Genomic DNA, 113151 nt, shown 5'->3' with positions numbered 1-113151 from the left:
TTTCAGCTTCAAGCCGCTGACTTCGGTGACTACCGCGTCCGCTGGCGCCTGAACAAAAGGTGCAACGCTGGCGGTGGAGGTGATCAGGACGAAACGCAGTTCGTTGCTCAGCTTGGCCAGGTCGGCGCTCAGCGCGTCTTCGGCGAACAGCGTCACTTCGGCTTGCAGGTTGCCACCGACGGCCTTGGCCGCGCGCTGGATTTCCATCTCTTTGTTGACCGCGACCTTCACTTCCATGATGCGGTCCCAGTAGGCGCGACCCAGCTCGAAGCCTTCCGGCAGTTCGCTCAGGCCTTCGTACCAGGTGTTGAGCATGACGGACTCGTTGCGCTCGCCCGGCAGGTATTGCCACAGCTCGTCGGCGGTAAACGCCAGGATCGGGGCGATCCAGCGCACCAGCGCCTCGGAGATGTGGAACAGCGCGGTCTGGCACGAACGACGGGCCTTGCTGTCGGCACCCGTGGTGTACTGGCGGTCCTTGATGATGTCCAGGTAGAAACCGCCCAGCTCCTGCACGCAGAAGTTGTGGATCTTCGAGTACACGTTCCAGAAGCGGTATTCACCGTAGTGCTCTTGCAGCTCACGTTGCAGCAGCAGGGTGCGATCCACGGCCCAACGGTCCAGTGCCAGCATTTCTTCGGCCGGCAGCAGGTCGGTGGCCGGGTTGAAGCCGGTCAGGTTCGAGAGCAGGAAACGCGCGGTGTTACGGATACGCCGGTAGGCGTCCGCACTGCGTTGCAGGATCTGCTCGGACACTGCCATTTCACCGGAGTAGTCGGTAGAAGCGACCCACAGGCGCATGATATCGGCACCCAGGGTGTCGTTGACCTTCTGCGGTGCAATGACGTTGCCCAACGACTTGGACATCTTGCGGCCGGACTCGTCAACGGTGAAACCGTGGGTCAGCAGCTCGCGATACGGCGCGTGGTTGTCGATGGCGCAACCGGTCAGCAGCGACGAATGGAACCAGCCGCGGTGCTGGTCCGAACCTTCCAGGTACAGGTCGGCGCGTGGACCGCTTTCGTGGCCCATCGGGTGCGAACCGCGCAGGACGTGCCAGTGGGTGGTACCCGAGTCGAACCAGACGTCGAGGGTGTCGCTGATCTTGTCGTACTGTGGCGCTTCATCGCCCAGCAGCTCGGCGGCGTCCAGCTTGAACCAGGCCTCGATGCCTTCGACTTCGACGCGCTTGGCAACTTCTTCCATCAATTCGACGGTGCGTGGGTGCAGTTCGCCGCTTTCCTTGTTCAGGAAGAACGGGATCGGCACACCCCAATTGCGCTGGCGGGAGATGCACCAGTCCGGACGGTTGGCAATCATCGAGTGCAGTCGCGCCTGGCCCCAGGCCGGTACGAACTGGGTTTCTTCAATGGCTTTGAGCGAGCGCTGGCGCAGGGTGTCGCCGGTGGTTGGCTGCTTGTCCATGCCGATGAACCACTGCGCGGTGGCACGGTAGATCAGCGGAGTCTTGTGGCGCCAGCAGTGCATGTAGCTGTGTTCGATGATGGTCGTGTGCAGCAGCGCGCCCACTTCGGTCAGCTTGTCGACGATGGCCGGGTTGGCCTTCCAGATGAACTGGCCGCCGAAGAATTCCAGCGAGGTCGCGTAGACGCCGTTGCTTTGTACCGGGTTGAGGATGTCATCGTTGACCATGCCGTATTTCTTGCAGGTCACGAAGTCGTCCACACCGTAGGCCGGGGCAGAGTGAACCACGCCGGTGCCGGCGCCCAGTTCGACATAGTCAGCCAGGTAGACAGGCGACAGGCGATCGTAGAACGGGTGGCGGAAGTTGATCAGTTCCAGCGCTTTGCCCGAGGCAATCGCAATGACCGAACCTTCCAGGCTGTAGCGTGCCAGGCATGACTCGACCAGCTCTTCAGCCAACACCAGCAGTTTGTCGCCGACATCGACCAGGGCGTAGTTGAATTCAGGGTGGACGTTCAGCGCCTGGTTGGCCGGGATGGTCCACGGGGTGGTGGTCCAGATCACGATCGACGCGGGTTTGTCCAGCGAAGGCAAACCGAACGCGGCAGCCAGCTTGGCTTCATCGGCAATCGGGAATGCGACGTCGATGGTCGAGGACTTCTTGTTCTCGTACTCGACTTCCGCCTCGGCCAGGGCCGAACCGCAATCGAAGCACCAGTTCACAGGCTTGAGGCCCTTGAACACGAAACCGCCCTTGACGATTTCGGCGAGGGCACGGATTTCACCGGCCTCGTTCTTGAAATCCATGGTCTTGTACGGGTTGGCGAAGTCGCCCAGCACGCCTAGACGGATGAATTCGGATTTCTGCCCTTCGATCTGCTCGGTGGCGTAGGCACGGCACAGTTCGCGGGTCTTGTCCGCGCCCAGGTTCTTGCCGTGGGTCACTTCGACCTTGTGCTCGATCGGCAGGCCATGGCAGTCCCAACCCGGAATATAAGGCGCATCGAAGCCCGACAGGGTCTTCGAACGAATGATCATGTCCTTGAGAATCTTGTTCAGTGCGTGACCGATGTGAATCGTGCCGTTGGCATATGGAGGACCGTCGTGCAGGACGAACTTCGGACGATCCTTGCCAATCTCGCGCAACTTTCCGTACAGGCCAATGCTGTCCCAGCGCTGCAGAATCTGCGGTTCGCGCTGAGGCAGGCCGGCCTTCATTGGGAAGGCGGTGTCCGGAAGGTTTAGCGTGGCTTTATAGTCGGTCATTTAAGGCTCTTCATTAGCGATTGGCGCTAGGTGCGACAGGGCACGGGCGGCGGCGACATCCGCATTGATCGCCGTCTTAAGCGCCTCCAGAGAGGCGAAACGCTGCTCTTCACGCAGCTTTTGGTGGAAAACCACCGTCATACGCCGGTCATACAGATCGCCGGCAAAATCTAAAAGATGTACTTCGAGGTGGGCTCTGCCATCTCCCTGGACCGTGGGTCGAACGCCGATATTGGCGACGCCAGGCCAGGTCTTGCCGTCCAGGTCGATACTGACCAGATAAACCCCGGTCAGCGGCACGCGACGACGCTTGAGCTGGATATTGGCGGTGGGCGTACCCAACTGCCGGGCCAGCTTCTGGCCATGCAACACGCGACCGGCGATCCGGTATGGACGGCCCAGTAAACGCTCCGCGAGGGCGAAATCAGCAGCGGCCAGCGCATTACGCACCTGGGTGCTGCTGACGCGAATGCCATCGAGCTCGACGGTTTGCGCCGCTTCGACGGTGAAGCCCTGCATGACGCCAGCCTGTTGCAGGAAATCGAAATCCCCTGCCCGGTCACAGCCAAAACGGAAGTCGTCGCCGACTTCAAGGTGCTGCACGCCGAGACCGTCAACCAGGATGGTATCGACGAACTCACTGGCGCTGAGCTTGCTCAGGCGCTGGTTGAATGCCAGGCACAGGACTCGGTCGACCCCTTCGGCAGCCAACAGCTGCAGCTTGTCACGCAGCCGGGCCAGACGCGCTGGCGCCGTGTCAGGGGCGAAGAATTCCCGGGGCTGCGGCTCGAAAATAACCACGCAGCTGGGCACGCCCAACTCGAGCGCACGCTCGCGCAGCCGCGCCAGGATAGCCTGGTGGCCACGGTGTACACCGTCAAAGTTGCCAATAGTGGCGACACAGCCCCGATGCTGGGGGCGCAGATTGTGGAGGCCTCGAACCAGCTGCATAACGCGCTTCTTGCTCATAAAGTGGTCGATTATAACCACACCCGGCGGCCGACGACAGGCAACACCGTATCCCAAAGTAATCGAGCCGACAAAAACGCCGACTCGCCCATGTTTATCGAGGCCCTGGCTTTAGCCAAGCGCCTTGCGATTGAAGTCGCGCAACCTGAAGCCCATCAACACTAACATGCCGAAATAAGCCACCACACCGGCGATGACCAAAGCGCCCAGGCGCAGGAACCGCTCAAGCATCTGCCCTTCGCCCCAGGCGGGCATGAAATGCATCCCCGCCAGCAGCACAGCGGACATCACCGTCACCGCGACCACCAGCTTGAAGCCAAACTTCGCCCAACCCGGTTGCGGCTGGTACATCTGCTGCTTGCGCAGTTGATAGAACAGCAGCCCGGCATTCAGGCAGGCACCGGCACTGATGGCAAGCGCAAGGCCGGCATGGGCCAGCGGGCCGATCAACAGCAGGTTGAACAACTGGGTGACCACCAGGGTGAAAATCGCGATTTTTACCGGCGTGCGGATGTTTTGTTGCGCATAAAAGCCTGGCGCCAGTACTTTGATCACGATAATCCCGAGCAAACCGACAGAGTAGGCAATCAGCGCACGCTGGGTCATGGCCGCGTCATGGGCATCGAACTGACCGTACTGGAACAGTGAAACCGTCAGCGGCTCGGCCAGAATCCCCAACGCCAGGGCACAAGGCAATACCAGCACGAAACACAGGCGCAGGCCCCAATCGAGGATTCGCGAATATTCCTGGCGGTCCTGGCTGGCGTAGGTCTTGGCCAGGGTCGGCAGCAGAATCGTGCCCAATGCCACGCCCAGCACACCGGACGGCAACTCCATCAGGCGGTCGGCGTAGTACATCCAGGACACCGAGCCGGCAACCAGGAAGGACGCAAAGATGGTGTTGATGATCAACGAGATTTGACTCACCGACACCCCGAGAATCGCCGGCAGCATCTGCTTCATCACCCGCCAGACGCCGCTGTCGCGCAAACTCAGGCGCGGCAGGACCAGCATGCCGATTTTTTTCAGGTGTGGCAGTTGGTAAAGCAACTGCGCCAGACCGCCCGCCAGCACCGCCCAGCCCAGCGCCATCACCGGCGGATCGAAGTACGGCGTCAGGAACAGCGCAAAGATAATCATGCTGACGTTCAGCAGGGTCGGCACAAACGCCGGCACAGAAAAGCGGTTCCAGGTGTTAAGGATCGCGCCAGCCAATGAGGACAGGGAAATCAGCAAGATGTACGGAAAGGTCACTCGCAGCAAGCTGGTGGTCAGCTCGAACTTCTCCGGCGTATTGGTGAAACCCGGCGCGGTCACCCAGATGACCCAGGGGGCGGCAAGCATGCCCAACGCCGTGACGAGCGCCAGCACCAGTGTCAGCAGGCCAGAAACATAGGCAATGAAGGTTCGCGTCGCCTCATCGCCCTTCTGGCTTTTGTATTCGGCCAGAATCGGTACGAATGCCTGGGAAAACGCCCCTTCGGCAAAAATCCGCCGCAACAGGTTGGGCAACTTGAAGGCGATGAAAAAGGCGTCAGTCGCCATTCCCGCGCCGAATGCACGTGCAATAAGGGTGTCACGAACAAACCCCAAAACCCGGGAAAGCATCGTGATAGAGCTGACAGCGGCCAACGATTTGAGCAGATTCATTAAAAGAGTTCGTGCCTGTCGATAAACAGCAGGCGAACTACGCGCCTACTTATGCGATACTCCGCGCCGCAACAGCACAGAGCCAAAGCTCGCGAGTTTACAGGTCGCACGCTGGAAAGAAATATCCAGAGGTGTTGCACCTACCACTTAGCGGAACGTTTCAACCGCCCTTGACAAGACCTCAACTCATCGGCATGATTCGCGGCCTATTTTGTTTGCTATTTCCTAAAAAGTCTTTCGAGGAGCTCGACGGTGGCCAACTCACCTTCCGCCAAAAAACGTGCAAAACAGGCTGAGAAGCGTCGCAGCCACAACGCCAGCCTGCGTTCCATGGTTCGTACCTACATCAAGAATGTAGTTAAGGCCATCGACGCAAAAGACGCTGAAAAAGCTCAAGCTGCTTACGTTCTGGCTGTGCCAGTTATCGACCGTATGGCCGATAAAGGCATCATCCACAAGAACAAGGCTGCTCGTCATAAGAGCCGCCTGAATGGCCACGTAAAGGCCCTGAACGTTGCCGCTACTGCCTAAGCGACTCGTTCATTAAAAAACCGACCTCAGGGTCGGTTTTTTATTGCCTGCGATTTGATGAACACACAAAACAATTGTGGGAGCGGGCTTGCTCGCGAAAGCGGCGCATCAGGCGACACCTGCATCGACTGACACTGCGCTTTCGCGAGCAAGCCCGCTCCCACACTTGGATTTTCGTTTACTTATTGAGCGCTCGCCCAAGGCAAAATCGGAATCGCTGTCACCGCATTCTGCGGACTGCCCTCGATCAACCGATCGCTGTACACCAGATACACCAGCGTATTGCGCTTCTTATCGAGGAATCGCACCACCTGCATGGTCTTGAACACCAGGGAGGTACGCTCCTTGAACACCTCGTCACCGTCCTTGAGCTCACCCTTGAAGCTGATGGGCCCGACCTGACGACAGGCAATGGACGCCTCGGCACGATCCTCGGCCAATCCAAGCCCACCCTTCACACCCCCAGTCTTGGCGCGCGACAGGTAGCACGTCACACCCTCGACCTTGGGATCGTCAAACGCCTCGACCACGATGCGATCGTTCGGGCCGACAAACTTGAACACCGTCGACACCTGGCCAATTTCCTCGGCCGACGCCAGCAGCGGCATCGCCAACAGCAACCCCAACAATCCTTTTGCCATGCGCATCAGGTATTCCTTCAGACCAGAATCAGGTTATCGCGATGAACCAGTTCCGGTTCCGCCATATAACCCAAGAGACCGACAATCGCCTCAGACGACTGACCGATGATTTTTTGTGCTTCCAGCGCACTGTAGTTGGCCAACCCACGGGCAATTTCACGACCGTCGGGCGCCACGCACACCACCATTTCGCCGCGACGGAAGCTACCCTGGACCAATTTGACCCCAACCGGCAGCAGGCTCTTGTTACCTTGGGACAACGCCGTCACCGCACCCGCGTCCAACACCAGGGTGCCACGGGTTTGCAGATGCCCGGCCAGCCACTGCTTGCGCGCCGCCAGCATGCCGCGCTCAGGCGAGAGCAAGGTGCCAATGCGCTCACCCGCCTTAAGGCGATCCAGAACGCGCTCCAGTCGACCACCCACGATGATCGTATGCGCACCGGACCGCGCCGCCAGGCGTGCCGCACGCAGCTTGGTTTGCATGCCACCGCGCCCCAGCGCTCCGCCGGTACCGCCTGCCACCGCGTCGAGCGCCGGATCATCGGCACGCGCCTCGTAGATCAGCTGGGCATCTGGATTGTTGCGCGGATCGGCATCGAACATGCCATCGCGATCCGTCAGGATCACCAGCAGGTCAGCCTCGACCAGGTTAGCCACCAGCGCCGCAAGGGTATCGTTGTCGCCGAAACGGATTTCGTCGGTGACCACAGTATCGTTCTCGTTGATCACCGGAATGACCTTCAACTCGACCAGCGCACGCAAGGTGCTGCGGGCGTTCAGGTAGCGCTTGCGGTCGGACAGGTCATCGTGCGTCAGGAGAATTTGCGCAGTGTGTCGACCATGCTCGGCAAAGCTCGACTCCCAGGCCTGCACCAAGCCCATCTGGCCGATTGCAGCAGCGGCCTGGAGCTCGTGCATCGCACTGGGTCGCGCGGTCCAGCCCAGACGGCTCATGCCGGCCGCCACCGCCCCGGAGGACACCAGCACCAACTCGACACCCGCCTCATGCAAGGCCACCATCTGTTCAACCCAGACACCCATTGCCGCGCGATCCAGGCCCTTGCCGTCCGCTGTCAGCAAAGCGCTGCCGATCTTCACGACCCAACGCTGCGCACCTGTCACCTTGCTCCGCATCATCTTCAACCTTAGCTTGAGGGCAGCGCGACCTGGCACTGCCCGTGACGTTATTCGTGGTTATTCGTGACCAACGATCGATTTCCAGATACTAAAACGCCGCTCGATTGAGCGGCGCTTAAGTTTATCGCAACGAATCAGTCACGCACGTAAATGATTTCCGGACCGTCTTCGTCATCCACATCTTCTTCGTCCCAATCATCGTCGCCGATGTCGTGGACCGACTTCACGCCGCTACGACGCAAGGCACGCTGATCGTCCAGCGCCTGCAGCTGGGCACGGGCTTCGTCTTCGATGCGCTGATCGAGATCGGCCAGCTCTTCCTTGTAGGCCGGGTCATTGGCCAGGCGATCGGCACGATCTTCCAGGTAACGCATGATGTCGTGACACAGACGCTCGGTGTTCTGCTTGGCGATGGCCGAGATCACGTAGACCGGACCGGTCCACTCCAGGCGATCGACGATTTCCTTGACCCGCTCATCGTGCTCTTCTTCAAGGATCTGGTCGCACTTGTTGAGGATCAGCCAACGATCACGCTCAGCCAGGGACGGGCTGAACTTGGTCAGCTCGTTGACGATGACCTCGGCAGCGTCCGGAGCACTGGTGTCATCCAGCGGCGCCATGTCGACGAGGTGCAGCAGCAGGCGGGTACGCGACAAGTGCTTGAGGAAACGAATCCCCAGGCCGGCGCCGTCGGAAGCACCTTCAATCAGGCCCGGGATGTCCGCGACCACGAAGCTTTTCCAGCGATCGACGCTGACCACACCCAGGTTTGGCACCAGGGTGGTAAACGGATAGTCGGCGACTTTCGGCTTGGCAGCGGATACCGAACGGATAAAGGTACTTTTACCAGCGTTCGGCAAGCCCAGCAGACCCACGTCCGCCAGCACCTTCATTTCCAGCTTGAGGTCACGCTGCTCGCCCGGCTTGCCCGGCGTAGTCTGGCGTGGCGCACGGTTGGTACTGGATTTGAAACGGGTATTACCCAAACCGTGCCAACCGCCATGTGCCACCAGCAGCTTCTGGCCGGCCTTGGTCAGGTCACCGATCACTTCCTGGGTAGCGGAGTCGATCACGGTGGTGCCGACCGGTACGCGCAGCACCAGATCCTCACCCTTCTTGCCGGTGCAGTCGGTGCTGCCACCATTGGAGCCACGCTCGGCATCGAAGTGCCGGGTGTAACGATAGTCGACCAGGGTGTTGAGGTTTTCGTCGGCGATCATGTAGACCGAGCCGCCGTCACCACCATCACCACCGTTCGGACCACCGTTTTCGATGAATTTTTCGCGACGGAAACTCATGCAGCCGTTACCGCCGTCGCCAGCCTTTACTCGGATCGATACTTCATCAACAAACTTCATAACACAACGCCTCTCGCCATACGGACGAGCCGAAAAACACTAAGACATAAGACTCTTGCAAAAATGAGCGCAGCGACTCCAATCAACGACCGCTAAAACCAGCGCCGGCAGCCCATACAAACAGTTTTGCAAGAGACTCACCCCACAAACGAAAAAGCCCCGTCGCGAGACAGGGCTTTTCCAGCGATCGCGCGATTAAGCCGCGACTACGCTCACGTAACGACGACCGAAGGCGCCTTTTACTTCGAACTTGATCACGCCTTCGACTTTAGCGAAGAGAGTGTGATCTTTACCCATGCCAACGCCGTAGCCAGCGTGGAATTGGGTGCCGCGCTGACGCACGATGATGTTGCCTGCTTTGATAGCCTGGCCGCCATACATCTTCACGCCAAGGCGTTTGGCTTCTGAGTCGCGACCGTTACGGGTACTACCACCAGCTTTTTTGTGTGCCATGAGTTCAATTCTCCTAGTGAGGAATTAGGCTGTAATTAAGCCTGAATACCGGTGATTTTGATCTCGGTGTACCACTGGCGGTGGCCCATACGCTTCATGTGGTGCTTACGGCGACGGAACTTGATGATGCGGACTTTATCGTGACGACCTTGGGAGATCACTTCAGCCACAACGGTAGCGCCAGCAACAACTGGAGCGCCGATATTCACGTCGTCACCGTTGGCAACCAACAGAACGCGATCAAAGGTAACGGATTCGCCGGTAGCGATTTCCAGTTTTTCGATCTTCAGGTATTCACCTGGGGCGACTTTATACTGCTTGCCGCCAGTAACGATTACTGCATAAGACATGGTATTTCTCCGATAATCCTGCTCACCCAGCTCTTTATAAGAAGAGGTATTGGCTGGCATGGCTGCATGGGGCTGGAGGCCCGCTTGCAATTGCGTAAGGCAGGTGCTGCCCAGGAAGTTCAGGGTGCGCGATTGTACGCAAGGCACGAGCGCCTTGCAATAGGCCGTCCATCGCGCCTTGACACCTGCTGGCGTGGGTCCTAGCATGCCGCGCAACCCTTCTGGAGCAACTGTCGCTGATGCAACCCCAAGCTTTCTACCGCGCGGTGGCGGACGATTTTAGCGCCGTCGACGGCATCATCAAGAAGCAGCTGACTTCCCGAGTGCCGCTGGTATCGAAAATCGGCGATTACATTACCTCGGCCGGCGGTAAACGCCTGCGTCCGTTACTGGTGCTGCTGTGTGGCAAGGCCCTCGGCCGCGAAGGCGACGACCTGCGCCTGCTGGCCGCCACCATCGAATTCCTGCACACCGCTACCCTGCTGCATGACGACGTGGTCGACATGTCCGGCATGCGCCGTGGCCGTTCGACGGCCAATGCCATGTGGGGCAACGCGCCGAGCGTGCTGGTGGGCGACTTCCTGTATTCGCGCTCCTTCGAAATGATGGTCGAGCTGGGCTCCATGCCGGTGATGAAGATCCTTTCGCAAGCCACGCGCATCATCGCCGAAGGCGAAGTGTTGCAGCTGTCGAAGGTCCGCGATGCCAGCACCACCGAAGAAACCTACATGGAGGTCATCCGCGGCAAGACCGCGATGCTCTTCGAAGCCTCGACCCACAGTGCGGCAGCCCTGGCCGGCGCGACACCTGAGCAGTGCGAAGCGCTGCGCACCTTCGGCGACCATCTGGGCGTGGCCTTCCAACTGGTCGACGACCTGCTGGACTACAAAGGCGACGCCGAGACCCTGGGCAAGAACGTCGGTGACGACCTGGCCGAAGGCAAGCCCACCCTGCCGCTGATCTACACCATGCGCGAAGGTACGCCGGAGCAGGCAGCCCTGGTGCGCAAGGCGATCCAGAAAGGCGGTATCGAAGACCTGGAAAACATCCGCGAAGCTGTGGAAGCCTCCGGCTCACTGGATTACACCGCCCAGCTCGCCCGCGACTATGTGGCCCGTGCGATCAAGTGTCTCGACGCGCTGCCCGCCAGCGAATACCGCGATGCACTGGTTGAATTGAGCGAGTTTGCGGTCGCCCGCACACACTGATCTGCACTTGTAGGAGCCGGCTTGCTGGCGATTGCATCACCACGGTGTTCCTGACACACCGAGTTGGATGCATCGCCAGCAAGCCGGCTCCTACAGGTCCCACCCCCTCTCTCACCTAAAACCCTATATAATGTGCGCTTTTTAGCGATCCTGAATCCAAGGAGCCTTAGTGAGCACGTTGCCACCCTGCCCGAAATGCAATTCCGAATACACCTATGAAGACGGCGCCCAGCTGATCTGCCCTGAGTGCGCCCACGAATGGTCCGCCAGCGGCGAAGCCGAAGCTGTGTCCGATGATGCAGTGAAAAAGGATTCGGTGGGCAATGTCCTGCAGGACGGCGACACCATCACCGTCATCAAGGACCTCAAGGTCAAGGGCACGTCGCTGGTGGTCAAGGTGGGCACCAAGGTCAAGAACATCCGCCTGTGCGATGGCGATCACGACATCGACTGCAAGATCGACGGCATCGGCCCGATGAAGCTCAAATCTGAATTCGTCAGAAAAGTCTGATTCAGCTTTACGCCACCCCGCGTCCTGACGTGGGGTGGTGCTTCGCCCTCCCCGCCTCGCCCAATGAACCCTCGCAATAGCCAAATGCCAGCCGTTTTGACCTTACGCAATCTTTACCCAGAAAAATCACGGATCAGCCAATAGGCCCTTGCTATTTATTGAATACGAATTATTCTCATTGAACCCCATCAATGGAGATGAGAACCCATGACTTATTTGATCGATGCCTGGCTGGACCGTCCACACCCCTACCTCAGGATCCTGCATCGGGAAACCGGGGAAGTCTGTGCAGTGCTGGAAGAAGAAGCCTTGAACGAACTGCAGGATCAGGGTGACCTGGACGTCAACGGCTTGAGTTCCAGCGAGCCGGTGGTGCTCAAGGAAGTGGTGAGAAACCTGTTTCTGTTCTGCTATGCCCGGGCATTGCGCCCGACCAATGAACTGCATCACAAGATAGAACTATGAGAAACGCAAACCCTTGTAGGAGCGAGCATGCTCGCGATGGACTCAAGGACACCGCGCTCATTCAGAATGCACGCGTTATCGTTCACGCCCATTGCGAGCATGCTCGCTCCTACAGGGTCAGGTATTACAGAACGTCCAGCAGCTCGACGTCGAACACCAGTACGCTGTGCGGCGGAATGCTGCCAACGCCTTGAGCGCCGTAAGCCAGTTCGCTCGGCACATACAGACGCCATTTGCTGCCGGCATTCATCAGTTGCAGGGCTTCAGTCCAGCCAGCGATCACGCCACCGACCGGGAATTCCGCAGGCTCGCCGCGCTCGTAGGAGCTGTCGAACACGGTGCCGTCGATCAGGGTGCCGTGGTAGTGGGTACGCACGGTATCTTCACGGGATGGCTTGGCGCCTTCACCGGCGGACAGTACTTCGAACTGCAGGCCGGAAGCCAGGGTGGTGATGCCGTCACGCTTGGCGTTTTCAGCCAGGAAGGCCAGGCCTTCGCCAGCGGCTGCTTCAGCCTTGGCTGCAGCTTCGGCCTGCATGATTTCGCGAATTACCTTGAAGCTTGCAGACATTTCTTCCTGGCCAACACGGCTTGGCTTACCGGCAAACGCGTCGGTCAGGCCTGCCAGGATCGCGTCCAGGCTAACGCCCGGTGGCGGGTTGTCGCGCAGCTGGTCGCCCAGCTGACGGCCGATGCCGTAGCTGACGCGGGTTTCGTCGGTGGACAGATTTACTTCGGACATGACACTGCTCCGCTGTGCGGACGGCTCGGGAACTGGCCGTGCGTGCACAGCGCGTCCCGGAGCGCCCGGAACCAAAAGGGCCAGCAGACTAGCACAGATGTCATGCCATTGATGAGGGACGTCAGGCGATCGGCACCTTCAGGTTTTCCTCCACATCGGCAACCAGCCCGCACATCTCGTCATGCACGACGGTGTGGACAAGGTTGAAGTGCAACTTGGGAAAGGAGCGTAGCACCTCGCGTGCATGTTCCACCGAGCGCAACTGCATCGTGTGACCTGGCGCATCACTCAATGGATACGCCGCTCCGTGCATACGCGCCTCAAGCAGGTAAATGCCTCCTTCCATGGAGATCAGGTTCAACTCATCGACCTTCCCGGCGACGGCATAGGCATTCAACTCTTGCAGGTTCATGAGCGCACCTCACGCAGTGACGAGCCAACACCCTTACAGGGATATGCCTCGGCGCATCAAAGCACAAGCCATAAACGACGCCGCCCGTCTGTTTTGCAACAGACGGGCGGCGCATAACAACAGGACAGCCGTTGTTTAGTGCTTGGTCACTTTATCCAGGTAACCCATGGCAAATGCCGACACCACAAAGGTCATGTGAATGATGACATACCACTGCAAATGCTCGGGATCGACGTTCTTGGCGTCCATGAAGATACGCAGCAGGTGGATCGACGAGATCGCCACGATCGACGCGGCCACCTTCATTTTCAGCGACGAGGAGTCCATGGTGCCCAACCAGTTGAGCTTCTCCTTGCTGTCGTCGATGTCCAGTTGAGACACGAAGTTCTCGTAGCCGGAAATCATCACCATCACCAGCAAACCGCCTACCAGCGCCATGTCAATGAGCGACAGCAACACCAGGATCAGGTCCGATTCGGCCATCGAGAAGACGTTGGGGATAACGTGGAAGACTTCCTGGAAGAATTTCAGTGCCAGTGCCAACAGCCCGAGGGATAAACCGAAGTAGATCGGCGCCAGCAGCCAGCGCGAGGCGTACATTGCATTTTCGATAAAGCGTTCCATTGAATCTCACAGGCGGACTTGAAATGGCCGTGAGTATAACAGCCGTCTGTAATACCCAGAAACCATTGGGAAATCCGCTACCTGCGTGTGTGTATCAAATTTTTTCTGCTAGTGTCCAAACCATTGACAGCAAAATGACATCGGACAGGAAGACTGGAAATGGATGGGCGATTGCCATTAACGAGTGCCGGGATTTTCATGGCCCTGCTGATCAGCGCCTGCTCGCCCAGCGACGAGAAACGGCAGGTCAGCCTTGAGGAAAAGACTGCGCAGTTCGAGAAGTCCCTGGATGCCATCGAGGACCCGAAACTCAAGGATGCGGTGGCCGAACTGGGCGGTTCGCTTTTGCTGCTTGAGCGCGCGCAACTCAAGCTCGACAGCAAGCCCGTGGAAACCGAATACGGTGAAGACGCCCTCGCCGTGCTCAAGCACTACCCAACGCCACAGGCCCTGGTTGACACGTACATCAATGGCCTTTTCGTCCTGCACAAGGACTCCAGCTCCGACTACCTGACGGACCTGCAACCGGTGTTCCCCTTCAACTTCAGCATCCCGGCGGCGTTTCTGTTTCCCCATGGCCTGCAATGGCAGTCGGTCACCCTGAGCAACAAACGGGTTATCGCCTTCCAGCCGGAATGGTCGGAAACCGACCCGGGCATTCAGTTGAGCCCATCGAGCTCCAACGTGACCAACCCTGACGACCTGACCGTGACCTATCCGTTCATTGAAGGACTGGACGTCGATATCAAGAATCAGCCACAACCGGTGAGCCTGCAAGGCACGGTGGAAGTCATTGCACCGCGCCGGCTCTACAGCTTCGACCTGACGAAAAAGGACATCGGCCAGACCCGCACCAACGACAATTTGAGCGTCACCTTGGTGAAACTTGGGGACAACTACGCCGAAATCGAGTTCAGCAATAGCGAGCCGCCAGCCCCCGAGATCGCCGAAACACCGTTGAATCCGCTGATTGTCCAGGCCAGGGATACCACCGGGCAGTTTCTGTCGCGCTCAGGCTCGATCAATGAGAATGCCGCGCAAATTGCCTTCTACCAGAAACAACTGGCGAAGTTGCAGCAACAGAAACTCTGGAGCGAGTCGCTGGAAAAACAGCTCAATGAAGAGCAGCGAACCTTCGAGAAACAACAGAAACGCCACTACTCCAAGGTGTATTTCAACGGGACCATCGAAACCCTTGAAGTCAGCCTGCTGGATTTCTCCGGCGTTACGGTGACTCGCAAGGACCTGGACCTGCCGGTACGCCGCTTCGACCGCCATACCACGGCGAAAACCATCCAGCCGCTGAGCTTGCCGGTGGTAGTCTACGACGACAATGCCCCGACCTGGCTCAAGGGCGCGACCTTGACCCCTGAGCAGTTGAAAAAAGGCGTCAGGATCACTCAATCGGTCGAGGATCCCAGCGCTGCGCGCGTCGAGTTCACTCACCTGCGCAGCTTCAATGATGAATTGCTCGGTAGCTCTTTCAACCCGGGCGATAGTCCGGTCAGCTTCTTCACCGAAGACAGCAGCGGCAAGCGCGATGGGTCGATCGAATTGCCACCAGAGGCGTATGAGGTCGACCCCCTGGGCGGCACGATCACCTACGACCTGAACCTGTTTCCACAGACACCCGCCTTTGTGGTTGGCTCCATCCCGCTGTTTCTGGCCACTGTCGAAAAGCAGACGTTCGATGCCCATCAATTGCCCAAGGGTCTTGAACTCAAGGGCAATGCGCTGGTGGTGGATTCGAAAGTGTTTCCCGATCCGGACTGGCGTTTTTTTGCCAAGGATGACAGCGGCAATTACCTGAAGGAAATTCTTGCGGTCAGCCATGACGCGAGCACAGAAGGCCCCGCGTTATTCGCCGTGCATTACTTCTACGGTCAACCCACGCGCCTGGAAACCTATCAACGAACTGACCTCGCCACCGTGCAATATGGTTTTGAGGTCAAGCTCGACAAGGCTGACATGTCCAGCCAGGCCCAATAGCGCTGTCAGTGCTCGGGCCGGAACTCGAAACCACCCACGCTACGACAACGACCACCGTTGATTTCCCGCAACTGGGCTTGCAGATGCAGGCACCAGATCTGCGGGTCATCGGCCAGTTCATAGCCGTGCAGGGTCAGGCTTTCAACGATGGTATCGAGGATGGACTCAGCCACAAAAGGGCCATGGAACGGGCCTTGGGCTTTGATGGCTGAAGGTTGTTCACCGGCCATTCCGGCGGCGAAGAGTAAGGTCCACATCCCCGTATCGCCCGCCAGGGGGCGGATGGCGCATTCGATACGAGTCACAAGACCTAGACATTGACGAGTGAGGCAGAGGTTGCGCGGCATGGCGGCGACCCTCGGTAAATCCGGTATTCAGCCTCCACGGGAAGGCTGTCTCGATCCAGTGATACTGTCGATATCCTTGAGCAGAGAATAGAGGAAAAGTTTGACTAGTACGTCAAGTAAGACCAGAAGGCGCCGAATGGTCACTGTGTGAATATTGGCGCCAGAGTGATGGCACTTTATTGCGATTCACAAGCAAATGTGGGAGCGAGCCTGCTCGCGAAAGCGGACGATCATCCAACATCAATGCTGAATGAAAATCCGTCTTCGCGAGCAGGCTCGCTCCCACAGTGGATCGGGGTGAAGCTCAGGTTTTTGTCAGGCCGGCTTGGCCTCCACCAGCGCCTCCACAGCCATTTCCTTCTCTGCCTCTTTCAGGTCATCTTCGCTGATCATCTCCGCGATCACCCTCAAGCGCTCCACCACCCGTGCGTTGACGCTACCTTCAGGGAACTCGCCATTTTCATCCGGCTCGCCCGCCGGCTCACCCACCAGCAGGCTCAGCGCCTCGTCGGCCTGACGCACGGCATAGACGTGGAACTGACCGGCGCGCACAGCGGCCAGCACTTTCTCGTCAAGCATCAGCGTGGCAACGTTGGCATGGGGAATGATTGCTCCCTGTTCGCCCGTCAGTCCGCGCGCTTCACAGAGACGGAAGAACCCCTCGATCTTCTCGTTGACGCCGCCCACGGCCTGCACTTCACCGAACTGGTTGATCGAGCCGGTAATCGCAAAGCACTGCTTGAGCGGGGTTTTCGACAAGGCCGAGATCAGGGTGCACGCCTCGCCCAGGGAAGCACTGTCACCATCGACGTAGCCATAGGACTGCTCCAGCGCAATGCTCGCGGAGATCGCCAGCGGAAACTCCTGGGCGTAACGGCTGCCCAGGTAACCGGTGAGAATCATCACCCCTTTGGAGTGGATGGGCTGACCGAGGTTGACCTCACGCTCGATGTCGACGATACCGCTGCCACCGGGATACACCGTGGCGGAGATCCGCGCCGGTACACCAAAGGCCGAGTCGCCGACTTCCAGCACTGTCAGGCCGTTGCACTTGCCGACCGCCGCGCCCGCGGTGTCGATCAGGATGATCCCCGCCAGCATGTCATCGAGAATGCGCGCCGACACACGTCCAGTACGGGTGGCCTTGGCCTTGAGTGCCCGCTCGATGTGACCGGCATCGGTCATTTCATCCGAGGCCAGGTGACGAATGAAATCCGCCTCGCTGACCAGCTGGAACAGATCACCGATGCGTGCCGACAACCGCCCCTGATGCTCGGCCAGGCGTGCGCTGTAGGTTGCCAGGCGCGCCACCGCATCGGCGGTCAACGGCGCCATGCCCTCCTCGGAAGTACGGGTCTTGAGCAACTGGGCGAACTGTTCCAGGCTCTCGTCGACCATCGGAATGTCTTCATCGAAATCCACCAGGACGCGAAACATCTCCTGGAAGTCCGGATCGAGGTCCTGCAGCGTGTAGTAGAGCTGGCGAGCCCCGATGATGACGACTTTGACCTGCAATGGAATGTGCTGCGGCGTCAGGGTGACGGTTGCGAAACGACCCATCTCGCCCAGTGGCGATTCCATTTTCAGTTTGCGCGATTGCAGGGCGCGCTTCAGCGCATCCCACACGAACGGCTCGCTGAGCATTTTATCCGCTTCGAGGATCAGGAAACCGCCGTTGGCCCGGTGCAGCGCACCCGGCCGCAGCTGCCGATACGTGGTATAGAGCGCGCCCTGGTCGGTGCTGTATTCGATGCGGCCGAACAGGTTCTCGTAGGTCGGATGCGGCTCGAACACCACAGGGGCACCACCACTGGCGGAATGCCCGACCACCAGGCTCGGCGCGTATTGCTCCTCCAGCAGCTTGCGGGCGACTGCATCGGTCTTGCTGTCGTCGACCAGTTGCTCGACCACGGTCTTGAGCAAATACACCTGCATCGCTTGCAGGTACCCGCACACCGCCGCGTTCTCGGCGTATTTCTCCGACAACGGCGACAGCAAAGGCTGCAGGGCCAGGGTGATGGTTTCTTCGTTCAGATGGCGCAGCTGATTGCTCGACTCGCGCTTCCATTGCGGCAGGCTGGCGAGTTCCTCGTTCAGGCGCTCTTCGAGGTTGGAAATATCATCGTGGAAGCGATCGCGCTCGGCTTCCGGCAATTGGGCGAATTCGGCCTCATCCAACGCCTTGCCTTCAAGCATCGGAGTGAATGCGATATTGCTGGCATCGCGATAGAGCGCGACGTCTTTCTCCAGCGCCAGGCGCTCGATCACATCCAGTGCCTTGTCATAGCGCTGATTGAAGGCGCGGTCGATGGCACTTTTCTTCTGCTGGTAGGACGGGTGCTCGAACACCGCCGGAAAGGTCGCCAGCAGGTTGTCGATCAAGCCGTTGATATCACAGATGAAGGCACCGGCGGTGCCCGATGGCAACTCCAGGGCACGCGGTTCGCGCGGCTCATCGAAATTATTGACGTAGACCCAGTCCGCCGGGGTCTGCAGGCGTTTGCCTTCGGCCTTCAGGTAGCGTTTGACGAACGAGAAGCGACCGGTGCCGGGCTCGCCCATGACGAATACGTTGTAACCGGGGCGTGGCATGGCCACACCGAACTGCAAGGCTTCGACCGCACGTTCCTGGCCAAGCACACCGCGAAAGGGCTCCAGATCATTGGTGGTAGAGAAGCTGAACTGTTCAGCGGAAAACGGACGGGTCAGCGCTTCAGGCGCTAGACGCAAGCTGGCAGCAACAGGATCAGGCATCGGGCTTCCTTAACAATCAGGCGGGGCAGATAGCGGCATTCTGGCGCCGCCCATGCCTGACTGGCAAGGAGCGCCTAAGGCCAAAGCATAGTCAAGGCCAAAGCCCGGCGTTGAGCGGCGCCAAATCAGCGTTTTCAACGAATATTTGGCAAAAAATCACGGAACCCCTTGATCATGCCTAAACTCCAAACTGCGCGACTGGATTAATAACCAGTCCACACTGGCGAGATAGGCGCCAGAACCCTTGTCCATTGGTTTGCACATAAAAGAGAACAAAGCTATGAAACGGATTCTTCTTGGTACTCTCTTCACCGCGGTATCCATCAACGCCATGGCTCAGGCGCCAGGCGGCCCGGATTGCGGTTGGGGCAACATGCTGTTCGAAGGTCAGCGTGGTACCCCGGCTCACTTCCTGGCATCCACCACCAACGGCACTTCCGGCAACGCAACATTTGGTATGACTTCCGGTACCAACGGTTGCTCGACCAACGCGTCGCTGACCTATGGCGGCAAATCCTGGTTTGCCATGAATGGCATGATGAACGAGCTGTCCGAAGACATGGCTAAAGGTCAGGGCGAAGCGCTGACCACCTACGCCGTAGTACTGGGCGTGGCGCCGGAAGACCGTGCGCACTTCGCCGCCGTCACTCACGAGCACTTCCAGCAGATCTTCAGCAAAGCTGACGTGACCGCGGAAGATGTGCATACCAACACCCTGGCCGTTCTCAAGAGCGATCCTCGCCTGGCCAAGTACGCCACTCAGGCTTAAGCTCCAGCGCACCCCGCTTCTTTCGGGAAGCGGGTTTATTTTTTGGACCTGCCCCCTCCTTGGGTCTTTGTTTTTTTCCTGTTTAAGTTGCTGATTATGCTCAAACGCCTTGCCTGGCTGGCGCTCTGTGTCTGCGCCCCGCTGTCCGCCGCGCCTCACATCGATCCACAACGTTTGCAGCAACTGGCCAACGACCCCTTTTGGATCTCCCTGGGCCATTACGAAACCGCCAAGCTTGGTGGCTGGCGTAGCTATGTCAGCGACAAGAAATTTTTTCTTGCCGCCGATGGCAACGAACACCCGGACCGTGAACTGGCGGCCACCGTGCAAGCCTTGTACGCCCCGGCCACTTCCGGCGAACAGCATGCGCAGTGCGTCTACCCGGCACGAACCCGCTGGCTCAAGGCGCAGCTCAACCTGACCGACCTGCCGGCTTTGGACTGCGCCGAGTTCAATCAATGGTTCAAGGACGTTTCGCCCCACAGCGCGGTGATGATCTTCCCGGCGGCCTACCTGAACAGCCCGTCATCGATGTTCGGCCACACATTGCTGCGCATCGATCAGGCCGACGTGCAAAGCGACAAGACCTCGCTGCTCAGTTACGCGATCAACTTCGGCGCCTACATCGAGGGTTCCGACAACAGCATCCTGTACGCCTGGAAAGGCTTGATGGGGGGCTATCCGGGGCTGTTTGCGCTGGTGCCTTACCAGGAAAAGCTCTCGGAATACCGCAGTCTCGAAAACCGTGACTTGTGGGAGTACCGCCTGAACCTGACCCAGAAGGAAACGGCGCGCATGGTCGAGCACGTCTGGGAACTGAAACAGATTCAGTTCGACTATTTCTTCTTCGACGAAAACTGCTCCTATCGCCTGCTGGAACTGCTGCAAGTCGCGCGTCCGAGTCTGCGCCTGACCGAGCAATTCCCACTGACAGCCATTCCCACCGACACCGTCAAGGCCGTGAAAGAGGCCGGGCTGGTGGAGTCCATCCAGTATCGTCCGTCTCGCGAACGGGAATTGCTGAGCCGAACCGAGCCACTGACCGATGAAGAACAACAGTGGGTACTGAAGGTCAGCGCCGACCAGAATCAATTGCAAACGCCCGAATTCAAGGCGCAACCCCGTGACCGCCAGGCGCTGATCATCGATGCGGCCTACCGCCTGGAACGCTATCGCGCCAACGGCCAGGAGCGAGATCCGCAGCGGGCCCAGCGCAGCTTTGAGTTGCTGCGGGCGATCAACCGCAATCCCGCACCCGAATTGGACATCCCGCAGCCTGGCCTGCCCGAGGACGGCCACGAGTCGCGCACCTGGCAGGCCGGTCTGGGCACCCGTGGTGACCGCGCCTTTGGCGAGTACGGCTTGCGCATGGCCTATCACGATCTCAATGACAACGCCGAAAGCTTCCCCCTCGGCGCACAGATCGAGATCCTGCAATTGAAACTGCGCCAGTACGAAGGCAATGACTGGCAAGTGCAGCAACTGGACCTGGCGACCATTCGCTCCCTGACCCCGCGAAATGAGTTGCTGCAACCGTTGTCGTGGCAGGTCACTGGTGGCCTGGAGCGAGTGCCGGGCAAGCATGACGATGAAACCCTGGTCAGCCACGTCAATGGCGGCGGCGGCGGAACCTGGCAACTGGGCGACGACATGCTGGGGTTCGCCCTGGGTACCGTGCGCGTGGAGCACAATAATGACTTCGCCGAATTCATATCGCCGGCAGCAGGTTTCAACACCGGCCTGCTGTGGAAAAACCCGCTGGGCAATCTGAGCCTGGAGGCAAAAGGCGATTTCTTCACCAATGGCGAAGTGCGCCGTAGCCTGAGCCTGAACCAGCAGTGGGAATTGTCGCGCAACCTCGGTTTGCGCCTGAGCGCCCAGCGCGAGTTCAGCCACCTGGCCACGCCTGAGAATGAAGTGATGCTAGAGGTGAAGTGGTATCACTACTGACCAAAATGCACCGATCCACCCTGTGGGAGCGAGCCTGCTCGCGAATGCGCACTGTCTGCCGACATCGATGGCGGCTGATCCACCGCCTTCGCGAGCAGGCTCGCTCCCACAGGGGGGTGGGGGTTGTGGTGTTGAATGGATTTTTCACAGGCCTTCCACAAACACCTGACGAACCCGCACCTAGACTTCCCTTATAGGCCGTTAAACGGCCCCGGGAGTCCGAGATGTGGCGTTGCGCAGGTGTGTTGAGTTTGTTGATGTTGATCGCTGGTTGCCAGACAACCCACGAAGATCTGATCGCCAAGGGTTATCCACCGGCATTCGCCGACGGGTTCGATGATGGGTGCAGCAGTGGTCGACAGGCCGCCGGGGCCATCACCGGCGAGTTTCGAAAAAACGTCCCGCGCTACCTGAAGGACAAGAATTACGCCGAAGGCTGGAGCGATGGTTTCCGTCAGTGTCAGGCCATGCGCGAAAACGAGGATCGTGAGAGCTATCGCAACAGTCACCTCAATGAACGGGACAAAGCCTGGGAGCAACAGAAGGATCAGGATGCCGCTCGAGCCTATCGCTCGCCATGAGTCGCTTTCAGACATCCTGTGCAACCAAATGCCTGCGAGCATGGCCCAAACCCTATAACGGGAGAAAACCATGAGCCGGGCATTCGTCAATGAAGATAACGCCGCTGCGCAAGCCGATCAGCCAGTCGAACGGCAGGTCAGCGCGCAGCCCAACTACGTCACACCACAGGGCCTGAAACTGCTGCAGGCCAAGGTTGGCGAACTGCAAGCGCTGCACGCCGCGCAGTCTGCGGAGGGCGATCAGGCCGACAAGCAGCGCCTGGCCGACCTGGAGCGCGACCTGCGTTACTTCAAGCAACGCTTGGGCAGCGCCCAGGTCGTACCAGTCGCCACGTCCACCGAAAAAGTGCAGATCGGCAGTCGGGTGACCTACGCCGATGAACATGACGCCGAGCACCGGGTGCAACTGGTGGGCGAAGATCAGGCCGATGCCGCTCATGGCCTGATCAATTGGGGATCGCCGCTGGGTCGGGCACTGCTCGGGGCGCAACTCGGTGACGAGGTGCTGTGGCAACGCCCGGCCGGTGATCAAACGATCGAGATCATTCGTATCGAACCGGCTTAAACCACACCTTGGGCCAGCATCGCGTCGGCGACTTTGACGAAACCGGCGATGTTTGCGCCCTTGACGTAGTTGACCTGGCCATTCTCCTCACCGTAATGCACGCAAGCATGATGGATCGACTGCATGATGGCGTGCAGCTTGCTGTCCACCTCACCGCCGGTCCATAGCAAACGCATGGCGTTCTGCGACATCTCCAGACCGCTGACAGCAACACCACCGGCATTGGACGCCTTGCCCGGCGCGAACAGGATGCCTGCTTCGATAAACAGGTCCACGGCTTCGAGGGTGGTCGGCATGTTCGCCCCTTCCGCCACACAGAAGCAGCCATTGCGCAGCAACGCCTGTGCCGCCTCGGCATCCAGTTCGTTTTGCGTGGCGCACGGCAGCGCGATGTCGCAGCTCAGCCCCCATGGGTGCTGGCCAGCCAGGAACTCCAGGCCAAATCGACCCGCCAGTTCGCTGATGCGTCCGCGCTGCACGTTCTTCAGCTCAAGCAGCGCCTGCCACTGCTCTTCGGTCAGCCCGCTCTCGCAGTACAGCGTGCCTTCGGAGTCAGACAGCGAAATAACCTTGCCGCCCAGGTCCATGACCTTGCGCGCCGCGTACTGCGCAACGTTGCCAGAACCCGAGATCGCCACACGTTTGCCTTCGACGGTTTCACCGCGACGCTTGAGCATTTCCTCGGCGAAGTACACGCAACCGAACCCGGTGGCCTCAGGGCGAATCAGGCTGCCGCCATAGCTCGGACCCTTGCCGGTCAACACGCTGGTGAACTGGTTGCTAAGGCGCTTGTACTGACCGAACAGGAAGCCGATCTCGCGGGCACCGACGCCGATATCGCCGGCCGGCACGTCGACATCGGCGCCAATGTGGCGATACAGCTCACTCATGAAGGCCTGGCAGAAGCGCATGACTTCGGCGTCGCTTTTGCCTTTGGGGTCGAAATCGGAACCGCCTTTGCCGCCACCCATGGGCAACGACGTCAACGAGTTCTTGAAGGTCTGCTCGAAGGCCAGGAACTTCAAGACGCCCAGATTCACCGACGGATGGAAACGCAGGCCGCCTTTGTACGGGCCAATGGCGCTGTTCATCTGGATACGGAAACCGCGATTGACCTGCACCTTGCCGTGATCGTCGACCCAGGACACGCGGAACACGATAGCTCGCTCCGGCTCGCACATGCGCTCCAGGATGCCTGAGGTCAGGTAATGCGGATTGGCTTCGAGAAAGGGCCACAGGCTACGCAAGACTTCCTCGACGGCCTGGTGGAATTCAGGCTGGTCCGGGTCGCGCTTTTTCAGCCGGGCAAGGAAGGATTCGACGGATTCGATCATGGAAAAGTCTCGGCAAATTATTGTCGTTGGAAGAAATTGGGCCGGACTTTAACAAACGTAACGCGCACAGGAATAGAGCAGAATGTCGCATTTATGAAATTAAATGGTGCTCAAGATATAAAATAATCGATTTTTCAGTACTTCATGCACCATAAAGGGGACCTCATCCGCAGGGCTTGCACTAGCATGCACCCCGCACATAAAAGCCCTGATGCGCCAGCATCAGGGCTTGGTTGAGCAGGTCAAGCCAATAGGGCCGAACCGACACGTTTCCCCGGAAGAGGAATACCCAATGCAGGATAATGAACAGATACGCGATCTGACTCATGCCCGGTACCATCCACCGCCCTTACGCTAAACGTATATCGCTTACCTGATTCCAGCCCGGTAACAGCAAACTCGGTCTCTTTCGTACGCCCCGACTCTATACCGCCCTGTTCGACGATATAAGTAATATTGCCAGAGCTGTCATACGACGGCTCCCACGTCAATGTTAGGCCAAGATCAGTGGTTCGAAGATTCGAGGGGTCTGTCGGCGAGGTAAAGTCCGGAAAACTAACCTTGACACAAACAGGCTCCGAGTAGCGAAATGACTCATCGTAAGTTCGAATGCAGTAAACGTGCTCTCGTCCTTCCTGTGGATCTGTATCGGTATAGGGGGGCGAAATTGGTATCTCGAGGAGCTGATTATCTCGACGCAGTTCATATCGAGGTTCACCAGTTTCTACTTCACCGCCGTACCAATAAAATGAAACCTGACTCGCCGTGTGATTAAAAGGCTTAAAATAGGTCGGAGGCGTTGGCGTGAATCGAGACCCGACGGAACCTGAAAACCCTGGAAGTTGGTTTTTTGCAGGAAAATTAACTTCCCCAACGTTAAATGGAATACCAACCTTGGGATATTGAACAAAAACCCGATTTGATTCATTGCCCGTAGGATCGAACGCAGTTACACCAAACTCGTAGCGTTGACCTGGAACCAGACCGGCAATAGCAAACTCAGTATTTATAGTTTCCCCTAATTTATGATCAACTCCCTGATCGACCCGATAGGTAACATGCCCTGAGCTGTCACTGGATTCATCCCAACTGAAGATAAGCCCTAAATTGGTGGTTCTCAGATCAGTAGGCACTGTCGGTGCGGTAAAGTCTTCGAACTCGACATCGACACAAATGGGATCGGAACGGTTAAATTCCTCATCATACGTACGCATGCAGTATTTATGAACTCGCCCTTGCTCTGGAGCGGTATCTTTATAAGGAGGATGGCGTGACACTTCCATCAAATCATTATCACGCCTTAGTTCATAGCGTGGCTCACCACCGTCGACTGCACCGTCCCCCCAGAACAAACTAACCTCAGACGAAGTTTGATTGAAAGCCTCAAGAAATGACGGAGGACTCGGTTTGTGCCTGGCGGTGGTAACAGGCACACTTTTACCTTCAGGGCTGCCTGGACCATGTGTTTTAGGATGCACAGAAAACACATAAGGCGTCTTGGATGTCAGCCCGGTAAATTCATAAGACCCTCCGCCACTATATTGGCCCACATGAGCACGGCCGTTATATAAATCAACACCACCCCAGTACCCATATACCTGCCAGCTTATCCGACATGTCGTAGCAGTAACATTAGAAGCCTGGATTGTAATCAAAGGATCAGGAATCGGACTTGCTTTAGGAAGCAAAGGTAAATTTGAAGTTTTCATTATAATCACCGGAGAGAAAGCGAATTAGTGTTAAACCACATAAGCGAGTATAAACAGTAATTTCACATCCACCACTAGCAGAACTACTAGGTTGCAATCTCTAAACAGCTTCTTTCCGGCTTTCTTCAATACCTAAACATCGCACCGACTTAAAATCACTGTACTGTCTCGTTTTGCCAGGAAGGATCTGAATCGAGCGTTACAATCCTCCGGCCAGAAATAAAAATGCCAGTCAGCATGACTGACTGGCATTGGCCCGAAGGCACCGCTTTTTTTTCAAACCACCAACCCGAAATCAGGCCAGTTTTTTGTGCCGTACCCGATGTGGTTGGGCAGCGGCTTCGCCAAGACGCTTTTTGCGGTCGGCTTCGTACTCGGTGTAGTTGCCTTCGAAGAACACCGCTTGCGAGTCATCTTCGTACGCCAGGATGTGAGTCGCGACGCGGTCAAGGAACCACCGATCGTGAGAGATCACAATGGCGGCGCCCGGGAAGTCGAGCAGGGCTTCTTCCAGGGAGCGCAGGGTTTCGACGTCGAGGTCGTTGGACGGTTCGTCGAGCAGCAGGACGTTGCCGCCCTCTTTCAGGGTCAGCGCCAGGTGCAAGCGACCACGCTCACCACCGGAGAGGTCCTTGACGAACTTCTGCTGGTCGCCGCCCTTGAAGTTGAAGCGGCCGACGTAGGTGCGCGACGGAATCTCGTAGTTACCAATGCGGATCTGGTCGGAACCATCGGAGATTTGCTGGAACACGGTCTTGCTGCCGTCCAGGTCTTCGCGGCTCTGGTCCACGCAAGCCAACTGCACGGTTTCGCCGACTTCGATGCTGCCCGAATCCGGTGTTTCCTTGCCCATCAGCATGCGGAACAGGGTCGACTTACCGGCACCGTTACCGCCGATCACACCGACGATGGCGCCTTTAGGCATGGAGAACGACAGGTTGTCGATCAATACGCGATCGCCGTAGCCCTTGGTGACGTTCTTGAACTCGATGACCTTGTCGCCCAGGCGTGGACCCGCCGGGATGTAGATCTCGTTGGTTTCGCTGCGCTTCTGGAATTCCTGCGATTGCATTTCCTCGAAGCGTTGCAGACGTGCCTTGGATTTCGACTGGCGGGCCTTGGCGCCTTTGCGCACCCACTCCAGTTCTTCCTTCATGGCTTTTTCGTGAGCCGACTGCTGCTTGGATTCCTGGGCCAGACGATCGGACTTGGCTTCCAGCCAACCCGAATAGTTGCCCTCGTACGGAATGCCCGCGCCGCGGTCGAGTTCCAGGATCCAGCCAGCGACGTTGTCCAGGAAGTAACGGTCGTGCGTGATCGCGACCACGGTGCCCGGGAAGTCGTGCAGGAAGTGCTCCAGCCACGCAACGGAATCGGCGTCCAGGTGGTTGGTCGGTTCGTCGAGCAGCAGCATGTCTGGCGCGGACAGCAGCAGGCGGCACAGGGCCACACGACGCTTTTCACCACCGGACAGGTGTTCTACTTTTGCGTCCCAGGCCGGCAGGCGCAGCGCGTCGGCGGCGACTTCCAGCTGGCGCTCCAGGTTATGGCCATCGCTGGCTTGCAGGATGGCTTCGAGCTTGGCCTGTTCGGCAGCCAGCTTGTCGAAGTCGGCATCCGGGTCGGCGTAGGCCGCGTAGACCTCGTCCAGGCGCGCCTGGGCGTCCTTGATCACGCTGACCGCTTCCTCGACCACTTCACGCACGGTCTTGGTCGGGTCCAGTTGTGGTTCTTGCGGCAGATAGCCGATGTTCAGGTCCGGCATCGGACGGGCTTCGCCGTCGAACTCGGTGTCGACGCCAGCCATGATTTTCAACAGGGTGGACTTACCCGAACCGTTGAGGCCGAGTACCCCGATCTTGGCGCCCGGGAAGAACGACAAGGAGATGTTTTTCAGGATTTCCCGCTTCGGCGGAACAACTTTGCCCAGCCGATGCATGGTGAATACGTATTGAGCCATGGAGAACCTAGGGTCAGTGACTGATGAATGAATAGAGCGCAGGCGATGCCCGGCCAGACCATGCGCGACGTACGCTTGACGAGGTCAATGCGCAGGCGCTGAAAAAAGTCTGATTCTAGGAGCTGGAACGCTCCCGCGTAATCGGCAAAGCTACCTTAATGACAGATGGCAGTCCAGCCGAGCGGGACTGGCACTTCGCCACAACTCAAGGCATGCTAGCCGCCCTTCGGGCGTCCGACTTATAGTGCACGTCGCGCCAGTCCAGCCAAACCGCAGGATTACAGTTTGTCCAGTGTCCCTCCGTCCCTGATCCCCCGTGCACCGACTGTTGCACCCGGCTCGCCCATGCACGGCACACTCAAGGGCGCTATGGCGATGCTCGTGTTGCTGCTGCTCGCCTTGTTGTGCTGGCAACTGCTCGATCAGCTTCGGGAAACCCAGAAGATCCAACGCCAGGCGACCATCGACCACACCGCCGACCAGGCCGCACAAGTCAGCCTGAACATGGCGCTCAACGCCCAGATCGCCCTCAACCTGCTACCGATTGTCGAGCAGCCGCAAAGAGCTGACGAGCTGCAGGACCTACTGCGCAAACTGCAAAAGTCCTTGCCGGAGCTTTCGAGCCTGGCACTGCTCAGCCCTTCGGGAAGAATCCTCAGTGACACGGCCGGCACCAGCGACGATGCAGACTATCTGGGAGAGCTGGTCCGACGCAGTCGCGCCCAACCCCACTACTACAGCAACGCCATCGACGGCTCGCGGGTGTATCTGCTGCTACATCAAGCCAGCGGCAGCAATCGCGGCTATTGGGCCTTGCGCTTAAAGCCGACGTTTTTCACCTCACTGACCCATCTGAACGAAACGGGCACTGCCCCGCTGTGGCTGGTGGAAAATCGCTTCAATCACCAGATCCTCAGCCGCGACGAGGCATTGCCGCAGGTCAACCCAGGCACCTTGACCCAGGACGATGTGGCCAACAGCGTGCTGACCGTCGCGCTGAGCAGCAGCGACTGGCAACTACGTGGACTGTTCGATCGCCAGCGAGTGCTCGAAGAACTGCTGCCGGCTTTCATTGGCAAATGCCTGCTATGCCTGGCTTTTTCCATGCTGCCGTTCATCGTCCTGCTAAACATGCGCCGTCGGCAGCGCCAGCTGCACGAAGGTCGCCGACGCTACCAGGAAATTTTCGAAGGCTCCGGCGTGGCATTGTGCGTACTCGACATGTCTGGCCTGCGGAGCGTGTTTGACAAGGCCCAGCTGCTGAGCGACGAGCAACTGCAAGCATGGCTGGCGGTTGCGCAACAGCGCCGGCAGCTGTTGCAGGAGCTGCGCATTACCGAAGTCAATCAGGTCGCCCTACAGCTGCTTAACGTCGATACCTGTGAACACGTCTGGAGGCTGTTGATCGATGGCAATCCCGTAGAGGGCAGTGCCATCGGCAATCAGGTGCTCGAAGCGGTGCACAGGCAACAGCAACAGCTCGAACTGGAAATCAAACTCCAGGACGCCTCGGGTCGTGACCAGCATCTGTGGCTGGTGTTGCGCCTGCCGCAGAACCCTGACGACTTCAAGGCGGTGATCCTGAGCATCACCGATATCACCAGCCGCAAGCTCATCGAGCTGTCGCAGCAGGAGCGCGAACGTTTCTGGTCTGACGTCGTGCGGACCGTGCCCGATCACCTTTACGTGCAAGACGTGATCAGCCAGCGAATGATCTTCAGCAACCACCATCTGGGCCAAACGCTGGGCTACAACCGCACCGAACTGCAGCAGATGGGCGAGTACTTCTGGGAAATCCTCCTGCATCCCGACGATGCCGATTACTACCACAGGTCGCGCCAGACCCAGCGGCAAGGCGGCTACAGCCAATTGATGCAATGCCAGTTGCGCTTTCGCCACCGTGACGGGCAATGGCGGCGTTTCGACATTCGCGAGCAGGCACTGGCACGGGACAAGCACGACCAGGTCACCCGCATCATTGGCGTGGCCAAGGACGTAACCGAACAGATCGAGGCCAGCGAGTCGCTGCGCGACAGCGAGCAGCGCTACCGCATGCTCGCCGAAAGCATCAGCGACGTGATTTTTTCCACCGACAGCCGCATGGCACTCAACTACGTAAGCCCTTCCGTGCAGGGGGTGCTGGGCTACGAAGTGGAGTGGATTTTCCAGAACGGCTGGCAATCGACCATTGCCAATCCGCAGCAGTTGAGTGGCATCTATAGCCTGATGGATCGCGTCAGCAAAGCGCTGGATAAACCTGAACAGCTGGCCCTTCTGCGCAGCCAGGTGCAAACCCAACTATTCCTGTTCGACTGCCTGCGCGGCGATGGGCGCAAGATTCCTATCGAGCTGCGACTGGTCCTGGTCTGGGACGAACACGGTGCATTCGAAGGCGTGCTGGGCGTCGGTCGCGACATCAGCCAGCAACGCCGGGCCGAGAAAGACCTGCGCATGGCCGCCACGGTATTCGAACACTCGACCTCGGCGATCCTCATCACCGACCCGGCCGGCTATATCGTCCAGGCCAATGAAGCCTTCAGCCGTGTCAGCGGTTATGCCGTGGAACAGGTACTCGACCAGTTGCCCAACATGCTCACCGTCGATGAGCAGCAGGAAGCTCATTTGCGCTACGTGCTCAAGCAACTGAACCAGCACAGCACCTGGGAAGGCGAAGTGTGGCTGCGTCGGCGCAATGGCGAGCATTATCCGGCCTGGGTCGGCATTACCGCGGTTCTGGACGACGAAGGCGACCTGGCCAGCTACGTGTGTTTCTTCAGCGATATCAGCGAACGCAAGGCCAGTGAACAACGGATTCACCGCCTGGCCTATTACGACGCCCTGACCCACCTGCCCAACCGCACACTGTTCCAGGATCGCCTGCACACGGCGTTGCAGGCGGCTGAACGGCAGAAGTCCTGGGTGGTGTTGATGTTCCTCGACCTGGACCGCTTCAAGCCGATCAACGACTCCCTGGGCCATGCCGCCGGTGATCGCATGCTCAAGGAAATGGCCACGCGCCTGCTCGGTTGCGTCGACGACGACGACACGGTCGCGCGCATGGGCGGCGATGAGTTCACCTTGCTCCTGCAACCGCGGGCCAACCGGGAAATCGCCTTGACGCGGGCGATTCACGTGGCGGAGCAGATCCTCGCCAGCCTGGTCAAACCCTTCGTACTCGAAGGCCGTGAGTTCTTCGTCACGGCCAGTATCGGCATCGCCTTGAGTCCGCAGGACGGCAATGAACTGAGCCAGTTGATGAAGAACGCCGACACCGCGATGTACCACGCCAAGGAGCGCGGCAAGAACAACTTCCAGTTCTATCAGGCGGACATGAACGCCAGCGCCCTGGAGCGCCTCGAACTGGAAAGCGACTTGAGACATGCCCTGGAACAAAACGAATTCGTGCTGTACTACCAACCGCAGTTCAGCGGCGATGGCAAACGCCTGACCGGCACCGAAGCCTTGCTGCGCTGGCGTCATCCGCGCCGTGGACTGGTACCGCCGGGAGATTTTATTCCGGTGCTTGAAGAACTCGGACTGGTGGTGGACGTCGGGGATTGGGTGATCAGCGAGGCCTGCCGCCAGCTCAAGACCTGGCATCAGGCCAAGGTGCGCGTGCCGAAGGTGTCGGTGAACATCTCGGCACGGCAATTCTCCGACGGCCAGCTTGGCACGCGGATCGCCAACATCCTGAAGGAAACCGGCCTGCCGCCGGCGTGCCTGGAACTGGAACTGACCGAAAGTATCCTGATGCGCGAAGTCAGCGAAGCCATGCAGATTCTCGCCGGGTTGAAAAACCTTGGCCTGAGCATCGCGGTCGACGACTTCGGTACGGGCTACTCATCGCTCAACTACCTCAAGCAGTTCCCGATCGATGTACTGAAAATCGACCGCACCTTTGTCGACGGCCTGCCGTCGGGTGAACAGGATGCGCAGATTGCCCGGGCGATCATCGCCATGGCCCACAGCCTTAACCTGGCGGTGATCGCCGAGGGCGTGGAAACCCAGGAGCAACTGGATTTCCTGCGTGAACACGGTTGCGATGAGGTCCAGGGTTACCTGTTTGGCCGGCCGATGCCGGCCCACACCTTTGAAGGGCAATTCAGCAATGATGCCCTCTTCATGTTCGACTGACATTGTGTGGTGACGCGGGCGGCCCCTTCGCGAGCAGGCTCGCTCCCACAGGGTTTCTTGGGTGTACACAAAATTATTGAACGCTCAAGATCCACTGTGGGAGCGAGCCTGCTCGCGAAGAGGCCGGCCCATTCACCGCTGATCCCGTCATGAAGCCCACTTGTCTGCGACATGATGTCGTTTCATATGCCTTCCAAAAGCCATTGGGTTAGAATGCCCCCCTTTTCCGCCCCCGATCCTTGAGGACCGCCATGTTCAGCCGTGATTTGACTATTGCCAAGTACGACGCCGATCTCTTTGCCGCCATGGAGCAAGAAGCTCAGCGCCAGGAAGAGCACATTGAGCTGATCGCTTCGGAAAACTACACCAGCCCTGCGGTGATGGAAGCTCAAGGCTCGGTATTGACCAACAAGTACGCCGAAGGCTACCCGGGCAAGCGCTACTACGGTGGTTGCGAGTACGTTGACATCGTCGAGCAGCTTGCAATTGATCGAGCCAAAGAACTGTTCGGTGCCGATTACGCCAACGTTCAACCGCACGCCGGTTCGCAAGCCAACAGCGCCGTTTACCTGGCCCTGCTGTCGGCTGGCGACACCATCCTGGGCATGAGCCTGGCCCACGGTGGTCACCTGACCCACGGTGCCAGTGTTTCGTCCTCCGGCAAGCTGTACAACGCCATCCAGTACGGCATCGACGCCAATGGCCTGATCGACTACGACGAAGTCGAGCGCCTGGCCGTTGAGCACAAGCCGAAAATGATCGTGGCCGGTTTCTCTGCCTACTCGCAGATCCTCGACTTCCCACGCTTCCGTGAAATCGCCGACAAGGTGGGTGCCTACCTGTTCGTCGACATGGCCCACGTGGCCGGTCTGGTCGCCGCTGGCGTCTACCCGAACCCGGTGCCATTCGCTGACGTGGTGACCACCACCACCCACAAGACCCTGCGCGGTCCACGTGGCGGCCTGATCCTGGCTCGCGCCAACGCCGACATCGAGAAGAAGCTGAACTCCGCGGTATTCCCGGGTGCCCAGGGTGGCCCACTGGAGCACGTGATCGCCGCTAAAGCGATTTGCTTCAAGGAAGCGCTGCAACCTGAATTCAAGGCTTACCAGCAACAAGTGGTGAAAAACGCCCAGGCCATGGCCAGCGTGTTCATCGAGCGCGGTTTCGACGTGGTTTCCGGCGGTACTGAAAACCACCTGTTCCTGCTGTCGCTGATCAAGCAGGAAATCTCCGGTAAAGATGCCGACGCCGCCCTGGGCAAAGCGTTCATCACCGTGAACAAGAACTCCGTGCCAAACGACCCTCGCTCCCCGTTCGTCACCTCCGGCCTGCGCTTCGGCACTCCGGCTGTGACCACTCGCGGCTTCAAGGAAGCAGAGTGCAAGGAACTGGCCGGCTGGATCTGCGACATCCTGGCAGACCTGAACAACGAAGCGGTGATCGATGCCGTTCGTGAGAAGGTCAAGGCTATCTGCAAGAAGCTGCCGGTATACGGCGCTTAATTGCACCGCTAAACCGCGGTCAAAAAAACCGGCCAGAGATGGCCGGTTTTTTTTGTCCGTCATAAAGATCAAAAGATCGCAGCCTTCGGCAGCTCCTACAGAGGTAGCGTAATTTCGCGAAATCACAGGTGTACGCAGGTTCCGTAGGAGCTGCCGAAGGCTGCGATCTTTTGATTTTCAATAGGATCGGCACAACTGGTCAGACCGGTCATGCCAATTTTACGATTTCCCCTTGTAATCTTGAAAAAACCCAGCGTAGACTGCGCCTGCACTGGACATACCGGTAAGACCACAATAATTAAGTCCTGAATCTGATGCGCGACGCGCACGGCAGCCAGGACACCGACCAGGATTCCTCCCATGCTCAGATGGTGCTCGCGTTCAATCTTCCTCCAAGTGGTTCTCGGACTGGTGCTCGGCATCGTCTGCGGGCTGACCCTTCCCGAATATTCCGCTCAGCTCAAACCACTTGGTGACGGTTTTATCAAGCTGATCAAAATGCTCATCGGCCTGATTGTGTTCTGCGTAGTGGTTAGCGGTATCAGCGGTGCCGGCGACCTTAAGAAGGTCGGCCGCATCGGCCTGAAATCAGTGATCTACTTTGAAATCCTCACCACCATTGCGTTGGTGATCGGCCTGGTATTCGCCTTCACTACTGGAATCGGCAGCGGCGCGAACATTCATCTGGATCAGCTTTCTGCCGCAGACATGGGCGATATCGCCCAACGTGGCCAGCACATGCACACCACCACGCAGTTCCTGATGGACCTGATCCCGACCTCTGTAATAGGTGCCTTCGCAGACAACAATATCCTGCAAGTGCTGCTGTTTTCGGTGCTGTTTGGCAGTGCGTTGAATCTGGTGGGCGAAGCCGCCTCCGGTATTTCGCGACTGATCAATGAACTCAGCCACGTGATCTTCCGCATCATGGGCATGATCGTGCGACTGGCGCCGATCGGTGTGTTCGGCGCAATCGCCTTCACCACCAGCAAATATGGCCTGGATTCACTGCAGCACCTGGGTAGCCTGGTCGGTTTGTTCTACCTGACCTGCGTGGCCTTCGTCGCGTTGATTCTAGGCCTGGTGATGCGCCTGTCCGGCCTGAGGATGTGGCCGCTGCTCAAGTACCTGCGCGAAGAACTGTTGATCGTCATGGGGACCGCTTCGTCCGATGCCGTGCTACCACAAATCATGCGCAAGCTGGAGCATCTGGGCATCGGCAGCTCGACGGTCGGGCTGGTGATTCCAACCGGGTATTCATTCAACCTCGACGGTTTTTCGATCTACCTGACCCTGGCCATTGTGTTCATCGCCAATGCCACCGGCACGCCGCTGGCGATGACCGACCTGCTAACGATTCTGCTGGTGTCACTGATCACCTCCAAGGGCGCGCACGGCATTCCGGGTTCGGCGCTGGTCATTTTGGCAGCCACCCTGACGGCGATTCCGGCGATTCCGGTGGTGGGCCTGGTATTGGTGCTGGCAGTGGACTGGTTCATGGGCATCGGACGGGCGCTGACCAACCTGATCGGCAATTGCGTGGCGACCGTGGCCATTGCTCGTTGGGAAAAGGACATCGATGTGCAGCGGGCGAACAAGGTACTTTCCGGCCAGGTGGGTTATACCTTCCAGCCAAGAAAACCGGTGACCCCGGCCCATCAGCAGGAATTTTGAACAAACGCCGTGCCTGCTTTCGGGCAGGCACGGCCAACAACGCTATAGATGCTCATGGAGCGAACAGTGATTACCTCATCGACCGTTGTAAATTCAGTCGTAGAAAAGCTTCGGGCCGCACTGGCCCGCGGTCAGTGGCGCTCCGGCGAAATGCTCCCGGGGCAGCGTGAACTGGCCGAACAACTGGGCATCAGCCGCCCGAGCCTGCGCGAAGCCGTCATCGTCCTGGAAACCCTCGGCCTGGTGCGCTCCATGCCGGGCAAAGGCGTGGTGGTGCTGGACGCGAATCTCAGCGACAGCCAAAGCCACGACAGCGCAGTGGCCGGGGCGAGCCTGGAAGACGTTTTGCAACTTCGCTACACCCTTGAGCCATTCATCGTCGGCCTGGTGGCGCAATCCATCAGCAGCAAGGAAGTCGGGCAACTGCGCCTGACCCTGATGGACATGCGTGAAGCCCTGGAAGCCAATGACAGCGAGGCCGGCGTGAATGCCTACATCGCGTTCCATGAAGAGCTGTTCACGCTGACGTCGAATCCGATTTTCCAGAGCGTGGTCCAGCAGACCAGCAATGCCCTGAAGCAGAGCGCCGACGTGTTGCGCAACTCCCCGGAGCACCTGGCTGAACGCCTTGAAGAAAACGAAGCGGTGGTGCGCGCGATCCGCAGCAAGAACAGTGCCCAGGCCAGCGCCGAGATGCGCCGGCACATTTTGCGCGAAGGCCAGCGCATGGGCATCGAACTGAATATTCCGGACGACAACCTCGGCAGTTGAATCCGTTTCAAATTGGAGACAGGCCATGAACAGCTTCGCCTCGCCACAGACTCTTGTTGCCCTGCCCTTTGCCCCGGCGGTAGAGGATCTGTACTCACGGGTGCTCGATGCCATTCTCGAACAGCGCCTCGACACCACCAGTCGCTTTACCGAAGAAAGCCTGGCGCAGGTGTTTGGTGTTCGACGCAGCGACATTCGTGGCGTGCTGACGCGACTCTCCCACCAGCAAGTCATTGTCCTGCGAGCCAACCACCGTCCTCGCGTCGCGCAGCTGAATGTAGAGCAAACCCGGCAGGCCTTGCACGCCCGGCGACTGACCGAACTCATGCTGGTGAGGCTGGCCTGCCAGCGCCCCTGCCCGCTTGTCCTGGAGCGCCTGCGGACACTGGTCGATAGCGAGCGCCAATGCACCGAGCGAGGCCCAGCGATTCGTTTGTCAGGGGAGTTTCATCTGCAATTGGCAGAGATGGCGGGTAACGCACCTCTAGCGCATTTTCTCAGCAGCCTGGTGCCACTGGTCTCGTTGGCGATTGCTCAATTTGATGTTGCGTTGGAGGACTATTGCGCATGGCATCTGCATGAGCAAATAGTGGATGCGTTAACGCGCAGGGACGCCGCGAAGGCAGTTATGTTACTGGACCGACACCTGGATCATCTGGAAGCGGTATTGCTGAACGCTCAACCGCTCTGCAGCCAGAAGCGTGTTGCCGGTTAACTCGCCGCTACTCGCGCGAAACCTTGGCGAATCTTTTCCTGCGGCAAATCATCGGCAATGAACACGATCACGCTTTCCCGGGTTTCATCGGCCGCCCACTCCGTGTCCCAGTCGAAACCGTAAAGCTTCAACACGCCCTGAAACACCATGCGCCGCGGTTCGCCGAGGATGTTCAACACGCCTTTGTAGCGCAGCAGTTGCTTGCCGTGGTCCTCCAGCAGTTCGTTCATGAACTCGCTGAGTTTGTCGATATCCAGCGGTTTTTCGGTGCGCAACACCAGGCTGGAAATACGGTCGATGGATGGGGCCTGGCTCACTGGGCGCAAACTCACGCCGCCGCCCAGATCGGCGTTGAGATTGAACCCACGCACGTCAAGCAGTTCGGCCAGATCGATCTTGCCGTGGTCGACCACACGGATCGGCGCACGCCGGTTGATACGGGTCAGGCGTTCACTTAACGCCGTGAATGCAGGTTCGTCCACCAGATCACGCTTGCTTACCAACAGCCGATCGGCGAAACCGATCTGCGCCTGGGCGATGGTCTGGGTCAGGTGCTGTTCGGCGTGTGCCGCGTCCACCAACGTGATGATGCCGTCGAGGATGTAGCGCTCGCGCAACTCCTCGTCGATGAAGAACGTTTGTGCCACCGGAGCCGGGTCGGCGAGGCCGGTGCATTCGATCACCAGGCGATCAAAGGCGATCTCGCCGCTGTCGAGGCGTTCGAGCAGCAGGTACAAGGCCTTGGTCAGGTCGGTGTGAATGGTGCAACAGACGCAGCCGTTGGCCAGCGTCATGACCTGTACCGGTTCGTCGCCCAACAGCTGGGTGTCGATACCGGCGTCACTGAATTCGTTTTCGATCACGGCGATTTTCAGGCCGTGCTCGGCTTTGAGCAGGTAGCGCAACAGCGTGGTTTTACCTGCGCCGAGGAAGCCGCTGAGGATCGTGACCGGGATTGGAGAGGACACGCTAAATCTCCTGTCGTAATGAAATGAAAGAAAAACACAAAACAGATGTGGGAGCGGGCTTGCTCGCGAAGAGGTCGTGTCAGCCGACATGAATGCTGAATGACACACCGCTTTCGCGAGCAAGCCCGCTCCCACAGGGTATTGCGTCAACCTGGCTGTTTAATCAACAGCACTTCGGCCCACCCTTGCCACCGTAGCGAGCCTCTTGGCGCTCGCGAAAGAACGCCTCGTAGCTCATCACCGGTTTGTCCGGGTGCTTGCTTTGCATGTGCTCGACGTAATTGTCGTAGTCGGGCATGCCGACCATCAGGCGCGCAGCCTGACCGAGGTATTTACCGAGGCGACTCAGGTCATTGAACATGCTGCAGTCCTCTGGTTATGCATCCGGCAGCGCCTGGAACGGCGATTCTTTATCCGTACGCTCTTTTTTACCCCAGGCGGCAATACCAACCTTGAGCGCATAGAACAGGATGCTGAACACCACGAACAGGAACAGCGCGGTCAGCGTGGCGTTGGTGTAGGCGTTGAAGATCACGTGCTGCATCTGAGTGATGTCCTTGGCCGGGGCGAGGATCTGGCCATTGGCCAGCGCATCGCTGTATTTTTTCGCCAGCGACAGGAAGCCGATGGCCGGGTTGGCGTCGAACAGCTTGATGAAGCCAGCGGTGGTGGTGCAGATGAGCAACCACACGGCAGGCAGCATGGTGACCCAGACGTAGCGCTGGCGCTTCATCTTGATCAGCACCACGGTGCCGAGCATCAGCGCGATACCAGCCAGCATCTGGTTGGAAATGCCGAACAATGGCCACAAGGTATTGATGCCGCCCAGCGGATCGATCACGCCCTGGTACAGCAACCAGCCCCACATGGCCACGCAACCGGCGGTGGCGAGGAAGTTGGCTGCCCAGGACTCGGTACGTTTCAGCGCCGGCACGAAGGAACCGAGCAAGTCCTGAAGCATGAAACGCCCGGCACGGGTACCGGCGTCCACCGCGGTCAGGATGAACAGTGCTTCGAACAGGATCGCGAAGTGGTACCAGAACGCCATGGTGTTTTCACCCGGCAGCACACTGTGCAGGATCTGCGCGATACCCACGGCCAGGGTCGGCGCACCGCCGGCACGGGCCAGGATGGTGGTTTCACCGATGTCCTTGGCCACCGCTTGCAGGGCTTCGGGAGTAATCGCAAAACCCCAGTTGCTGACCGTGGTCGCCACGGCCACCACATCACCGCCGACCACGGCCGCCGGGCTGTTCATGGCAAAGTACACGCCTGGCTCGATCACCGAGGCCGCGACCATGGCCATGATCGCCACGAAGGACTCCATCAGCATGCCGCCGTACCCGATGTAACGGGCGTTGACCTCGTTATCCAATAGCTTCGGCGTGGTGCCCGAGGAAATCAGTGCATGGAAACCCGAGACCGCGCCACAGGCAATCGTGATGAACAGGAACGGGAACAGACCGCCCTTCCAGACCGGCCCCGTGCCATCGATGAACTGGGTCAGCGCCGGCATTTTCAGCTCGGGCATGGTGATCAGGATGCCGATCGCCAAGGCGACGATGGTACCGATCTTGAGGAAGGTCGACAGGTAGTCACGCGGAGCCAGGATCAGCCAGACCGGCAAAGAGGCTGCCACGAAACCGTAACCAATCAGCATCCAGGTAATCTGCACACCGGTGAAGGTAAAGGCCTTGGCCCACACCGGGTCTGCGGCAATCTGCCCGCCGAGCCAGATCGACCCCAGCAGCAACAGCACGCCGATCACCGAAATTTCGCCGATGCGACCCGGGCGGATGTAGCGCATGTAGATGCCCATGAACATCGCGATCGGGATGGTCGCCATCACCGTGAAGATCCCCCACGGGCTCTCGGCCAGGGCCTTGACCACGATCAGTGCCAGCACCGCGAGGATGATGATCATGATCAGGAAGCAGCCGAACAGCGCGATGGTGCCGGGGATGCGGCCCATTTCTTCGCGGACCATGTCGCCCAGGGAGCGACCGTTGCGGCGGGTGGACATGAACAGGACCATGAAGTCCTGCACGGCACCGGCCAGCACCACGCCGGCAATCAGCCACAGCGTGCCGGGCAGGTAGCCCATCTGCGCCGCCAGTACCGGACCGACCAGCGGCCCCGCGCCAGCGATGGCCGCAAAGTGGTGACCGAAGAGAATATGCTTGTTGGTCGGGACATAATCCAGACCGTCATTGTTGAGCACGGCCGGGGTAGCCCGTCGCGCATCGAGTTGCATGACATTGTTAGCGATAAACAGACTGTAGTAACGATACGCAACCAGATAGATGGCCACGGAAGCGACCACAATCCACAAAGCGTTGATCGCCTCACCTCGGCGCAGTGCCACCACGCCCAGGGCGCACGCCCCAACGATTGCCAGCAGCAGCCAGGGTAAGTGGCGTAGCGGGCTATTATTATTTTTCATTTTATTATTCCAGCCAGAGTGGACAAGAAAGACAGCCACCTCGAGTTTAGCTCGCCTGACAGCAAAGGCCATACCCTGACGTTGGTCTAGACACCTGCCGGCGCTGGCAGCCTTTTGCAAGGCCAGTCTATAGTCAGCGTACATTTCCGAGGATCGCGCCATGAGCGAGCACCCTTCCGAACGTCGCCGCTTCAAACGTATTGCGTTCGATGCCAGAACCGATCTGAGCCAAGGAGCGTTCACCTGGCCGGTGAAGCTGATCGATCTGTCGCTCAAGGGCTTGCTGATCGAGCGACCGGAGCCGTGGCTTGGCAACGCGCAGCAGGATTTTTCTGTCGACATCCATTTGAGCGAAGACAACCACATTGCGATGGATGTGCAATTGACCCATGAAGACCATGGTCAATTGGGTTTCGTGTGCAGGCACATCAGCCTGGAGTCCATTGAACGCCTGCGGCGATTGATTGAATTCAATCTGGGCGATCCGCACGAGCTTGAACGCGAACTGGGCGCGCTCATCGAAATCTGAATGCCCCCTGTAGGAGCGAGCATGCTCGCGATGGACGTCAACGATGACGCGGGCTATCTGAATGAGCGCGTGATCCAACGTTTTTCGCGAGCATGCTCGCTCCTACAGGGGATTGGTGTTATTCGAAGAGGGCGTCGAGGGCCTGCTCCAGACGGGTGACCGCGATGATCTGCAAACCCGCAGGCGGCTCTTTCGGCGCATTGCCCTTGGGCACGATGGCACGTTTGAAGCCATGCTTTGCCGCTTCCTTCAGGCGCTCCTGACCGCTTGGCACCGGCCGCACTTCGCCGGAAAGGCCGACCTCACCGAACACCAGCAGATCATGGGGCAGCGGCCGGTTGCGCAAACTGGACATGACGGCTGCCATCAATGCCAGGTCAGATGCCGTTTCCAGTACCTTCACCCCTCCGACCACGTTGAGAAATACATCCTGATCGTGGGTGGGTATGCCGCCGTGCCGATGCAAGACGGCCAACAACATTGCCAGTCGGTTCTGGTCCAGGCCCAGCGTTACCCGGCGTGGATTGGCCAGGTGACTGTCATCTACCAGTGCCTGGACTTCCACCAGCATCGGCCGTGTGCCTTCCCATGTCGCCATGACCACACTGCCCGGGACTTCTTCCTGCGCGCGGGTCAGAAAAATAGCCGAAGGATTGGAGACTTCTTTCAGGCCCTTGTCGGTCATGCCGAACACGCCCAGTTCGTTAACCGCGCCGAAACGGTTTTTAACCGCCCGCAACAAGCGCAGGCGCCCGTCTGATTCGCCTTCAAAATACAACACGGTGTCGACCATGTGCTCCAGTACCCGGGGCCCCGCCAGCGCACCCTCCTTGGTCACATGCCCCACCAGGAAAATCGCGGTGCCACTCTGCTTGGCGTACCGCACCAACAGCGCCGCACTTTCACGAACCTGGGACACACCGCCCGGTGCAGATTGCAGTTGCTCGGTGAAAATCGTCTGGATCGAGTCGATCACCATGACCCGGGGCTTCTCCACCCGGGCGGTGGCAATGATGGTTTCTATGCAGGTTTCGGTCATGACCCGCAGCTGATCCTGTGGCAGCCCCAGGCGTCGGGCACGCATGGCCACCTGTTGCTGCGACTCTTCACCCGTGACATACAGTGCCGGCATGCTCTTGGCGAGATTGCACAAGGTTTGCAACAGAATGGTGGATTTGCCAATTCCGGGATCACCGCCGATCAGCACCACCGAGCCATCCACCAGGCCACCACCGAGCACCCGGTCAAGCTCACTGGAAGCCGTGGAAAAACGCGGGACCTCCTCGACACTGACTTCAGCCAAGGTCTTGATTTGCGCCTGCTGACCGGTCCAGCCAGTGCGACCGCTGGGTGCCGCTGCCCCGCCGCTCTCCACCATGGTTTCGGTGAGTGTGTTCCAGGCGCCGCACTCACCACATTGTCCGGCCCACTTGGGAAAGGTTGAGCCGCACTCGGTGCAGCCGTACATGCGCTTGGCCTTGGCCATCTGAACTCCCGGCAAAAACCGCGATGATAGCTCAGGTCAGCCGCCTCGGTGCGTTACGATCGATGACGGCCTGTCTTGAATGAATAAGTTTCAAATCAACGCTTCCAAACTTGCTCGACACGACTCAAGCACACATCTATAACTACACACAATCTAAGTACCAAGCACTAGTTACTTATACACAAAAACCAAAAACACCTTCCTTCCCGTTAATAAGCGCAGAAAAACCTGTACAAACACTAACCATTAACGACTTAAACGTACAACAACAGCTTGTTGAAAATCGCCACACGAATCTTGTCATCTGCTTTTGGTGCCGAGTGATTTTATCAAATGGAAACACCCGTCTAAAAAATGGCAACCAGATGACAGGCGTCGCAATATTCAAAGGTAAATCACACAGCGCAAATCATTGCGTCTTTCTCGCCAGTCACTCGCCAGATCACCAAATCCGAGAAGCGGCCGAGAAGCAATGATTGCGCATGGATAACCGGCATTTTGTAAACTTTTTGCCAAAGGTCCGGTCCTTTGCAGGCGAACCTCGCACGCAGTCGTTTCGAGCAGGATGCGATTTGCTGATTTACACTGCGTTCACCAACCTCATCTGTAACAAGGAAATGACCTATGGGCGTGTTAAACGAGTTCAAGGCCTTCGCGGTCAAAGGCAATGTGATCGACATGGCCGTCGGTATCATCATCGGCGCTGCTTTCGGCAAGATCGTGACGTCGTTTGTCGGCGATGTGATCATGCCTCCCATTGGCTTGCTGATCGGCGGCGTGGACTTCAGTGACCTGGCCATAACGCTCAAGGCTGCCCAAGGCGATGTTCCTGCGGTGGTCCTGGCGTACGGTAAATTCATCCAGACCCTGATCGACTTCGTCATCGTCGCCTTTGCGATCTTCATGGGCATCAAGGCCATCAACCGCCTCAAGCGCGAAGAAGCCGTCGCACCCACCCTGCCGCCGGTTCCGACCAAGGAAGAAGAGTTGCTCGGTGAGATTCGCGATTTGCTCCGGGCCCAGAACAATCGACCCTGAATCAAACGGCGCTTGCAAGGCGCCGTTTTTTTTTACCAGAAATTTTCCACTGCCACCTGACCTGGCCGCCGGCTGAGGCTCAAGTGCATATCGCGCTGCTTGAGCAATTTGCGCGTGTCATCGATCATTTGCGGGTTTCCGCACAACATCACTCGGGAATGTTCTGGTGTCAGCGCCACGCCAGCCGCCCGCTCCAGTTCGCCGTTTTCAATCAAGGTGGTGATCCGTCCGTTGAGGGCGCCTGGGAGCCGCTCGCGGGTCACAGTGTTGATCAGCTGTAATTTGTGGGCAAATGCCTTCAAATAGTCACGCTGTGCCAAGCCAGCGATTAGCGCTTGATAAGCCAGCTCCCTGGTCTCCCGGACGCTGTACACCAGGATGATTCGCTCGAATTTTTCCCATACCTCGAAGTCCTGCAGGATCGATAGAAACGGCGCCAGACCTGTACCGGTGGATAACAACCACAAATCACGCCCATCGACGAAGCGGTCGAGTGTCAGGTACCCGAACGCCTGTCGATCGACCAACAGCGTATCGCCGATGCCCAGCCGACTGAGCTCGCTGGTGAATTCACCGCCGGGTACGACAATGGAAAAGAACTCGAGAAACTCGTCGTAGGGTGAAGACACCATCGAATAGGCACGCCACACCGTACTGCCATCAGCCTTGATCACACCCAGCCGGGCGAATTGCCCTGCGCGAAAGCGAAAACCTGCATCCCGCGTGGCGCGCAGGGTGAACAGGTTCGGCGTCAATGGCTGGACGTCGAGCAAGGTCTGGCGGGTAAATTTCTCTTCACTGGCGGTCATGGGGTGCTCCCTTCAACACATAGCCGCAGTGTCTCGCAAAGTGGCACCCAGAAACACCGGCGATTTGTAGTGTCTTTAAAGCAGCAATATCGAATACATAGATATACACGCCGCCTCACCCCCTCCCTAACTAACCAGTTAACAACCGCTAGCCAGGATGCCAATATATTAACATCGACATTTATCAACTATCTTTCACACAAACTTCTCTTTAGAACCCACACCCCTTGTCACAACTTCATCTAGGACAAAAAAATTCTCACGGCGCTGTAAGAAAGATCCTACACTCCGATCCTATTGGGCATGAATCAAGCACTCGAGTGAATACACATTGGAGTTGAAAAATGGAAAGGTGGAAGGAATCACAGCTAAATCAGATAGCCAGCGCAACTGAAATCGACATCGCTTACCAAGGGTCACTCAGCCTCGCAAAAAATATTGGATATAAATATTTCGAATTTTCAGCAACTTATATAACCAAACCGGACAAGACAAAGACACTCAAATTCAATAATTACCCCGCCAGCTGGAATAACGAATATGAAGAGAAACAACTCAGAGATATCGACCCAATAGTGGCTTATTGCAATCAATCCATGCTGCCCATCCTTTGGAGTGAAGAGCTTTTTTCCAAGATCCCATCGATGTGGGAAGCGCTTGGGTTGCAAGGACTCCAGCATGGCTGGTCGCAATCGGTACATGACGATGAAAGCGGTTTGTGCAGCATCCTGAGCCTGGCCAGGAGCCATTGTCCAATCAGTGCATTTGAGCTGTACGAGACGCTCGGCTTTTCCGTCTTCATGGGCCGGCATCTGCATGCATTGGTTGTAAAAACGCTTCCCAAGGTCTGCCCAAAATTGACTGTCGCCCATTTGTCGCTGCGGGAAATTGACGTGCTGAAACTGGCCGCCGATGGAAAGACGGCCGAGGAAAGCGCCAGGATCCTCAATCTCAGTGCACGTACCATCAATTTCCATGTGCAGAGTGCGATTGACAAATTGGGTGTCAACAACAAGATTTCAGCCGTCATTGCCGCGGTCAAGGCCGGTTATCTCGGCAGCGGTGCGATGCGCTGATCACAAAACCTGCGAGTAATCCAAAAGAAAAAAACGTAACATTTACACCCCCCTTGAGTGATGACGTGTAAAAAGTCATGCCGCCGTTCACTCGCAAGGTCCCACCCGCAACAACGCCTCAGGGCCGCGGAACATCTTTGTCCATCTATCAGAGTCTCCTGCCCGATGCCCTTGCTCGAAACCCCGTTCGCCCAGCTCGACCTGATCCGCCAGCCCGAACAGCAAAACGAACCACTGCAAGCCTTTGATGCTGCAGATGAGTACCTGCTCAATCACCTGGCTGAACAACTGCCCGCGGCGAATACGCGGGTACTCGTGCTGAACGACAGTTTTGGTGCATTGGCCGTCAGCCTGGCAGGCAAGGTCAATGTGACCAGCAGCGGTGATTCGTTCCTGGCCTTGCAGGGCCTGGAAAAGAACCTGGCCCGTAATGGCCTGGCATTTGACGCTGTGCCTCACGTACCGGCCAGCGAACCGTTCACCGGGCCATTCGACAGGGTCCTGCTCCGGGTGCCGAAGACCCTGGCCTTACTGGAAGAACAACTGATCCGCCTGCAAGGCCAATTGGCGCCGGGCGCCCAGGTGATTGCCGGGGCAATGATCAAGCATCTGCCGCGCGCAGCCGGCGATCTGCTCGAACGCTATATCGGCCCGGTGCAAGCCTCGCTGGCGGTAAAGAAAGCCCGTCTGTTGATCGCCACGGCTCAAGCCAAAGCCACGGTTATATCCCCCTACCCGACCCGCTATCGACTCGATGAGCCTGCGATCGAACTGATCAATCATGCCAACGTGTTCTGCCGTGAAGGCCTGGACATCGGTACGCGAGCCTTCTTGCCGCATTTGCCGAAGAACCTCGGCAGCGCAAGGGTCGCCGATCTCGGTTGCGGTAACGGCGTGCTAGCCATCGCCAGCGCCCTGCAAAACCCGCAAGCGCACTACACGCTGGTAGACGAATCCTTCATGGCAGTGCAATCGGCCGCCGAGAACTGGCGCGCCACGCTGGATGAGCGGGAAGTGATCGTGCGGGCCGGCGATGGCCTGGCGGGGCAGGAACCCCAGTCGCTGGATGTGGTGCTGTGCAATCCACCGTTTCACCAACAACAGGTCGTCGGCGATTTCCTGGCCTGGCGGATGTTCCAGCAGGCCCGGGAGGCGCTGGTGGTGGGCGGAGCGCTGTACATCGTCGGCAACCGTCATTTGGGCTATCACAGCAAATTGGCGCGGTTGTTCCGCGGGGTCGAGCAAGTGGCAGCCACCCCGAAATTCGTGATCCTCAAGGCGCGCAAATAACGCGCAAGAAAAACCCTCCCGCTCGGGAGGGTTTTTCTTGCGCACCTGAGGCTGCGCGATGGGATGTCGATTGTTTCAGGGAGTGCTGAGGCCTGCGGCACTCATGAACATCCGCATCAGGCTGGCCACGATGAACAGCGCACCGACGCTGCCAGCCCAGATCATGGCCAACCAGCCGAGCCGCTGCCACAGCGGTTTTTTTTCGGCTTGCTCAATGTCGCGCAGGGAATGTTTACCGGTCATTGCTTCGATCTCCTTGCGATCGATGGCGCCGTGGCCGACGCCAACGCGGGTGCGTGACTAGTGGTATCCGTCTTCATGGGTAACCTTGCCGCGGAACACGTAATAGCTCCAGAAGGTGTAGCCCAGGATGAACGGGATGATGAACAACGTGCCCACCAGCATGAAGCCTTGGCTTTGCGGTGGTGCTGCAGCGTCCCAGATAGAGATCGACGGCGGCACGATGTTCGGCCACAGGCTGATCCCCAGGCCGCTGTAGCCGAGGAAGATCAGCACCAGTGTCAGCAGGAATGGCGTGTAGTGCGCGTTGCGGGCCACGGCACGGATCAGGCCATAGAGCGTCACCAACACCAGGATCGGCACGGGCAGGAACCAGAACAGGTTGGGCAAGGTAAACCAGCGGGCGGCGATTTCGGCGTGAGCCAGAGGGGTCCAGATGCTGACGATACCGATCACCGCCAACAACACGAACGCCAAGGGTCGCGCCAAGTCGTGCATCTGTTCCTGCAACTTGCCCTCGGTCTTCATGATCAGCCAGGTACAACCCAGTAGCGCATACGCGACCACCAGTGCAGCGCCGCAGAACAGGGTGAAGGGTGTCAGCCAATCCAGCGAGCCGCCGGCAAACTGCCGGTCTACCACCGGCAAGCCATCGATGAATGCCCCCAATGCCACACCCTGGAAGAACGTTGCGGCAATCGAGCCACCGATGAACGCCTTGTCCCACAGGTGACGCTTGTCATCCTTGGCCTTGAAGCGAAACTCGAACGCCACGCCGCGGAAAATCAGCCCGATCAGCATGAAAATCAGCGGTAGATACAACGCTGAGAGCACCACCGAATAGGCCAGCGGGAAAGCCCCGAACAATGCCGCACCACCCAGTACCAGCCAGGTTTCGTTGCCGTCCCAGACCGGGGCCACGGTGTTCATCATGACGTCGCGGTCGGTCTTGCCGGGAATGAACGGAAAGAGAATGCCGATGCCCAGGTCAAATCCATCCATGACCACGTACATCATGATGCCGAAGATGATGATCACGGCCCAGATCAGCGGAAGATCAATACCCATGATTCAAATCTCCTTGGTCACGATGGGGTCGGCATCGGCTTGCTCGTCGTCGGCTGCGGACAAAGGACGAGCGGGTGTGCGTTTCTTGCCGGGGCCACCCTCAGTGGTTTCCTTGCCTTCGTCGATCTTCGGCCCCTTGCGCACCAGGCGCATCATGTAGCCGAGGCCAGCACCGAACAGGGCGAAATACACCACGACGAACAGGATCAGGGTGATGCTCATCTGCATCACGCTATGGTTTGAAGACGCGTCCGCCGTGCGCATCAATCCGTAGACTACCCAAGGCTGACGGCCGATTTCAGTGGTGAACCAGCCCGCGAGAATCGCAATCAGGCCGGACGGCCCCATCCACAACGCCAGGTAAAGGAACGGCCGCGAGGTGTAGAGCGTGTCGCGTTTACGCAGCCACAGGCTCCACAGACCGGTGAAGATCATCAGGAACCCCAGGCCGACCATAATCCGGAACGACCAGAACACAATGGTCGAATTCGGTCGGTCCTCGGGTGGAAACTCCTTGAGCGCCGGCACCTGCTTGTCTAGCGAGTGAGTCAGGATCAGGCTGCCCAGGTACGGAATCTCGACGGCGAACTTGGTTTTCTCCTCCTTCATGTCCGGCCAGCCGAACAGGATCAGCGGAGTCGCCTCGTTTCCGTGGTTCTCCCAGTGCCCCTCGATCGCAGCGATTTTTGCCGGCTGATGTTTCAGCGTGTTGAGACCATGGAAGTCCCCTATAACGGCCTGGATCGGCGCGACGATCAGTGCCATCCACATCGCCATGGACAACATCTTGCGGATTGCCGGGTTGTCCTTGCCGCGCAAGAGGTGCCAGGCCGCCGAGGAGCCGACGAAGAATGCTGTCGCAACGAAGGCCGCCGTGGCCATGTGCATCAGGCGATAAGGGAAAGACGGGTTGAAGATCACCGCCAGCCAGTCGGTCGGAATGACCTGGCCATTGACGATTTCAAAGCCCTGCGGGGTCTGCATCCAGCTGTTTGAGGCGAGAATCCAGAAGGTCGAGATCAGCGTGCCGATGGCAACCATGACCGTGGCGAAGAAGTGCAAGCCGCGCCCGACCTTGTTCCAGCCGAACAGCATGACGCCGAGGAATCCGGCTTCGAGGAAGAAAGCCGTAAGCACTTCATAGGTCAGCAGCGGCCCGGTCACCGAGCCGGCGAAGTCCGAGAAACGGCTCCAGTTGGTGCCGAACTGATAGGCCATGACCAGTCCCGAGACCACACCCATGCCGAAGTTGACGGCAAAGATCTTCGACCAGAAATGGTAGAGGTCGCGGTAGGTGTCGTTATGGGTTTTCAGCCACAAGCCTTCGAGTACCGCCAGGTAACTCGCCAGGCCGATGGTGATGGCTGGGAACAGGATGTGGAACGAGATAGTGAACGCGAACTGAATTCGGGCGAGATCAAGTGCCTCTAAACCGAACATAAGTTTTCCTCTGTCAGGTAGTACGGCTGCGGGCTCGAAGCCTGCACCCACGGCCCCCACGGATATGGAGTGTGGCGAATCTCTATTTGTTCTTTTTTTGTACGCATCACAACGCAGGGAGTCTGGCCAACCGGCCGCCGGATCAATTCCTTTTGTGGGTTTTGATCTGGATCAAGCAACGATGAAAGAGTAGTCCCATTTGCGAGGTTGACCCGCGTGGTCTTTTGCCGCGTGACAAGTTGCCTCACGGCTTCAGAAACAGATTGAAATGAATGCCCAAGGAGCAGTTGGCAAACGGCTGGCGAAATCGATGCTTGGCTAACGAATTTTTTTCCCATGGCAACTTCCTGTTACAGGTTGGTGATAACCTCGCCCTTTCCCTTCCAAGACTTGCCTTCAAATGCCGAGCCAAGAGCCCTTGCTGTTACGTCGCCATCGCCCTTTCATCGCCTTCTGGCTGGCCCGGGTCTTTACCGCCAGCGGCTTTCAGATGCTCACCGTGGCCATTGGCTGGAACCTCTATCAACTGACCGGCAACGTACTTGACCTTGGCCTGGTCGGGCTCGTGGAGTTCGCACCGCGGGTACTGTTCATGCTGCACACCGGGCATGTCGCCGATCGCTACGATCGACGCAAGGTCGCGGCCATCTGCCAATCGTTGCAAGCGCTGATCGCCTTGTCGCTGGCGATCGGCAGCGCAACCGACCATGTCACCCGGGAAATGATCTTCATCCTCGCGTTCCTGCTCGGCGCCGCACGTTCCTTCGAAATGCCGACCACTCAAGCCTTGCTGCCGAGCATCGTGCCCAGTGCACTGTTCCCCCGCGCCGTGGCCGCCGCGCAATCGGCCCAGCAATCGGCAACCATCGTCGCCCCGGCACTCGGTGGTTTGCTCTACGCCTTCGGCAGCGTCTGGGTGTATGGCCCGACGGTGATCCTGTACATCATTGCCTGCGCGCTGATGCTCAACCTGCCCGCCCGGCAAACGCCCCTGAACAAGGGCAAGGCCACACTGGATTCACTGTTGGCGGGTATCCGTTTCATCCGCAGTCGCCCGGACATTCTCGGGGCCATTTCCCTTGACCTGTTCGCGGTCCTGCTGGGAGGTGCGACCGCGTTGCTGCCGGTGTTTGCCAAGGACATTCTGTTGACCGGGCCTTGGGGGCTGGGCCTGTTGCGATCGGCACCGGCGGTGGGCGCGTTGCTGATGTCGCTGTTCCTGGCGCGATTTGCGGTGGAACGCAATGTCGGGCGGGTAATGTTCACCGCTGTGGGCGTGTTCGGCGTGGCGACGATCGCCTTCGGCCTGTCGACCTCGTTCTGGTTTTCCCTCGCCGTCCTGGTGGTGCTGGGCGCCGCTGACATGATCAGCATGGTGATCCGCGCATCCTTCGTGCAACTGGAAACCCCAGACGAAATGCGCGGCCGGGTGAGCGCCGTGAATGGCCTGTTCATTGGCGCTTCGAACCAGTTGGGCGAATTCGAATCCGGCCTGACCGCCCACTGGTTCGGCACCGTGCCGGCAGTGGTCATGGGCGGTATCGGCACGTTGGTGGTGACAGGGACCTGGATGAAGCTATTCCCGACCCTGGCCAACCGCGACCGGATGCATGTGCCGATGGAAGAGGTGAAGGCCTGAGGCTCGTTACACCAACAACTCCCCCGCCACCATCGCCCGCGTGGCTTTGCCGCATAGCTGCTCCACCAGCGTCAGGGCAAATGCCAAAGCGCCACCCGAGCCTTGGGCTGTGATGCAGTTGCCGTCGACCACCACCGGTTGATCGACGAAGGTGCAGCCCGACAGTTGATGGCTGGCCGAGGGCAGGCAAGTCATGCGCCGCTGGCGTAGTACGCCAAAGGTTTGCAGGGCTACCGCGGGCGCTTCGGCAATACCGGCGAACAGGCGCCCCGCCGCGGCCTGGTCCTTGATCAGTTGTTGCAGGGGTTGGTGGGCGGTCAGATGTTGCGTCCCTACGGCACCGCCTGGCAGGACTATCAGGTCGAACGGCTGGGCCAGCAAATCCACCAGCATGGCATCGCACGTCAAGCGCGTGCCTCTTGCACAGGTGAGCATGCGCCGCCCTTCGATGCTGGCGACCACCACCTCGACCTTGGCGCGGCGCAATACATCGATCAAGGTCACGGTCTGCAGGTCATCGGTGCCCTCGGCGAGGGTAATCAAGGCTCGAAAAGTCATGGGAACAATCCACGGAATAGTTCCTAAAGCGTAGTCAGCTTTCCTGACGCTTGTTCGGGCCCCTGTCGTTACTTGATGTAAAGCTGGGTCGACATTGTGTTGCCCGGTGCGTTGATCGAAGTGTTGCTGAAGGTGAACGTACCCTCCTGCTTACCCGCCAGATTGAAAATGTACAGGTTGCCGACAACCTTGGTCCTTTGCGAGCAGTCGGTCAGGTTGCCGTTGTCATAAGCACAGACCGGCGTGCGGGTTCCATCCACTTCGAAGCCATCCAGCGCGACGTGGGGCTGGCTGCGCCCGTAGCCCACTTCCAGTACGTAGATCCTGATGTTCGGGCCCGCGTGGTTGCAGCGGGTCTGTGCCTGCCCTTTGTCAATCGTCTCAAAACCACAGCCTGGCGACTCGACCTTAAGCACCTTTACCTCGGTCAACGGCGGTGCCGGTGCCGCCGTCGCGGGGTGTGCCACCAGCGACAATGCCATCAAGACACCGGACATGATTTCCAGACGCTTTGTCATCCCGTTACCACCACAAAAAACCAGCGCGCAGTATGGCTGGTTTGGATTAAACGCAAAACATCGACGACGATCACCGCCATAGGCAGCCATAACCCCAAGCTGCTGGTATGATGCGCGGCTTTTTCCGGCCCACAGTAATTTCCCAGGCGCGTTCAGCGGTCTGTGCTTTGCTGTTGAGGTCGATACATTCACGGCGCCGGGCGCGCCACGGGGAGCAGACATGCTGGAAAGGCTGTTTCAACTCAAGGCACATAACACCAACGTGCGGACCGAGATTCTGGCGGGCGTCACCACCTTCCTGGCCATGGCCTACATCCTGTTCGTCAACCCGAGCATCCTCGGCGAGACTGGCATGGATAAGGGCGCGGTGTTCGTCGCCACCTGCCTGGCAGCCGCCATTGGCTCCGCGGTCATGGGCCTGATTGCCAACTACCCGATCGCGCTTGCGCCGGGCATGGGCCTGAATGCCTTCTTCACCTACACCGTAGTCCTGCACATGGGCCATACCTGGCAAGTGGCGCTGGGTGCGGTGTTCATCTCGGCCGTGTGCTTCTTCCTGCTGTCGATCTTCCGCATCCGTGAGTGGATCATCAACAGTATCCCGCTGCCGTTGCGTTCGGCCATTGCCGCCGGTATCGGCCTGTTCCTGGCGCTGATCGCCCTGCACAACGCCGGCATCGTGGTCAGCAACCAGGCGACCATGGTCGGCCTCGGTGACCTCAAACAACCGGCACCGATCCTCGCGACCCTCGGCTTCGCCCTGATTGTTGCCCTTGAAGCCCTCGCCGTGCGTGGTGCGGTGCTGATCGGTATTCTGGTGGTGACCATTGTTTCCATCCTGATGGGCTTCACGCCGTTCGGCGGCGTGATGTCGATGCCGCCGTCGCTGGCTCCGACTTTCCTGCAACTGGACATCAAGGGCGCACTGGACATCGGTCTGGTCAGCGTGATCTTCGCCTTCCTGTTCGTCGACCTGTTCGACAACTCCGGCACCCTTATCGGCGTCGCCAAGCGCGCCGGATTGATGGGCAAGGATGGCCACATGCCGAAAATGGGCCGCGCACTGATCGCCGACAGTACCGCCGCGATGGCCGGCTCCCTGCTGGGCACCTCGACCACGACCAGCTACATCGAATCCGCCGCTGGCGTGAGTGCGGGTGGTCGCACTGGCCTGACCGCCATCGTCGTGGCGATCCTGTTCCTGCTGGCACTGTTCTTCTCGCCGCTGGCAGCCAGCGTTCCCGCGTTCGCCACGGCGCCGGCACTGCTGTTCGTCGCCGTATTGATGACATCTGGCCTGGCCGAAATAGACTGGGACGACATCACCGTCGCCGCGCCGGTCGTCATCACCGCGCTGGCCATGCCGTTTACTTATTCCATTGCCAATGGCATCGCCTTCGGTTTCATTGCCTGGACCGCCATCAAGCTGATGTCCGGTCGTGGCCGTGAGCTGAATTCGGCGCTGGTGATCCTGTCGATCCTGTTCGTGATCAAGCTCGGTTGGTTCAACGCATGACTTTTGATTCCCAGGCCTACGCCGTCCAACTCGAAGACAAGGTCACGCGTTTGCGTGACCTGTTGGCACCATTCGATGCACCGGAGCCGGTCGTCTTCGACTCGCCGCTGCAGAATTTCCGCCTGCGCGCCGAGTTCCGCCTGTGGCGCGAAGCCGGTGAGCGTCACTACGCGATGTTTTCCCAGGAAGACAAGCGCACGCCAATCCTGATCGAAGAGTTCCCGATCGCCAGCCAACGCATCAATCAGTTGATGCCGCAGCTCAAGGCCGCGTGGCAAGCCAGTGCCGCCCTGAGCCACAAGCTGTTTCAGGTGGAGTTCCTGACCACCCTGGCCGGCGATGCGATGATCACCCTGTGCTACCACCGCCCGCTGGACGAGCACTGGCACACAGCGGCCTCGAAACTGGCTGCCGAGCTCAACGTCAGCGTGATTGGTCGGTCGAAGGGCAAACGCGAAGTCATTGGTCACGATTACGTCGTCGAGAAACTTGAAGTCGGCGGCCGCACCTTCAGCTATCGCCAGCCCGAAGGTGCCTTCACTCAGCCAAACGGCACCGTGAACCAGAAGATGCTCAACTGGGCATACGACGCGCTGGGTGATCGCGCAGACGATTTGCTGGAACTGTATTGCGGCAACGGCAACTTCACCCTGCCGCTCGCCACCCGCGTGCGCAAAGTGCTGGCGACCGAAATCAGCAAGACCTCGGTCAATGCCGCGCTGAGCAACCTCAGTGAAAACGCTGTGGACAACGTCACCCTGGTGCGCCTGTCTGCCGAGGAACTGACCGAAGCGCTGAACGAAGTGCGACCGTTCCGTCGCCTGCACGGCATCGACCTCAAGAGCTATGAGTTCGGCAGTGTCTTCGTCGACCCGCCCCGTGCCGGCATGGACCCGGACACCTGCGAGCTGACCCGACGCTTCGACAACATCCTGTACATTTCCTGCAACCCGCAAACCCTGGCGGACAACATCGCCCAACTGCACGACACCCACCGCATCACCCGATGCGCAATGTTCGACCAGTTCCCGTGGACGCATCACATGGAATCCGGGGTGTTGCTGACCCGTCGGTGATTGCAGAGGCCACAAACAAATCAGCCGTCATCACGACGGCTTTTTTGTGCCTGTTCAAAGGACGACATCGGCCTTGCGTGGACGTCCACCTTTTCTGCCATTGGCCCGAGCGGCTTCGGATTTTGCGCTGCTAATCTGTCGGCCATTGCGTGAGGCAATTACCGAGGCTGCCATGGCCATCAAAGACTGGCTCGCCGAAATCATGCCTGCGAGAGAGACATCCAGGTCTTTTTCTTCATGACACAGAGCAGTACCGTCGAAACCAACAGTTAGGCCGGCAAAATCCTTGGCCTCGAAATCATCGAACTCAGAATAATTCGCAACGGGCAGCAAGATGCCACCGCCATCTTCGAAGGTTATCGCCAGATACGGTGCCAGGAAGGTAACCGCCGTTGCTTGCAGGCCAGAGCTCCTGCGTGATTTCCCCCGCTCAATGGCTTCGTCCACGCCACGTTCTGTTATCGGCGTGTCTGCCTGAACTTTGGCCTTTACCGTTTTCATAACTCGATCTCCACAACTTCGTGCATACCTATCAGAGATAAGCGCGTCTTGTTCGTTTCAGATTCGTAGTGAGCTGATCCAATCATGTTGGTTGTACTGACAATTCCCTTCACCACAACGACTTCGTTGCTCTGCCAATCCCACAATTGATTTTCAAGACAGACCGTTCCGATCTTTCGCCACCAGATGCCACGCGCGCGCAACAAATGGACAGGTTGTTTGAGCGACTGACGCAAACCCTCAAGCACCGCAGCAGGTGGCCGGCGCGATAACGGAATGACGTCCCAGAGTTCGACATTGTTGTGCCAAAAGCTGAACTTGAATCGCGCACTCCACGCTCCAGCCTTCACATGCGCATGAGGTGGACAATGTTCATCACGCAACATGATCCGGACTGAAAGCCCCTTGTAGCTGTATATCTTCATGCTAACCCATCCGTTAGGTTATTGAGCCAGCAGGCTCGACATTCCCTGGTAAATCCGACCACCGGCACCTGGCGCTGAGTACTGAGTTCTCGTCTGAGCCTAGCGCTCAAGCTTGCGATCGGCGTGATGAACATCTCCGAAGAATCGTAAGCAATCCTTTCCTTGCCCCCACAAAAAAGCCGTCACAAAGGACGGCTTTTCAGTCTCGGGCCCACAATCACCCCGGCTGATTTTTCCGAAATTCAGTCGTGGTAATCCCCTTATACCCCCAGTTATCGGTATCGACTTCCTCGATCACGATGTGGGTTAGCTCCGGCGGCTTGCCGAGGACGCGCTGCAAGGTCTCGGTGATCTCGGCGATGACTTGGGCTTTCTGCTCCCGGGTTACGCCGTCACGGGTGATGCGTACGCTGACGAAAGGCATGCTGCTTCTCCTGCTCGCTCATTAAGTGAAGATGACTGTATCTGCGTACGGGCATTTGATAAATACTCATTCACAGACTTCATTTGATCCCCGGTGTAATCAATCATGCAGCGACAATTCGACGATCTTCAACTGGGCAGCATCGAGCTGTTTTGCCTGGCTGCCGAAGCTGGCAGCTTCACTGCCGCCGCGCTGGTGGCAGGGGTCACGCCGGCCGCGGTGAGCCGCTCGGTGTCGCGCATGGAAGAACGCCTGGGCGTGCGGCTGTTTGCGCGCACCACTCGCAGCGTAAACCTGACCGACAGTGGTCGGCGCTACTACGAAGAATGCCGCCAGGCATTGGCGCAACTGGTGGAAGCCCAGCGCGAAGTCATGGGCCAGCAACAGGTACCGTCAGGCACCCTGCGCATCAGTATCCCGACCACCTATGCTCACCACCGCATCCTGCCGTTGCTACCTGCCTTTCGTGCGCGTTTTCCGGCGGTGAAGGTCGAGTCGCACATCAGTAACCGCAACATCGATTTCGTTGGTGAAGGCTATGACATGGCGATTCGCGTGCGCGCGATTCCCGATTCCGGCCTGATCGCCCGGCAACTGGAAGACGCCGCGCTGGTGATGATTGCCAGCCCTGAATACCTCAAGCGTGCCGGTACGCCGCAAACCCTCGACGACCTGCAACAGCACGAATGCATTCAGTACGAACTGCCCAGCAGTGGCCGACGCATTGCCTGGCTGTTCAGCGACAACGGCGTGCAACGGGAGATTCTGGCCGAGGGCAACTTCGTTTGTTCCGACGATGTGTTAGGTGGCGTCACCCTGGCGAAACATGGTGCAGGGTTGTTTCAGACCTATCGCTTTATCGTCGAAAAGGAATTGGCCGATGGCTCGCTGGTGGAAGTGCTCAAACCTTATGGGGGGCGTTCCCGGCCGTTTACCCTTCTCTACCCGCAAAGTCGCCACATGCCCCTGCGGTTACGGGCATTCATTGATTTCCTGGTCGAGCATTTGCCTCGTTAAAAGATCGCAGCCCGCGGCAGCTCCTCCAGGGAACGGGTTTCAAATATAGAGGCACCGCAGGCTTCGATCTTTTTTGTCCGATCACCGCACACATTACGCCCACCAGCGGGCTGTCCAATTGACCATATTAACCATCTGGTACATTTTATCTCCACAGGCTGAAACATCGGCCAATGCCAAAAATAATATGTGGAGAACACTGATGCCCCCTATCATTCTGGTACTCAACGGCCCGAATCTGAACCTGCTTGGCACCCGCGAACCGGCGACCTATGGCCATGAAACCCTGGCAGATGTTTCCGCGCTGTGCGGCCAAGCCGCCGAAGAGTTCGGCCTGGCGGTGGAGTTTCGCCAGACCAACCACGAAGGCGAACTGCTCGACTGGATTCATGCCGCCCGCGGCCGTTGTGCCGGGATCGTGATCAATCCCGCCGCCTGGACGCACACCTCGGTGGCGATCCGCGACGCGCTGGTCGCCAGCGAACTGCCGGTGATCGAAGTGCACCTATCCAACGTTCACGCCCGCGAGCCTTTCCGTCACCACTCCTTCGTCTCGGCCATTGCAACGGCGGTAATGGCTGGCTTCGGTAGCCATGGCTATCGCCTGGCCCTGGAGCATTTCAGCCAGCGTCTGAAGGGGCAAGCAACATGAACCAGAACCAAACGGTATTGGCCGGACTGATCGGCGCCGGCATCCAGGCGTCCCGTACCCCGGCGCTGCACGAGCACGAGGGCGACGCCCAGGGCATGCGTTATCTCTATCGACTGATCGACCTCGATCAGTTGCAACTCGACAGCAACGCCCTGCCCGACCTGTTGACGGCCGCCGAGCGCATGAACTTCACTGGCCTGAACATCACCTTTCCGTGCAAGCAGGCGATCATCCCGCTGCTCGACGAGTTATCGCCAGAAGCCCGGGGCATTGGCGCGGTGAACACCGTGGTGCTGAAGGACGGCAAGCGCATCGGCCACAACACCGATTGCCTGGGGTTTGCCGAAGGTTTTCGCCGTGGTTTGCAGGGCGTTGCCGTTGAGCGCGTCGTACAAATGGGCGCCGGTGGCGCTGGCGCGGCCGTGGCTCACGCGTTGCTGAGCGAAGGCGTACGACAATTGAGTATTTTCGATGTGGAAATCAGTCGCGCGCAGAGCCTGGCTGACAATCTCAACCAGCATTTCGGCAGTAACCGCGCAGTGGCCGGCCATGATTTGGCACTAACCCTGGCCGAGGCTGATGGCCTGGTCAATACCACCCCCATGGGCATGAAAAAACTGCCAGGCATGCCGGTGCCGGTCGAGTTGCTTCGAGCTCAATTGTGGGTGGCGGAGATTGTTTACTTCCCACTGGAAACCGAACTGCTGCGCAATGCCCGCGCACTGGGTTGCCGTACGCTCGATGGCGGGAACATGGCCGTGTTCCAGGCGGTGAAGGCGTTCGAATTGTTCAGCGGCGTGGTGCCGGATGCGCAGCGGATGCTGGAGCATTTTCAGAGCATGAATGGCTGATGCAATTTATAGGAGCCAGCTTGCTGGCGATGGCGATCATACAGACGCTATCGCCAGCAAGCCGGCTCCTATAAAGGAGATTCACCCAGCTTAATTACGCCTGCAGGTATCTCAGAACGGACTCGCAAATCATCTCCCGATGACGCTGCTTGATGCTTTCGTCCGGCAAGTCGATCTGGAAGATCTCGCCGAAGGTATGGCGGTTCGACACGCGATAGAAGCAGAACGAACTGATCAGCAAATGCACGTCCAGCGGGTCGAGGCCGGTGCGGAACAGCCCCTGTTCGGCACCGCGACGCAGGATCTCGCCCAGTGAATCGAGGATGGTGTTGTTCATCGCCTTGATCGCATCGGAGCGTTTCACGAATTCGGCGTTGTGAATGTTCTCGATGCTGACGATACGCACGAAATCGACATTGCGATCATGGTGATCGAAGGTGAACTCCACCAGACGCCGAATCGCCTCCACCGGCGCCAACTCCGCCAGGTGCAGGCGATTTTCGGTGCTGCGGATATCGCCGTAGAGTTTCTCCAGCACCTCGACGTAGAGCTGCTCCTTACTGCCGAAGTAGTAATAGATCATGCGCTTTGACGTGTGGATGCGCTCAGCGATGGCATCGACGCGAGCCCCGGACAGCCCTTGCTGAACGAACTCGACTATCGCTTCTTGCAAAATGTTCTCCCGGGTTTTCTCCGGGTTGTTCTTGCGACTCTTGCGCGGCTCGGCAATCGGTTGATCAGTTGCTGCGGAGAGTTCTGAAGTTATTGTCATTGCGGGCTCACGGCCATCACTGCACAGGCTGGCGATTATGAGCCGCGCCGCACAGTGAAGGAAGCCGTGCGGCAGCGGTTTGTCGGCGTAGTTACGATTTTCCTACAACTTTGCCTGACGCACGGCACCGCTGCGGGATTTGGCCATGGCCGCCAAGCGTACCGCCACGTTGGCCGCACCGTAACCGGCATAACCGTTCTTGCGCTGAATGATCTCGAAGAAAAACCGCCCCTCGAACGGCTCGGTGTACACGTGGAACAGTTCACCGCCCTGGGCATCACGGTCGTACAGCACGTTGTAATAGGCCAGCTCGCTAAGGAATTCGTCATCGAAATCGAAGCGTGCCGCCAGGTCATCGTAATAGTTGAGCGGAATATCCAACAGCGGCACACCTGCCGCTTTCGCCCGACTGACTTCGGCAAAGATGTCGTCGCAATCAAACGCGATGTGGTGCACGCCGGAGCCGCGATAACTCGACAACGCGTGTGAAATGGCGGTATTGCGGTTTTCGGAAATATTCAGCGGCAGACGGATCGAGCTGTCGCGACTGCGCAGCGCGCGGCTCTTCACCAGACCATAGGGATCGGGCAGCACCACTTCGTCGTCAGCCTCGAAATCCAGCAGGCTCTTGTAGAACAGCACCCAACTGTCGAGGCTGTCGGCGGGCAGCGCCATGGCCATGTGGTCGATGCGCTTGAGGCCGCCGCTGCTCACCGCAGCCGGCTGCAGGTTGAAGTCGGTCCCATAGACATCGGCGTCTTGATCGACGAGGTAAATCAGGCTGCCATCCGGCGCGCGCACGGCGGCCAGTTCCAGTTCATTGGGGCCGACCAGTCCGCGATACGGCTGGCCTTTGTAGGCCACCGCTCGGGCCAGCGCGCTGGCACTGTCCTTGACTCGCACGGCAGTGGCGCACAGCGATGGTCCGTGCGCCTCGAAGAAACTGTGGCCGAACGAGTAAGGTTCCGAGTTGAGGATCAGGTTGATATCGCCCTGGCGCAGCAGGCTGACGCTCTTGGAGCGATGCTGCCCGGCCTTGACGAAACCCAGCCGCTCCAGCCAATGGGAGAGCTTGGCGCCAAGGCTTTCGTCCACGGCAAATTCGAGAAACTCGATGCCGTTGTATTCGCTGGCCTTCGGTGTCTCGAATAGGATGTCGGGGTTGGCGACAGGCTTGGCCTCCTGGGCCAGGCGTTCGCGGGTTTTTTCTTCCAGGTACAACAACGAGCGCAAACCGTCAGCGGCGTTGGCCCGTGGCGGTGCGGCGCGGAAACCGTCGTTGAAGATCTCCAGCGACAATGGCCCGGTGTAGCCACTCTTGATGATCGGCGCGAGGAAACCAGGCAAATCGAATTCGCCCTGGCCCGGGAAGCAACGGAAATGCCGGCTCCACTCAAGCACATCCATGGCCAGGATCGGTGCATCGGCCATTTGCACGAAGAAAATCTTGTCGCCGGGAATCTCGGCGATAGCCCTCGGATCGCCCTTGAGCGACAGCGTATGGAAACTGTCGAGCAACACGCCGAGGCTCGGGTGATCGGCCTGACGGACGATGTTCCAGACTTGCTGGTAGGTGTTTACGTGACGCCCCCAAGCCAGCGCTTCGTAACCGATGCGCAGACCGCGCGCGCCAGCGTGTTCAGCCAGCAGGCGCAAATCATCGACTAAAACCTGTTCATCACCGATGGAATCGGCCGAGGCGTTGCTGCACACCAGCACCAGGTCGGTGCCCAGCTCCTGCATCAGGTCGAACTTGCGCTCGGCCCGCTCCAGATTGCGTGACAAGCGATCACGGCGGCAGCCTTCGAAATCCCGAAACGGTTGAAACAGGGTGATGGCGATCCCGAGATCGGCACACATCTGTTTAATTTCCCGCGGGCTGCCGTCGTAGTAGAGAAGGTCGTTCTCGAAGATCTCGACGCCATCGAAACCGGCGGCGGCAATGGCTTCGAGTTTTTCCGGCAGGGTACCGCTCAAGGACACGGTGGCAATGGAACGCTGCATTTTTTCGACTCCCGGTGGTGGAGGCAATCTTGTTAGGGGCATCGCACGCTTGGCTCTGTGTAGGAGCTGCCGGAGGCTGCGATCTTTTGACTTGGCTTATTAAGATCAAAAGATCGCAGCCTTCGGCAGCTCCTACGGAGATCGCGTTTAGCTTTGAGTGAATTATTGGCTGCGAGATCTCTCACAGCAATTTAAAGTGTACTACCCAGTTAGTTTTGCGTGCGATTATCGAACAAAATGGGCTTTAGCGAATTGACGATTTTTTGCTCAATGCGCAACATCAACACCACATTGAGTCCGGTCAACCACCGACGGCCTCAGTTACCAACGACCCTGAACACCACATAAAAATTTCAAAAACCGGGTATATGCTCATGCGCTCATTCAACGCCTCGTTCACTCGAACCACCGTCATTACGCCCTGCCTGGCGTCCATCCGAACCTTGCGCACCGCCGGCACTCCCGTGCCGCTCGCTGAATAAACCGTCAGCCGACGAAACCAGCCGATCAGTCCTGCGCCCATCGCCATCGATTGATCACGCGCCCTTGAAGTCCCGACGAGCCTTGCTTGTCAGTCATTGAACGGATGGCACATATGAATCCTGCACCTAGCTCACGCATGGCTCCGGCCATGAGCGCTGCCTCTGGCGGCATCGGCGACAAAATCCGCGGCGCCATGGCTGTCGGCAAAACCCGTTGGGGCATGCTGGCACTGGTGTTTTTTGCCACCACCCTGAACTACATCGACCGCGCCGCCCTCGGCGTCATGCAGCCCATCCTGGCCAAGGAAATGAGCTGGACGGCGATGGACTACGCCAACATCAACTTCTGGTTCCAGGTCGGCTACGCCATCGGTTTCGTGCTGCAAGGCCGCTTGATCGACCGGGTCGGCGTCAAGCGCGTATTCTTCTGCGCCGTGCTGCTGTGGAGCCTGGCGACGGGCGCCCACGGCCTGGCCACTTCGGCGGTCGGCTTCATGGTCTGCCGCTTCATTCTCGGCCTGACTGAAGCCGCTAACTACCCGGCCTGTGTGAAAACCACGCGCCTGTGGTTCCCGGCTGGCGAGCGCGCCGTGGCCACCGGCATTTTCAACGCCGGTACCAACGTCGGTGCGATGTTCACTCCGATGCTGCTGCCGCTGATCCTCCATGTCTGGGGCTGGCAGGCTGCGTTCCTGTGCATGTCGGCGCTGGGCGGGATCTGGCTGGTGTTCTGGGGCCTGAAGTACTTCAACCCGGAAGATCACCCACGCGTCAAACAGTCGGAACTGGACTACATCCAGAACGAAGTGGAACCGGAACAAGCCCGCGTACCCTTCTCGAAGATCCTGCGCATGCGCGGCACCTGGGCCTTCGCCCTCGCCTACTCGATCACGGCGCCGGTGTTCTGGTTCTACCTGTACTGGCTGCCACCGTTCCTCAATCAGCAATACAACCTGGGCATCAACGTGACCCAGATGGGCATTCCGCTGATCATCATCTACCTCACCGCCGACTTCGGCAGTGTCGGCGGCGGGATCCTGTCCTCGTTCCTGATCGGTCGCGGCGTCAACCCGATCAAGGCGCGCCTGATGTCCATGTTCCTGTTCGCCTGCTGCATCATCGGCGTGATCATGGCCGCCGGCTCCAGCAATCTGTGGGTGGCGGTAGCCGCGATCTCCTTGGCCATCGGTGCGCACCAGGCCTGGACCGCGAACATCTGGAGCCTGGTGATGGACTACACGCCCAAGCACATGATGAGTACCGTGTTCGGCTTCGGCGGCATGTGTGCGGCGATTGGCGGGATGTTCATGACCCAGTTGGTCGGCCACATCCTGACCATCACCAACAACAACTACACCGTCTTGTTCACCCTGATCCCGGCGATGTACTTCATCGCGCTGACCTGGATGTACTTCATGGCACCGCGCAAGATCCCGAAAGTAGAAGACTGATGTTCCCTCGGCGCAGGCCCGGATTCGGGCCTGCGCTTTTTTTGTGCCTGTTTTTTATGAATCCGTGAATGTTCGTTCATCGCCAAGGAGGTGAAACCATGTCGCCAGGTCACTTGAGCATCGCCAAGCGCGCCACGATCAGCTTCGGCCTCATCGCCTTGCTGGTCCTGTTGCAAGGTTTGTTCGCTCTCAAGCAGGTCGCCGAAGTACGCGCCACCGGCCAGCACACCGAGAACGTCTCCCTGCCCAGCACCCGTTATCTGGGTGAAATTCGCGACTACGTCCTGAGCATTCGCGTACTCAGCCTGCGCATGGCGCTCAATCGCGACCCCAAGGTGCTCGACGCGACCGTCACGCGCCTGCATCAAGTGCAGGGCTGGCTTGCCCAGGCACTGGAAAAGTTCACCCCGCTCGTAGGCGACTACAACCGGGTGCCGTACGAAAATTTCGTGGCGACGGTCACCCGCTACCGCGAGGCGCTGGCGCAATACGAACGCCTGTCGCAGGCAAACCGCCTCGACGAAATGACCGCACTGCTCAATGGCGAAATCCAGGACTACTCGACTCGCAGCGGCGACCAGTTCGCCGAACTGGTCGCGCTTACCGCCGACGAAGTCAGTCAGTCCGCCGCGCAAGCCGACACGCTCTATGGCCAGGTGAAAATCACGGTGATCGGGGCCTTGCTGGGCGTGTCGCTGCTGACCGTTATGCTCGCCTGGCTGCTGATCCGCAGTATCGTGGTGCCCATCCGCCAGGCGGTGGCAGTGGCCGAGCAAGTGGCGGCCGGCGATCTCGGCACACCGATACACAGCCAGGGTGGCGATGAAACCGCGCGCCTGCTCACCGCCCTGTCGATCATGCAGACCAGCCTGCGCGAAACCCTGCAGCGAATCAGCACCGCGTCGAACCAGTTGAATGCAGCCGCCGAGCAAATGCAGCAGAGCACCCACGAGGATTCCGGGCGACTGCAGCAGCAACACAACGAAATCGAACAAGCCGCCACCGCGGTCAATGAGATGACGGTCGCGGTGGAAGAAGTCGCACGCAATGCCGTGTCGACGTCTGACAGCACGCGTCAGTCGACACAGCAGGCCAGCCAGGGCCAGGTGCGGGTCATCGAGACACTGGACTCGATTCAGGCCATGAGCGCCGATGCCGGCATCGCCCTGCAACAGGTACAAACCCTGGCCGAGCAATCCCGGGAAATCGGCAAGGTGCTCGACGTGATTCGCGCCATCGCCGAACAGACCAACCTGCTGGCGCTCAATGCCGCGATCGAGGCGGCACGGGCCGGGGAAGCCGGGCGTGGTTTTGCGGTGGTCGCCGATGAAGTGCGCGCACTGGCCCATCGCACCCAGCAATCGACCCGGGAAATCGAACAGATGATCGGCCGGGTCCAGGGCGATACCGAGAGTGTGGTGCAGTCGATGCATGGCAACAGTCAGCGCGTCGCCGCCACCCTGTCGATTGCCGAAGAAGCTGGCCTCGCGCTGGCGCAAATCACCCGGGCCATGGAGCAGATCCACGAGCGCAACCTGGTGATCGCAAGCGCATCGCAAGAGCAATCCGCCGTGGCCCGCGAAGTGGACAGGAATCTGCTGAACATCCGCGACCTGTCACTGCAAAGTGCCGATGCTTCGACCCGCACCAGCGCCACCAGCCAACAACTGTCGCAATTGGCTGCAGGCCTGCAGAACCTGGTGCTGCGCTTCAGGTTCTGAGTGGCCTCAACGGCGGCTTTGTTGCCATGCCGCCGCCAGGCCACTGCAGCAAATTATGGCGATCCCGACGATGGTGGTCAGGGTCGGCGTGTGGGAAAACAGCAGCCAGCCCAGCAGGCCGGCAAACACGATCTGGCAATAGCTGAAGGGTGCCAGCAAGGCCGGCGCCGCATGGCGGAAGGCCTGGGTCAAGAACAGGTGCGCGGTCATGCCGCAGGCGCCCAGCGCCAGCATCATTGCGCCGTGCAGCAAGGTCGGCACCTGCCAGAAGAACGGCACCAGTGCACTCATGACCAAGGTGTTGCACAGCCCGGCAAAAAAGTTGCTGGTGGTCGGGCTGTCGATCTCACTGAGCTTGCGGGTCAGCAGTTGGTAGAAGCAGAAAAACAGCGCCGAGCACAATGGCAGCAGCACCGCCGGGGTGAACAAATCACCACCGGGATGGACGATGACCAGCACCCCGATAAACCCACAAATCACCGCCAGCCATTGGCCTCGGGTGACCTTCTCCCCCAGCAACGGCACCGACAATGCCGTGACCAGCACCGGCGCCAGGAAGTTGACCGAGGTTGCCTCGGCCAGCGGGATGTACATCAACCCCGTGGTGAAAAACAGGCTGGTACCCAGCAGGCACAACGCCCGAACCAGTTGCAGCAGCGGCCGCTTGGTACGCAGCACACGCAGCCCGGATTGCGGCAGGAATATCCCCGCCATCAGCAAGGTATGCACCACATAACGCGCCCAGACCACCATGACAATCGGATAGAACCCGGAAAGGTACTTCGATATGGCGTCATGGCTGGAAAACAGGAAGGTTGCGACAACGATCAGCAGGATCCCTTTGAAGGGTTTGTTGACGCCGGAAAGCGGGGTGCTGACGGTCATTGGGGTTCCTTTGTGTACATCAAAAGTCAAAGCCTCACAGGCAAGCCACGCCCCCAGGAATCAGCAAAGAATCTGTGGGAGCGTGGCTTGGCCTGGGCGGCACTCCGACGATAGGTGCGCAGCACCGCTTACAGCCGCGCCAACAATTCGCGGGTTTTATCCAACGCCATTTGCGCTCGTTCCAATCCGCTCACGCCCTGCTCAAGCAGTCGCACGGTGGGAATCTCCAGGCTCAATGGAATGTTAGCCGGCAAACACCGCAACAGCCCCGGCAGATCACAATCGCCGTCGCCGGGAAAACGCCGTTCATTACGCGCCTGCCGCAAGATCTCTGCCATGTCTTGCGGCCTGGGACCCGCCACGTCACACAACTGCGCATACCGTAACCGCGAGGGGGCAACCCTGGCCAGATCTTCCAGCCGCGATCCAGAGCGATCGAAGTGAAAGGCGTCGACCAGCACCGCCGCGTTTTCGCGCTCAGCCTTTTCCACGATGCGCACGGCTTGCTGCAAATCGCGCGCGTCGGTCCAGGGCATGAACTCCAGGTGCGGATGCAACCCGTAAGGCGCCGCCAGATCACACAGCCGGGCAAAATTCTCTGTCATTCGTTGCTCGTCAGGATCGTTACCCGCCACCAGCAATTCACTGGCACCGAATTCGGCACCCACTGCCAGCACCCGCTCGAAATCGGCAACAACGGTGTCCGGTTTCAGCCGCAGGATCTCGACATCCAGGACACGAATGCCGGTATCGCGCAGACGTGCCAGGGTCTGGCGCCGCAGCTCTTCATCGGCCACCAACGCGAAATGGTGTTCCTCTGGCGTCGCTGGCACCAGGCGTAAGCCGACATGACTGTAACCGGCCCGTGCCGCGACTTCGACCATGTCCGGTGGTGACAACTCCAGCACAGTCAGACTGGCCAGGGAAAAGATTCGTTCACTCATGGTCAATCCTCGATCAAGGCCGGTGCGCAGGCGCGCCCGGTTTCAGCGGCTTGGCGAATCGCCTCGACCAGCGCCAGGGTGCGGGCTGCATCGGCGGCACTCACCAGCGGTTCGACTTCCCCACGCGCAACGCGCACGAAGTGTTGCAACTGCAAGCGCAGCGCTTGATCGACACTGAAAGGCTCGTCAGTCGAGACCAGGGGTTGATGCCATCCACCGTCCGCTTGCGTGTAGTGCCAATGCTTGAGCTGCGGGATGCTCAGCGCCCCAGCGGTTCCCGCCAGCAAATAGCACGGTTGATCGGCCTGGCGTGGATACACCGGGTTCTCCCCCGAGCCCAGCTCCCAGCTCCAGGGTGCCGCCACCGCATCGGACCCGGTCAGGCTGCCCAGCGCACCGTTGTCGAATTGCAACAGCACCGCCGCGCAATCCTCATTGGCAAACCCCCGAACGGAATTACTGGTGATGGCCTGCACCTGGCGAACTTCACCACACAGATGCCTGAGCAGATCCAGGTCGTGGATCAGGTTGGTCAACAACATGCCCGCACCGGGTTCACGGCGCCAGGCCGTTTCGAAATAGCTATCGGGCTTGCGCAATTGCCAGAGAGCGGTGACGGTGCTCAATCGGCCCAACGCGCCGCTGTGGACAAGTTCATGGGCACGGACGATCAAGGGATTATGACGGCGATGATGGCCGACTAACACCGCAACGCCGCTCGACTTCGAGGCAGCCACCAGCTCACGGGCCTCATCCAGGTGCACGCCCACCGGCTTTTCCAGCAACACCGGTACGCCGGCCGCCAGGCAATCGAGTGCGGTGTTGACGTGCAGCACGTTCGGGTTGGCGATAATGACGGCCGCAGGCTTCGCCTGCTCCAGCATCTGAAGATGATCGGCGAAATACTCCACCCCCCATTCCTTCGCGAGACCCGATGCGTGCGGACCGGGGTCGGCCACTGCGCACAAAATCGCTTCATTGAGGGTTTTCAGCTGCTGGTAATGCTGTTGGCCCATATTGCCAGTGCCGATAAGGGCTATTCGCAATGGTGAACTCAAGGTGCGGTCCTCTTGTGATTGTTGTTGAAAGGTTCGACATCAACAATTTAGAACCGAGTTCCAGATTCTTACACACGCGCACATTGAAAGTGTTCGAACAGCGCACAGCTTTAAAAAGCTCAACACAGATCAAATGTGAGAGCGGGCTTGCTCGCGAATGCGGTGTGTCATACAGCTTAAATATTGACTGACGCTCCGTCGTTCGCGAGCAAGCCCGCTCCCACAGGGGTTTTGTAGAGGCTTTAGCTAAATAGTTCTGAGGCCAGACTCGCGGCCGACAACTCCTCGGTAAACGCTAACAACAACGGTGCCAATTCATGCAGCCGCGCCCCCGGCATCCGCGCACTCGGCCCGGCGATGCTGAGCACGCCGATCACCCGGCCATCACCGGGATGACGCACCACCGCGGCAATCGCCGAGGTACCTACCGCAGAACTTTCCTCGACACAGGCGTAGCCCTGCTCCCGTGCCAGACGCAAGCGTTCAAGCAATTCAATGTTGGACCTTGGGGCATTCGGGCCTAGCTCCAGCGGCGGGGCCGCTGCCTGGCGCTCCACCAGCGACAACGCTTCGGCATCGCTCATGCACGCCAGCCAGGCATGGCCGGAAGCGGTATAGAACAGCGGCGCATCCCGGCCCATATCGGGGTCATAACGCAGGCCGGAACGAGCCCCCTGGGACTTGGCGATCCAGGTCTGGCGCTCGCCTTCGATCACTCCCAGACGCACCAGTTCGCCGGTTTCCTGAGCCAACCGGTCGAGCACCGGTTGCACGATATCGGCGCCGCTGCTCGACAGATAGCGGAAACCCATCGCCACCAACCGGGTCGACAAGTGGTAGCGCAAATTTTCTGGATTCTGCCGCACGTAGCCGAGGCGGATCAGCTCGGCAAGCAAGCGGTGGGTAGCACTCTTGGGGATGTCCAACTGCTCCGCCAGCACCTGCATCGGCAGGCCACGAGGGTCGCTGGTGAGGCTTTCCAGCACACTGAAAACACGTTCGATCTGACTGCCAGCCATGGGGATGTCCACGCAAAATTTGTTCGATTCTAGAAGAGAACCTGAGGAATGCGAAATCTGGAACTGCCCGTGCGATAATCGCCCGTTTTATACAGTTCAGTCTTGCCGCCCCTCTTTCTGCCTCATATATTTTCTGGAATTAAATTCCAAAATAAACCACAGCGGAGTTTCAAACCATGCCTGCCCAACCGTACTGCTCCCCCGACATCGATTGCGATGTGCTGATTGTCGGCTCCGGTGCGGCGGGCCTGGCAACAGCCGTGACGGCCGCTTGGCATGGCCTGAAAGTGATAGTGGTGGAAAAGGACCCGGTTTTTGGCGGCGCCACCGCCTGGTCCGGTGGCTGGGCGTGGGTACCGTGCAATCCCCTGGCCCGACGGGCCGGCATCGTCGAAGACGTTGAACAACCGCGCACTTACTTGAAACACGAACTGGGTGATCGCTATGACCCGGCAATGATCGACGCCTTCCTTGAAGCCGCTCCGCGCATGGTCACGTTCTTCGAACAGCACACCTCGCTGCAATTCGCCGATGGCAACGCGATTGCCGACATTCACGGCGACACGCCGGGCGCCGGTACCGGTGGGCGTTCGGTGATCGCCGCGCCTTATGACGCGCGCAACGTCGGCAAGCTGCTCAAGCGCCTGCGCAAAACCATGCGCGAAACTTCCTTAATGGGCATGCCGATCATGGCGGGCGCAGACCTTGCCGCGTTTCTCAACCTCACCCGTTCGTTGCCGGCGGCCTGGCACGTTACCCGACGTTTCACTCGCCATCTGCTCGACCTTGTCGTGCATGGCCGGGCGATGCAACTGGTCAACGGCGTGGCGCTTGTAGCGCGCCTGGCCAAATCCGCCGACGATCTTGGCGTGTTGCTGTGGGAATCAGCCCCCGTTACTGAGTTGTTGCGCACCAACGATAGGGTACAAGGCGCGGTGGTTCGCACTGCAAAGGGTTCGATCCGTATCAACGCAAGCAGGGCGGTGGTGCTCGCGGCCGGCGGTTTTGCCAATGACGTCGAACGGCGCAAGTCCCTCTTCCCCCGTACACCAACCGGACACGAACACTTGGCACTGCCGCCCCTCGGCGTGTCTGGCGATGGCCTGCGGCTGGGCGAGAGCGCCGGCGCCAAAGTCGATACCAACCAGGCATCGCCGGTGGCCTGGGCCCCGGTTTCACGAGTGCCATACCGTGATGGCAGTATCGGCCACTTCCCGCACATCATCGAGCGCGGCAAGCCTGGAATCATCGGTGTGCTGAGCAACGGTCAACGCTTCGTCAACGAAGCCAACGGCTACTACGACTATGTGACAGCCATGGTCGCCAGCGCCCCGCCCGGCGAAGAAGTGGCCTCCTGGCTGATCTGCAGCCATGGCTTTCAACGACGTTATGGCCTGGGTATTTCCCGGCCGTTTCCGGTGCCGCTGTCATCCTTTATCCGCAGTGGTTATCTGAAAACCGGCAAGACACTGGAGGAATTGGCACAGGCTTGCGGCATCGACCCGGTCGGCTTGCGCACCACCGTGTCGGACTACAACCGCCACGCGCGCAACGGCCAGGACCCGCAGTTCGGACGCGGCTCAACGCCCTATAACCGCAAACAGGGTGATGCGCTGCAGCAGCCCAACCCTTGCGTTGCGCCGATCGAGCAAGGACCGTTCTATGCGGTGAAAGTCGAACCGGGTTGTTTCGGCACCTTTGCCGGGCTCAAGGTCAATCAACACGCCCAGGTCCTCGACGACTCGGGCCAGGTCATCACCGGCCTTTACGCGGCGGGAGGCGACATGGCCAGCATCATGGGCGGCCACTACCCTGCTGGCGGCATCAACCTGGGGCCGGCGCTGACGTTCGGCTACATCGCCGCGCGTCATATCGCCGGCGTCACTGCTTATGAAAAGGAGATCGACCATGCAGCACATCGTTAACGCACAGGGTTTGAACATGCCCAAGCTCGGCCTCGGCACCTGGCCGATGCTCGGTGAAGCGTGCACGCGAGCAGTGGAACAGGCCCTGGCGCTGGGTTATCGACACATCGATACCGCTGCTGCCTACAACAATGAGGACGCTGTCGGTCAGGCGCTGCTGAACAGTCCGACACCCCGAGAACAAATCCACGTCACCAGTAAGGTCTGGTGGGACCAGTTACAACCCGACGCCATGCGCCATTCCATGGACCGCAGCCTCAAGGCCTTGCACAGCGACTACATCGACCTTTTCATGATCCATTGGCCCAGCACCGATTGGGACTTGCCGCGTACGATCGAAACCCTGGTGTCATTCAAGGAGCAAGGGCTGGCGCGCAATATTGGCGTGGCGAATTTTCCGCTCCCCCTGCTGCGCACCGTCGTCGAGGAACTCGCCGCGCCGTTGTCCGCCATTCAGGTCGAGTACCACGTGCTGCTTGGGCAAAACGCACTGCTGGACTACGCCCGTCAACACGATCTGGCACTGACGGCTTATTCGCCGCTGGCACGCAACAGGGTGACGGATGTTCCGGTTATCCAGCAGATAGCCGCCAAACACGGGGTATCGCCGACCCAGATCGCCATCAAATGGCTGCTGGATCAACCGAACGTGGCAGCTATCCCCAAGGCCAGTAGCGAGGCCAACCAATTGGCCAACCTGGCAGCGCTTGCCGTCAACCTGGATGATCATGACCGTGCGCTGATCGCCGGCCTGTTCAAGCGCGAGCGTCTGGTCAGTCCGGACTTTGCACCGGTGTGGGACGCGTTCGATCGATAACCGCGAAAAAGCCACTTTCATTGTGCGACACCTGCAGCAATGACTGTGGCCTCACCAAACCTTACACATTTCACCCACACGCCTTTGCCAGTGCGGTTATTCATAGACCCGGCGCTATACGCCCCATCAATCTATGAGAGACCGTCAACATGCTATGGAACAAGGCAAGACGCAGCAAAAACGTGAACGACATACGCAAGGGCAAGGATGCCCGCACGCTTACAGGGACAACATTGGCCGCAGGGCTGGCCGCCGTCGCCCTGGCCAGCGCCGGGCTCTATTCGACACAGGACACGCCAGCAGACATTACCAAGCTCGAACCCTCGTACACCCTGGATCGCCCCCTCCCTCAACCATCGATCGAGCCTGAAGTAGATCTGCAGTTAACGTTTGTCCAGTCGGTACTGGGCGATACCGAAGACACCTGGAACCAACTGTTCGCGCAAATGGGCCGGCAATATCCACATCCCACCCTGACACTGTTCAACAATGGTGTGGTCTCGGGCTGTGGTTTCGCCAGCTCCGGCAGTGGCCCGTTCTATTGCCCGGGCAATCGGCAGGTGTACCTCGACCTCGAATTTTTCCGCACGTTTGAGCAGCAGTTTTCAGTGGTCGGTGACTTCGCGCGCGCCTACATCATCGCTCACGAAATCGGGCATCACGTGCAGCTTGAGCTGGGCCTTTCCGGACCGTTCGAAAAAGCCTTGCTCGAGCAACAACCCGTCAGTGGCGATGGCGGGCTGGAAGTGCGTGCGGAGTTGCAGGCCGATTGCCTGGCCGGTGTCTGGGCGCACCATGCGCAACAGCGCCTGGACTGGCTGGAGTTGGGGGATATTGAAGCTGCACTGCATGCCGCGGCAATGTTCGGAGACGACCAGTTGCAGGCAGCGCGCAATGCCCAGATTCGCCCAGAGACCTTCAGCCACGGCACTTCTCTGCAGCGCGTGAATTGGTTCAAGACCGGTTTCGCCACAGGCCTGCCGGAGGCCTGTGACACCTTCGCCGCCGACGTGCTGTGATACCCGCCCGTCAATGAAGCCTCTAATGTCGCGGCCTGGATAGAACCGCTGCCGCTCATGGCTGTCTGACGACCGGACTGGCGCCGCTCCAACTGAGCAGCAACACTCATCCCACGGTTCTTTACCCGCAACATCAGAGGATTCCCACATGCTATGGAAAAAAGGCCGACGCAGCGACAACGTGGTCGATGCCCGTGGCGATGATGTCGGCGGCGGTGGCGGCGGGATGCGTTTTGGTGGCGGCAAGGGCCTGAGCCTGACGGCGATCCTGCTGATCGTGGGCATCGGCTGGATCACCGGCCAGGATCCGATGCAGATTCTCGGACAACTGACCGGGCAGATGAGCGAACAATCGGCGCCCACCACGTCGCAGACGCGCAAGGCGCCACCGGCCACGGATGAAGGGGCCGAGTTCGTCCGCTCAATTCTCGGTGATACCGAAGACACCTGGCGGCAGATTTTCCAGCAGGCGGACCGGCAATATAAGGATCCGACCCTGGTGCTATTCAGCAATCGGGTCAATTCGGCCTGCGGACTGGCAACATCGGCGACCGGTCCCTTCTATTGCCCCGCAGACCAGAAGGTTTATCTGGACATGGCCTTCTTCCAGGAAATGTCGCAGCGTTTTGCCGCCGCGGGCGATTTCGCCCAGGCCTATGTGATCGCTCACGAAGTCGGTCACCACGTACAAACCTTGCTCGGTGTTTCGGCAAAGATCCAGGCTGCCCGCCAGCAAGGCCGGCAGATGGAAGGCGATGGTGGGTTGCTGGTGCGCCAGGAACTGCAAGCCGATTGCCTGGCCGGAGTCTGGGCCAACAACGCGCAGAAGCGCCTGAACTGGTTGGAGCCGGGCGATATTGAAGAAGCGTTAAACGCTGCGAACGCCATCGGCGACGATCGTTTGCAGCAACAAGGTCAGGGCCGTGTGGTGCCGGACTCGTTTACCCATGGTACGTCAGCGCAACGGGTGCGCTGGTTCAAAACCGGATTCGCCCAGGGCCAGGTTGGCCAGTGCGATACCTTTGCTGCGAAAAATCTGTAAATGAAAAAGTGGTGGTTAGTCTTACTGTTTACCTGCACAACATCCCAGGCTGCGGAGCATGGGGTCAAGGAAATCAGCCCCGGGCGCCTGTTGTTAAAGTCCGGTGAAATAGCGGTGGGCATCAGCCCGGCCCCGCCAAAAATCGAGCGGGTATTGATCATCGTCCATGGGCGCTTGCGCAATGCGCAGACCTACCTCCAGAGCGCCGAACGCGCGGCCGAACTGGCCGGGCAAAGCGCTACGACCCTGGTGATCGCGCCGCAATTTCTTAATGAAGACGACGTTGCACAGCACCCGGTAGCGGACACCGTCTTGCGCTGGCAAGGCAATGAGTGGATGGCGGGCGGTGAATCCACAGCCCCTTTTCGCCTGAGTTCCTACGAAGCGCTGGACGAAATCATTGCCCGCCTGGGTGATCGCCAGCAATTTCCGGACTTGAAGCAAATCGTCATTGCCGGTCATTCGGCGGGCGCTCAAGTGGTTCAGCGCTACGCCTTGCTGGGCCACGACCAGCCCGCCCTGGAAACCGCCGGCGTGCAGGTGCGCTACGTGATCGCTAACCCCTCTTCCTACACCTATTTCGATGAGCGTCGGCCAGTGGCCTTCAGTCATGCGGGTTGCCCGCAATTCAACCGCTGGAAATACGGTCTGACAGATCTACCTGCCTACGCAGAAGGACAAACTGCCGCGCTGCTGCAGGAAAAGTACCTCAAGCGCAACATCGTTTATCTGCTGGGGCAGCAGGACGTCGACCCGAACCACCCGGCGCTGGATAAATCCTGCGAGGCTAAGGCCCAGGGGCCGTATCGACTGGCCCGGGGGCGCTATTACTTCGCTTACCTGAAGCGGCTGCAACCGCAAGGGTTGCAGCAGCAACTGATTGAAGTGCCTGGGGTCGGGCATAACGGAGATGGGATGTTTATTTCACCGCAGGGGCAGCAGGCGTTGTTTCCGTAGGAGCTGCCGCAGGCTGCGATCTTTGCCCCTTAAAAATCACACCGACAGCATCTGCCGCAACTCGACACAATCGCTCGCATGCCAATCGGTCAACTCCGGCCACGGATTATCCGGCAGGTTGACCAACACCGTCCGCGCTCCCGCCGCACGACCGCAATCAAGGTCGAAACGGTAATCACCGACCATCACCATATCGCTGGCCGACACCTTCCAGGCTTCGGCCAGTTTCAGCAATCCTCCTGGATGCGGCTTCGGTGGCGCCTCATCGCGACCCAACACATCTTCTACCGCAAAGCAGTCGGCCAGGCCGATAGCCTCCAGCGTGACATGCGCAAGTTCACGGGCATTGCGCGTGAGAATGCCCAGGCGATAACCGCGCCCGGCCAATTCACGCACCAACTCCACAGCCCCCGGGGCCGGTTTCGAACCTAGCGCCAGATCGCGCTCGTGCTCGAGCAGCCAGGCGTGTTTGGCGCTGGCTTCATCGGCCGGCAGCGCCGCCAGATGCGTCAGGATGTCGGCTTCAGGCGGGATCGCCAACGCGATGCGAATCGCTGCGAAATCATGCACAGCCACCGTCAGGGTGCCGTCCATGTCGAACACCCAATGACGTACGTCGGCCAGGCTCATGCCCAATCCTTGCGATGGCGAATCAGGCCTTCCTGGGTGACCGAGGCCACCAGTTGCCCGGCGCGGTTGAACACGCTGCCACGGGAGAAGCCGCGAGAGTTGCCGGCCCATGGGCTGTCCATCGCATACAGCAACCAGTCATCGGCGCGCAGGTCGGCGTGGAACCACAATGCGTGGTCGAGGCTGGCGACCTGCATGTCCTTGTGCCAGACCGATTTGCCGTGGGGCAGCATCGAGGTGGTCAGCAGACCGAAGTCCGAGGCGTAGGCCAGCAGATACTTGTGCAATGCCGGAGAGTCGGCCAAGGCGCCGTCGGCGCGAAACCAGACGTATTTGATCGGATCGCTGGCTTTCGGGTTGTAGGGATCTTCCGCGGTGACGGGCCGGAATTCGATCGGTTTCGGGCACAGCAGTTTTTCACGCATGTGCTCGGGGATCAGGTGGGCGCGTTGCTGGGTCAGTTCCAGTTCCGATGGCAGGTTTTCCGGTCCGACCACTTGCGGCATTTGGGTCTGGTGCTGGAAACCTTCTTCGTCGTACTGGAACGAGGCGCTGCAGGTGAAGATCGGCTGGCCTTTCTGGATCGCCGTGACCCGGCGAGTGCTGAAACTGCCGCCGTCGCGCACGCGGTCCACGGAATAAACCACTGGTAACTTGGCATCGCCCGGGCGCAGGAAATAACCATGCAGCGAATGCACATGGCGCGCCTCTTCAACGGTCTGACTAGCTGCCGACAGCGACTGACCGAGCACCTGGCCGCCGAACAGCTGACGAAAACCCAAGTCCTGGCTACGGCCGCGGAACAGGTTTTCTTCGATCGATTCCAGGCTCAGCAGGTCAACCAGATCATCCAACACTTGGCTCATTCAGACTCTCCTCACACAACGCAATGCCGCGCAGTCCTGGCTGCGTCGGTCGATTCACTTTCTGGCCCGTGCCAACATAGGGGCCATTGTAAACGTCCGTGCCAGGTTATCCATGCAAGGTTTGCAGCCATTGTTCGCGGCTGATGCGATACAGCACGTGGTGACGCAGGGGATGATCGAGGGCAAGCCTGGGATGATCGAAATCATCGGCCGGATCGTGTTGCATGCCGATCGCCTGCATGACTTTCTGCGACGGCAGGTTGCCGACCGTGGTAAAGGACACGACTTCATTCAGAACCAAGCGATCAAACCCGCAGCGTAGAGCGGTCCATGCCGCTTCGCTGGCATAACCCAGGCCCCAATGCTCGCGCGCCAGGCGCCAGCCGATTTCAATGGCCGGTGTGAAAGGCGCGTCGAAACCGACCACGCCCAGACCGGTAAAACCGATGAACTGGCCGGTGTCTTTGCGCTCCAGCGCCCAGAAGCCAAAACCGTGCTCGGCAAAGTGCTCGCGAACCCTGCCAATCAACGAGGCACTTTCCAATCGACTCAAGGGTGCGGGAAAATAGCGCATGACCTGTGGATCGGCGCACATCGCGGCAAACTCCGGCAAATCCTCATCGCGCCACTGCCGCAATAGCAATCGAGCGCTCGCCAGTTCGAGTATCGGCTCCATCGTTCCCCCCCCCAATTCCATGCCGCCAGTCTACAACGCTGGTAGGATCCTTCACTCATTGCGCAACGAAATCATCATGCCACTGCCGCTGATCTACCACGAAGACTACAGTCCCGAGTTCCCGGCGGATCACCGCTTTCCCATGGACAAGTTTCGCCTGCTGCGCGATCACCTGGTGGACAGCGGTCTCACGCGCGACGCCGACCTGCTGCGCCCACAGTTGTGCCCGGCGGACATTCTCGCCCTCGCCCATGACCCTTCGTATATCGAGCGCTACATGAGTGGCGACTTGTCCCGCGAGGACCAGAGGCGGCTCGGCCTGCCCTGGAGCGAAGCCCTGGCCCGGCGCACGGTGCGCGCGGTCGGCGGTTCGTTGCTGGCGGCGGAGCAGGCGCTGGAACATGGCCTGGCCTGCCACCTGGCGGGTGGCACCCACCATGCGCATTACGATTACCCCGCTGGCTTCTGACTTTATGCCGACCAAATTATGTAAACAAATCTTGTTAGACCGCGAAAATAAGGCCCTTGGAGAGTCAAGGTTTCTAAAAAGTGGAAATTAATACCCGAGATTCGACGAGGTGTTTACAAAACTCAGAAATCGCCCCAGCCCCCTCATATGCCATCGGGTGAATCGTGGCGGGAATCCGGGGTGAATCAGTGAACAGCATTACACCAAGAACGGGATTTTTATGAGGACAATCACGAATATCACGAATCGGCGACTAAAAATGTTTACTTATGATTGTGAATGATTATTATTAGCGCGCATCCACCCTGAAGGATATGCGTCAGTGATACGAACCTCTCCGGTGTTTTCCCGGTTACAAGCAGGGAACAACGTCTACGGCTTGCTCAATTCTCTACCTTCACCGATGCTCTGCGAAATGCTCGCGTTTGCGGGCTACGACTTCGTGATTCTCGATCTTGAGCACTTACTGCGCTCCGAAGAAGACATCATGCATTGTGTCCGCGCGTGTGAGGCCGCTGGCATTTCGCCTTGGCTGCGCATACCTCAAGTGGACGAAAAACTGATCGGTCGGGCACTGGATGCCGGCATCGAAGCCATTGTCCTTTCACGCACCGAAAGTGCTGCGCAAGTTCAGCGCGCCATCGAAGCGGCGTTCTTTCCCCCCTTGGGGAAACGCGGAATAACCGGCGGACGCATTACCGGTTTCGGTCGCCTGCCATTACCCGAATACATCGATCTGGCCAATCGTCAGACCCCTATTATTCCCATGATCGAAAGCCGCGCCGGGGTCGACGCTCTCGGCGAGATTCTGCAACTGCCGGGGGTCGGCATGATCATGGAAGGCGCTCTGGATCTGTCGCTCGATCTCGATCTGGGCCCCGACCCGCTCAATCCTCAAGTCTGGCAAACGCTGCAAAACATGGCCGATGCCTGCCTCAGCGCCGCAATACCTTTCTGCGCAAATCCCCGCACGGCCGAACAGAACACGCTGTGGCGCGCTCGCGGGATCCGAAGTTTTCTGGCCGGTGAAGACCGAGGCTTGCTGCATAACGCATTGAAAGCCCGCCTGCATTCTCTCCAACAGTAAAAATAAGCCAACGTAGTCCACATGAAAACAACAACAAACTCCCTACATTTTTCACTCAGTCTTATCACTTTGGGCATCTGTCACGGTGCCGTGGCCGCCGATCAACCCGTCGATTTGTCCACCAGACCTGCCAGTAACATGGAACTGGCACCCATGATGATTCAGGGTGACGTTCTCGGGACGGCCAGCGATCAGGAGGTGCGTACCTATGCCGGCAGTCGCAGCGTTGTCGACTCCAGCGAACTGAAAAAAGCCAGCGTCCGCGGTGTGGACGACGCGCTGCAACGGGTACCGGGCATCAAGATCTTTGACGAAACCGGCACCGGCGCATTGCCACAGATATCGGTACGCGGGCTGTACGAGAGTCGTAGCGGCCGGATTCAAGCGTTGTCGGATGGCATTCCACTAGCACTGGCGCCGTACGGCCAGACGGGTCTGTCGCTGTTTCCAGTGACCATGGCCACTGTAGACCGTATTGATGTCGTGCGTGGGGGCGCAGCGGTGCAATACGGTCCGAACAACGTTGGCGGGGTGATCAACTTCATCAGCAAGCCGATTCCGCGCGAGTGGGAAACCACTCTGCAGGAGAAGTTGACGTTCAATGCTGGCGGGCGCCAGTTGTGGGACAACTATGTGGGCACCGGCGGCTACCTGACCGACAACTTCGGCCTGCAACTGGACCTCAATACCCTGGGTGGCGAATACGGGCGCGAGCACTCCGAGACCGATGTGCAGAACTACCGTCTGCGCGGCCAGTGGAACATCGACGACGATCGCGATCTGAGCTTCGGTATCCAGCACTACAAGGCCGATATGGACCTGGCCGGAGCACTCAGCGTGCAGGATTACAAGGATGATCCACGGCAATCGACGCGTCCGCTGGACCGCTTCGAGGGCGACACCAATCGCGTGTGGGGCTCCTACACCCAGCGCCTGGGCGCCATGGGGCCGTTCGACTCAGTAGAATACAGCTGGACCAACTTCGCCCACGACAGCTACCGCAACTTCGTAGTCGGCCTGCCGTTCACTCCGGACGGTACGGCGGTGACCAAACAGGACGGCCCACGCGACTTTAAAGTCTGGGGCACGGAGCCGCGCATCAGTGCCACCATCGATGGCGACACGGTTGGCCAGACCTGGTTGCTGGGCGCCCGTTATGTCAGCGAAGACATCGACTACAAGGTCAACCGCCAGCGCGTCGCTACCGGCGTGACGACGCCGTTCCGGGACTGGAAGTTCGATGACGACGCCCGCGCGTTCTACCTCAGCAACGCCATCAGTCTGCTCGATCATCGCCTGACCATCACCCCCGGCGTGCGCTACGAAAACGCCCGCATGGATTACGCAGACGGCATCACCGGGTTCTCGCGCGAGAACAAATCCGAAGAATGGCTGCCGGGCCTGACGGTGGGTTACCAGGCGACCGACGCCTGGTTTGTCTACGCCAACGCCCAGAAGTCCCTGCGTCCACCGCAAGTCACGCAGATCGTCAAGGAAGGCGATGTCGGCGCCGAACTGGCGTGGAACTACGAGACCGGCGTGCGCTATACGCCATGGGACGGCATGCGCGTCGACTTCAACTTGTACCGCATCGATTTCGACGACCAAATCAGCTACAACGCCACGACTGACCGCTTCAATAACCTTGGCAGCACACGTCACCAAGGTTTCGAGAGCGAGATTTTCTGGACGCCGCAAGCTCTACCTGATCTGGACCTGCACGCCAGCTATGCGTACCTCGATGCCAAGCAACGCAACGGCACATTCAAGGGCAACGAAGTGCCGTACTCCTCGCGCAATCAGTTCACGGTTGACGGTCGTTACCGTTTTGCCGAGCACTGGACCTACAACCTTGACGGCCTGTATGTCAGCAGCGCTTACACCGATGCCGCCAACTCCAGCGATGAAGATGCCACAGCCAGTGTGGGCAAACTGCCAGCTTACTGGGTCTGGAACACCGCCATTGAGCGTGAGTTCGAGCTGGCAGACAAAAGCGTCCTGACCGCGTCCGCGGGCATCAGCAACCTGTTCAACCGCGAATACTACTTCCGCGGTATCGACACCAGCCCGTGGGGTCGTCAACCCGCGCCAGAGCGCTCGCTCACCCTAGGCGTCAACTACCGCTTCTAAACCGCGCACTTGCGCACTTGTAAACCAGTGCCCGATCCTCCGGGACGGGCAACTGCTGCCCCCAGGAAACTGCCATGCAACGCCCATTCGTCATTCTTGCCCACGTCGCCCACCCTGCCATTCTTGAGGGTTTCCTGCCTGCCGCGCACAAACGCGGGTTGCCGATCGTGGTGATCACCGACCACGCTCAGGAACACCGGCGCCTGCTCGCCACCTCGCACATTTCGCCGGATGAGCTGCACGTTATCGAATGTGATGTGTTCAATCCGCTAGCGGTCGTCGAGACACTCAACAGCCAGGGTTTGCGCCCCGCCGCAGTGTTCTCCAACAGCGATCACCTGCAGACCGCGACAGCAATGGTGGCCGAGATATTCGAATGCCCCGGCAAGGACTGGCGACTGTGCTATGCGGCAAAGAACAAGGCGGCCATGCGCGAGCGCATGCAACGTCTTGGCTTGCCCGGCCCATGGTTCCAGGTGATTACATCGAATTCCAAACTGCCGACCGATGCGCCATGGCCGGTGGTCGCCAAGCCTCGTGAAGGCGTCGCCAGCCTGGACGTCAGACTGTGTCACAACGCCGCCGATCTGGCCGTTTACTGCAAACAGTTCTGGCAGCAGCAACCGGACCGGGCGTTGTTGCTGGAGGCGTACATGGAAGGTCCTTTATTCACCCTCGAGACACTGGGCGACGGGCGCAACCTGCAAGCCATCGGTGGCTTCGACGTCACCCTTTCAGCACCGCCGCATTTCGTAGAACTCGCCGCACGCTGGAATGGACAACTCAGCCGCGCGCAGCGCGCCGGCGCGCTGGCTCAAGTGGCCGCGTTCGGGGTCAATTTCGGGGTTTGCCACAGCGAGTTCATTCTGACCGCCCAAGGCCCGGTACTGGTTGAGATCAACTATCGCAGCATCGGCGATGGTCGCGAGTTCCTGCTTGATCGGCTGCTGCCACAGGGTTGGTTCGACCGCATCGTCGCTTTGTATTTGGGAGACAGCCTGATCGACGCGCAACCGGCGCAAGCCGAAGCAACCGTTCATTACCTTGTGGTCGACCGCTCGGGGCGTCTGGATCAGGCCAGCGCCAGCTTCAACGTCGAACGTGAGGGCCATTGGTGCGATTACCGCGCACTTCACAACACCGGCGACACCGTGACCATCAGCCATTCCAACAAGGACTACGTCGGCGTACTGAGACTGATCGCGCCGGATGAGGTGAGCCTCGAAGCGCAACTGAATTCGACTCTGAACGACCTGAAGTGGGTGATGGCATGAGCCTGTATCCGGACGCCGCGGATCAGGCGTTCATTACTCGACGCATCATCGATTGCTGCCTGCGCGAGGACATCCGAGGGATCGTCAGCACAGGACAGATTTGTCGGCTGCCGGAAGAACTGAGTCAACACTTGCAGCATCAGCCCGACGCAAGCTGGCTGCGAATCGCCCATCTGGGCGCCGACGAACTATGGCTGCCGGTGGTCAAGGCGTATCCGTTGCAGGACTGGATCGGTACAGGCGACGCCTGGATCAAAGTGTCGCCGCAAAGCCACGGCGAGGTTCAACACGGCTACGGGCTCTGGCTGGGCCACCTGAGCCACGGTCTGGACGAAGAAAGTCTGACGCTGTTCGCGGCGTACCTGAAAGAAGCGGATTGCGCGACCGAACACCGGACCCTGTGCAATCAGGCGTATCGCCAGCATGGCCCTGCGCTGAGCGACGTGACTGCCCTGAAAGACTGGTCGCAGAGGCTGCTGAAGATCGATCAACTGGCGAGCTACCTGGATCACCCGTTTTATCCAACGGCGCGGGCCAAAAGCGGCTTCGATGCCGCCGCGCTCAAAGGCTACGCGCCGGAGTTTGCGCCGCGCTTCGAACTCAACTGGCTGGCGATTCCCAACAACGCCCTGACCCTGACCAGCCCACAGCCGCTGCACTGGCCGGACTTCGAGGACGTCGGCTTGTCACCGACCTTGCAAAACAGCCATTCATTACTGCCAGTACACCCGCTGACATGGGGCGAACTGGAGCAATACGGCCTGCCTGAAGGAACGCTCAAGGCTCCACGTTCGGCCATGCAGGTCGAACCTACGCTGTCCGTGCGCACGGTGGTCTGCATCAATCAACCTCAGTGGCACATCAAACTACCGTTGTTAGTCAGCACGCTCGGTGCGCGCAATTTGCGCCTGATCAAGCCCAGCACCCTATACGACGGTCACTGGTTCCAGACCACCCTGCAGGCCTTGACCGAGCGCGATCCGGCACTGGCGTCACGTTATCTGCACGTTGACGAAAAACACGGTGGTCATGCCGACGAAAGTCGTCACCTAGCCTATATCGTGCGCCGTTACCCGACGGGTCTTGAGAACACCACACTCGTACCTGTCGCCGCGTTGGCCAGTCCGCTTGCCGATGGACGCCTTTTCCTCGAACAGTTGGCCGAGCGCTTCTACGCAGGTTCGTTGCAACACTGGCTGGACGATTATCTCGATCTGCTGCTGCAGGTCCATCTGCGGTTGTGGCTGCATTACGGCATCGCGCTGGAGGCCAACCAGCAGAACGCCGTCTTGATGTTCGAACAAGGTCAGCCATTGCGCCTGCTGATGAAGGACAACGACGCCGCTCGCCTGTGGCCTCAGCGCTTCACCCATGCGTGCCCGGATCTCGCTGATCTGCCGGCAGTCTTGCAGGACGAGCGCATTCGCGTCGACAGCAGCCAACCGTTGGCCGAGATGTTCTGCACCATCACCTTGCAGCTGAATATTGTTGCGATCCTGGAAGCGATAGCGACCGCAGGCCTGGCCTCTCGATCCGGTCTGTACGGCACGCTGCGTCAGCGTCTCATGACCTGTCTGCAACATCTCGAAGCAGAAGGCATCGACTGTGACGACGCGCGTCAATGGCTGCTCGACAGCCCGAAACTGCCGGTGAAATACCTGCTCAGCGCCGGCAGCCTGTTCAGCAAGGCGCATTCCGGTGCCAGCGACATCAACAAGTTCTATGGCTACAGCGCGGCGAACTTCCTGCTGGAGGATGCTCCATGCAACGGAGTCTGATCACCAGCGTTCTGCTGGGGCATTACCTGTCGGCTTTCACGGCGCTGGGTATTCCGTTGTACTTGCCGCGCATCCTCGCCGACCTCGCACCTGACACACCAGGCTGGGCCATCGGGGTGCTGTTCGTACTGCCGACACTCTGCACCGCACTGGCGGCGCCGATCTGGGGACGCTGGGCCGATCGCAACGGTTGTCGCTTGTCGTTGCTGCGTGCGCATGCCGGACTGTTCGCGGGCTTCCTGCTGGCAGGCTTCAGCCCCAATCTGCCGGTGTTCGTCCTGGCATTGATCATCCAGGGCACCTTCGGCGGCGCGATGGCGGCGTCCAACGCCTACCTGTCGACTCAGTTCAAGGAAGGCGATCTGTCCCGCGCCCTGAACTGGACGCAGTATTCAGCACGTCTGGCGATGATCAGTGGCCCAATCCTGTTGGGGCTGCTGACCTCACAGGGTTTGGGATTAAGCCTGTATCGCTATCTGGCCTGGTTACCGCTGCTGGCGTTTGTGCTCGTCCTGCCGCTGCCCAAGGACGCCCCCAAACATGCCTTGAGCAGCAAGAAAGCCGTGGCCTTGGGCGAACTGCCTGAAGACATGCCGCGGCTGATGGCGGTGCAGTTTCTGTTCAGCTTCGCGATGGTCGTCACCTTTCCCTATTTCGTGCCCTTCGGCGAACAACTGAAAATTGGCAACGATGCCTTGATCGGCGTGCTCTACAGCCTGCCGCATCTGGTTTACCTGCTGGCCCTACCCTGGGCTCAGAAGCATCAGGGCAACCTGCTGTTGCCGGGGCTGGCGCTGCTGGCAATCAGTAACGCGTTGCAATTCTGGAGCGTGCAGGCCGAGCCGCTGTTCGCTCTGCGTCTACTCAGCGGGGCCGGCATGTTGCTGAGTTTTGTCGGGCTGCACCGCTGTCTGAGCCAGCGCAGCCGCCAAGGCAGCGCCGGCCGCCTGTTTGGCTGGTTCGACTCCAGTGGCAAATGGGCCGGCACTGCTGCCGGGGTCACTGCCGCTCTGGTCAGTCAGACCTGCGGCATCGCGTCCCCCTTTCTCGTTGCGTGCCTGGCGGCCATAGCGGCCATGGTGCTCGCCCGCCCTCTATTGATGACTTCCCGGGAGATTCCGGCATGACTTTCGCTCTGAATACCGCATCGCTGAACACCGTATCCCAGCATGACCATGCCCTCGATGGCGAAGCCCAACGACATGCCATCGAGTGCCTGCTCAATTGCTATTTGCGCGAATACGCATTGCCCCGCAACGAAGTGAACCTGAACGATCAAGCACAGGATTTGCCGATGAGCCTGCGCCAAGCCAACAGTCGTTGCATCAGCATTCGCCTGCCCAGTGGCCGGTTGATTGTACGCATCGACCGCGCCAGTCTTCTGGGCCGCTGCCACTACATCAGCGCCCCCTACTTCAAAGGCAATAACCAGAGCTGGCGACCGTTGGACGCCCACGAACTGGCGCGCCTGCTCTGTACCCCGCTGAGTGGAGCCGACCGCGTCGGCGAGATGCTGCAACAGATCGGTAACAGCCTGCAGATCACCCGTACCTTTCTGCGGCATTCACGCCCGGCCAACCAAGCAGCCGACAGCCTGCTGGCGTCCGAGCAACATCAGCTGTGGGGCCATGCCCTGCATCCGACACCGAAAAGTCGCGAGGGCATCTCCCATGACGATTTGCTGACCTGCTCGCCGGAAGTTGGGGCGCGCTTTCAGTTGCACTGGTTCAAGGTTGATCCGACGCTGATTCGTCATCAGGGCGAGGATCCGCGCAGCACGCTACGCCAACTGTCGGGGAGTGAGGGCGCCTATCCGTGCCACCCTTGGGAAGTCGCCCGCGTGCTTGCTGACCCGCTGGTGCAACGGGCGCAACAACAGGGTTTGATCACCTACCTCGGCCCCCTGGGTCAGGCCATGTACCCGACGTCGTCTGTGCGCACGCTCTACCATCCGCAGATGGCCTACTTCATGAAGTTCTCGATGCACGTGCGCCTGACCAACTGCGTGCGCAAGAACGCTTGGTATGAACTCGACAGCGCCGTCGCCCTCACTCACCTGCTCGGCCCCATCATGAGCGAGTTGGCGACGCAACAACCGGGCTTCATGTTGATGCCCGAACCCTGCGCCACCAGCCTGGACCTCAGCGCCCTGGGTACGCTGGAGGAGGCCCGCGAAGTCACCGAATGTTTCGGTATCGTTTACCGGGAAAACCTTTCCGTCGCCGAACGCGAGCGTTATCAGCCGCAAGTGGCAATGGCGCTGTTTACCTGGGATCAACAAGGTCGCAGTGTCTGCCGCCCACAGGTACAGCGCTACGCCGACAACACCGGCTTGACCATTGAGCAAGCCACGTTGAACTGGCTCGATGCCTATGCCGGTCAGATGCTCGGCGGTGTGCTGTATTGCCTATTCCGTCAGGGCGTGGCGCTGGAGCCGCATTTGCAGAACACGGTCATCGGCTTCGCTGAAAACGGCCTGCCCAGTCAGGTCTGGATTCGCGATCTGGAAGGTACCAAGCTGGTCCCTGAAATCTGGCCCGCTGAACGCCTGAGTGCGCTGGATGAACGCACCCGCAGCTCGGTGTACTACAGCGCGCAAAAGGCCTGGCAACGAGTGGGCTACTGCGCACTGGTGAACAATCTCGGCGAAGCGATCTTCCATCTGGCCAACGGCAGCGGCATGCTGGAACAACAATTGTGGGACCGAATCGGCGACCTGCTGCACGCGCAATCCACGCGTCTGGGCCATCCGACAGAACTGCGTGAGTTGTGCGCCGGCGCGCCCTTCCCAAGCAAGGAAAATTTCATGACGCGCCTGATGATGCGCGCCGACCGCGAGGCCGATTACACGTTACTGCCCAGCCCGCTGACGATGACTGAAAAGAGGAAACACGCATGAGCCTTCCTGCCTCCGTCACCCAACGCATCGAGCAGCTCAAGACTGAACACGACGCGCCATTGTGCGCCTACGTCTACGACCTGCCTGCCCTTGAACGGCACGTAAAGGCAATGCGTCAGGTACTGCCCGAAAACTGCGAATTGTTCTACGCCGCCAAGGCCAACCCGGAAGCCCTGGTGCTGAAAACCCTGGCGCCGTGGGTAGACGGATTCGAGGCGGCCTCCGGCGGCGAGCTGACGTGGCTGCATGAACAGTGCCCCGACCAGCCGCTGATCTTTGGTGGCCCTGGCAAACTCGATCGCGAACTGGATATCGCCCTGCAGTACCGGATTTCGGCGTTTCACGTGGAGAGCGTGACCGAACTGCGCAGTCTGGCGCGCATCGCCCGCGAACGCGGTGTGCGGGCTCCGGTGATGCTGCGGCTGAATCTGAAGCTGGCCCAGACACCGCAGAGCCGATTGGTCATGGGTGGCAAACCCACGCCGTTCGGTCTGGATGAAGAAGGCCTTGCAAGCGCCCTGCAATTGCTGCGCGAAGAGCCGTCCCTAGAGCTCAAGGGACTGCATTTTCATCTGTTGTCGCACCAGCTGGATGTCGACGCGCACCTTGAATTGATTCGCAGCTACTTCCTGACCTTCCGCCAGCTGTGCGCCGACCACGACCTGCAACTGCCGCTACTGAATGTCGGCGGAGGGATGGGCATCAACTATCAGGACGCGGCCAGGTCATTCGACTGGCCACGGTTTTGTCAGGGCCTGCAGGGGTTGATCAATGAATACGACATGGGCGCGACCCGCATACGTTTCGAGATCGGCCGCTTCATCAGCGCTGCCTGTGGTTACTACGTCATGCAGGTGCTGGACATCAAAAGCAGTCACGGCGAGTTTTTTGCCATCGGACGTGGCGGTACCCATCACTTTCGCACGCCTGCGGCTCAAGGCCACAATCATCCGTTCACGGTACTACGAGGCTCGCAGCCGGCACAAATCAGTGATCAGTCCGTGACGCTGGTGGGCCAGTTGTGTACACCAAAAGACGTCCTTGCCAGACAACAACCAGTGGCGCAGCTAGCGATTGGTGACCTGCTAGTATTCACTCTCGCGGGCGCCTATGCCTGGAACATCTCGCACCAGAACTTCCTGATGCACGAACCGCCGTTGAAGGTTTTTATCGAGGGCTGATTCCACGCTATTGTCAGCCTCTGTGCTGCCCTTCCCGTATCTGTGGCTGCTTGTCCGATGTGTCCTTCAAACTCTTCGGACCACTACAGCTTGCCTATCCCTTATGTTAAGGGGGGGGAAACGGTGTCCTGTCTTTCAGAGGGCTCGTCCAGATGGGATGATTGCAGTCCTTCAACCAAGCAAGTTGGAGGGAGCGCTCCTGTCGGCCACCTATTAAGTTGAGACGGTCGTTCCGAGTCGTGCCAATGGCTTGAATCAGAATGATATGTATTTACTTACAAAAGATAACCGTTATCATCTGCGCGATAATTCATACAAAAGGTGTTCATGGTGGCTCGATCGCGCATTTACCCAGTCTCTCTGTCGTTGCTGGGCGTTCTGGTTGTACCTGATTTACAGGCAGAAACGGAGTCTGCTCTAACCCTACCGGCAACCGCTGTGAACAGTGAGTACAGCGAGCAGAGCTACATGTCGACCGAGAGCAGGAGCGCGCTGAAGATCGATGCCCCTCTACGAGATATCCCGCAAACCGTCAACGTAATTCCCCAGAGCGTTATCAAGGATCAGGGGGCTCAGTCGATGGAAGACGTGCTGAAGAATGTCCCCGGTATCGGCCTGTCCAATGGCGATGGCCAGCGCGATCAAGTCACCATCCGTGGTTTCAGCGCCATTGGCGACATGTACGTCGACGGCATTCGTGACGATGCGCTGTACTTCCGTGATCTGTCCAACGTCGAGCGGGTGGAAGTGATCAAGGGGCCGGCCGCAGTGCTCTATGGCCGAGGCTCTTCGGGCGGTCTGATCAACAGCATCAGCAAGAAGCCCAACTTCACGCCCAAGCAGGAGGTCGGTGTCAGTGTCGACAGCGAGGGCAAAAAGCGCACTCAGTTCGATGCCGGTTGGGCCGATCAGCAACAGGGCGATAAAGCCTTTCGTGTGACAGGGGCGCTGGAGAACAGCGACACCTTCCGGGATGACGGCTACATCGACCGCAAGGCCATCGCGCCTTCGGCCTACTTCAAGCTCTCCGACGATCTGGAACTGAACCTGGGCGCTACCTATCTGTATGACAAGCGCCTGATCGACTTCGGTATCCCAGCACGAGGCGACCGTCCAGTCGATGTGGACCGCGATAAGCGTTTCGGTTCCGCTGATCCAGATGACGATTACACCCGCAGCGAAGTGTTCTCGTTCACGGCCGGCGTCGATTACAGCATCAATGACGACTTCACCCTGAGCAACACCAGCCGCTACTACCACTACGACCTGGATCGCAACAATACGCTCGCGGACTCCAGTCCAACGCGTTTCGTTACCGCCGCCAACGGCGAATTGCTGGTAAAACTCAACCGCGGCAACGTGCAGCGCAAGGAAGACGGTTGGTTCAACCAGACCGAACTCAAGCAGCGCGCCGTGCTCGCCGGGATGAACCATAACCTGCTCTATGGTGTGGAGCTGGGGCGCCAGGTGAAGGACCAGTCCGTGTTCAGCCAACCCAACGTGGCAAGGGTGCCGGTGTACCGCGATGCTTTGGTCGACGTGCCGTTCCAGGCCAACCGGCAAACCGCCAAGGGCACCAATACTCAGGACACTGCCGGGTTCTACGTGCAGGACCTGATCGAACTGGCGCCGCAGTGGAAAGCTCTGCTGGGAGTGCGTTATGACGTGTTTGACCAGGAATACGCCGATGACCTGACGAACAAGGAACTCTCCCGCACCGACACTACCTGGAGTCCGCGAGTCGGTCTGGTCTACCAGCCTGATCATGTGCAGTCCTATTACGTCTCGGTGAGCCGTTCCTACCAGCCCTCTGCCGAAATGTTCGCTCTGAGCACGACGAACCAGGACCTTGAGCCGGAGGAAACCACCAACTTCGAGATCGGCGGCAAATGGGACCTGCTCGACAATCGCCTGGCGTTGACGGCGGCGCTGTTCCGGCTGGAACGCACCAACATGAAAACCACCGATCCGGCGAACCCGACCAAACTGGTGCTTGCGGGAGAGCAGCGTACTGATGGTCTCGAACTGACCGCCAGTGGGCAGTTGAGCGAAAAATGGCAGGTATATGCCGGTTATGCCTATCTGGATGCCGAGATCACCAAGTCCAACAGCCGTACCAACGGTATCGCCAACGAAGGCCAGACTCCGACCTTGACCCCGCGCCACAGTGCCAATTTGTGGTTGGTACGTTCTTTGACACAGGAGTGGCGTGTAGGCATGGGGGCGAACTATGTCGATGACCGTTACACCGCCTTGGATAACCAAGTGGTCATGCCGGCCTACACCACCGTGGACGCAGCGTTGCTCTACAACCAGCCGAAATGGGACATGGCCCTGCGTCTGCGCAATGTCTTCGACAAGGACTATTACGCTTCGGCGCATGGCTCGGTGGATCTGATCACACCCGGCGCACCACGGACGCTGGAGCTGAGCACCAACTACCGCTTCTGAGTACGGACCTGAAGAACAAACGCCCGGCATTGTCGAGCGTTTCCTCACGGCTGGGCCTGTACTCCCAGCCGTGCAGTGGCAGCTTTCAAAAGCCCAACTAATCTTCAATGCGCGGGTTTGAGTGAGAATCTGTCGTGTGAGAGCTTTAACGATACGAGTTTGCTCTTATAGATCAATGGCTTGAGATGAAACGGCAACAGACCCTAGGGTGTCTGCTGTCGATTGATGATGGGCAGAGGGCGGGAAAGAAACTGTTCATCCAAGCCCCGAATGTAAGCGTTATAAGCCCAGCGTACAAACTGCTCGAGCAATCGATCATTCTCCATCCGCAGACGTTGATTCTCCGCTTCCAAACGAGCAATTCGCTCGTTTGCAACTTGTAATTCAGGACTGCTGGCCTTCTTCACTCCTACTGTGGTTGAGAGTGTTTGCTTACGCAGTATGAACGCACGCCGAATCCGCTCATGTTTATGCAGAGTCTGGCGCGTGTAGGTTCCTCGTAAACGGCGAGCGACGCTTAAGATCAGCAGGTCCCACGTCAGTTTTCCAGACCAACCATCCAGGATCGACACGATCTGCTCTATAGCATCTGGGGTTAGATTTCTGGAACGAGACATTACAGGTCCTCAGCCTCTGTGCATGGCACATCTGGATCTTCAGTGTCTGGTCCCGGCAAATTACGCTTGTTCAATATTTTATGGTGGGTCAGCAACTGTTCCAGCCTTGACGCTGGGACGATCCCACGCGGCTGGATAATTGCATTTGCGGCAACGGAAGAGTCCTCAAAAATGGCACACAGTTCATCCAGTCGTTTAAGGGTCAGTGTCTGGTGCTCGACCCAACGGTTGGCACCAAACTCCTCCTCGCCCAGCGCTTCTAACGCTTTTGCGAGGAGGGCCTGGGTTTCCTGACGATACTGGCGTATAGCCTGCTCTCGGACCACATCACCTTTGATGCATACATGCTCATCACAATTGGGGCAATCTCGATGGAGTTGGCAAGGCAACATGGAAAAATCGTGCAGGCAATACCCCAAATCCGTTGTATGGGCGGTCATGATCTTCAGCGTCGCAAACTGATCCCGCGAGATCAAACTACTTGGAGGGATACCTGCCACATGACCTGCCGACTTTTCCGGGTCACCCAAAGCGGACCTCGCGAGCGCCAACACATCCCTATCGGACTGATGGTCATAGCACTTGTTTTGTCCGAGTTTGGCGCGACCGCTCCATTTGGCAATGTCGAGTTGCGATAATCCGCCCATCTGTGCCACGGTATTTAAAAAATGGCGAAATTGATGCGTCGTGATATTCATTGGACTGCCATCTAACTCACGATAACCGAACCGTTCGAAAATATTGAGAAAAGTTCGAGTACTACCTAGTTGCTTCTGAGTATAAGCGGTGTCTGGCAAGACGATTACCCCACGGTACGTTCCCCACAACTCGGTTAGCTCATTCAGCCGTGTCAAGCAAAGCGCTTCACTGTACTTCAGGTTGTTCTTCTGATCTGCCAGCGGGAAGTTAGCTGGCAGCATCGAAAGGATTACTCGCTCAACGTCCGCGAACAAAAACCTCGGAGCATGTCTCTGCTGTGGGTCATATGGAATATGTTCAAAAATCCCCTGCTTTCTGCACCACCCCGCCCCTTGCGCGGTTTGATTGCCATTGGGGGGTGGGGCGAGAAAAACAATCGCGCCCACCTGTTCTGAACTAATTAACGACCGCCCCCGTAACGCCTCCAGCTCCGTTGGCAAATACATCGCATCAGGGTGCTGCTCATACCACCGTGCCACTTCCCGCGCTGGCGTGGAAATGGTCCTGAGCTTACTCACCGCCTCGCGGGCAACACTGGCCATGGATTGCACCACCCATTTGACTTGTGCCTTACCACCCTTTGAAGGCCGCCAGCGCAATCCATACAGTTGTTGATTTGCTTTTGGATCGAACTCCTCGACTTCACACTGGTTTGAAATGGACATCACCTCATTAATGCGGCTCGGCGCCGACGCAAGCAACGCACAGACACTGGAGGTAAAAATATCGCCTGGCTTCTCGGCGGTTCTGAAAATTTCGGCAATCGCTTCTAACGAAGCTGACGAGGGCAGACGGGCCCGGCGCGACGCATCAAACTCTGGGCCAACACTGCGCACAAAGTTCGCTGGTGCCCGAAGTGGATTTTGCCATTGAAGAGGCAGCGTACAGAGTTGATGCTCCACCAGGAACTGCGAAATGCGTTTGAGTTCTGCACCGGCAAAAAATGCGGCAGAGGCTTGGTAGCGTTCGTTTAGTATCGCGCACGCACGATTAAAATGCCCCAGACTTGCCTTAATAGGTGTGACACAACTCTCCGTTTCTTCCAGAGCTACAGCGAGGGAGCGGAGCGCGGCCAATCGTGAACTGACGGTTGTATACGCGCACAACGAATAATCATAACGGCAGTAGGCTTTGGCAAAGTCTTTGTAAGGCTGAGGCAAGCAACAGGAATCCTTTTGCCCTCGTCCACTGGGGAATCCATGAAATCGCATGCTTGAACAAGAATTACGTCGTTTCAATCGAACAAAATTGGTGACATCCCAACTGTCCGCCTCAAAGACCAACTCACTGCCAAAAGCCGTCAGAGACTCTCTGGCGAGGGTAACGAAGTCCCTGAGATTGTCCTCAGCCGCCTGCTCTGCTCGGGGCTTAAACAGGATTACCCTATCGTCCATGAGCCTGCTCCTTTCTGCTGCGACATAATTGGACCACTTCTGCCACTGCGAGCAGCGTTCGATCGTTGATCGCCGCGATACGACCGTCCGGATAGCGTTTAGCATCCGCTAGCAAGAAATCCAGGACCGCCTCATGCGGCCCGTCCAACCAAGGTTGAAAACACTGACAGGTGTAACAGGCCACGGGGGCAAATAATCCGCAGAAACTGAAGCTGCCACATGACCCCATTGGCCGTGCGCTTTGATCGATACGCAAATCGATAATTCGGCTGGAGCGGTCTGCTCCACGAACGGCATTGTCCTCATGAGCTATCAGTTGACCTTTAAAAGCTTGAGCCAGAGGCGCCATGTACAGCGCAGTCGCCTTTTCAATCCGCATCGCAAGCTCTGGTGTCGCAGCTACATAGACAGCCGCAGAGTCAGTTCGCGAATGATCAAGCAAGTCCGCAATGACCAAAACCCCGTGCCCTTCACGCGCAAGATTCGTCCCTAACGTACGCCGAAAGCGCAAGGCACAGATGTTAACTATTTCCCCCGTGCGCTCAGAGCGGACGGATAGCTTGTCCAACGCGGTCACCAACAATTTCCGTAAATTCTCGCTGGTACGGTGGTATCTGGCCCATCCTGGCCCGTCCGCCAAATACTGTGACTGCCGGGGTAAAGGAAACAGGGGCGCCTGCTGGGGGTCTGGAAACGCTCCAATAAAGCGCTCACTGACGCGTCGGGCATAATCAAACAACGGTCGACCAATTTGATTCACCAGCGCTCGCGGCTTGAGTTCCTGGCGGAGCAATGCGTTTTGTTGCTTCGCACGCGGAACAAGCAAAAGAAAAGACTCTGTTCCATCCGCAGCCACCGAGCGCACAACATCACAAACCTTTAAGGCTGCCAACTGAACAGGGCGGGAACCCAACGCAATAAACAACCATGCCAGCAGGTATATGTCCTCACTCAAACGCCCTGCGCCGTAAGCTTCATTCAGGGCATCTTGAATACCCACTTGCTCAATTGGAGTAAATGGACCCAACTCGGGATCCCACGTCAATACAGCGATTCCGGTTTCTCGCTTCCGGAGCTTTTTCCTGTCCAGGACGTACACCACATCATCCTGAATACCCGGCAAGCTCATGGCATGCCATCGGCGTAAAAACGCAAAGAGATCGCGTGTTTGAAAGTCATTGGCATCGCAATGTATCAATACGTCATTTCCGCAGATAGTTTCCAACGGTTCAACGCGCCCCTCTTGCAATCGCAAGGCAAATGCTTTTAAAGCCGCAAAGCGACCCATCACAGTACTTGGCGCCCTATTTTCAACGAACCAAATCAACGTAAGATGGAATGAAGCCATGAGCACAGCAGAAAAATGTAGCCCAGAAAAATCCATGTAAACCGAATACACACCGTCCCGGTACGACCAAGCAGGCCGGTTAGGATCAAACGCGGTACCGCTTTTGCTACGAATTACCGACGGAAGTGAAGGACAGAAATCAATTCCATCGATTACGAAGTTTTCCCCTGGTTTTTTAATCATCGGAAGGAGCCTCCACACGCAATTGTTTTTGCATTTGCAAGGACACAGCGGTGGCTTTTTTCTTGATATGACGCTGGTTATACACAATCGTCATTCCGGATGTTTCGGACCACCCCATCAATCGTGACCGCAGTTTTTGCTCCATGGTCGGCGACACATCACTTCTATCAACCGCTTCCGAAAAAATATCGTTCCAGGTATGGCGAAGGAGATGAGGGCAGATGTTTTCTGGTAGTTCCGGACAGTGTTGCCGTAAAGTGATAAATACTTTATTTAGCGCCGCAAGACTCAGTGGTTTTCCTGAGCCACCGGCTACCCAAAGATATTCATGCTTACGCGAGCCTGTAACATTTCGACGAATGGACATTACATACGCTCGCGTGAGCGCTACCAACTCTGCGTCGAGCGCTAATAATCGACCGCTTGTTTTGGCATTCGGCTGTCTCAACCGTGGATCCGCCGGATCGTCTGCCCTCCTGGCAATTAAAACTTCATTGGTCTGAAAGTTAATATCCGAGATTTTGACACCAAGCAACTCACCTCTCCTGACTCCCAAGGACAATAGCCAGCGAATCATTAAGTAGTTTCGCTGCCGAACAAATTCATGAGACCACGGATTATGCTCAAACTCTGGAGCAACCACCTGTTGCAGTAGCGATACCATTTGTTCAGTTAGGCCCTCGCGAGGCGTAACATTGGATAAGCGCTGCACTGAAGGAATGCGAGCCTTTATGGCTGTAGAAACCAGTTCACGGAGTTTTTCCACCCCTGAAAAATGTGGGTTTCCTGCGCCTGTTTTTAGTAAGTGGTCGGTCGCAATCCAGTCAAGGTAACGGGCAATGTATAAAAGCCGTATAGCAATAGTACCAGGATGAATTTTTGGCGTACTAAAGCCACTGGTAGACCATGGCGATACAAACTTTCCATTTCCAATTTTTTTTCTGTCGCCCGCTGTAATTGGTAATTTACACGCCCCAACGATAGCTTCTATGTCTCCAACCGTTAAAAACTGGCCGTCGCGCAAACGGGCGGACAAATCTATCTTTAGTTCATCAAAAACAATGAACAGCACCATCAACGACCGAAGCGCCTGTTGGAGTGTGCTCGTCGACAAATTCGCCGTTCGTAACTCTGTCAGTACCCAAAGGTTAGCGCTGTGCACGGGCATGCCGTCTTGCTGAAGGCAAAGCACTGGAAAGCGCTCACCACCGTCGAACCGCACGAGTTTGATTCTGTAAGGGTTCATTGTTTACACACTCCTAAGGTAAACTATAATAAACCCTAGACTACAATCCTACTTTTCGCAAAAAAGTACGCTAATCCTCTGTTTTTATTATATTTCCCTCCTAAATATTTACGTTTTAATAGAAGTCGGCGCTACTGCATCTTCAACGACCTGGCGGTGATCAGCCGTTTCCTGCTGGAGAGTGGCCGGGTCAATCGGGTGTTGATCTTCGACTGCGACGTGCATCAGGGCGACGGCACTGCACGTATTCTGCATGACACTCCAGAGGCGGTGACCGTTTCCCTGCACTGCGAAAAGAACTTTCCCACACGCAAGGCCGAAAGTGACTGGGACATCCCGCTTCCCAACGGCATGGGCGATGCCGATTACCTGAAAGTGGTGGACGACGCGCTCAACTACCTCTTGCCCCTCTATCAGCCGGACCTGGTGCTGTATGACGCAGGTGTCGATGTGCATAAGGATGATGCGCTCGGTTACCTGAAGCTGACAGACCAAGGCGTCGCCGCTCGCGATGAAGCCGTCATGCGCCATTGCCTGGGCCGCGATATCCCGGTGGTCGGCGTGATCGGCGGCGGCTACAGCAAGGACCGCCAGGCCCTCGCCCGCCGCCATGGCATCCTGCATCACAGCGCCGAGCGGGTCTGGCAGTCATCAGGCTGTCACTGAGTTGTGGATGCTTTACCCACAATGCCTGTGGAACCACCTGTGGATAACCTGCGGGAAAGGCACTGCAGGCCTTGCGGGGTGTGGGCTGCGGAGCGGTGGTTGTTTTTTAACCAGCCTCAATAACGCCAACGAAACCTTTGTGGGAGCGAGCCTGCTCGCGAAGGCGGCAGCACATCCAACCATGATGCGTCTGACATAACGCATTCGCGAGCAGGCTCGCTCCCACCGGGGACTGGGCTGTTAGAATACCCGGCCTCATCCGCCAAAACCGCAGCGCTCCCTATGACCCAATCCCCGACCGCCTCCCCTTCCCATGTCGCCATCATCGGCGGCGGCCCCGCCGGTCTGATGGCGGCTGAAGTGTTGAGCCAGGCCGGGATCAAGGTCGACCTGTATGACGGCATGCCTTCGGTAGGACGAAAATTTCTGCTTGCCGGTGTCGGCGGCATGAACATCACCCATTCGGAAGCCTACCCGGCATTTCTTTCGCGCTATGCCGAACGCGCACCACAGATTGCGCCGCTGCTGCGTGGCTTTGGCGCCGATCACTTATGCCAGTGGATTCACGGGCTGGGCATCGACACCTTCGTCGGCAGCTCCGGCCGCGTATTCCCCACCGACATGAAAGCCGCGCCGCTGTTGCGTGCCTGGCTCAAACGCCTGCGCGACAGCGGCGTAGTTATCCACACCCGCCACCGCTGGCTCGGCTGGGATGATCGCGGCGGTTTGCGCATCGACTGTCCCGATGGCGAAAAAACCGTTCAAGCCGATGCCACCTTGCTCGCCCTGGGTGGCGGCAGTTGGTCGCGCCTGGGTTCGGACGGCGGGTGGATGCTGCCACTGGAGCAAAAGGCTGTAGGACTCGCGCCGCTGCAGCCAAGTAATTGCGGCTTCGAGGTGCAGGCCTGGAGTGATTTGATGGTCAGCAAATTCGCTGGTGCGCCGCTGAAAAACATTGCGATCGGCCTCAATGATGACGCACCAAGGCTGGGTGAATGTGTGATCACTGCGACCGGGATTGAAGGGAGCCTGATCTACGCCCTGTCGGCAGCGATCCGTGAAGCGATCAACCAGCACGGCTCGGCGACCATTCACCTGGACCTTCTGCCAGGCCGGCCTGTGGATAAAATCCAGGCTGCACTGAGCAAGTCGCGCGGCTCACGCTCGATGGCTAAACATTTGCACAGTCAGTTGGGCATCGATGGGGTGAAAGCGGCGTTGTTGCGGGAGCTGACATCTGCCGAAACCTTTACCGACATGGCATTGCTGGCCAAAACGATCAAGGCGTTGCCCCTAACCCTGGTGAAGACCCGACCATTGGACGAAGCCATCAGCAGCGCGGGCGGTGTGAAGTTCGAGTCGATGGATGAACGATTGATGCTCAAGCAAATGCCTGGGGTTTTCTGCGCGGGGGAAATGCTCGATTGGGAAGCGCCAACGGGCGGCTATCTGCTGACGGCGTGTTTCGCCAGTGGGCGTGCGGCGGGATTGGGGATGGTGGAGTGGTTGCAGCGCAAGGGCTGAAGACCAGGGCGCGCCCTTCGCGAGCAGGCTCGCTCCCACAATGGGTCTGTGTCGTACACAAATACAGTGTTCACAGAAGATCAATGTGGGAGCGAGCTAGCTCCGGGCGGCGCTCCGACGAAGGCGGCCTAACAGACGCCGCCGCTAATCAAGGCTTACGCTTACGCGGCCCAGTGTTGAACACCGGCACTTTGCGCACAGGCTTGATCGAAGGCTCCGCTGGCGCAGCCTCCCCGCTATCGACCCACTTGCCGAGATTGCGCTTACCGCCACCACCCGACGTTTTTGGCTTCTTCGGTTTCTTCGGCTTCTTGATTACCTGACCACTGGCGTCGGTGTCCGGCACGCGATGCTCTGGCTCGAAGTCCGGTTCGTTCTGACGCTTGAGCGTCTGGCGGGTCAACATCTCGATGGCCGACAGCAGATTCACTTCATCGGCGCACACCAGGGAAATCGCTTCGCCCGTGGAGCCGGCACGCCCGGTGCGACCGATGCGGTGGATGTAATCCTCGGCCACGATCGGCAAATCGAAGTTGACCACCAACGGCAGGTCTTCGATATCCAGGCCGCGGGCCGCGACATCGGTGGCGACCAGGATCTGCACTTCACTGAGCTTGAAGCGGTCCAGCGCGCGCTGACGAGTCGCCTGCGGTTTGTCGCCGTGGATGCCATCGGCGTTGATGCCCAGGCCCTGGAGTTTTTCCACCAGCGCGTCCACGCCGTTGCGGGTCTTGGCGAACACCAGCACTTGCTTCCACTTGCCCTTGCGCATCAAGTGCACAAACAGCTCCGGCTTGCGCTTCTTGTCCACCGTCACGATCCATTGCTTGACCGTATTGGCGGCAACGTTGCGCGGGCTGACTTCGATACTCAGCGGGTCATTGAGCATTTGCCCGGCCAGCAGGCGAATGTCGTCGGAGAACGTGGCGGAGAACAGCAACGTCTGGCGCTTCTTGGGCAGTGCCCGATAGATATTCGCCAGTTCCTCGGAGAAACCCAGGTCGAGCATGCGATCGGCCTCGTCCAGCACCAGGGTTTGCAGTTGATTGAACTTCAGTGCGTTCTGGCGGAACAGGTCGAGCAAACGGCCCGGGGTCGCCACCAACAAGTCGACGCCGCTGCGCAGCTTCATCATTTGCGGGTTGATACTGACGCCACCGTACACCGCGTAGGTGCGCAACGGCAGGTTCTCGGCGTATTGGCGAACCGCTTCGTGAACCTGCTCGGCCAGCTCTCGGGTCGGCACCAGAATCAGCGCACGCACCGAGTTGGCGGTGACTTTCGGCCCTTCCATGGCCAGCAACTGCAGCAGTGGCAGCGCGAAACCGGCGGTCTTGCCGGTGCCGGTCTGGGCGGCGGCCATCAGGTCGCGACCTGCCAGCACCGCCGGAATGGCTTGCGCCTGAACTGGCGTCGGAGTCTGGTAGCCGAGCGTCTCAAGGGAGCGCAGCAAGGGTTCGATCAGGCCAAGGGTGGCGAAAGTCATGGGAGTACCGTAGGAAAAATCAGCGCGATTACGCGAAACATGTTTGCAATGGCGCGCAGTTTACCCTAATTCACACGGGATTCTGTCGGCACCGCCGTCGGCTCCAACTTCACCACTGGCCGCTCCGGTGTGCGACGCCACTGCGGCAGGCCAATCAGCACCACGGCACTGATGATCACCAACATGGCCAATGCTTCTTCGATGCCAATGGTTTCTCCGACAAACACGATCCCCAGCAACACGGCCACCGCCGGGTTGACGTAGGCATAACTGGTGGCCGCCGCCGGACGCACATGCTTGAGCAGATACATGTAGGCGTTGAAGGCAATGATCGAACCGAACACGGTCAAGTACGCCAGCGCCGCCCAACCCTCAATGGGCGGGACCTGCTCCAGGTGCTCGCCGCTTACCGCGCTGCCGATCAGCAACACTACGCCGCCGACCAACATTTCCACGGCACTGGCCATTGCGCCTTGAGGCAACGGCAAGTGTTTGCTCCACACTGAGCCGAATGCCCAGGTTGCCGCGGCAAAGATCAGTAATGCCGCTCCCAAAGGACTCGATTGCAGGTTGGAGCCGAGATTAAGCATGACGATGCCAATCATCCCGAGTGCAACACCCGCCCATTCAAGACGGGTATTACGCGCGCCCCAGAAATAGCCACAGAGCAAGGTAAACAGCGGCACCGTCGCCACTGCCAGCGCGGCCACGCCGGAAGCCACGCCTGTGTGTTCGGCCACGCTGACCGCGCCGTTGCCGCACGCCAGCAGCAATACGCCGATGATTCCCGCGGCTTTCCATTGCGCCCAGGTCGGGGCTGACGCGCCGCGCCAGCGCAGGAAGGCGTACATCAGGCTTCCAGCGATCACGAAACGAATGCCGGCGAGCAGCAAGGGCGGCCAGTACTCCACACCGATGCGGATCACCAGGTAGGTCGAGCCCCAAATCACGTACAAGGCGAAAAAGGCAGCGATCAACGGTAAGGGGAAGCGACGTAGGCCGGACATGATGGGCAGCTCACAGGCAGAACAGGTGAACGGCTATTCTAGAAAGGCTAACGCTGGAAAATAAGTTACAAAACCTGTTTAAACCGCCGGTACACTTTTCAAAACACGGAGTTCAGCGCTATAAACCGTGCTTTCGAAAGTCGGTCATTTTCAGGAGCTGCCTCGATGGATAAGTACGACCGCATGCTGCTCAGCGCCCTGCTGGAAAACGGACGCGCGTCCTACGCCGACCTCGCGCGCAAGGTCAACCTTTCCGCCCCGGCCGTGGCCGAACGCGTGGCCAAACTCGAAGCCAGCGGCGTGATTACCGGTTACCAGGCGAAAGTCGACATGGCCAAGCTCGGCTTGCCGATCCAGTGTGTGATTGAACTGCGCCTGAACCAGCACGGCAACCAGAAAGCCTACGACGACCTGATCAAGATCCCGCAACTGACTGAATGCCACCGCGTGACTGGTGATCCTTGCGTGATCATGCAAGCGGCGGTGGGGTCGATGCCTGAGCTGGAAGACTTGATCAACCGGATTGCCACGTTTGGCTTCAGCAAGACGTCGATCGTGTTGTCGAGTGCGATAGAGAAGCGGGTGCCGTTGGGGCAGTTGGAAGGGAATGGCAAGGGCATTTAATTGTTGTAGGTGATCCACTGTGGGAGCGAGCCTGCTCGCGAAAGCGGAGTGTCAGTCGACATCAATGTTGAATGATCAATTGATTTCGCGAGCAGGCTCGCTCCCACAGGGGAATCCTGTCGCGGTCAGAACCCACGATGCCGCTTCAGGTGTTCATTGACCTTCGCCGCCGGCACTTTCTGCAATTTGCACAACAGATCATGGGACAGCTCGCTCAGGCCATGCCTGTGCCGCAGTTCTTCGGCCAGGTGCACCGTCAGGTTAGCCGCCATTTCGGCATCGGCCATAGCCCGGTGAGCCTTGCCGGTGTGGGGCAGGTTGGCGAAGGTGGTGAGGGTGCCGAGCTTGTGGTTAGGTGCCGCAGGCATCAGGCGTCGGGCCAGCAACAGTGAGCAGGCAAAGTTCTGCAGGCGCGTGCGTTTGATCCGCCCCAGTTCGAAGTCCCAGAACTTCTGGTCGAACGCGGCGTTGTGGGCCAGCAATGGCGTGGTGCCGACAAACTCGTTGACCTCGTTCATCACCTGCTCGGCCGAAGGCGCGGTGCGCAGCATGGCGTTGCTGATGCCGGTCAGTTGCTCGATGAAGCCCGGGACGCGCACGCCGGCGTTCATCAGGCTCTGGTAACGCTCGACGATGCGCCCTTGTTCAAGGATCACCACGGCAATTTCCGTGGCCCGGCAACTGCTGCTCGGAGAGATCCCGGTGGTTTCAAAGTCGATGACTGCTATGCGTTCCAAACCTGTTTGAACTCCGTAAAAATCAATTCTTGAGCAGCAACGCGCCTTCGATCGGCACGTAGCGGCTGGCGGCGCGGATCAGCGAGTTGGCCGTCAGGCCCGGCACGCCGTAGGCCACCGCTTGCACGCCGTGTTTGCTGATGATGCGTTCCAGCAGCATGTCGAAATCACCGTCGCCAGAGGCCAACACCACTTCATCGACATGGTCGGCCGCGTCCATGATGTCGAGGGTGATGCCCACGTCCCAGTCGCCCTTCGCCGAGCCGTCGCTGCGCTGGATATAGGGCTTGAGCTTCACGGTGAAACCGAGGTTGCGAAGGATCTGCTGGAACTGCTGCTGTTTGCTGTCGCCACGATCGATCGCGTAGGCGTAGGCCTCGACAATCTCGCCTTGCTTGCTGATATCAGCCCACAACGCGGCATAGTTGAAGTGGCAGCCATAAGCCTGGCGTACGGTGTAGTAGAGGTTCTGAACATCGGCGAACACTGCGATTTTTTTCACCGGGCACCTCGATAAAGCGCAGGCAGGATCAGGCACCAGGCCCGAAAAGTCGCCCAGTATGCCAGCCAAAAGCAGATTTTCGCGAATAATCGGCCCGAAGCGCCGCAGCGCCCCGGACGAATGGTGAATCAGACGAAGGAGTCGTCGTCGCCGCCAAAGAACGATGAGCTGTCATCGTTGTAGTCAGCATCGGCAAAACCGCCCTGGTCGTTGGCATAGGGCTCATTGCCAGCCATGCGCTGGTCATCGCCCCAGCCATTGTTGCCCTGGTCGTTGACCTGGGCCGGTTCTTCCTTGATGACTTCGACGACTTCCTGGGGTGCCTGGTTGTGGTGGAACAGACTGCTGATGCCTTGTGCCAGCATTACGCCACCCGCCACACCGGCCGCGGTCTTCAGCGCCCCACCGAGAAAGCCGCTACCCGCTGCGGGGGCCTGTTGCTGGGGTGCATAGCCCTGCTGTGGAGAAGCACCGAAGCTCTGTTGCGGCGGCGTGTTGAACGAAGGCCGCGCCGGCTCGCGCCAGCCACCACCGCCAGACACCGGCGCACTTTGCGTGGGCGCAGGCTGCGAACTACCACCAAAAATGCTCGACAAAAAGCCGCCGCTCGACGCAGGGGCCGGCGTTTGCGCCTTAGCTTGCTGCAGTTCGGCCTGCAATTTCTGGATTTGCGCAGTCAGCTGCTGGTTCTGCCCGTCGAGGCTCTTGATCGCCGCCTCCTGCACCAGAATCGCTTGGGTCATGAAATAACCGGCCGCCGGTTGGCGCACCAGGTGTTCCTTGATCCGCGCCTCGGCTTGGGCGTCGCGCGGGGCTGAGTCCGTCTCGGCCTGTTGCAGCCGGGAAAACAGTCCATCGATCAGGGTTTGTTCTTCGCTGTTCATGGCGACCTCGTAGATTGCCGGGAAAATCGTTGCCTTTGCCCATAGAGGATAAGGCGCTCGACCTTAATGGAGGCTGAAACAAGTTGTTTCAATGAGCTTTACCGAACGTTTACGTTTGCGCCCTCCCGCGCATCATCGGTTAAAGTGGGCCACTGCTTTCAACCAGCGATACCAACCGATGAATCCGTTCGATGTACTGCGTGACTCCTTGTATTTCTTCAAACGCAATCTGGGCCAGATCGTGCAGCTGTGCCTGCCACTGGTGATCATCGAGGCCCTGTTGCAACAAGTGGTTGACCATTCCACCGAGCCGGACAGTTTCCCCGGTATCAGTGTGATCGTCGGCTTGCTGGTCTATCCGTTGTACACCGCCGCCCTGATCCTGTTCCTCGATGCCCGCAGCCGAGGCGAATCGCCCAGTAACCGCGAGCTGCTGTCGAGGTCCGCCTATCTGTGGCCGCGTTTCGCCTTGCTGACCGCCCTGAACACATTGCTGATCCTGCTGGGCTTGTCGCTGTACTTCCTGCCGGGCATCTGGCTGATGGTGACCCTGGCTTTCGGCGAGTACCTGCTGGTGCTGCGTGGCTTGGCGCCATTGCAGGCCATGAAGGAAAGCCTGCGCCTGACCCGTGGCCACTTCATGCGCATCCTGGTGTGCATCCTGTGTGTAATGGGGCCGTTGTGGTTGCTCAAGGGTGCAACGTTGGCGGCGTACCCTGAGCCGCAAAACCCGGCTATCTCAATGCTGATCGACAGTGCCCACAGTTTCTTGCAACTGTTCACCAGCGTGGTGCTGTTCCGCCTGTTCATGCTGATCAGCGAAGTACCGGAAAAAATCGATGGACCACGTTGACCGTGGGCGACCGCTCGTCAGTCGGGTATGCTCGGAGGCAACTTCCGTAACGCGATAAGCCGAGCCATGCCCCGACTACTGCGCTACACCTTGCTGGGACTGTTGATCGTCATCGGCGTAGTCTGCGTAATGACGTACAGCCTGACCTGGCGCCCCGAAGCCAGGGAAATAGCGCCGGTCGCGTGCAGTACTCAAGCGCCAGGGCTGGCACCCGGCCAGGCACTGAAGGTCATGACCTGGAACGTCCAGTACCTGGCGGGCAAGCGCTATGTCTTCTGGAATGACCTGGCCGCCGGCAACGACGATTCCCCAACACCGGAAGACATGGCCTTCAGCCTCGACGAAGTGGCGCGAGTGATCCGCGACGAGCAGCCGGATGTCGTGCTGCTGCAGGAACTCGATGACGGCGCCAAGGCCAGCGATTACCAGAACCAGCTCAAACTGCTGCAGGAGCGGCTCGCCGACCTGTATCCGTGCAGCGCCCATGCCTTCGACTGGAAGGCTGACTTCGTGCCCAACCCGCACATTTTCGGCAGCGTCGGCCGGCAACTGGCGACCCTGAGTCGCTATCGGATCGAGCACGCCGAACGCCTGCAATTGCCCATCGCATCGGCCAACCCGATCAGTCGCCAGTTCCAGCCGAAAAACGCCTTGCTGGTGACGTACCTGCCATTGAGCGACGGCGGCCAGCTCGCCGTCCTCAATACCCATCTGGAGCGAGCGACCCAACCTGACGAGACGCTGCAGGCACAGATCGCGGCCGTGGCCAAGGTTCTCGATAAGTTCGAAAGCCGCGGCACGCCCTGGCTGATCGGTGGCGACTTCAACCTGCTGCCGCTGGGGCAATACCAGCGCCTGCCCAGCGAACAGCGCACCCCCTACTCCGCCGACAGCGCCCTGCATCTGTTGTGGGACAAGTACCCGATGATTCCCACCAACAACGAATCCAGTGGCATCGACCGCGCGCGCTGGCTGACCCATTACCCCAACGATACCGGCTTGAACGGCCCGGACCGGACCGTCGACTATCTGTTCTACAGCCCGCGAATCAAACGGGTCGAGGCGACGGTGCGGCAAGACGATACCCTGCGCATCTCCGATCATCTGCCGGTGATTGCACGGTTCCTGCTGCCCGCCGCGCCGTAGATCGCGGCGTCATGGCTTGCGCGGCTTGATCCGTGCCGTGGCTTCGGCCACCAGCGGGTCGTCCGGCCAGTAATGTTTCGGGTAGCGTCCCTTGAGGTCTTTTTTCACCTCGGCGTAAGTGCTGCGCCAGAAGTTCGCCAGGTCCTGGGTCACCTGCACGGGCCTTCGCGCCGGGGACAGCAAATGCAACTTGACCACCTGCCGGCCACCGGCGATGCGTGGGGTTTCGGCCAGGCCGAACAGCTCCTGCAAGCGCACGGCCAGAATCGGCGGCTGCTCGCTGTAATCCAGACGAATCGATGAACCCGATGGCACGCTCAGGTGGTGCGGCGCCAACTCGTCCAAGCGTTGTGGCAGCGGCCATGGCAACAGGTTGTGAACGATGCTCGAGAGGTCGAGATTGGCGAAATGACTGAGGCGCGAGACTTTGCCCAGATACGGCATCAGCCAATGCTCAAGGGTGTTCAGCAGCGCAGCATCGCTGACATCTGGCCAATCGCTTTCGCCCTTTCCACCCAGGTCCAGCTGGCGCAATAACGCCACCCGTGCCTGCCACTGGCGCAACTCCGGAGTCCACGGCAGCAGCTCCAGGCCTTTGCGTCGCACCAGGTTGACCAGCGCCTGGCTGCGGGCGGCTTCATCGAGACCGGTTAGCGGTTCGCGGCTGAGGATGAGCTCGCCCACCTTGCGTTGGCGCTCGGCCCGCAGCACACCTTCGCGCTCATCCCAATCCAGCTGATCGACGCATCGCACCTGTTCGGCCAGTACCGAGTCGAACAACGCCGGATCGAAATCCGCCGCCAGATAAATCCGCTCCTCACGCTGGCCCTGACGGCTGCCGAGATCGGCGATCACCAGCCACGGCTGCTTCATCAGGCTGTCGGCCTCGGCGAACAGCGCGGCGCGACCGTTGGCCAGGCGATACTCGGCACCGCCGGCACGGCGCTGTTGGGCGACGCGGTCGGGATAGGCCAAGGCCAGCAGCGCACCGAGCCAGCGTGGATGATCTGGATCGGCGACCGGCTCCGACGCCTTGGCGCGCAGATAACCGCGATATTGCCGCGCCAGTTGCCGGGCCCGTTGTACGCCACCCTGGGCGCCACGAGCGCCGCGCGCTTCGCCGGACAACAGCGCCAATCGGCCGTGCAAGTCGGCACCGGCGCCACGCAGGATATCGCGCTCGCCGAGCAAGGCCGCGACATCGCAAGCCATGTCCGCCAAGCCGAGCGCCTGTCCACGTAACAACAGGTGCGCGATACGAGGATGCGCTGGCAGCTCGGCCATGGCCTGACCATGGCGTGTCAGTGCTTCGCCCTCCAGCGCGCCCAGACGAACCAGCAAGTCCTGAGCTTGTGCATAAGCGGCTGCCGGGGGTACATCAAGCCAAACCAACTGGCCCGGTGTCACGCCCCAACGCCCCAGCTGCAGCGCCAACCCGGCGAGATCCGCCGAAAGAATTTCCGCACTGCCGTAAGCCGCCAATTGTTCGTGCTGATCCTGCGACCACAAGCGATAGCACACACCCGGTTCCAGTCGCCCTGCCCGGCCCGCGCGCTGGGTAGCACTGGCTTTGGAAATCCGTTGTGTATCGAGACGGGTCATGCCGCTGCCGGGATCGAAGCGCGGCACCCGCGCCAACCCGGCGTCGATCACCACCCGCACGCCATTGATGGTCAGGCTGGTCTCGGCGATGTTGGTGGCCAGCACCACTTTGCGTTGACCCGGCGGCGCCGGATCAATCGCCGCCCGTTGCGCGGCGAGGTCCAGTTCACCGTGTAATGGGCAGAGCAGGATTTGCGTGTTATCGCCCAGCGCATCGGCCAGTTGTTGATGCACGCGACGGATCTCGGCCTGCCCCGGCAGGAACACCAGCACGCTGCCGGTTTCGTCGCTCAAGGCTTCGAGAATGGTCTGAACCAGCCGTGGCTCGATGAATTCGCCTGCCTGGAATGGCCGGCCCCAGCGCATTGCCACCGGGTACATGCGCCCTTCGCTGCGCAGGATCGGCGCGTCGTCGAGCAATCCGGCCAGCCGTTCGCCTTCCAGGGTGGCCGACATCAAGAGGATTTTCAGCGGCTGATCGTCACGGAACAGTTCCCGGCCATTGAGGCTCAAGGCCAGCGCCAGGTCGGCGTCGAGACTGCGTTCGTGGAACTCGTCGAAGATCAACAGGCCCACGCCCTCGAGCGCCGGATCGTCCTGCAAACGCCGGGTAAGGATGCCCTCGGTAACCACTTCGATTCGGGTGTTGGGGCCGACCTTGCTGTCGAGCCGAATGCGATAACCCACGGTTTCGCCGACCTTCTCGCCCAGCTCACTGGCCAGGCGCTCCGCTGCCGCCCGCGCGGCCAGGCGGCGCGGTTCGAGCATCAGGATCGTCTGCCCGGCCAGCCACGGCTCATCCAGCAAGGCCAAGGGCACACGGGTGGTCTTACCGGCACCGGGCGGTGCTTCGAGCACGGCTTCGTGGCGTGCAGCGAGGGCTTCACGCAGAGCGGGTAAAACTTCATCAATCGGCAAAGAAATCATGCTGGCTCCCAAACAGAGCGGCGAGTATAACGGCGAACTGCGGGGCGTTCGTCAGGGTCTTAATTTCTACCGACTACGCTTCGTTTTGAAATTACCCAGGAGATTTCACATGCGTGTTCCCTTTCGCCTGATTGGCGGTGTATTGATCGCGACACTGCTAACGCAGATCACCGCATGCGGTTCGATTTTCTACCCTGATCGCCGTGGCCAGATCGACGGCAAGATCGACCCGGCCATTGCCGTGCTCGATGCCGTGGGCCTGCTGTTCTATATCATCCCCGGCCTGATCGCGTTCGCCGTGGATTTCGCCACCGGCGCGATTTACTACGCACCGGGCGAAACCGCACAGGTGGCGCCGGAAAAACTCAAGGAAGCCATCGGTGCCGACGGCAAGGTCGATAACCTCAAGTTGCAGACCATCCTGGAGCGTGAAACGGGCCGCAGCTTGCCGCTGGACGATCCACGCCTGATCCAGCACAAGGGCAGCGCCCAGCAACTGGCCATGTTCGGCCTGCAACCCGCCGCGTAATCGGGGCACGATAAGGAAAATCCGCACCCATGATCTCAAGCGTCGAACACGCCCGCCTGCTGCGGCTGGCAACCCGTGCCTCGGTGGCGGTGGCTTGCACACTGATCGTCGCCAAAGCCATCGCCTGGTGGCTGAGCGGCTCGGTGAGCATGCTCGCCGGGTTGACCGACTCGGCGCTTGACGGCGTGACTTCGCTGCTCAACCTGCTGGCCGTGCACTACGCCTTGCGCCCGGCCGACGACGACCATCGCTACGGGCATGGCAAGGCCGAGTCATTGGCCGGCATGGCCCAGGCGCTGTTTATCGGCGGCAGTGCGGTGTTGATTGCGCTACAGGCATGGGATCGGCTCAAGCATCCGGAACCGGTGGGTGCACCGTGGATCAGCATCGGGGTGATCGTGTTCTCGCTGGGCCTGACCCTGGCGCTGCTGATGGTGCAGCATCGCGTGGTCAAGGCCACCGGCTCCAACGCGGTGCGCGCCGACTCCCTGCATTACCGTTCGGACCTGCTGCTCAATGGCAGCATCCTGGTGGCGCTGGTGCTGGCCGGGTTTGGCTGGCATCAGGTCGACCCGTGGTTCGGCCTGGGCATTGCCGCCTACATCTTCTGGAGCGCGGTGACGATCGCTCGGGAAAGCTTTGCGGTCTTGATGGATGAGGAGCTGCCGCCGGATGTCAGCCAGCACATGCTGGAGCTGGCCTGCGGAGTACCGGGGGTACTGGGCGCCCATGATTTGCGCACGCGGATTTCCGGCAACCAGTGGTTTGTGCAGCTGCACTTGGAGTTGCCGGGGGAACTGACCCTGTCAGTCGCCCATGGCATCAGCGACCAGGCCGCCGACGCCATTCACGCCGCCTACCCGCGGGCCGAAGTGCTGGTGCACGCCGATCCGCAGGAAGTCGTCAAGGCCGGTGCTCAGAACGTCACCCGATAACCGCGACCATCCAGGCAACCACCCTGGGCCTGGCGGTAGGCCTGCACCACCGCCGGGTCCGGTTGCCAGGTGTCGACCCTCGGATCAAAACCACTCTGCTCGACCGCCCAGCGATAGCAATCGTATCCATCCTGGTTGATCTGCTCCGGTGACTGGCCGTTGGCCGGATAAGCCTCCACGTCGTAACCATTGCCGGTGGCCAACGGCTGGCCAGGCGGCTCGACCACCCTGTAGTCCTGAGTGTTTTCCTGATAGGCGTAGTAGGCGCCGGCTACCAGGAACAGCAATGAGCCATCGATCCAGACCTCACGGGCATAATCAGGCAGGTACTGGACGCGAATCCCGCGCGGCGGCTGAACCACCACATAGCGCGGGCCTTGCGGGCGATACCAGTAGCCGCCGGAGTAGTAGTAATCCCGGCCCCCATAGGGCACACGGTAGTCGCGATCCGGGAAGCGGTCGATCACGTGCCCCGGACGATACTGCGGGCCGGGTCCCCAACCGTTGCCGTGGCCACTGGGACGGCCCTGCCACTGGTTGCTGTCGTTGGAAGGTGCGCCGATATAGCCATTCCAGTGCGGGTTGGGATCGTTGCGCCGCGGCTCGTCCTGATAGTAACCACGCCGAGGCTGTTGGGTCTGTTGCACGGTGTCGGGTCGTGGCTGGATGGGCAGGTCATTGGCCGGCAGTTGCGGCGGTGGTGGCGGCGAACGCACCCGGCTGTTGTAGTCCGGCGCTGGACGGGTCTGCCATTGGCCGTTGTCTTGATTTTGGTTCTGGCCGTTGTGCTGATTCGGTTGCTGGCCATTTTGCGGACGCGGCGGGTTGTTGCCAGCATGGCCCTGATGGCCACCGCCCTCGTGTTGTCCGCCATCCGGACCGCGGTTTTGCGGCTGGTCGGCCAGCGATTGCGCGGTGACACTGACACACAACAGCCCAACACCGGCCAACCGCCAGATGCGCAATCTCATGCTTTTCCTCTATACGGGTCAGGGCCTGTAGGTAAGACTGGAAATGCACAGGCCGGTTCTGCAACAGGTTATCAGTCGCGGAACTTATTTATTGAGGGCGGGTGCCAAATGACAGGCAAGAAAAAGGGGAGACCCGTCGGCCTCCCCTTGAGAACTTCGTCCGTGCTCGACGCTTTTGACGTCGGCTCACCTCACGCCGTCTTCTGGACAGTGTGCAGCTCGGGGGCCAGCACATCCCCTGTGGGGGTGGCGACCGCGGCGGGCCTGATTCGGCGGGCCGCATTGGACTGTTTGTCCGAGCAGTGATTCTGGTGATAAGAATAGGCCCGGAGCACCGGCAGAGGATTGCGAATATTGCTCAAATAAACATCACTTGCGCAATTTTTAACCCTGGATAGATAATCTGTCGCAATAGTTATGACAAGGGACCGTTCGATGAGCAAACTTGACCGATATGACCTGAGCATTTTGGCTGAATTGCAGCGCGATGCGCGCATCTCCAATCAGGAGTTGGCCGAACGCATTGGCCTGTCGCCCTCCCCCTGCTCGCGGCGGGTCAAGCAACTGGAAGACGACGGCTACATTACCCGCCAGGTCGCCCTGCTCGACCGTAAGATGCTTGGCCTGAGCCTGACGGCGTATGTGCTCATCGGCATGGATCGGCACACGCCGGAACGATTCGAAAACTTCGAGGCCGCCATTCGCACCTTGCCGCAGGTGCTGGAGTGCAGCCTGGTGACCGGGATGGATGCCGATTATCAACTCAAGGTCGTGGTGCCGGACATGGACCATTACCAGAAATTGCTGCTGGGGCATTTGACGCGGATTGAAGGGGTGACCAGTGTGCGCTCGAGTTTTGTGCTCAATCAGGTTTTAAACAGCACTGAGTTACCGCTCACTCATCTGCGCAGCTGAACTGCTTCTGTAGGAGCTGCCGAAGGCTGCGATCTTTTGATCTTGTTTATTAAAAGCAAAATCAAAAGATCGCAGCCTTCGGCAGCTCCTACGAGAGCAGGTCGGGCGACGAATAGCTGCGACACGCTGCCGCAGGTCAACTCATTGCCAACATCCATTGGCGTATACTCGCCGCGCCCTTTTAGCCTCGCCCGCGCGGAGATGTTCAATGGATCCTGCAGTTTTCGAAGAGTGGATGATGACCGGCCTGGTCAGCATCCTGATCATTTTCATGGGTTTCATCGTCTGGGATCTGGCGAAGAAGTCCAAGGCCGGACGGTTTGGCTCGTTTATTCTGTTTTTCGTGCTGGGCCTTGGCGTTGCTGCATTTGTGATCAAGAGCGTGGTCATTGGCCTGATCGAATCCGGCACTTTATAAGCGCGCTGGCACTTCCTTCCACTGGCCCTGATCGAGTCCTTCGATCGTCCAGTCGCCGATCCTGACACGCACCAACCGCAACGTCGGCAACCCGACCGCCGCCGTCATCCGCCGCACCTGCCGATTGCGACCCTCGCGAATCACCAGTTCCAGCCAACTGGTCGGCACACTTTTACGAAAGCGTACCGGCGGGTTACGCGGCCACAACGGCGGCTCATCCAGTTGCCGCGCCTGCGCAGGCAAGGTCATGCCATCGTTCAATTCGACACCGTCACGCAAGCGCTGCAACTGTTCGGCACTCGGCTCGCCTTCAACCTGCACCCAGTAGGTCTTGGCCAGTTTGTGTTTCGGGTCGGCGATGCGTGCCTGGAGCTGGCCGTCGTTGGTCAGCAGCAGTAGACCTTCGCTGTCGCGGTCCAGTCGTCCTGCGGGGTAGATCCCCGGGACATCGATGTAGTCCTTGAGGGTCGCGCGCCCTTCTGCGTCACTGAATTGCGTCAGCACATCGAAGGGTTTGTTGAACAGGATCAGCCTGGGCGCAGCGGGAGGCGCCTTGGCGACACGGCGCGGGGCTGCTGGGGATGGCTTTGCGCCAGGGCGGCGGGAAACAGGACGTTGCACACGGGACATGGTGAAGGAACATCTAACGGTCAGGGCTGCTAATGCTAGTAGCCCGACCGTTAAATGACCATCGCCAAATCAGCGGAACGGCGGCTCGTCGAAGCTGCGCAGTTTGCGCGAGTGCAACGAGTTGAGCTCTGTGCGCAACAAGTCCACGGCTTCGATACCGATTTTCAGGTGCTGGCTGACCGCGCGCTCATAAAAGGCGTTGGCTGAGCCAGGCAACTTGATTTCGCTGTGCAGGGGCTTGTCCGACACACAAAGCAACGTGCCGTAAGGCACCCGCAAGCGATAACCCTGGGCCGCGATCGTACCGCTTTCCATGTCCACTGCCACGGCGCGGGACAAGTTGATCAACGGCCGCTCCTGAGCCCAGCGCAGCTCCCAGTTACGGTCGTCGTAAGTCAGTACGGTGCCGGTACGCAGGCGCTTTTTCAGCTCGTCGCCCTTTTCGCCGGTAATGTTGGCCGCCGCCTGTTGCAGTGCGAGCTGCACTTCGGCCAAGGCCGGAATCGGAATATTTGGCGGCACGACCCGGTCGAGAATGCCGTCACGGCGCATATAGGCGTGGGCCAGCACGTAGTCGCCAATGGTCTGGGACTGACGCAACCCGCCGCAGTGGCCGATCATCAGCCAGCAATGCGGACGCAGTACCGCCAGGTGGTCGGTGATGTTCTTGGCGTTGGACGGGCCGACGCCGATATTGACCAGGGTCACGCCGTGGCCATCAGTAGCAATCAGGTGGTAGGCCGGCATCTGGTAGCGATGCCAGACCACACCTGCGGCAATCGCCGAGGCTTCACCGTGATCCATGCTCTTTTCGATGATCACATTACCCGGCAGCACCATGCGCACGAAGCGCGGATCTTTGCGCAGTTGCTCCAGGCCATGGACGATGAACTGGTCGACGTAACGGTGATAGTTGGTCAGCAGGATCCATGGCTGCACATGCCGCCAGTCGCTACCGGTGTAATGCACCAGACGGCGCAGGGAAAAATCCACTCGGGCGGCATCGAACAGCGCCAAGGGCAGCGGATCGGTGTTTTCCCAATCGTACAAGCCGTCGGCAATACCGTCGGTCGCCGCCGACAGGTCGGTGCTCGGGAACACCCGCGCCAGCACGGCGGCGGTGACACCGGAGCCGGCCAACTCATCGCCCTGCTCGACCACGTATGGATAAGGAATGTTCTGCTGGCTGACACCGACCTCCACGGTCACGGTGAAGTCGTGCATCAACGGCACGAGTTGCTCCAGCAGGTATTTACGGAAGGCAGCGGGATGGGTGACGGTGACGCTGTAGGTGCCTGGCAACTGGACCTTGGCGTAGGCCCGCGTGGTCTGCGGGACTTCGCCCTGGCAGTGGTAGGTCAGACGCAGTTCGGGATAACGAAACATTGCCCGCTGTTCGGCGTCCGGCTCGACACGATCCTTGAGATAACGCTTGAGCGCCTGGCTCAGAGCGGTGGTTGCACGATTGTGCAAGAGCGCAAGCCGGTCTACAGCTTGCTCGGCGGTTTGAACGACAATAAAAGCTTCGGTCACGATCAGCATCCTGTGTTCTGACTTGCAGGCCTTCATCTTGCCTGTATCGTCGCTTCACGGGAACAGTGGCGACACAAATGCAGGGAGCGCCGCAGTTCCCCTGTGGGAGATTCTATGGTTGAGGGGAAGCCCTCAACTGGTTTTCGGTTGGTATTCACTCTGCCCCTTCAGCA

Annotated in this window: 101 protein-coding genes and 3 pseudogenes (1 of these 104 only partly in view); 50 read left to right on the top strand and 54 right to left on the bottom strand. The window is 59.0% G+C overall.

What is annotated here, in order from left to right; all coding sequences use genetic code 11:
- From ileS to murJ, 3 genes are all read right to left on the bottom strand, one after another.
- Positions 1–2691, bottom strand: the 5' portion of a protein-coding gene (gene ileS / locus AC1Q8Q_RS15180) for an isoleucine--tRNA ligase (RefSeq protein WP_492615205.1). 141 nt of this gene lie to the left of the window's left edge; only the first 2691 of its 2832 coding nucleotides appear in the window; the start codon lies at positions 2689–2691; the stop codon falls past the left edge of the window.
- Positions 2692–3642, bottom strand: coding sequence for a bifunctional riboflavin kinase/FAD synthetase (gene ribF, locus AC1Q8Q_RS15175; RefSeq protein WP_168758967.1), 951 nt, complete (start codon positions 3640–3642; stop codon positions 2692–2694). It abuts the gene before it with no gap.
- 129 nt (positions 3643–3771) lie between these two features.
- Positions 3772–5310: a murein biosynthesis integral membrane protein MurJ gene (gene murJ / locus AC1Q8Q_RS15170; protein WP_020798645.1), complete on the bottom strand. Its 1539-nt coding sequence runs from the start codon at positions 5308–5310 to the stop codon at positions 3772–3774.
- Between the two features lie 252 nt (positions 5311–5562).
- Here murJ and rpsT point away from each other — a divergent pair, with 252 nt between their 5' ends.
- A complete protein-coding gene (rpsT, locus tag AC1Q8Q_RS15165) occupies positions 5563–5841 on the top strand; it encodes a 30S ribosomal protein S20 (RefSeq protein WP_492615204.1) in 279 nt (92 codons plus the stop codon).
- 182 nt (positions 5842–6023) lie between these two features.
- Here rpsT and AC1Q8Q_RS15160 read toward each other — a convergent pair whose 3' ends face one another.
- The 5 genes from AC1Q8Q_RS15160 to rplU all read right to left on the bottom strand — a co-directional run bounded on the left by AC1Q8Q_RS15160 (position 6024) and on the right by rplU (position 9782).
- Positions 6024–6488, bottom strand: a complete 465-nt coding sequence (locus AC1Q8Q_RS15160) for a CreA family protein (protein ID WP_033041012.1) — start codon at positions 6486–6488, stop codon at positions 6024–6026.
- Between the two features lie 11 nt (positions 6489–6499).
- Positions 6500–7618, bottom strand: coding sequence for a glutamate 5-kinase (gene proB / locus AC1Q8Q_RS15155; RefSeq protein ID WP_033041014.1), 1119 nt, complete (start codon positions 7616–7618; stop codon positions 6500–6502).
- A gap of 137 nt (positions 7619–7755) precedes the next feature.
- A complete protein-coding gene (gene cgtA, locus AC1Q8Q_RS15150; protein ID WP_020798650.1) occupies positions 7756–8979 on the bottom strand; it encodes an Obg family GTPase CgtA in 1224 nt (407 codons plus the stop codon).
- 195 nt (positions 8980–9174) lie between these two features.
- The gene (gene rpmA, locus AC1Q8Q_RS15145) at positions 9175–9432 is read right to left on the bottom strand and encodes a 50S ribosomal protein L27 (protein WP_003281574.1); all 258 of its coding nucleotides are present in this window, start codon (positions 9430–9432) and stop codon (positions 9175–9177) included.
- Positions 9433–9467: 35 nt separating this feature from the next.
- On the bottom strand, positions 9468–9782 hold the full coding sequence (gene rplU / locus AC1Q8Q_RS15140; protein WP_003176051.1) for a 50S ribosomal protein L21: 315 nt from the start codon (positions 9780–9782) through the stop codon (positions 9468–9470).
- 239 nt (positions 9783–10021) lie between these two features.
- On the opposite strand from rplU, the gene AC1Q8Q_RS15135 reads away from it, so the two are divergent.
- From AC1Q8Q_RS15135 to AC1Q8Q_RS15125, 3 genes are all read left to right on the top strand, one after another.
- Positions 10022–10990, top strand: coding sequence for a polyprenyl synthetase family protein (locus AC1Q8Q_RS15135; RefSeq protein WP_020798652.1), 969 nt, complete (start codon positions 10022–10024; stop codon positions 10988–10990).
- A gap of 169 nt (positions 10991–11159) precedes the next feature.
- Positions 11160–11501, top strand: coding sequence for a zinc ribbon domain-containing protein YjdM (locus AC1Q8Q_RS15130; protein ID WP_020798653.1), 342 nt, complete (start codon positions 11160–11162; stop codon positions 11499–11501).
- A gap of 207 nt (positions 11502–11708) precedes the next feature.
- Positions 11709–11966, top strand: coding sequence for a PA4570 family protein (locus AC1Q8Q_RS15125; protein WP_020798654.1), 258 nt, complete (start codon positions 11709–11711; stop codon positions 11964–11966).
- A 124-nt stretch (positions 11967–12090) separates the two neighbouring features.
- On the opposite strand, the gene bamJ is transcribed toward AC1Q8Q_RS15125, so the two are convergent.
- The 3 genes from bamJ to AC1Q8Q_RS15110 form a co-directional block, all read right to left on the bottom strand.
- Positions 12091–12708: a BamJ family beta-barrel-assembly machinery protein gene (bamJ, locus tag AC1Q8Q_RS15120; RefSeq protein ID WP_020798655.1), complete on the bottom strand. Its 618-nt coding sequence runs from the start codon at positions 12706–12708 to the stop codon at positions 12091–12093.
- Between the two features lie 121 nt (positions 12709–12829).
- Positions 12830–13120, bottom strand: coding sequence for a DUF6482 family protein (locus tag AC1Q8Q_RS15115; RefSeq protein WP_020798656.1), 291 nt, complete (start codon positions 13118–13120; stop codon positions 12830–12832).
- 135 nt (positions 13121–13255) lie between these two features.
- Positions 13256–13744, bottom strand: coding sequence for a TIGR00645 family protein (locus tag AC1Q8Q_RS15110; protein WP_007970904.1), 489 nt, complete (start codon positions 13742–13744; stop codon positions 13256–13258).
- A gap of 159 nt (positions 13745–13903) precedes the next feature.
- Between AC1Q8Q_RS15110 and AC1Q8Q_RS15105 the strand changes: the two genes are divergently transcribed.
- A complete protein-coding gene (locus tag AC1Q8Q_RS15105) occupies positions 13904–15733 on the top strand; it encodes a hypothetical protein (RefSeq protein WP_020798657.1) in 1830 nt (609 codons plus the stop codon).
- Between the two features lie 5 nt (positions 15734–15738).
- Here the strand turns inward: AC1Q8Q_RS15105 and AC1Q8Q_RS15100 are convergent, their stop codons facing one another.
- Complete coding sequence (locus tag AC1Q8Q_RS15100) at positions 15739–16080, bottom strand: PA4575 family protein (RefSeq protein WP_008058253.1); 342 nt, start codon at positions 16078–16080, stop codon at positions 15739–15741.
- Between the two features lie 315 nt (positions 16081–16395).
- Positions 16396–18834 carry a Lon protease family protein gene (locus AC1Q8Q_RS15095; RefSeq protein ID WP_020798659.1) on the bottom strand — a complete coding sequence of 813 codons (2439 nt, stop codon included), beginning with the start codon at positions 18832–18834 and terminating at the stop codon, positions 16396–16398.
- 280 nt (positions 18835–19114) lie between these two features.
- Between AC1Q8Q_RS15095 and AC1Q8Q_RS15090 the strand changes: the two genes are divergently transcribed.
- The 4 genes from AC1Q8Q_RS15090 (at position 19115) to AC1Q8Q_RS15075 (ending at position 22699) form a co-directional block, all read left to right on the top strand.
- Entirely contained in the window at positions 19115–19603 is a 489-nt protein-coding gene (locus AC1Q8Q_RS15090; protein ID WP_020798660.1) for a DUF3015 domain-containing protein, read from the top strand.
- A 96-nt stretch (positions 19604–19699) separates the two neighbouring features.
- On the top strand, positions 19700–21553 hold the full coding sequence (locus AC1Q8Q_RS15085) for an Lnb N-terminal periplasmic domain-containing protein (protein ID WP_492615203.1): 1854 nt from the start codon (positions 19700–19702) through the stop codon (positions 21551–21553).
- Positions 21554–21777: 224 nt separating this feature from the next.
- The gene (locus AC1Q8Q_RS15080; protein ID WP_020798663.1) at positions 21778–22134 is read left to right on the top strand and encodes a hypothetical protein; all 357 of its coding nucleotides are present in this window, start codon (positions 21778–21780) and stop codon (positions 22132–22134) included.
- A gap of 70 nt (positions 22135–22204) precedes the next feature.
- Positions 22205–22699 (top strand): GreA/GreB family elongation factor, encoded by a 495-nt coding sequence (locus tag AC1Q8Q_RS15075; protein WP_033041343.1) that lies wholly within the window; start codon positions 22205–22207, stop codon positions 22697–22699.
- Here the strand turns inward: AC1Q8Q_RS15075 and gdhA are convergent.
- From gdhA to ettA, 3 genes are all read right to left on the bottom strand, one after another.
- The gene (gdhA, locus tag AC1Q8Q_RS15070) at positions 22696–24033 is read right to left on the bottom strand and encodes an NADP-specific glutamate dehydrogenase (RefSeq protein WP_033041344.1); all 1338 of its coding nucleotides are present in this window, start codon (positions 24031–24033) and stop codon (positions 22696–22698) included. The two genes, AC1Q8Q_RS15075 and gdhA, sit on opposite strands and share 4 nt — an antisense overlap.
- 242 nt (positions 24034–24275) lie before the next feature.
- A complete protein-coding gene (locus AC1Q8Q_RS15065; protein ID WP_492615202.1) occupies positions 24276–25742 on the bottom strand; it encodes a fibronectin type III domain-containing protein in 1467 nt (488 codons plus the stop codon).
- A gap of 295 nt (positions 25743–26037) precedes the next feature.
- Complete coding sequence (gene ettA, locus AC1Q8Q_RS15060; protein WP_020798667.1) at positions 26038–27702, bottom strand: energy-dependent translational throttle protein EttA; 1665 nt, start codon at positions 27700–27702, stop codon at positions 26038–26040.
- Positions 27703–28047: 345 nt separating this feature from the next.
- On the opposite strand from ettA, the gene AC1Q8Q_RS15055 reads away from it, so the two are divergent.
- Together AC1Q8Q_RS15055 and glyA are read left to right on the top strand one after the other, a co-directional pair.
- Positions 28048–31836: a sensor domain-containing protein gene (locus tag AC1Q8Q_RS15055; RefSeq protein ID WP_492615212.1), complete on the top strand. Its 3789-nt coding sequence runs from the start codon at positions 28048–28050 to the stop codon at positions 31834–31836.
- Positions 31837–32087: 251 nt separating this feature from the next.
- Positions 32088–33341, top strand: a complete 1254-nt coding sequence (gene glyA / locus AC1Q8Q_RS15050) for a serine hydroxymethyltransferase (protein WP_020798669.1) — start codon at positions 32088–32090, stop codon at positions 33339–33341.
- A 122-nt stretch (positions 33342–33463) separates the two neighbouring features.
- On the opposite strand, the gene AC1Q8Q_RS15045 is transcribed toward glyA, so the two are convergent.
- Positions 33464–33703: a hypothetical protein gene (locus AC1Q8Q_RS15045; RefSeq protein WP_020798671.1), complete on the bottom strand. Its 240-nt coding sequence runs from the start codon at positions 33701–33703 to the stop codon at positions 33464–33466.
- Here AC1Q8Q_RS15045 and AC1Q8Q_RS15040 point away from each other — a divergent pair.
- The 3 genes from AC1Q8Q_RS15040 to AC1Q8Q_RS15030 all read left to right on the top strand — a co-directional run bounded on the left by AC1Q8Q_RS15040 (position 33702) and on the right by AC1Q8Q_RS15030 (position 36501).
- Positions 33702–35015, top strand: coding sequence for a C4-dicarboxylate transporter DctA (locus AC1Q8Q_RS15040; protein ID WP_020798670.1), 1314 nt, complete (start codon positions 33702–33704; stop codon positions 35013–35015). The two genes, AC1Q8Q_RS15045 and AC1Q8Q_RS15040, sit on opposite strands and share 2 nt — an antisense overlap.
- A 66-nt stretch (positions 35016–35081) precedes the next feature.
- A complete protein-coding gene (locus tag AC1Q8Q_RS15035) occupies positions 35082–35786 on the top strand; it encodes a FadR/GntR family transcriptional regulator (RefSeq protein WP_179056638.1) in 705 nt (234 codons plus the stop codon).
- A gap of 25 nt (positions 35787–35811) precedes the next feature.
- Positions 35812–36501: a GntR family transcriptional regulator gene (locus tag AC1Q8Q_RS15030; protein ID WP_168758971.1), complete on the top strand. Its 690-nt coding sequence runs from the start codon at positions 35812–35814 to the stop codon at positions 36499–36501.
- On the opposite strand, the gene yjiA is transcribed toward AC1Q8Q_RS15030, so the two are convergent.
- From yjiA to AC1Q8Q_RS15015, 3 genes are all read right to left on the bottom strand, one after another.
- Positions 36498–37469 carry a GTPase gene (yjiA, locus tag AC1Q8Q_RS15025; protein WP_151143311.1) on the bottom strand — a complete coding sequence of 324 codons (972 nt, stop codon included), beginning with the start codon at positions 37467–37469 and terminating at the stop codon, positions 36498–36500. The two genes, AC1Q8Q_RS15030 and yjiA, sit on opposite strands and share 4 nt — an antisense overlap.
- A 163-nt stretch (positions 37470–37632) precedes the next feature.
- The gene (locus AC1Q8Q_RS15020; RefSeq protein ID WP_008058222.1) at positions 37633–37830 is read right to left on the bottom strand and encodes a YbdD/YjiX family protein; all 198 of its coding nucleotides are present in this window, start codon (positions 37828–37830) and stop codon (positions 37633–37635) included.
- Positions 37831–37845: 15 nt separating this feature from the next.
- Positions 37846–39912 carry a carbon starvation CstA family protein gene (locus AC1Q8Q_RS15015; protein WP_083349772.1) on the bottom strand — a complete coding sequence of 689 codons (2067 nt, stop codon included), beginning with the start codon at positions 39910–39912 and terminating at the stop codon, positions 37846–37848.
- A gap of 160 nt (positions 39913–40072) precedes the next feature.
- On the opposite strand from AC1Q8Q_RS15015, the gene AC1Q8Q_RS15010 reads away from it, so the two are divergent.
- Entirely contained in the window at positions 40073–40441 is a 369-nt protein-coding gene (locus AC1Q8Q_RS15010; protein WP_020798676.1) for a PilZ domain-containing protein, read from the top strand.
- 118 nt (positions 40442–40559) lie between these two features.
- Here AC1Q8Q_RS15010 and radA read toward each other — a convergent pair whose 3' ends face one another.
- Entirely contained in the window at positions 40560–41927 is a 1368-nt protein-coding gene (radA, locus tag AC1Q8Q_RS15005; protein ID WP_020798677.1) for a DNA repair protein RadA, read from the bottom strand.
- Positions 41928–42551: 624 nt separating this feature from the next.
- On the opposite strand from radA, the gene mscL reads away from it, so the two are divergent.
- Complete coding sequence (gene mscL / locus AC1Q8Q_RS15000; protein WP_020798678.1) at positions 42552–42965, top strand: large-conductance mechanosensitive channel protein MscL; 414 nt, start codon at positions 42552–42554, stop codon at positions 42963–42965.
- Positions 42966–42997: 32 nt separating this feature from the next.
- Here the strand turns inward: mscL and AC1Q8Q_RS14995 are convergent, their stop codons facing one another.
- Complete coding sequence (locus AC1Q8Q_RS14995; protein WP_492615201.1) at positions 42998–43774, bottom strand: ferredoxin--NADP reductase; 777 nt, start codon at positions 43772–43774, stop codon at positions 42998–43000.
- A gap of 344 nt (positions 43775–44118) precedes the next feature.
- Between AC1Q8Q_RS14995 and AC1Q8Q_RS14990 the strand changes: the two genes are divergently transcribed.
- Both AC1Q8Q_RS14990 and AC1Q8Q_RS14985 read left to right on the top strand, forming a co-directional pair.
- Positions 44119–44850, top strand: a complete 732-nt coding sequence (locus AC1Q8Q_RS14990; protein ID WP_168758973.1) for a helix-turn-helix transcriptional regulator — start codon at positions 44119–44121, stop codon at positions 44848–44850.
- Between the two features lie 165 nt (positions 44851–45015).
- Positions 45016–46140: a methyltransferase gene (locus AC1Q8Q_RS14985; RefSeq protein ID WP_492615200.1), complete on the top strand. Its 1125-nt coding sequence runs from the start codon at positions 45016–45018 to the stop codon at positions 46138–46140.
- 75 nt (positions 46141–46215) lie between these two features.
- On the opposite strand, the gene AC1Q8Q_RS14980 is transcribed toward AC1Q8Q_RS14985, so the two are convergent.
- Genes AC1Q8Q_RS14980 through AC1Q8Q_RS14965 form a run of 4 tightly spaced genes read right to left on the bottom strand, consistent with a single transcriptional unit; the run spans position 46216 to position 49226 of the window.
- On the bottom strand, positions 46216–46383 hold the full coding sequence (locus AC1Q8Q_RS14980; RefSeq protein WP_083349776.1) for a DUF2474 domain-containing protein: 168 nt from the start codon (positions 46381–46383) through the stop codon (positions 46216–46218).
- 57 nt (positions 46384–46440) lie between these two features.
- Positions 46441–47448 carry a cytochrome d ubiquinol oxidase subunit II gene (gene cydB / locus AC1Q8Q_RS14975; RefSeq protein WP_008066100.1) on the bottom strand — a complete coding sequence of 336 codons (1008 nt, stop codon included), beginning with the start codon at positions 47446–47448 and terminating at the stop codon, positions 46441–46443.
- Positions 47449–47451: 3 nt separating this feature from the next.
- A complete protein-coding gene (locus tag AC1Q8Q_RS14970; RefSeq protein ID WP_020798683.1) occupies positions 47452–48888 on the bottom strand; it encodes a cytochrome ubiquinol oxidase subunit I in 1437 nt (478 codons plus the stop codon).
- A complete protein-coding gene (locus tag AC1Q8Q_RS14965) occupies positions 48876–49226 on the bottom strand; it encodes a hypothetical protein (RefSeq protein WP_151143322.1) in 351 nt (116 codons plus the stop codon). The genes AC1Q8Q_RS14970 and AC1Q8Q_RS14965 overlap by 13 nt, the downstream gene beginning before the upstream one ends.
- 62 nt (positions 49227–49288) lie before the next feature.
- Here AC1Q8Q_RS14965 and AC1Q8Q_RS14960 point away from each other — a divergent pair, with 62 nt between their 5' ends.
- Positions 49289–50527, top strand: coding sequence for an MFS transporter (locus AC1Q8Q_RS14960; RefSeq protein ID WP_083349777.1), 1239 nt, complete (start codon positions 49289–49291; stop codon positions 50525–50527).
- A 6-nt stretch (positions 50528–50533) separates the two neighbouring features.
- Here the strand turns inward: AC1Q8Q_RS14960 and AC1Q8Q_RS14955 are convergent, their stop codons facing one another.
- Positions 50534–51085: a DJ-1 family glyoxalase III gene (locus tag AC1Q8Q_RS14955; protein ID WP_020798685.1), complete on the bottom strand. Its 552-nt coding sequence runs from the start codon at positions 51083–51085 to the stop codon at positions 50534–50536.
- Between the two features lie 68 nt (positions 51086–51153).
- A complete protein-coding gene (locus tag AC1Q8Q_RS14950; RefSeq protein ID WP_020798686.1) occupies positions 51154–51603 on the bottom strand; it encodes a DUF4879 domain-containing protein in 450 nt (149 codons plus the stop codon).
- A 220-nt stretch (positions 51604–51823) separates the two neighbouring features.
- Between AC1Q8Q_RS14950 and AC1Q8Q_RS14945 the strand changes: the two genes are divergently transcribed.
- Both AC1Q8Q_RS14945 and trmA read left to right on the top strand, forming a co-directional pair.
- A complete protein-coding gene (locus tag AC1Q8Q_RS14945) occupies positions 51824–53119 on the top strand; it encodes an NCS2 family permease (protein WP_020798687.1) in 1296 nt (431 codons plus the stop codon).
- Positions 53116–54195 (top strand): tRNA (uridine(54)-C5)-methyltransferase TrmA, encoded by a 1080-nt coding sequence (gene trmA, locus AC1Q8Q_RS14940; protein ID WP_020798689.1) that lies wholly within the window; start codon positions 53116–53118, stop codon positions 54193–54195. Before AC1Q8Q_RS14945 ends, trmA begins: the two co-directional genes overlap by 4 nt.
- 54 nt (positions 54196–54249) lie before the next feature.
- On the opposite strand, the gene AC1Q8Q_RS14935 is transcribed toward trmA, so the two are convergent.
- From AC1Q8Q_RS14935 to AC1Q8Q_RS14925, 3 genes are all read right to left on the bottom strand, one after another.
- Positions 54250–54696 (bottom strand): DUF2442 domain-containing protein, encoded by a 447-nt coding sequence (locus AC1Q8Q_RS14935; protein ID WP_020798690.1) that lies wholly within the window; start codon positions 54694–54696, stop codon positions 54250–54252.
- Positions 54693–55121, bottom strand: coding sequence for a hypothetical protein (locus AC1Q8Q_RS14930; protein ID WP_033040932.1), 429 nt, complete (start codon positions 55119–55121; stop codon positions 54693–54695). Before AC1Q8Q_RS14930 ends, AC1Q8Q_RS14935 begins: the two co-directional genes overlap by 4 nt.
- A gap of 217 nt (positions 55122–55338) precedes the next feature.
- Positions 55339–55545 carry a tautomerase family protein gene (locus AC1Q8Q_RS14925; protein ID WP_020798692.1) on the bottom strand — a complete coding sequence of 69 codons (207 nt, stop codon included), beginning with the start codon at positions 55543–55545 and terminating at the stop codon, positions 55339–55341.
- Positions 55546–55650: 105 nt separating this feature from the next.
- On the opposite strand from AC1Q8Q_RS14925, the gene AC1Q8Q_RS14920 reads away from it, so the two are divergent.
- The 3 genes from AC1Q8Q_RS14920 to AC1Q8Q_RS14910 all read left to right on the top strand — a co-directional run bounded on the left by AC1Q8Q_RS14920 (position 55651) and on the right by AC1Q8Q_RS14910 (position 58065).
- Positions 55651–56562 (top strand): LysR family transcriptional regulator, encoded by a 912-nt coding sequence (locus tag AC1Q8Q_RS14920; protein ID WP_033040933.1) that lies wholly within the window; start codon positions 55651–55653, stop codon positions 56560–56562.
- A 202-nt stretch (positions 56563–56764) separates the two neighbouring features.
- Positions 56765–57214, top strand: a complete 450-nt coding sequence (gene aroQ / locus AC1Q8Q_RS14915) for a type II 3-dehydroquinate dehydratase (RefSeq protein ID WP_492615199.1) — start codon at positions 56765–56767, stop codon at positions 57212–57214.
- On the top strand, positions 57211–58065 hold the full coding sequence (locus AC1Q8Q_RS14910; RefSeq protein WP_033040935.1) for a shikimate dehydrogenase: 855 nt from the start codon (positions 57211–57213) through the stop codon (positions 58063–58065). The genes aroQ and AC1Q8Q_RS14910 overlap by 4 nt, the downstream gene beginning before the upstream one ends.
- Before the next feature lie 94 nt (positions 58066–58159).
- Here the strand turns inward: AC1Q8Q_RS14910 and AC1Q8Q_RS14905 are convergent, their stop codons facing one another.
- From AC1Q8Q_RS14905 to AC1Q8Q_RS14895, 3 genes are all read right to left on the bottom strand, one after another.
- A complete protein-coding gene (locus tag AC1Q8Q_RS14905) occupies positions 58160–58837 on the bottom strand; it encodes a TetR/AcrR family transcriptional regulator (RefSeq protein WP_020798696.1) in 678 nt (225 codons plus the stop codon).
- 102 nt (positions 58838–58939) lie between these two features.
- The gene (gene quiC, locus AC1Q8Q_RS14900; RefSeq protein ID WP_492615198.1) at positions 58940–60841 is read right to left on the bottom strand and encodes a 3-dehydroshikimate dehydratase QuiC; all 1902 of its coding nucleotides are present in this window, start codon (positions 60839–60841) and stop codon (positions 58940–58942) included.
- 301 nt (positions 60842–61142) lie between these two features.
- Complete coding sequence (locus AC1Q8Q_RS14895) at positions 61143–61370, bottom strand: hypothetical protein (protein WP_033043186.1); 228 nt, start codon at positions 61368–61370, stop codon at positions 61143–61145.
- Between the two features lie 66 nt (positions 61371–61436).
- Between AC1Q8Q_RS14895 and AC1Q8Q_RS14890 the strand changes: the two genes are divergently transcribed.
- From AC1Q8Q_RS14890 to AC1Q8Q_RS14880, 3 genes and pseudogenes are all read left to right on the top strand, one after another.
- Positions 61437–62774: an MFS transporter gene (locus AC1Q8Q_RS14890; RefSeq protein ID WP_083349778.1), complete on the top strand. Its 1338-nt coding sequence runs from the start codon at positions 61437–61439 to the stop codon at positions 62772–62774.
- Between the two features lie 68 nt (positions 62775–62842).
- Positions 62843–63640: pseudogene (locus AC1Q8Q_RS14885) on the top strand (MCP four helix bundle domain-containing protein); the annotation flags it as partial.
- Positions 63632–64495 carry a methyl-accepting chemotaxis protein gene (locus AC1Q8Q_RS14880; RefSeq protein ID WP_492598810.1) on the top strand — a complete coding sequence of 288 codons (864 nt, stop codon included), beginning with the start codon at positions 63632–63634 and terminating at the stop codon, positions 64493–64495. The pseudogene AC1Q8Q_RS14885 and the gene AC1Q8Q_RS14880, both read left to right, overlap by 9 nt.
- A gap of 6 nt (positions 64496–64501) precedes the next feature.
- On the opposite strand, the gene AC1Q8Q_RS14875 is transcribed toward AC1Q8Q_RS14880, so the two are convergent.
- From AC1Q8Q_RS14875 to AC1Q8Q_RS14860, 4 genes are all read right to left on the bottom strand, one after another.
- Positions 64502–65380, bottom strand: coding sequence for a DMT family transporter (locus AC1Q8Q_RS14875; RefSeq protein WP_020798701.1), 879 nt, complete (start codon positions 65378–65380; stop codon positions 64502–64504).
- A 128-nt stretch (positions 65381–65508) separates the two neighbouring features.
- Positions 65509–66324: a sugar phosphate isomerase/epimerase family protein gene (locus AC1Q8Q_RS14870; RefSeq protein WP_020798702.1), complete on the bottom strand. Its 816-nt coding sequence runs from the start codon at positions 66322–66324 to the stop codon at positions 65509–65511.
- A 2-nt stretch (positions 66325–66326) separates the two neighbouring features.
- Complete coding sequence (locus AC1Q8Q_RS14865; RefSeq protein ID WP_492615197.1) at positions 66327–67382, bottom strand: Gfo/Idh/MocA family protein; 1056 nt, start codon at positions 67380–67382, stop codon at positions 66327–66329.
- Between the two features lie 242 nt (positions 67383–67624).
- The gene (locus tag AC1Q8Q_RS14860) at positions 67625–68401 is read right to left on the bottom strand and encodes an IclR family transcriptional regulator (protein WP_020798704.1); all 777 of its coding nucleotides are present in this window, start codon (positions 68399–68401) and stop codon (positions 67625–67627) included.
- Between the two features lie 176 nt (positions 68402–68577).
- Here AC1Q8Q_RS14860 and AC1Q8Q_RS14855 point away from each other — a divergent pair, with 176 nt between their 5' ends.
- The 5 genes from AC1Q8Q_RS14855 (at position 68578) to AC1Q8Q_RS14835 (ending at position 74161) form a co-directional block, all read left to right on the top strand.
- Positions 68578–70326, top strand: a complete 1749-nt coding sequence (locus AC1Q8Q_RS14855; protein ID WP_492615196.1) for an FAD-dependent oxidoreductase — start codon at positions 68578–68580, stop codon at positions 70324–70326.
- Positions 70310–71143, top strand: coding sequence for an aldo/keto reductase (locus AC1Q8Q_RS14850; protein WP_492615195.1), 834 nt, complete (start codon positions 70310–70312; stop codon positions 71141–71143). Before AC1Q8Q_RS14855 ends, AC1Q8Q_RS14850 begins: the two co-directional genes overlap by 17 nt.
- A gap of 149 nt (positions 71144–71292) precedes the next feature.
- Entirely contained in the window at positions 71293–72162 is an 870-nt protein-coding gene (gene ypfJ, locus AC1Q8Q_RS14845) for a KPN_02809 family neutral zinc metallopeptidase (protein WP_083349782.1), read from the top strand.
- Between the two features lie 148 nt (positions 72163–72310).
- Positions 72311–73204, top strand: a complete 894-nt coding sequence (gene ypfJ / locus AC1Q8Q_RS14840; RefSeq protein ID WP_020798708.1) for a KPN_02809 family neutral zinc metallopeptidase — start codon at positions 72311–72313, stop codon at positions 73202–73204.
- Positions 73205–74161, top strand: coding sequence for an alpha/beta fold hydrolase (locus tag AC1Q8Q_RS14835; RefSeq protein WP_492615194.1), 957 nt, complete (start codon positions 73205–73207; stop codon positions 74159–74161).
- A 36-nt stretch (positions 74162–74197) separates the two neighbouring features.
- Here the strand turns inward: AC1Q8Q_RS14835 and AC1Q8Q_RS14830 are convergent, their stop codons facing one another.
- From AC1Q8Q_RS14830 to AC1Q8Q_RS14820, 3 genes are all read right to left on the bottom strand, one after another.
- Positions 74198–74791, bottom strand: coding sequence for an HAD family hydrolase (locus AC1Q8Q_RS14830; RefSeq protein WP_020798710.1), 594 nt, complete (start codon positions 74789–74791; stop codon positions 74198–74200).
- Positions 74788–75657: an acyl-CoA thioesterase II gene (tesB, locus tag AC1Q8Q_RS14825; RefSeq protein ID WP_020798711.1), complete on the bottom strand. Its 870-nt coding sequence runs from the start codon at positions 75655–75657 to the stop codon at positions 74788–74790. The genes AC1Q8Q_RS14830 and tesB overlap by 4 nt, the downstream gene beginning before the upstream one ends.
- Before the next feature lie 106 nt (positions 75658–75763).
- Positions 75764–76333: a GNAT family N-acetyltransferase gene (locus AC1Q8Q_RS14820; RefSeq protein ID WP_020798712.1), complete on the bottom strand. Its 570-nt coding sequence runs from the start codon at positions 76331–76333 to the stop codon at positions 75764–75766.
- A gap of 76 nt (positions 76334–76409) precedes the next feature.
- Between AC1Q8Q_RS14820 and AC1Q8Q_RS14815 the strand changes: the two are divergent.
- The 9 genes and pseudogenes from AC1Q8Q_RS14815 to AC1Q8Q_RS14775 form a co-directional block, all read left to right on the top strand.
- Positions 76410–76799 (top strand): annotated as a pseudogene (locus AC1Q8Q_RS14815) (arginase family protein); the annotation flags it as partial.
- A gap of 325 nt (positions 76800–77124) precedes the next feature.
- A complete protein-coding gene (locus AC1Q8Q_RS14810) occupies positions 77125–77889 on the top strand; it encodes an HpcH/HpaI aldolase family protein (RefSeq protein ID WP_032861804.1) in 765 nt (254 codons plus the stop codon).
- Positions 77890–77910: 21 nt separating this feature from the next.
- Complete coding sequence (locus AC1Q8Q_RS14805; RefSeq protein ID WP_492615193.1) at positions 77911–80019, top strand: TonB-dependent receptor family protein; 2109 nt, start codon at positions 77911–77913, stop codon at positions 80017–80019.
- Between the two features lie 74 nt (positions 80020–80093).
- The gene (locus tag AC1Q8Q_RS14800) at positions 80094–81293 is read left to right on the top strand and encodes an ATP-grasp domain-containing protein (protein WP_032861802.1); all 1200 of its coding nucleotides are present in this window, start codon (positions 80094–80096) and stop codon (positions 81291–81293) included.
- On the top strand, positions 81290–83071 hold the full coding sequence (locus AC1Q8Q_RS14795) for an IucA/IucC family protein (protein WP_032861967.1): 1782 nt from the start codon (positions 81290–81292) through the stop codon (positions 83069–83071). The genes AC1Q8Q_RS14800 and AC1Q8Q_RS14795 overlap by 4 nt, the downstream gene beginning before the upstream one ends.
- Positions 83056–84198: an MFS transporter gene (locus AC1Q8Q_RS14790; protein WP_032861801.1), complete on the top strand. Its 1143-nt coding sequence runs from the start codon at positions 83056–83058 to the stop codon at positions 84196–84198. The genes AC1Q8Q_RS14795 and AC1Q8Q_RS14790 overlap by 16 nt, the downstream gene beginning before the upstream one ends.
- A complete protein-coding gene (locus AC1Q8Q_RS14785) occupies positions 84195–85970 on the top strand; it encodes an IucA/IucC family protein (protein WP_492615192.1) in 1776 nt (591 codons plus the stop codon). Before AC1Q8Q_RS14790 ends, AC1Q8Q_RS14785 begins: the two co-directional genes overlap by 4 nt.
- A complete protein-coding gene (locus AC1Q8Q_RS14780; protein ID WP_492615191.1) occupies positions 85967–87151 on the top strand; it encodes a type III PLP-dependent enzyme in 1185 nt (394 codons plus the stop codon). Before AC1Q8Q_RS14785 ends, AC1Q8Q_RS14780 begins: the two co-directional genes overlap by 4 nt.
- A 327-nt stretch (positions 87152–87478) precedes the next feature.
- Positions 87479–89602 (top strand): TonB-dependent receptor, encoded by a 2124-nt coding sequence (locus AC1Q8Q_RS14775; protein ID WP_032861799.1) that lies wholly within the window; start codon positions 87479–87481, stop codon positions 89600–89602.
- 203 nt (positions 89603–89805) lie between these two features.
- Here AC1Q8Q_RS14775 and AC1Q8Q_RS14770 read toward each other — a convergent pair whose 3' ends face one another.
- The 4 genes from AC1Q8Q_RS14770 to AC1Q8Q_RS14755 are packed head-to-tail and all read right to left on the bottom strand — an operon-like array spanning position 89806 to position 95089.
- A complete protein-coding gene (locus tag AC1Q8Q_RS14770) occupies positions 89806–90219 on the bottom strand; it encodes a hypothetical protein (protein ID WP_082422834.1) in 414 nt (137 codons plus the stop codon).
- Positions 90219–92312 (bottom strand): integrase, encoded by a 2094-nt coding sequence (locus AC1Q8Q_RS14765; protein ID WP_492615190.1) that lies wholly within the window; start codon positions 92310–92312, stop codon positions 90219–90221. Before AC1Q8Q_RS14765 ends, AC1Q8Q_RS14770 begins: the two co-directional genes overlap by 1 nt.
- On the bottom strand, positions 92302–93843 hold the full coding sequence (locus tag AC1Q8Q_RS14760) for a site-specific integrase (RefSeq protein WP_492615189.1): 1542 nt from the start codon (positions 93841–93843) through the stop codon (positions 92302–92304). The genes AC1Q8Q_RS14765 and AC1Q8Q_RS14760 overlap by 11 nt, the downstream gene beginning before the upstream one ends.
- Positions 93836–95089 carry a tyrosine-type recombinase/integrase gene (locus AC1Q8Q_RS14755; RefSeq protein ID WP_492615188.1) on the bottom strand — a complete coding sequence of 418 codons (1254 nt, stop codon included), beginning with the start codon at positions 95087–95089 and terminating at the stop codon, positions 93836–93838. Before AC1Q8Q_RS14755 ends, AC1Q8Q_RS14760 begins: the two co-directional genes overlap by 8 nt.
- A gap of 132 nt (positions 95090–95221) precedes the next feature.
- On the opposite strand from AC1Q8Q_RS14755, the pseudogene AC1Q8Q_RS14750 reads away from it, so the two are divergent.
- Positions 95222–95755: pseudogene (locus AC1Q8Q_RS14750) on the top strand (histone deacetylase family protein); the annotation flags it as partial.
- A gap of 282 nt (positions 95756–96037) precedes the next feature.
- Positions 96038–97279 (top strand): TIGR03862 family flavoprotein, encoded by a 1242-nt coding sequence (locus AC1Q8Q_RS14745; RefSeq protein ID WP_492615187.1) that lies wholly within the window; start codon positions 96038–96040, stop codon positions 97277–97279.
- Between the two features lie 148 nt (positions 97280–97427).
- Here the strand turns inward: AC1Q8Q_RS14745 and rhlE1 are convergent, their stop codons facing one another.
- Positions 97428–98765, bottom strand: coding sequence for an RNA helicase RhlE1 (rhlE1, locus tag AC1Q8Q_RS14740; protein WP_020798716.1), 1338 nt, complete (start codon positions 98763–98765; stop codon positions 97428–97430).
- Between the two features lie 65 nt (positions 98766–98830).
- Entirely contained in the window at positions 98831–99772 is a 942-nt protein-coding gene (gene yedA / locus AC1Q8Q_RS14735) for a drug/metabolite exporter YedA (RefSeq protein WP_492615186.1), read from the bottom strand.
- 165 nt (positions 99773–99937) lie between these two features.
- Here yedA and AC1Q8Q_RS14730 point away from each other — a divergent pair, with 165 nt between their 5' ends.
- On the top strand, positions 99938–100396 hold the full coding sequence (locus AC1Q8Q_RS14730; protein WP_110750947.1) for an Lrp/AsnC family transcriptional regulator: 459 nt from the start codon (positions 99938–99940) through the stop codon (positions 100394–100396).
- Between the two features lie 125 nt (positions 100397–100521).
- Here the strand turns inward: AC1Q8Q_RS14730 and AC1Q8Q_RS14725 are convergent, their stop codons facing one another.
- The 3 genes from AC1Q8Q_RS14725 to AC1Q8Q_RS14715 form a co-directional block, all read right to left on the bottom strand.
- Entirely contained in the window at positions 100522–101133 is a 612-nt protein-coding gene (locus tag AC1Q8Q_RS14725) for a 3'-5' exonuclease (RefSeq protein ID WP_020798720.1), read from the bottom strand.
- Positions 101134–101155: 22 nt separating this feature from the next.
- Positions 101156–101635, bottom strand: coding sequence for a LabA-like NYN domain-containing protein (locus AC1Q8Q_RS14720; RefSeq protein WP_007946629.1), 480 nt, complete (start codon positions 101633–101635; stop codon positions 101156–101158).
- 128 nt (positions 101636–101763) lie between these two features.
- Positions 101764–102519 carry a DUF2076 domain-containing protein gene (locus AC1Q8Q_RS14715; RefSeq protein WP_492615185.1) on the bottom strand — a complete coding sequence of 252 codons (756 nt, stop codon included), beginning with the start codon at positions 102517–102519 and terminating at the stop codon, positions 101764–101766.
- Positions 102520–102697: 178 nt separating this feature from the next.
- Here AC1Q8Q_RS14715 and AC1Q8Q_RS14710 point away from each other — a divergent pair, with 178 nt between their 5' ends.
- The gene (locus tag AC1Q8Q_RS14710; protein ID WP_020798722.1) at positions 102698–103372 is read left to right on the top strand and encodes a YciC family protein; all 675 of its coding nucleotides are present in this window, start codon (positions 102698–102700) and stop codon (positions 103370–103372) included.
- A gap of 66 nt (positions 103373–103438) precedes the next feature.
- Positions 103439–104518, top strand: coding sequence for an endonuclease/exonuclease/phosphatase family protein (locus tag AC1Q8Q_RS14705; RefSeq protein ID WP_020798723.1), 1080 nt, complete (start codon positions 103439–103441; stop codon positions 104516–104518).
- A gap of 9 nt (positions 104519–104527) precedes the next feature.
- Here the strand turns inward: AC1Q8Q_RS14705 and hrpB are convergent, their stop codons facing one another.
- A complete protein-coding gene (gene hrpB, locus AC1Q8Q_RS14700) occupies positions 104528–107047 on the bottom strand; it encodes an ATP-dependent helicase HrpB (RefSeq protein ID WP_492615184.1) in 2520 nt (839 codons plus the stop codon).
- A gap of 109 nt (positions 107048–107156) precedes the next feature.
- On the opposite strand from hrpB, the gene AC1Q8Q_RS14695 reads away from it, so the two are divergent.
- Positions 107157–107576, top strand: a complete 420-nt coding sequence (locus tag AC1Q8Q_RS14695; RefSeq protein ID WP_020798725.1) for a hypothetical protein — start codon at positions 107157–107159, stop codon at positions 107574–107576.
- Positions 107577–107605: 29 nt separating this feature from the next.
- On the top strand, positions 107606–108511 hold the full coding sequence (locus AC1Q8Q_RS14690) for a cation diffusion facilitator family transporter (RefSeq protein ID WP_020798726.1): 906 nt from the start codon (positions 107606–107608) through the stop codon (positions 108509–108511).
- Here the strand turns inward: AC1Q8Q_RS14690 and AC1Q8Q_RS14685 are convergent.
- Positions 108493–109482 (bottom strand): DUF6515 family protein, encoded by a 990-nt coding sequence (locus AC1Q8Q_RS14685; protein ID WP_020798727.1) that lies wholly within the window; start codon positions 109480–109482, stop codon positions 108493–108495. The two genes, AC1Q8Q_RS14690 and AC1Q8Q_RS14685, sit on opposite strands and share 19 nt — an antisense overlap.
- A gap of 435 nt (positions 109483–109917) precedes the next feature.
- Between AC1Q8Q_RS14685 and AC1Q8Q_RS14680 the strand changes: the two genes are divergently transcribed.
- Both AC1Q8Q_RS14680 and AC1Q8Q_RS14675 read left to right on the top strand, forming a co-directional pair.
- Positions 109918–110397 (top strand): Lrp/AsnC family transcriptional regulator, encoded by a 480-nt coding sequence (locus AC1Q8Q_RS14680; RefSeq protein ID WP_007894448.1) that lies wholly within the window; start codon positions 109918–109920, stop codon positions 110395–110397.
- A gap of 208 nt (positions 110398–110605) precedes the next feature.
- A complete protein-coding gene (locus tag AC1Q8Q_RS14675; protein ID WP_007937369.1) occupies positions 110606–110815 on the top strand; it encodes a DUF2788 domain-containing protein in 210 nt (69 codons plus the stop codon).
- On the opposite strand, the gene AC1Q8Q_RS14670 is transcribed toward AC1Q8Q_RS14675, so the two are convergent.
- Both AC1Q8Q_RS14670 and amn read right to left on the bottom strand, forming a co-directional pair.
- Entirely contained in the window at positions 110810–111445 is a 636-nt protein-coding gene (locus AC1Q8Q_RS14670) for a pseudouridine synthase (protein ID WP_020798729.1), read from the bottom strand. The genes AC1Q8Q_RS14675 and AC1Q8Q_RS14670 overlap by 6 nt on opposite strands.
- A 69-nt stretch (positions 111446–111514) precedes the next feature.
- Positions 111515–113014 (bottom strand): AMP nucleosidase, encoded by a 1500-nt coding sequence (gene amn, locus AC1Q8Q_RS14665; protein WP_020798730.1) that lies wholly within the window; start codon positions 113012–113014, stop codon positions 111515–111517.
- Positions 113015–113151: the final 137 nt, after the last annotated feature.

It is taken from the genome of Pseudomonas sp. GW823-FHT06B06, from assembly GCF_058795195.1.
This window is presented reverse-complemented; position numbering and strand designations above follow the sequence as displayed.

What these genes read in the sequence shown, in the direction of transcription:
- AC1Q8Q_RS15105 (WP_020798657.1), top strand. Translation starts at nt 13,904, where the DNA reads ATGGATGGGCGATTGCCATTAACGAGTGCCGGGATTTTCATGGCCCTG.
- rpmA (WP_003281574.1), bottom strand. Translation starts at nt 9,432, where the DNA reads ATGGCACACAAAAAAGCTGGTGGTAGTACCCGTAACGGTCGCGACTCA.
- amn (WP_020798730.1), bottom strand. Translation starts at nt 113,014, where the DNA reads ATGAAGGCCTGCAAGTCAGAACACAGGATGCTGATCGTGACCGAAGCT.
- AC1Q8Q_RS14970 (WP_020798683.1), bottom strand. Translation starts at nt 48,888, where the DNA reads ATGTTCGGTTTAGAGGCACTTGATCTCGCCCGAATTCAGTTCGCGTTC.
- AC1Q8Q_RS14765 (WP_492615190.1), bottom strand. Translation starts at nt 92,312, where the DNA reads ATGGACGATAGGGTAATCCTGTTTAAGCCCCGAGCAGAGCAGGCGGCT.
- mscL (WP_020798678.1), top strand. Translation starts at nt 42,552, where the DNA reads ATGGGCGTGTTAAACGAGTTCAAGGCCTTCGCGGTCAAAGGCAATGTG.
- cgtA (WP_020798650.1), bottom strand. Translation starts at nt 8,979, where the DNA reads ATGAAGTTTGTTGATGAAGTATCGATCCGAGTAAAGGCTGGCGACGGC.
- AC1Q8Q_RS14675 (WP_007937369.1), top strand. Translation starts at nt 110,606, where the DNA reads ATGGATCCTGCAGTTTTCGAAGAGTGGATGATGACCGGCCTGGTCAGC.
- AC1Q8Q_RS14920 (WP_033040933.1), top strand. Translation starts at nt 55,651, where the DNA reads ATGCAGCGACAATTCGACGATCTTCAACTGGGCAGCATCGAGCTGTTT.
- AC1Q8Q_RS15075 (WP_033041343.1), top strand. Translation starts at nt 22,205, where the DNA reads ATGAGCCGGGCATTCGTCAATGAAGATAACGCCGCTGCGCAAGCCGAT.
- AC1Q8Q_RS14685 (WP_020798727.1), bottom strand. Translation starts at nt 109,482, where the DNA reads ATGAGATTGCGCATCTGGCGGTTGGCCGGTGTTGGGCTGTTGTGTGTC.
- AC1Q8Q_RS15030 (WP_168758971.1), top strand. Translation starts at nt 35,812, where the DNA reads ATGAACAGCTTCGCCTCGCCACAGACTCTTGTTGCCCTGCCCTTTGCC.
- AC1Q8Q_RS15080 (WP_020798663.1), top strand. Translation starts at nt 21,778, where the DNA reads ATGTGGCGTTGCGCAGGTGTGTTGAGTTTGTTGATGTTGATCGCTGGT.
- AC1Q8Q_RS14695 (WP_020798725.1), top strand. Translation starts at nt 107,157, where the DNA reads ATGCGTGTTCCCTTTCGCCTGATTGGCGGTGTATTGATCGCGACACTG.
- AC1Q8Q_RS15010 (WP_020798676.1), top strand. Translation starts at nt 40,073, where the DNA reads ATGAGCGAGCACCCTTCCGAACGTCGCCGCTTCAAACGTATTGCGTTC.
- AC1Q8Q_RS14875 (WP_020798701.1), bottom strand. Translation starts at nt 65,380, where the DNA reads ATGACCGTCAGCACCCCGCTTTCCGGCGTCAACAAACCCTTCAAAGGG.
- yedA (WP_492615186.1), bottom strand. Translation starts at nt 99,772, where the DNA reads ATGTCCGGCCTACGTCGCTTCCCCTTACCGTTGATCGCTGCCTTTTTC.
- AC1Q8Q_RS14990 (WP_168758973.1), top strand. Translation starts at nt 44,119, where the DNA reads ATGGAAAGGTGGAAGGAATCACAGCTAAATCAGATAGCCAGCGCAACT.
- AC1Q8Q_RS14870 (WP_020798702.1), bottom strand. Translation starts at nt 66,324, where the DNA reads ATGAGTGAACGAATCTTTTCCCTGGCCAGTCTGACTGTGCTGGAGTTG.
- AC1Q8Q_RS15110 (WP_007970904.1), bottom strand. Translation starts at nt 13,744, where the DNA reads ATGGAACGCTTTATCGAAAATGCAATGTACGCCTCGCGCTGGCTGCTG.
- AC1Q8Q_RS14945 (WP_020798687.1), top strand. Translation starts at nt 51,824, where the DNA reads ATGCTGGAAAGGCTGTTTCAACTCAAGGCACATAACACCAACGTGCGG.
- AC1Q8Q_RS14925 (WP_020798692.1), bottom strand. Translation starts at nt 55,545, where the DNA reads ATGCCTTTCGTCAGCGTACGCATCACCCGTGACGGCGTAACCCGGGAG.
- AC1Q8Q_RS14690 (WP_020798726.1), top strand. Translation starts at nt 107,606, where the DNA reads ATGATCTCAAGCGTCGAACACGCCCGCCTGCTGCGGCTGGCAACCCGT.
- AC1Q8Q_RS15040 (WP_020798670.1), top strand. Translation starts at nt 33,702, where the DNA reads ATGCTCAGATGGTGCTCGCGTTCAATCTTCCTCCAAGTGGTTCTCGGA.
- AC1Q8Q_RS15065 (WP_492615202.1), bottom strand. Translation starts at nt 25,742, where the DNA reads ATGAAAACTTCAAATTTACCTTTGCTTCCTAAAGCAAGTCCGATTCCT.
- AC1Q8Q_RS15160 (WP_033041012.1), bottom strand. Translation starts at nt 6,488, where the DNA reads ATGCGCATGGCAAAAGGATTGTTGGGGTTGCTGTTGGCGATGCCGCTG.
- AC1Q8Q_RS15095 (WP_020798659.1), bottom strand. Translation starts at nt 18,834, where the DNA reads ATGCCTGATCCTGTTGCTGCCAGCTTGCGTCTAGCGCCTGAAGCGCTG.
- rhlE1 (WP_020798716.1), bottom strand. Translation starts at nt 98,765, where the DNA reads ATGACTTTCGCCACCCTTGGCCTGATCGAACCCTTGCTGCGCTCCCTT.
- bamJ (WP_020798655.1), bottom strand. Translation starts at nt 12,708, where the DNA reads ATGTCCGAAGTAAATCTGTCCACCGACGAAACCCGCGTCAGCTACGGC.
- AC1Q8Q_RS14715 (WP_492615185.1), bottom strand. Translation starts at nt 102,519, where the DNA reads ATGAACAGCGAAGAACAAACCCTGATCGATGGACTGTTTTCCCGGCTG.
- AC1Q8Q_RS14800 (WP_032861802.1), top strand. Translation starts at nt 80,094, where the DNA reads ATGCAACGCCCATTCGTCATTCTTGCCCACGTCGCCCACCCTGCCATT.
- AC1Q8Q_RS14880 (WP_492598810.1), top strand. Translation starts at nt 63,632, where the DNA reads ATGCAGACCAGCCTGCGCGAAACCCTGCAGCGAATCAGCACCGCGTCG.
- AC1Q8Q_RS15055 (WP_492615212.1), top strand. Translation starts at nt 28,048, where the DNA reads ATGCACGGCACACTCAAGGGCGCTATGGCGATGCTCGTGTTGCTGCTG.
- AC1Q8Q_RS14775 (WP_032861799.1), top strand. Translation starts at nt 87,479, where the DNA reads ATGGTGGCTCGATCGCGCATTTACCCAGTCTCTCTGTCGTTGCTGGGC.
- ypfJ (WP_020798708.1), top strand. Translation starts at nt 72,311, where the DNA reads ATGCTATGGAAAAAAGGCCGACGCAGCGACAACGTGGTCGATGCCCGT.
- AC1Q8Q_RS15045 (WP_020798671.1), bottom strand. Translation starts at nt 33,703, where the DNA reads ATGGGAGGAATCCTGGTCGGTGTCCTGGCTGCCGTGCGCGTCGCGCAT.
- proB (WP_033041014.1), bottom strand. Translation starts at nt 7,618, where the DNA reads ATGCGGAGCAAGGTGACAGGTGCGCAGCGTTGGGTCGTGAAGATCGGC.
- AC1Q8Q_RS14850 (WP_492615195.1), top strand. Translation starts at nt 70,310, where the DNA reads ATGCAGCACATCGTTAACGCACAGGGTTTGAACATGCCCAAGCTCGGC.
- AC1Q8Q_RS14680 (WP_007894448.1), top strand. Translation starts at nt 109,918, where the DNA reads ATGAGCAAACTTGACCGATATGACCTGAGCATTTTGGCTGAATTGCAG.
- ribF (WP_168758967.1), bottom strand. Translation starts at nt 3,642, where the DNA reads ATGCAGCTGGTTCGAGGCCTCCACAATCTGCGCCCCCAGCATCGGGGC.
- AC1Q8Q_RS14705 (WP_020798723.1), top strand. Translation starts at nt 103,439, where the DNA reads ATGCCCCGACTACTGCGCTACACCTTGCTGGGACTGTTGATCGTCATC.
- rplU (WP_003176051.1), bottom strand. Translation starts at nt 9,782, where the DNA reads ATGTCTTATGCAGTAATCGTTACTGGCGGCAAGCAGTATAAAGTCGCC.
- AC1Q8Q_RS14830 (WP_020798710.1), bottom strand. Translation starts at nt 74,791, where the DNA reads ATGAGCCTGGCCGACGTACGTCATTGGGTGTTCGACATGGACGGCACC.
- aroQ (WP_492615199.1), top strand. Translation starts at nt 56,765, where the DNA reads ATGCCCCCTATCATTCTGGTACTCAACGGCCCGAATCTGAACCTGCTT.
- AC1Q8Q_RS15135 (WP_020798652.1), top strand. Translation starts at nt 10,022, where the DNA reads ATGCAACCCCAAGCTTTCTACCGCGCGGTGGCGGACGATTTTAGCGCC.
- AC1Q8Q_RS14980 (WP_083349776.1), bottom strand. Translation starts at nt 46,383, where the DNA reads ATGACCGGTAAACATTCCCTGCGCGACATTGAGCAAGCCGAAAAAAAA.
- AC1Q8Q_RS15125 (WP_020798654.1), top strand. Translation starts at nt 11,709, where the DNA reads ATGACTTATTTGATCGATGCCTGGCTGGACCGTCCACACCCCTACCTC.
- AC1Q8Q_RS14905 (WP_020798696.1), bottom strand. Translation starts at nt 58,837, where the DNA reads ATGACAATAACTTCAGAACTCTCCGCAGCAACTGATCAACCGATTGCC.
- AC1Q8Q_RS14745 (WP_492615187.1), top strand. Translation starts at nt 96,038, where the DNA reads ATGACCCAATCCCCGACCGCCTCCCCTTCCCATGTCGCCATCATCGGC.
- murJ (WP_020798645.1), bottom strand. Translation starts at nt 5,310, where the DNA reads ATGAATCTGCTCAAATCGTTGGCCGCTGTCAGCTCTATCACGATGCTT.
- AC1Q8Q_RS14755 (WP_492615188.1), bottom strand. Translation starts at nt 95,089, where the DNA reads ATGAACCCTTACAGAATCAAACTCGTGCGGTTCGACGGTGGTGAGCGC.
- AC1Q8Q_RS14955 (WP_020798685.1), bottom strand. Translation starts at nt 51,085, where the DNA reads ATGACTTTTCGAGCCTTGATTACCCTCGCCGAGGGCACCGATGACCTG.
- AC1Q8Q_RS14895 (WP_033043186.1), bottom strand. Translation starts at nt 61,370, where the DNA reads ATGGCGATGGGCGCAGGACTGATCGGCTGGTTTCGTCGGCTGACGGTT.
- AC1Q8Q_RS14770 (WP_082422834.1), bottom strand. Translation starts at nt 90,219, where the DNA reads ATGTCTCGTTCCAGAAATCTAACCCCAGATGCTATAGAGCAGATCGTG.
- AC1Q8Q_RS15090 (WP_020798660.1), top strand. Translation starts at nt 19,115, where the DNA reads ATGAAACGGATTCTTCTTGGTACTCTCTTCACCGCGGTATCCATCAAC.
- AC1Q8Q_RS14960 (WP_083349777.1), top strand. Translation starts at nt 49,289, where the DNA reads ATGCCGAGCCAAGAGCCCTTGCTGTTACGTCGCCATCGCCCTTTCATC.
- AC1Q8Q_RS14835 (WP_492615194.1), top strand. Translation starts at nt 73,205, where the DNA reads ATGAAAAAGTGGTGGTTAGTCTTACTGTTTACCTGCACAACATCCCAG.
- trmA (WP_020798689.1), top strand. Translation starts at nt 53,116, where the DNA reads ATGACTTTTGATTCCCAGGCCTACGCCGTCCAACTCGAAGACAAGGTC.
- ettA (WP_020798667.1), bottom strand. Translation starts at nt 27,702, where the DNA reads ATGGCTCAATACGTATTCACCATGCATCGGCTGGGCAAAGTTGTTCCG.
- AC1Q8Q_RS14795 (WP_032861967.1), top strand. Translation starts at nt 81,290, where the DNA reads ATGAGCCTGTATCCGGACGCCGCGGATCAGGCGTTCATTACTCGACGC.
- AC1Q8Q_RS14760 (WP_492615189.1), bottom strand. Translation starts at nt 93,843, where the DNA reads ATGATTAAAAAACCAGGGGAAAACTTCGTAATCGATGGAATTGATTTC.
- AC1Q8Q_RS14855 (WP_492615196.1), top strand. Translation starts at nt 68,578, where the DNA reads ATGCCTGCCCAACCGTACTGCTCCCCCGACATCGATTGCGATGTGCTG.
- AC1Q8Q_RS15100 (WP_008058253.1), bottom strand. Translation starts at nt 16,080, where the DNA reads ATGCCGCGCAACCTCTGCCTCACTCGTCAATGTCTAGGTCTTGTGACT.
- AC1Q8Q_RS14780 (WP_492615191.1), top strand. Translation starts at nt 85,967, where the DNA reads ATGAGCCTTCCTGCCTCCGTCACCCAACGCATCGAGCAGCTCAAGACT.
- cydB (WP_008066100.1), bottom strand. Translation starts at nt 47,448, where the DNA reads ATGGGTATTGATCTTCCGCTGATCTGGGCCGTGATCATCATCTTCGGC.
- AC1Q8Q_RS14985 (WP_492615200.1), top strand. Translation starts at nt 45,016, where the DNA reads ATGCCCTTGCTCGAAACCCCGTTCGCCCAGCTCGACCTGATCCGCCAG.
- quiC (WP_492615198.1), bottom strand. Translation starts at nt 60,841, where the DNA reads ATGCAGCGTTCCATTGCCACCGTGTCCTTGAGCGGTACCCTGCCGGAA.
- AC1Q8Q_RS14965 (WP_151143322.1), bottom strand. Translation starts at nt 49,226, where the DNA reads ATGGGAAAAAAATTCGTTAGCCAAGCATCGATTTCGCCAGCCGTTTGC.
- AC1Q8Q_RS14860 (WP_020798704.1), bottom strand. Translation starts at nt 68,401, where the DNA reads ATGGCTGGCAGTCAGATCGAACGTGTTTTCAGTGTGCTGGAAAGCCTC.
- AC1Q8Q_RS14890 (WP_083349778.1), top strand. Translation starts at nt 61,437, where the DNA reads ATGAATCCTGCACCTAGCTCACGCATGGCTCCGGCCATGAGCGCTGCC.
- AC1Q8Q_RS15085 (WP_492615203.1), top strand. Translation starts at nt 19,700, where the DNA reads ATGCTCAAACGCCTTGCCTGGCTGGCGCTCTGTGTCTGCGCCCCGCTG.
- radA (WP_020798677.1), bottom strand. Translation starts at nt 41,927, where the DNA reads ATGGCCAAGGCCAAGCGCATGTACGGCTGCACCGAGTGCGGCTCAACC.
- AC1Q8Q_RS14790 (WP_032861801.1), top strand. Translation starts at nt 83,056, where the DNA reads ATGCAACGGAGTCTGATCACCAGCGTTCTGCTGGGGCATTACCTGTCG.
- tesB (WP_020798711.1), bottom strand. Translation starts at nt 75,657, where the DNA reads ATGAGCCAAGTGTTGGATGATCTGGTTGACCTGCTGAGCCTGGAATCG.
- ypfJ (WP_083349782.1), top strand. Translation starts at nt 71,293, where the DNA reads ATGCTATGGAACAAGGCAAGACGCAGCAAAAACGTGAACGACATACGC.
- AC1Q8Q_RS14820 (WP_020798712.1), bottom strand. Translation starts at nt 76,333, where the DNA reads ATGGAGCCGATACTCGAACTGGCGAGCGCTCGATTGCTATTGCGGCAG.
- AC1Q8Q_RS14785 (WP_492615192.1), top strand. Translation starts at nt 84,195, where the DNA reads ATGACTTTCGCTCTGAATACCGCATCGCTGAACACCGTATCCCAGCAT.
- glyA (WP_020798669.1), top strand. Translation starts at nt 32,088, where the DNA reads ATGTTCAGCCGTGATTTGACTATTGCCAAGTACGACGCCGATCTCTTT.
- AC1Q8Q_RS15115 (WP_020798656.1), bottom strand. Translation starts at nt 13,120, where the DNA reads ATGAACCTGCAAGAGTTGAATGCCTATGCCGTCGCCGGGAAGGTCGAT.
- AC1Q8Q_RS14935 (WP_020798690.1), bottom strand. Translation starts at nt 54,696, where the DNA reads ATGAAAACGGTAAAGGCCAAAGTTCAGGCAGACACGCCGATAACAGAA.
- AC1Q8Q_RS14930 (WP_033040932.1), bottom strand. Translation starts at nt 55,121, where the DNA reads ATGAAGATATACAGCTACAAGGGGCTTTCAGTCCGGATCATGTTGCGT.
- AC1Q8Q_RS14710 (WP_020798722.1), top strand. Translation starts at nt 102,698, where the DNA reads ATGAATCCGTTCGATGTACTGCGTGACTCCTTGTATTTCTTCAAACGC.
- AC1Q8Q_RS14730 (WP_110750947.1), top strand. Translation starts at nt 99,938, where the DNA reads ATGGATAAGTACGACCGCATGCTGCTCAGCGCCCTGCTGGAAAACGGA.
- AC1Q8Q_RS14950 (WP_020798686.1), bottom strand. Translation starts at nt 51,603, where the DNA reads ATGACAAAGCGTCTGGAAATCATGTCCGGTGTCTTGATGGCATTGTCG.
- AC1Q8Q_RS14995 (WP_492615201.1), bottom strand. Translation starts at nt 43,774, where the DNA reads ATGACCGCCAGTGAAGAGAAATTTACCCGCCAGACCTTGCTCGACGTC.
- AC1Q8Q_RS14910 (WP_033040935.1), top strand. Translation starts at nt 57,211, where the DNA reads ATGAACCAGAACCAAACGGTATTGGCCGGACTGATCGGCGCCGGCATC.
- hrpB (WP_492615184.1), bottom strand. Translation starts at nt 107,047, where the DNA reads ATGATTTCTTTGCCGATTGATGAAGTTTTACCCGCTCTGCGTGAAGCC.
- AC1Q8Q_RS15020 (WP_008058222.1), bottom strand. Translation starts at nt 37,830, where the DNA reads ATGTTCAATGACCTGAGTCGCCTCGGTAAATACCTCGGTCAGGCTGCG.
- AC1Q8Q_RS15015 (WP_083349772.1), bottom strand. Translation starts at nt 39,912, where the DNA reads ATGAAAAATAATAATAGCCCGCTACGCCACTTACCCTGGCTGCTGCTG.
- AC1Q8Q_RS14670 (WP_020798729.1), bottom strand. Translation starts at nt 111,445, where the DNA reads ATGTCCCGTGTGCAACGTCCTGTTTCCCGCCGCCCTGGCGCAAAGCCA.
- gdhA (WP_033041344.1), bottom strand. Translation starts at nt 24,033, where the DNA reads ATGATCGAATCCGTCGAATCCTTCCTTGCCCGGCTGAAAAAGCGCGAC.
- AC1Q8Q_RS14805 (WP_492615193.1), top strand. Translation starts at nt 77,911, where the DNA reads ATGAAAACAACAACAAACTCCCTACATTTTTCACTCAGTCTTATCACT.